This is a genomic window from Comamonas sp. SCN 65-56 (assembly GCF_001724135.1).
GTDB lineage: Bacteria > Pseudomonadota > Gammaproteobacteria > Burkholderiales > Burkholderiaceae_C > Comamonas_C.
Map to the genome: position 1 here is coordinate 1 of NZ_MEDS01000011.1, position 113,054 is coordinate 113,054.

Annotated in this window: 101 protein-coding genes, 1 tRNA gene and 1 riboswitch (1 of these 103 running past the window's edge); of the genes, 44 read left to right on the forward strand and 58 right to left on the reverse strand. The window is 64.9% G+C overall.

What is annotated here, in order from left to right:
* The coding region (locus ABS45_RS07625; protein WP_291554670.1) for a hypothetical protein at positions 1-305 on the forward strand (305 nt) is incomplete at its 5' end.
* Positions 306-679: 374 nt separating this feature from the next.
* A complete protein-coding gene (gene aroC / locus ABS45_RS07630; protein WP_291554672.1) occupies positions 680-1,780 on the forward strand; it encodes a chorismate synthase in 1,101 nt (366 codons plus the stop codon).
* Positions 1,781-1,958: 178 nt separating this feature from the next.
* On the opposite strand, the gene nrdR is transcribed toward aroC, so the two are convergent.
* The 3 genes from nrdR to ABS45_RS07645 form a co-directional block, all read right to left on the reverse strand.
* Positions 1,959-2,408, reverse strand: coding sequence for a transcriptional regulator NrdR (gene nrdR, locus ABS45_RS07635; protein ID WP_291554674.1), 450 nt, complete (start codon positions 2,406-2,408; stop codon positions 1,959-1,961).
* A 24-nt stretch (positions 2,409-2,432) separates the two neighbouring features.
* Entirely contained in the window at positions 2,433-3,677 is a 1,245-nt protein-coding gene (glyA, locus tag ABS45_RS07640; RefSeq protein WP_291554676.1) for a serine hydroxymethyltransferase, read from the reverse strand.
* A gap of 33 nt (positions 3,678-3,710) precedes the next feature.
* Positions 3,711-3,845: riboswitch (ZMP/ZTP riboswitch) on the reverse strand.
* Positions 3,846-3,880: 35 nt separating this feature from the next.
* Positions 3,881-4,708: a lytic transglycosylase domain-containing protein gene (locus tag ABS45_RS07645; RefSeq protein ID WP_291554678.1), complete on the reverse strand. Its 828-nt coding sequence runs from the start codon at positions 4,706-4,708 to the stop codon at positions 3,881-3,883.
* 706 nt (positions 4,709-5,414) lie between these two features.
* On the opposite strand from ABS45_RS07645, the gene ABS45_RS07650 reads away from it, so the two are divergent.
* Both ABS45_RS07650 and ABS45_RS07655 read left to right on the forward strand, forming a co-directional pair.
* Positions 5,415-9,095 (forward strand): DUF748 domain-containing protein, encoded by a 3,681-nt coding sequence (locus ABS45_RS07650; protein WP_291554680.1) that lies wholly within the window; start codon positions 5,415-5,417, stop codon positions 9,093-9,095.
* 117 nt (positions 9,096-9,212) lie between these two features.
* Complete coding sequence (locus ABS45_RS07655; protein WP_291554682.1) at positions 9,213-11,852, forward strand: DUF349 domain-containing protein; 2,640 nt, start codon at positions 9,213-9,215, stop codon at positions 11,850-11,852.
* 106 nt (positions 11,853-11,958) lie between these two features.
* On the opposite strand, the gene ABS45_RS07660 is transcribed toward ABS45_RS07655, so the two are convergent.
* Positions 11,959-12,046: transfer RNA gene (locus tag ABS45_RS07660), tRNA-OTHER, on the reverse strand.
* 41 nt (positions 12,047-12,087) lie between these two features.
* On the opposite strand from ABS45_RS07660, the gene cysM reads away from it, so the two are divergent.
* The 4 genes from cysM (at position 12,088) to ABS45_RS07680 (ending at position 14,406) form a co-directional block, all read left to right on the forward strand.
* A complete protein-coding gene (gene cysM / locus ABS45_RS07665; RefSeq protein WP_291554684.1) occupies positions 12,088-12,993 on the forward strand; it encodes a cysteine synthase CysM in 906 nt (301 codons plus the stop codon).
* A 3-nt stretch (positions 12,994-12,996) separates the two neighbouring features.
* Entirely contained in the window at positions 12,997-13,572 is a 576-nt protein-coding gene (locus tag ABS45_RS07670; RefSeq protein WP_291554686.1) for an NUDIX domain-containing protein, read from the forward strand.
* Positions 13,569-13,796: a sulfurtransferase TusA family protein gene (locus ABS45_RS07675; RefSeq protein ID WP_291554688.1), complete on the forward strand. Its 228-nt coding sequence runs from the start codon at positions 13,569-13,571 to the stop codon at positions 13,794-13,796. Before ABS45_RS07670 ends, ABS45_RS07675 begins: the two co-directional genes overlap by 4 nt.
* A 211-nt stretch (positions 13,797-14,007) precedes the next feature.
* Complete coding sequence (locus tag ABS45_RS07680; RefSeq protein ID WP_291554690.1) at positions 14,008-14,406, forward strand: hypothetical protein; 399 nt, start codon at positions 14,008-14,010, stop codon at positions 14,404-14,406.
* Here ABS45_RS07680 and ABS45_RS07685 read toward each other — a convergent pair.
* On the reverse strand, positions 14,325-14,720 hold the full coding sequence (locus ABS45_RS07685; RefSeq protein WP_291554691.1) for a hypothetical protein: 396 nt from the start codon (positions 14,718-14,720) through the stop codon (positions 14,325-14,327). The two genes, ABS45_RS07680 and ABS45_RS07685, sit on opposite strands and share 82 nt — an antisense overlap.
* Positions 14,721-14,970: 250 nt before the next feature.
* On the opposite strand from ABS45_RS07685, the gene ABS45_RS07690 reads away from it, so the two are divergent.
* Positions 14,971-15,222, forward strand: coding sequence for a hypothetical protein (locus ABS45_RS07690; RefSeq protein WP_291554693.1), 252 nt, complete (start codon positions 14,971-14,973; stop codon positions 15,220-15,222).
* Here the strand turns inward: ABS45_RS07690 and ABS45_RS07695 are convergent, their stop codons facing one another.
* From ABS45_RS07695 to ABS45_RS07735, 9 genes are all read right to left on the reverse strand, one after another.
* The gene (locus tag ABS45_RS07695; protein WP_291554695.1) at positions 15,223-16,365 is read right to left on the reverse strand and encodes a zonular occludens toxin domain-containing protein; all 1,143 of its coding nucleotides are present in this window, start codon (positions 16,363-16,365) and stop codon (positions 15,223-15,225) included. It lies immediately after the preceding gene.
* The gene (locus ABS45_RS07700; RefSeq protein ID WP_291554696.1) at positions 16,362-16,661 is read right to left on the reverse strand and encodes a DUF2523 domain-containing protein; all 300 of its coding nucleotides are present in this window, start codon (positions 16,659-16,661) and stop codon (positions 16,362-16,364) included. The genes ABS45_RS07695 and ABS45_RS07700 overlap by 4 nt, the downstream gene beginning before the upstream one ends.
* A gap of 1 nt (position 16,662) precedes the next feature.
* Entirely contained in the window at positions 16,663-18,147 is a 1,485-nt protein-coding gene (locus ABS45_RS07705; protein ID WP_291554698.1) for a virulence factor TspB C-terminal domain-related protein, read from the reverse strand.
* A gap of 238 nt (positions 18,148-18,385) precedes the next feature.
* Complete coding sequence (locus ABS45_RS07710; RefSeq protein WP_291554700.1) at positions 18,386-18,604, reverse strand: major capsid protein; 219 nt, start codon at positions 18,602-18,604, stop codon at positions 18,386-18,388.
* Complete coding sequence (locus tag ABS45_RS07715) at positions 18,601-18,810, reverse strand: hypothetical protein (RefSeq protein WP_291554702.1); 210 nt, start codon at positions 18,808-18,810, stop codon at positions 18,601-18,603. The genes ABS45_RS07710 and ABS45_RS07715 overlap by 4 nt, the downstream gene beginning before the upstream one ends.
* A gap of 218 nt (positions 18,811-19,028) precedes the next feature.
* Positions 19,029-19,343, reverse strand: a complete 315-nt coding sequence (locus ABS45_RS07720; RefSeq protein WP_291554703.1) for a hypothetical protein — start codon at positions 19,341-19,343, stop codon at positions 19,029-19,031.
* 10 nt (positions 19,344-19,353) lie between these two features.
* Positions 19,354-19,548, reverse strand: a complete 195-nt coding sequence (locus ABS45_RS07725; RefSeq protein WP_291554705.1) for a hypothetical protein — start codon at positions 19,546-19,548, stop codon at positions 19,354-19,356.
* A complete protein-coding gene (locus tag ABS45_RS07730; protein ID WP_291554707.1) occupies positions 19,548-19,862 on the reverse strand; it encodes a hypothetical protein in 315 nt (104 codons plus the stop codon). The genes ABS45_RS07725 and ABS45_RS07730 overlap by 1 nt, the downstream gene beginning before the upstream one ends.
* Before the next feature lie 24 nt (positions 19,863-19,886).
* Positions 19,887-21,149, reverse strand: coding sequence for a replication initiation factor domain-containing protein (locus tag ABS45_RS07735; protein ID WP_291554709.1), 1,263 nt, complete (start codon positions 21,147-21,149; stop codon positions 19,887-19,889).
* 641 nt (positions 21,150-21,790) lie between these two features.
* Here ABS45_RS07735 and ABS45_RS07740 point away from each other — a divergent pair.
* The 3 genes from ABS45_RS07740 to ABS45_RS07750 are packed head-to-tail and all read left to right on the forward strand — an operon-like array spanning position 21,791 to position 24,623.
* Positions 21,791-22,066, forward strand: a complete 276-nt coding sequence (locus ABS45_RS07740) for a hypothetical protein (protein WP_291554711.1) — start codon at positions 21,791-21,793, stop codon at positions 22,064-22,066.
* A gap of 55 nt (positions 22,067-22,121) precedes the next feature.
* Positions 22,122-22,946, forward strand: a complete 825-nt coding sequence (locus ABS45_RS07745) for an HDOD domain-containing protein (RefSeq protein ID WP_291554829.1) — start codon at positions 22,122-22,124, stop codon at positions 22,944-22,946.
* Positions 22,947-22,967: 21 nt separating this feature from the next.
* Positions 22,968-24,623, forward strand: a complete 1,656-nt coding sequence (locus ABS45_RS07750) for an FAD-dependent protein (protein ID WP_291554713.1) — start codon at positions 22,968-22,970, stop codon at positions 24,621-24,623.
* Positions 24,624-24,695: 72 nt separating this feature from the next.
* Here the strand turns inward: ABS45_RS07750 and lpdA are convergent, their stop codons facing one another.
* From lpdA to aceE, 3 genes are read right to left on the reverse strand one after another with little or no spacing between them, the layout of a single operon-like run.
* Positions 24,696-26,519, reverse strand: a complete 1,824-nt coding sequence (lpdA, locus tag ABS45_RS07755) for a dihydrolipoyl dehydrogenase (RefSeq protein WP_291554715.1) — start codon at positions 26,517-26,519, stop codon at positions 24,696-24,698.
* Positions 26,520-26,532: 13 nt separating this feature from the next.
* Positions 26,533-28,206 carry a dihydrolipoyllysine-residue acetyltransferase gene (aceF, locus tag ABS45_RS07760; RefSeq protein WP_291554716.1) on the reverse strand — a complete coding sequence of 558 codons (1,674 nt, stop codon included), beginning with the start codon at positions 28,204-28,206 and terminating at the stop codon, positions 26,533-26,535.
* Between the two features lie 15 nt (positions 28,207-28,221).
* A complete protein-coding gene (gene aceE / locus ABS45_RS07765; protein ID WP_291554718.1) occupies positions 28,222-30,921 on the reverse strand; it encodes a pyruvate dehydrogenase (acetyl-transferring), homodimeric type in 2,700 nt (899 codons plus the stop codon).
* Between the two features lie 161 nt (positions 30,922-31,082).
* Here aceE and ABS45_RS07770 point away from each other — a divergent pair, with 161 nt between their 5' ends.
* The 5 genes from ABS45_RS07770 (at position 31,083) to ABS45_RS07790 (ending at position 37,979) form a co-directional block, all read left to right on the forward strand.
* Positions 31,083-33,605 carry a PAS domain S-box protein gene (locus ABS45_RS07770; protein ID WP_291554720.1) on the forward strand — a complete coding sequence of 841 codons (2,523 nt, stop codon included), beginning with the start codon at positions 31,083-31,085 and terminating at the stop codon, positions 33,603-33,605.
* Between the two features lie 12 nt (positions 33,606-33,617).
* Complete coding sequence (locus tag ABS45_RS07775) at positions 33,618-34,247, forward strand: response regulator transcription factor (protein ID WP_029695803.1); 630 nt, start codon at positions 33,618-33,620, stop codon at positions 34,245-34,247.
* A gap of 57 nt (positions 34,248-34,304) precedes the next feature.
* Positions 34,305-35,153 carry a bifunctional methylenetetrahydrofolate dehydrogenase/methenyltetrahydrofolate cyclohydrolase gene (locus ABS45_RS07780; RefSeq protein WP_291554723.1) on the forward strand — a complete coding sequence of 283 codons (849 nt, stop codon included), beginning with the start codon at positions 34,305-34,307 and terminating at the stop codon, positions 35,151-35,153.
* Between the two features lie 32 nt (positions 35,154-35,185).
* Positions 35,186-37,219 carry a M3 family metallopeptidase gene (locus ABS45_RS07785; RefSeq protein ID WP_291554725.1) on the forward strand — a complete coding sequence of 678 codons (2,034 nt, stop codon included), beginning with the start codon at positions 35,186-35,188 and terminating at the stop codon, positions 37,217-37,219.
* 109 nt (positions 37,220-37,328) lie between these two features.
* A complete protein-coding gene (locus ABS45_RS07790) occupies positions 37,329-37,979 on the forward strand; it encodes a glutaredoxin family protein (protein ID WP_291554727.1) in 651 nt (216 codons plus the stop codon).
* 34 nt (positions 37,980-38,013) lie between these two features.
* On the opposite strand, the gene rpiA is transcribed toward ABS45_RS07790, so the two are convergent.
* Positions 38,014-38,709 (reverse strand): ribose-5-phosphate isomerase RpiA, encoded by a 696-nt coding sequence (gene rpiA / locus ABS45_RS07795; protein WP_291554728.1) that lies wholly within the window; start codon positions 38,707-38,709, stop codon positions 38,014-38,016.
* Between the two features lie 34 nt (positions 38,710-38,743).
* On the opposite strand from rpiA, the gene ABS45_RS07800 reads away from it, so the two are divergent.
* Both ABS45_RS07800 and ABS45_RS07805 read left to right on the forward strand, forming a co-directional pair.
* Positions 38,744-39,784: a quinone-dependent dihydroorotate dehydrogenase gene (locus tag ABS45_RS07800; protein ID WP_291554730.1), complete on the forward strand. Its 1,041-nt coding sequence runs from the start codon at positions 38,744-38,746 to the stop codon at positions 39,782-39,784.
* Between the two features lie 38 nt (positions 39,785-39,822).
* Positions 39,823-42,672 (forward strand): EAL domain-containing protein, encoded by a 2,850-nt coding sequence (locus ABS45_RS07805; RefSeq protein WP_291554731.1) that lies wholly within the window; start codon positions 39,823-39,825, stop codon positions 42,670-42,672.
* 30 nt (positions 42,673-42,702) lie between these two features.
* Here the strand turns inward: ABS45_RS07805 and ABS45_RS07810 are convergent, their stop codons facing one another.
* The 6 genes from ABS45_RS07810 to ABS45_RS07835 all read right to left on the reverse strand — a co-directional run bounded on the left by ABS45_RS07810 (position 42,703) and on the right by ABS45_RS07835 (position 52,161).
* Entirely contained in the window at positions 42,703-44,052 is a 1,350-nt protein-coding gene (locus tag ABS45_RS07810) for an MFS transporter (protein WP_291554733.1), read from the reverse strand.
* A 21-nt stretch (positions 44,053-44,073) separates the two neighbouring features.
* Positions 44,074-46,356, reverse strand: coding sequence for an arylsulfatase (locus tag ABS45_RS07815; protein WP_291554734.1), 2,283 nt, complete (start codon positions 46,354-46,356; stop codon positions 44,074-44,076).
* Positions 46,357-46,547: 191 nt separating this feature from the next.
* Complete coding sequence (locus tag ABS45_RS07820) at positions 46,548-48,170, reverse strand: GMC family oxidoreductase N-terminal domain-containing protein (protein ID WP_291554736.1); 1,623 nt, start codon at positions 48,168-48,170, stop codon at positions 46,548-46,550.
* Between the two features lie 8 nt (positions 48,171-48,178).
* Positions 48,179-50,092 (reverse strand): alkyl sulfatase dimerization domain-containing protein, encoded by a 1,914-nt coding sequence (locus ABS45_RS07825; protein WP_291554738.1) that lies wholly within the window; start codon positions 50,090-50,092, stop codon positions 48,179-48,181.
* Positions 50,089-50,778, reverse strand: a complete 690-nt coding sequence (locus ABS45_RS07830; RefSeq protein WP_291554740.1) for a TetR/AcrR family transcriptional regulator — start codon at positions 50,776-50,778, stop codon at positions 50,089-50,091. The genes ABS45_RS07825 and ABS45_RS07830 overlap by 4 nt, the downstream gene beginning before the upstream one ends.
* A 138-nt stretch (positions 50,779-50,916) precedes the next feature.
* Positions 50,917-52,161 (reverse strand): YihY family inner membrane protein, encoded by a 1,245-nt coding sequence (locus ABS45_RS07835; RefSeq protein WP_291554741.1) that lies wholly within the window; start codon positions 52,159-52,161, stop codon positions 50,917-50,919.
* A 30-nt stretch (positions 52,162-52,191) separates the two neighbouring features.
* On the opposite strand from ABS45_RS07835, the gene ABS45_RS07840 reads away from it, so the two are divergent.
* From ABS45_RS07840 to hmgA, 5 genes are all read left to right on the forward strand, one after another.
* Positions 52,192-52,602, forward strand: a complete 411-nt coding sequence (locus tag ABS45_RS07840; protein ID WP_291554742.1) for a DUF2069 domain-containing protein — start codon at positions 52,192-52,194, stop codon at positions 52,600-52,602.
* Positions 52,583-54,007 (forward strand): FAD-binding oxidoreductase, encoded by a 1,425-nt coding sequence (locus ABS45_RS07845; RefSeq protein ID WP_291554744.1) that lies wholly within the window; start codon positions 52,583-52,585, stop codon positions 54,005-54,007. The genes ABS45_RS07840 and ABS45_RS07845 overlap by 20 nt, the downstream gene beginning before the upstream one ends.
* Positions 54,008-54,043: 36 nt before the next feature.
* Positions 54,044-54,889, forward strand: coding sequence for a thymidylate synthase (locus ABS45_RS07850; protein ID WP_291554745.1), 846 nt, complete (start codon positions 54,044-54,046; stop codon positions 54,887-54,889).
* 9 nt (positions 54,890-54,898) lie between these two features.
* Positions 54,899-55,399, forward strand: a complete 501-nt coding sequence (locus tag ABS45_RS07855) for an N-acetyltransferase (RefSeq protein ID WP_291554747.1) — start codon at positions 54,899-54,901, stop codon at positions 55,397-55,399.
* Between the two features lie 108 nt (positions 55,400-55,507).
* Positions 55,508-56,797: a homogentisate 1,2-dioxygenase gene (gene hmgA / locus ABS45_RS07860; protein ID WP_291554748.1), complete on the forward strand. Its 1,290-nt coding sequence runs from the start codon at positions 55,508-55,510 to the stop codon at positions 56,795-56,797.
* A gap of 40 nt (positions 56,798-56,837) precedes the next feature.
* On the opposite strand, the gene selD is transcribed toward hmgA, so the two are convergent.
* The gene (gene selD / locus ABS45_RS07865; protein WP_291554750.1) at positions 56,838-57,908 is read right to left on the reverse strand and encodes a selenide, water dikinase SelD; all 1,071 of its coding nucleotides are present in this window, start codon (positions 57,906-57,908) and stop codon (positions 56,838-56,840) included.
* 45 nt (positions 57,909-57,953) lie between these two features.
* Positions 57,954-58,934, reverse strand: coding sequence for a selenoneine biosynthesis selenosugar synthase SenB (senB, locus tag ABS45_RS07870; RefSeq protein WP_291554751.1), 981 nt, complete (start codon positions 58,932-58,934; stop codon positions 57,954-57,956).
* A 36-nt stretch (positions 58,935-58,970) separates the two neighbouring features.
* Between senB and gloA the strand changes: the two genes are divergently transcribed.
* Genes gloA through ABS45_RS07885 form a run of 3 tightly spaced genes read left to right on the forward strand, consistent with a single transcriptional unit; the run spans position 58,971 to position 60,850 of the window.
* On the forward strand, positions 58,971-59,360 hold the full coding sequence (gene gloA, locus ABS45_RS07875; protein ID WP_291554752.1) for a lactoylglutathione lyase: 390 nt from the start codon (positions 58,971-58,973) through the stop codon (positions 59,358-59,360).
* 12 nt (positions 59,361-59,372) lie between these two features.
* Complete coding sequence (gene aat, locus ABS45_RS07880; protein WP_291554754.1) at positions 59,373-60,125, forward strand: leucyl/phenylalanyl-tRNA--protein transferase; 753 nt, start codon at positions 59,373-59,375, stop codon at positions 60,123-60,125.
* Complete coding sequence (locus ABS45_RS07885; protein ID WP_291554756.1) at positions 60,122-60,850, forward strand: arginyltransferase; 729 nt, start codon at positions 60,122-60,124, stop codon at positions 60,848-60,850. Before aat ends, ABS45_RS07885 begins: the two co-directional genes overlap by 4 nt.
* Before the next feature lie 82 nt (positions 60,851-60,932).
* Here the strand turns inward: ABS45_RS07885 and ABS45_RS07890 are convergent, their stop codons facing one another.
* The gene (locus ABS45_RS07890; protein ID WP_291554831.1) at positions 60,933-61,850 is read right to left on the reverse strand and encodes an aspartyl/asparaginyl beta-hydroxylase domain-containing protein; all 918 of its coding nucleotides are present in this window, start codon (positions 61,848-61,850) and stop codon (positions 60,933-60,935) included.
* A 144-nt stretch (positions 61,851-61,994) separates the two neighbouring features.
* On the reverse strand, positions 61,995-62,696 hold the full coding sequence (locus tag ABS45_RS07895) for a pirin family protein (RefSeq protein WP_291554758.1): 702 nt from the start codon (positions 62,694-62,696) through the stop codon (positions 61,995-61,997).
* A gap of 112 nt (positions 62,697-62,808) precedes the next feature.
* Here ABS45_RS07895 and ABS45_RS07900 point away from each other — a divergent pair, with 112 nt between their 5' ends.
* From ABS45_RS07900 to ABS45_RS07930, 7 genes are all read left to right on the forward strand, one after another.
* Complete coding sequence (locus tag ABS45_RS07900; protein ID WP_291554759.1) at positions 62,809-63,747, forward strand: LysR substrate-binding domain-containing protein; 939 nt, start codon at positions 62,809-62,811, stop codon at positions 63,745-63,747.
* 48 nt (positions 63,748-63,795) lie between these two features.
* Entirely contained in the window at positions 63,796-64,842 is a 1,047-nt protein-coding gene (locus tag ABS45_RS07905; protein WP_291554761.1) for an FAD-dependent oxidoreductase, read from the forward strand.
* Entirely contained in the window at positions 64,839-65,789 is a 951-nt protein-coding gene (gene gluQRS / locus ABS45_RS07910; protein ID WP_291554762.1) for a tRNA glutamyl-Q(34) synthetase GluQRS, read from the forward strand. Before ABS45_RS07905 ends, gluQRS begins: the two co-directional genes overlap by 4 nt.
* On the forward strand, positions 65,759-66,520 hold the full coding sequence (gene trmB / locus ABS45_RS07915) for a tRNA (guanosine(46)-N7)-methyltransferase TrmB (RefSeq protein ID WP_291554764.1): 762 nt from the start codon (positions 65,759-65,761) through the stop codon (positions 66,518-66,520). Before gluQRS ends, trmB begins: the two co-directional genes overlap by 31 nt.
* A 141-nt stretch (positions 66,521-66,661) precedes the next feature.
* Positions 66,662-68,407 (forward strand): PAS domain-containing protein, encoded by a 1,746-nt coding sequence (locus ABS45_RS07920; RefSeq protein WP_291554765.1) that lies wholly within the window; start codon positions 66,662-66,664, stop codon positions 68,405-68,407.
* Positions 68,383-69,531 (forward strand): bifunctional diguanylate cyclase/phosphodiesterase, encoded by a 1,149-nt coding sequence (locus ABS45_RS07925; protein ID WP_291554832.1) that lies wholly within the window; start codon positions 68,383-68,385, stop codon positions 69,529-69,531. The genes ABS45_RS07920 and ABS45_RS07925 overlap by 25 nt, the downstream gene beginning before the upstream one ends.
* 11 nt (positions 69,532-69,542) lie before the next feature.
* Positions 69,543-69,899 (forward strand): metalloregulator ArsR/SmtB family transcription factor, encoded by a 357-nt coding sequence (locus ABS45_RS07930; protein WP_291554766.1) that lies wholly within the window; start codon positions 69,543-69,545, stop codon positions 69,897-69,899.
* Positions 69,900-69,999: 100 nt separating this feature from the next.
* Here the strand turns inward: ABS45_RS07930 and ABS45_RS07935 are convergent, their stop codons facing one another.
* From ABS45_RS07935 to rlmB, 4 genes are all read right to left on the reverse strand, one after another.
* Positions 70,000-70,911, reverse strand: coding sequence for a M48 family metalloprotease (locus tag ABS45_RS07935; protein WP_291554768.1), 912 nt, complete (start codon positions 70,909-70,911; stop codon positions 70,000-70,002).
* On the reverse strand, positions 70,908-71,426 hold the full coding sequence (locus ABS45_RS07940) for an SH3 domain-containing protein (protein WP_291554769.1): 519 nt from the start codon (positions 71,424-71,426) through the stop codon (positions 70,908-70,910). Before ABS45_RS07940 ends, ABS45_RS07935 begins: the two co-directional genes overlap by 4 nt.
* Positions 71,423-73,345, reverse strand: a complete 1,923-nt coding sequence (locus tag ABS45_RS07945) for an adenylate/guanylate cyclase domain-containing protein (RefSeq protein WP_291554770.1) — start codon at positions 73,343-73,345, stop codon at positions 71,423-71,425. Before ABS45_RS07945 ends, ABS45_RS07940 begins: the two co-directional genes overlap by 4 nt.
* Before the next feature lie 114 nt (positions 73,346-73,459).
* Positions 73,460-74,194: a 23S rRNA (guanosine(2251)-2'-O)-methyltransferase RlmB gene (gene rlmB / locus ABS45_RS07950; RefSeq protein ID WP_291554773.1), complete on the reverse strand. Its 735-nt coding sequence runs from the start codon at positions 74,192-74,194 to the stop codon at positions 73,460-73,462.
* A 229-nt stretch (positions 74,195-74,423) separates the two neighbouring features.
* Here rlmB and ABS45_RS07955 point away from each other — a divergent pair, with 229 nt between their 5' ends.
* Entirely contained in the window at positions 74,424-75,845 is a 1,422-nt protein-coding gene (locus ABS45_RS07955; protein WP_291554775.1) for a phospholipase D-like domain-containing protein, read from the forward strand.
* Here the strand turns inward: ABS45_RS07955 and ABS45_RS07960 are convergent.
* On the reverse strand, positions 75,836-76,540 hold the full coding sequence (locus tag ABS45_RS07960) for an ABC transporter ATP-binding protein (protein WP_291554776.1): 705 nt from the start codon (positions 76,538-76,540) through the stop codon (positions 75,836-75,838). The genes ABS45_RS07955 and ABS45_RS07960 overlap by 10 nt on opposite strands.
* A 76-nt stretch (positions 76,541-76,616) precedes the next feature.
* Between ABS45_RS07960 and ABS45_RS07965 the strand changes: the two genes are divergently transcribed.
* The gene (locus ABS45_RS07965) at positions 76,617-77,195 is read left to right on the forward strand and encodes an arylesterase (RefSeq protein WP_291554833.1); all 579 of its coding nucleotides are present in this window, start codon (positions 76,617-76,619) and stop codon (positions 77,193-77,195) included.
* Positions 77,196-77,347: 152 nt separating this feature from the next.
* On the opposite strand, the gene ABS45_RS07970 is transcribed toward ABS45_RS07965, so the two are convergent.
* Entirely contained in the window at positions 77,348-78,571 is a 1,224-nt protein-coding gene (locus ABS45_RS07970; protein ID WP_291554778.1) for a PLP-dependent transferase, read from the reverse strand.
* Positions 78,572-78,602: 31 nt separating this feature from the next.
* Between ABS45_RS07970 and ABS45_RS07975 the strand changes: the two genes are divergently transcribed.
* The 3 genes from ABS45_RS07975 (at position 78,603) to ABS45_RS07985 (ending at position 81,984) form a co-directional block, all read left to right on the forward strand.
* The gene (locus ABS45_RS07975; protein ID WP_291554780.1) at positions 78,603-80,282 is read left to right on the forward strand and encodes a SulP family inorganic anion transporter; all 1,680 of its coding nucleotides are present in this window, start codon (positions 78,603-78,605) and stop codon (positions 80,280-80,282) included.
* 93 nt (positions 80,283-80,375) lie between these two features.
* Entirely contained in the window at positions 80,376-81,122 is a 747-nt protein-coding gene (locus ABS45_RS07980) for a GGDEF domain-containing protein (protein WP_291554782.1), read from the forward strand.
* Positions 81,123-81,132: 10 nt separating this feature from the next.
* Positions 81,133-81,984 (forward strand): MinD/ParA family protein, encoded by an 852-nt coding sequence (locus ABS45_RS07985; RefSeq protein ID WP_291554835.1) that lies wholly within the window; start codon positions 81,133-81,135, stop codon positions 81,982-81,984.
* 18 nt (positions 81,985-82,002) lie between these two features.
* Here the strand turns inward: ABS45_RS07985 and ABS45_RS07990 are convergent, their stop codons facing one another.
* From ABS45_RS07990 to ABS45_RS08005, 4 genes are all read right to left on the reverse strand, one after another.
* A complete protein-coding gene (locus tag ABS45_RS07990; RefSeq protein WP_291554784.1) occupies positions 82,003-82,920 on the reverse strand; it encodes an adenylate/guanylate cyclase domain-containing protein in 918 nt (305 codons plus the stop codon).
* A 103-nt stretch (positions 82,921-83,023) separates the two neighbouring features.
* Positions 83,024-83,986 (reverse strand): LD-carboxypeptidase, encoded by a 963-nt coding sequence (locus ABS45_RS07995; RefSeq protein ID WP_291554785.1) that lies wholly within the window; start codon positions 83,984-83,986, stop codon positions 83,024-83,026.
* Positions 83,987-83,991: 5 nt separating this feature from the next.
* Positions 83,992-85,140 carry a tRNA adenosine(34) deaminase TadA gene (tadA, locus tag ABS45_RS08000; RefSeq protein WP_291554786.1) on the reverse strand — a complete coding sequence of 383 codons (1,149 nt, stop codon included), beginning with the start codon at positions 85,138-85,140 and terminating at the stop codon, positions 83,992-83,994.
* A gap of 61 nt (positions 85,141-85,201) precedes the next feature.
* Complete coding sequence (locus tag ABS45_RS08005) at positions 85,202-85,441, reverse strand: hypothetical protein (protein WP_291554788.1); 240 nt, start codon at positions 85,439-85,441, stop codon at positions 85,202-85,204.
* Positions 85,442-85,581: 140 nt separating this feature from the next.
* On the opposite strand from ABS45_RS08005, the gene ABS45_RS08010 reads away from it, so the two are divergent.
* Positions 85,582-86,862, forward strand: coding sequence for an O-acetylhomoserine aminocarboxypropyltransferase/cysteine synthase family protein (locus ABS45_RS08010; protein ID WP_291554790.1), 1,281 nt, complete (start codon positions 85,582-85,584; stop codon positions 86,860-86,862).
* A gap of 64 nt (positions 86,863-86,926) precedes the next feature.
* Here the strand turns inward: ABS45_RS08010 and ABS45_RS08015 are convergent, their stop codons facing one another.
* The 5 genes from ABS45_RS08015 to guaB form a co-directional block, all read right to left on the reverse strand.
* On the reverse strand, positions 86,927-88,210 hold the full coding sequence (locus ABS45_RS08015) for a TRAP transporter large permease subunit (protein WP_291554791.1): 1,284 nt from the start codon (positions 88,208-88,210) through the stop codon (positions 86,927-86,929).
* Positions 88,207-88,911, reverse strand: a complete 705-nt coding sequence (locus tag ABS45_RS08020) for a TRAP transporter small permease (protein WP_291554793.1) — start codon at positions 88,909-88,911, stop codon at positions 88,207-88,209. The genes ABS45_RS08015 and ABS45_RS08020 overlap by 4 nt, the downstream gene beginning before the upstream one ends.
* A gap of 81 nt (positions 88,912-88,992) precedes the next feature.
* Positions 88,993-90,024, reverse strand: coding sequence for a TRAP transporter substrate-binding protein (locus tag ABS45_RS08025; protein WP_291554795.1), 1,032 nt, complete (start codon positions 90,022-90,024; stop codon positions 88,993-88,995).
* Positions 90,025-90,271: 247 nt separating this feature from the next.
* Entirely contained in the window at positions 90,272-91,888 is a 1,617-nt protein-coding gene (guaA, locus tag ABS45_RS08030) for a glutamine-hydrolyzing GMP synthase (RefSeq protein ID WP_291554796.1), read from the reverse strand.
* 75 nt (positions 91,889-91,963) lie between these two features.
* Entirely contained in the window at positions 91,964-93,439 is a 1,476-nt protein-coding gene (guaB, locus tag ABS45_RS08035) for an IMP dehydrogenase (protein ID WP_291554797.1), read from the reverse strand.
* Positions 93,440-93,591: 152 nt separating this feature from the next.
* On the opposite strand from guaB, the gene ABS45_RS08040 reads away from it, so the two are divergent.
* From ABS45_RS08040 to ABS45_RS08050, 3 genes are all read left to right on the forward strand, one after another.
* Positions 93,592-94,398 (forward strand): ABC transporter substrate-binding protein, encoded by an 807-nt coding sequence (locus ABS45_RS08040; RefSeq protein WP_291554798.1) that lies wholly within the window; start codon positions 93,592-93,594, stop codon positions 94,396-94,398.
* A gap of 54 nt (positions 94,399-94,452) precedes the next feature.
* On the forward strand, positions 94,453-97,209 hold the full coding sequence (locus tag ABS45_RS08045) for a PAS domain S-box protein (protein WP_291554800.1): 2,757 nt from the start codon (positions 94,453-94,455) through the stop codon (positions 97,207-97,209).
* Positions 97,210-97,426: 217 nt separating this feature from the next.
* Positions 97,427-97,960: a DUF4124 domain-containing protein gene (locus tag ABS45_RS08050; protein WP_291554802.1), complete on the forward strand. Its 534-nt coding sequence runs from the start codon at positions 97,427-97,429 to the stop codon at positions 97,958-97,960.
* Positions 97,961-97,969: 9 nt separating this feature from the next.
* Here the strand turns inward: ABS45_RS08050 and ABS45_RS08055 are convergent, their stop codons facing one another.
* Together ABS45_RS08055 and ABS45_RS08060 are read right to left on the reverse strand one after the other, a co-directional pair.
* Positions 97,970-98,281 carry an RnfH family protein gene (locus tag ABS45_RS08055; RefSeq protein ID WP_291554803.1) on the reverse strand — a complete coding sequence of 104 codons (312 nt, stop codon included), beginning with the start codon at positions 98,279-98,281 and terminating at the stop codon, positions 97,970-97,972.
* Positions 98,274-98,714 (reverse strand): type II toxin-antitoxin system RatA family toxin, encoded by a 441-nt coding sequence (locus ABS45_RS08060; protein ID WP_291554805.1) that lies wholly within the window; start codon positions 98,712-98,714, stop codon positions 98,274-98,276. Before ABS45_RS08060 ends, ABS45_RS08055 begins: the two co-directional genes overlap by 8 nt.
* An 83-nt stretch (positions 98,715-98,797) precedes the next feature.
* Here ABS45_RS08060 and smpB point away from each other — a divergent pair, with 83 nt between their 5' ends.
* Complete coding sequence (smpB, locus tag ABS45_RS08065) at positions 98,798-99,271, forward strand: SsrA-binding protein SmpB (RefSeq protein WP_291554836.1); 474 nt, start codon at positions 98,798-98,800, stop codon at positions 99,269-99,271.
* A gap of 9 nt (positions 99,272-99,280) precedes the next feature.
* On the opposite strand, the gene ABS45_RS08070 is transcribed toward smpB, so the two are convergent.
* The 13 genes from ABS45_RS08070 to rnr all read right to left on the reverse strand — a co-directional run.
* Entirely contained in the window at positions 99,281-99,835 is a 555-nt protein-coding gene (locus ABS45_RS08070) for a redoxin domain-containing protein (RefSeq protein ID WP_291554807.1), read from the reverse strand.
* Positions 99,836-99,892: 57 nt separating this feature from the next.
* Positions 99,893-100,978, reverse strand: coding sequence for an enoyl-CoA hydratase/isomerase family protein (locus ABS45_RS08075; RefSeq protein WP_291554809.1), 1,086 nt, complete (start codon positions 100,976-100,978; stop codon positions 99,893-99,895).
* A gap of 32 nt (positions 100,979-101,010) precedes the next feature.
* Complete coding sequence (gene typA / locus ABS45_RS08080; protein WP_291554811.1) at positions 101,011-102,846, reverse strand: translational GTPase TypA; 1,836 nt, start codon at positions 102,844-102,846, stop codon at positions 101,011-101,013.
* Positions 102,843-103,814, reverse strand: coding sequence for a tRNA pseudouridine(55) synthase TruB (gene truB / locus ABS45_RS08085; RefSeq protein WP_291554837.1), 972 nt, complete (start codon positions 103,812-103,814; stop codon positions 102,843-102,845). The genes typA and truB overlap by 4 nt, the downstream gene beginning before the upstream one ends.
* Positions 103,814-104,185 carry a 30S ribosome-binding factor RbfA gene (gene rbfA / locus ABS45_RS08090; RefSeq protein ID WP_291554812.1) on the reverse strand — a complete coding sequence of 124 codons (372 nt, stop codon included), beginning with the start codon at positions 104,183-104,185 and terminating at the stop codon, positions 103,814-103,816. Before rbfA ends, truB begins: the two co-directional genes overlap by 1 nt.
* A gap of 85 nt (positions 104,186-104,270) precedes the next feature.
* The gene (gene infB, locus ABS45_RS08095) at positions 104,271-107,078 is read right to left on the reverse strand and encodes a translation initiation factor IF-2 (protein WP_291554814.1); all 2,808 of its coding nucleotides are present in this window, start codon (positions 107,076-107,078) and stop codon (positions 104,271-104,273) included.
* 23 nt (positions 107,079-107,101) lie between these two features.
* The gene (gene nusA / locus ABS45_RS08100; RefSeq protein ID WP_291554816.1) at positions 107,102-108,589 is read right to left on the reverse strand and encodes a transcription termination factor NusA; all 1,488 of its coding nucleotides are present in this window, start codon (positions 108,587-108,589) and stop codon (positions 107,102-107,104) included.
* A 71-nt stretch (positions 108,590-108,660) separates the two neighbouring features.
* The gene (gene rimP / locus ABS45_RS08105; RefSeq protein ID WP_291554817.1) at positions 108,661-109,230 is read right to left on the reverse strand and encodes a ribosome maturation factor RimP; all 570 of its coding nucleotides are present in this window, start codon (positions 109,228-109,230) and stop codon (positions 108,661-108,663) included.
* 166 nt (positions 109,231-109,396) lie between these two features.
* Positions 109,397-109,720: a thioredoxin family protein gene (locus tag ABS45_RS08110; protein ID WP_291554819.1), complete on the reverse strand. Its 324-nt coding sequence runs from the start codon at positions 109,718-109,720 to the stop codon at positions 109,397-109,399.
* Between the two features lie 43 nt (positions 109,721-109,763).
* A complete protein-coding gene (locus ABS45_RS08115) occupies positions 109,764-111,053 on the reverse strand; it encodes a cytochrome c (RefSeq protein WP_291554820.1) in 1,290 nt (429 codons plus the stop codon).
* Entirely contained in the window at positions 111,050-111,694 is a 645-nt protein-coding gene (locus ABS45_RS08120) for a c-type cytochrome (RefSeq protein ID WP_291554838.1), read from the reverse strand. Before ABS45_RS08120 ends, ABS45_RS08115 begins: the two co-directional genes overlap by 4 nt.
* Before the next feature lie 88 nt (positions 111,695-111,782).
* Positions 111,783-112,538: an SDR family oxidoreductase gene (locus tag ABS45_RS08125; RefSeq protein WP_291554821.1), complete on the reverse strand. Its 756-nt coding sequence runs from the start codon at positions 112,536-112,538 to the stop codon at positions 111,783-111,785.
* Positions 112,535-113,054: the 3' portion of a ribonuclease R gene (gene rnr, locus ABS45_RS08130; protein ID WP_291554822.1), read on the reverse strand. Its footprint extends 1,733 nt past the window's final position; only the last 520 of its 2,253 coding nucleotides appear in the window; its start codon lies beyond the right edge, outside the window — the gene reads right to left on this strand; it ends in the stop codon at positions 112,535-112,537. The genes ABS45_RS08125 and rnr overlap by 4 nt, the downstream gene beginning before the upstream one ends.

The window sequence follows — 113,054 nt, forward strand, 5'->3', positions numbered from 1 at the left end:
CATCCGCACTGCGCGTTCGCGCACCTCTGCGGAAAACTTCGTTGCATTGTTCATGGCTCAATCCTTTCAAAGATTTGAGCCTCCTCGGAAACCGGGGCGATTCACGGTTGGAAATCCGTGTGCAGGGTCACGGTCAACGTTACATGCTCAGTGCAGAGGTTGCTACACTAGTGCCGCTAGCGCAGTTTTCTGTTCCAATTCTGTTCCAGTTCCGCCGTTTGGAAGACGGTAGAAATCAATGGAAATGGGTGAAAAACGACGCTTTCACTAGGAACAACCATCGCGAGGTGTGGCTCCTGGAGTGATAGGTTATGGTTCGGGACGTAGAGGCCGGAGGTTCGAATCCTCTCACCCCGACCAAAATTCAAGAGTCAAATCAAGCGTTTAGCTGGTTTGGCTCTTTTTCTTTGTGCATTCATTTGGCGCTGCTCGCCGCTTTGCCGCTCTTGATGGCCACGTACGCCCAGCGCGTGGGACGGTCTATGGCCACGAACAGATACCAGGAAGACCAAACGTTTGTGACGCGCCATGAACCAAAGCGCAATGTCGAATTTTCATAAAAACGAGCCTCTTGCACTTGCCACGAAAGCGTCAGTCACTATGCTTTTTGATATTGATTGCCGCACCATGCCAAAATCGGCGGCACGCGCCCTTGCATTCTTGATACCGGACGATTTTCATGAGCGGCTCCACCCTCGGCACCCTGTTTTGCGTCACCAATTTCGGCGAATCCCACGGCCCGGCGATCGGCTGCGTGATCGACGGCTGCCCGCCCGGCATGGCTTTAACTGAGGCTGATATCCAGCACGACCTGGACCGCCGCCGCCCCGGCACCAGCCGCTTCGTCACGCAGAGGAACGAACCCGACGCGGTGGAAATCCTCTCGGGCGTGTTCGAGGGACGCACCACCGGCACGCCGATCGCGCTGCTGATTCGCAACCAGGATCAGCGCAGCAAGGACTACGGCGAAATCGCGCGCCAGTTCCGCCCTGGCCACGCGGACTACGCCTACTGGCACAAATACGGCCTGCGCGATCCGCGCGGGGGCGGGCGCTCGTCAGCGCGCCTCACGGCCCCGACTGTGGCGGCCGGCGCAGTGGCCAAGAAGTGGCTCAAGGAAAAATACGGCACGCAGCTTCGCGCCTGCATGACGCAGCTCGGTAAATTACCCATAGTGTTCGAGAGCTGGGAACATGTGCAGCACAACCCCTTCTTCGCGCCGGTGGCCGACGTGCAGCGTTTCGAGGACTACATGGACCAGCTTCGCAAGACACACGACTCCTGCGGCGCGCGCATCCGTGTGCAGGCCAGCGGTGTGCCGGTGGGCCTGGGCGAGCCGCTCTACGACAAGCTCGACGCCGACATCGCCAAGGTGATGATGGGCCTGAACGCGGTCAAGGGCGTGGAGATAGGCGCGGGGTTCGCCAGCGTTGCGCAACGCGGCAGCACGCATGGCGATGCGCTCAGCCCCCAGGGTTTTGCCAGCAACCATGCGGGCGGAGTGCTGGGCGGCATCAGCAGCGGGCAGGACATCGAGGTGAGCATTGCCATCAAACCTACGAGCTCCATCCTTACGCCGCGCCCGTCGATCGATATTGACGGCCAGCCGGTGGAGGTGGTGACCAAGGGTCGGCACGACCCCTGCGTCGGCATCCGCGCCGCGCCGATCGCCGAGGCGCTGCTAGCGCTGGTGCTGATGGATCACGCGCTCAGGCAGCGCGCGCAGTGTGGCGACGTGCGCCAGCTGCCGGGGTCGATTCCTGCGTCGTTTTCTGCCTGAGAGAGGTAATGCCTCGTGCGTGCCTGGGGCGGCGTGGCCGGTGTTGTGCGCTGCCAGCCCCCACCCCGGCCCCCAGAGGGGGAGGGGGGAGCTATCCAGCGCGATTCAAAAATCGGGGAAAACTCGGCTTTAGCGCCCTGTGGACGGGCGCGATAAGCTATGATTTAAAGAGCGCGCGCTACAGTCCGACCTTGTCCACCAGCGCCTTGAACTCGTCGATGTGCTTAAAGCTGCGATAGACGCTCGCGTAGCGCACGTAGGCCACCTTGTCGAGCTGTTGCAGCTCGTGCATCACCATCTCGCCGATGCGGTTGGAGAGCACTTCACGCTGGCCAAGCTGCAGAAGGCGCTCTTCAATGCGTGCGATCGCCGCGTCCACCTGCTCGGTGCTGACCGGGCGTTTGCGCAGCGCGATGTGAAACGAGCCTTCGAGCTTCTCGCGTTTGTACTCCACGCGCCGACCATCCTTTTTGGCAATGGCCGGAAAGTTCACCTCCGGGCGCTCATAGGTCGTAAAGCGCTTGTCGCACGCGAGGCACCGGCGCCGCCTGCGCACGAATTCGCCGCCCTCGGATTCGCGGGTCTCGACGACCTGCGTCTCCGTATGGCTGCAAAACGGGCATTTCATGGGGTGCCCCGCGTGGCGCAGGCCTCAGCGATAGACCGGAAAGCGACTGGTGAGCGCATTCACCTTGGCGCGCACCGCGGCGATGTTGGCCTCGTCTTGCGGCTTGTCGAGGACGTCGGCCATCAGATTGGCCGTCAGGCGCGTTTCCTCTTCCTTGAAGCCGCGCGTCGTGATCGCCGGCGTGCCCACGCGCACGCCGCTGGTGACGAAGGGCTTTTCCGGGTCGTTCGGAATCGCGTTCTTGTTGATCGTGATGTGCGCCAGCCCCAGCGCCGCCTCGGCCGCCTTACCGGTGATGCCCTTGGCGCGCAGATCGACCAGCATTACATGGCTTTCGGTGCGCCCGCTCACGATGCGCAGGCCGCGCTCGGTCAGTGTTTGGGCAAACACCTGGGCGTTCTTTGCCACCTGCTTGCCGTAGGCCTTGAATTCAGGCGTGAGCGCTTCCTTGAAGGCCACCGCCTTTGCGGCGATCACGTGTTCCAGCGGCCCGCCTTGCAGGCCGGGGAAGATCGCGCTGTTGATGGCCTTCTCGTGCTCGGCCTTCATCAGCACGAAGCCGCCCCGCGGGCCGCGCAGGCTCTTGTGCGTGGTCGAGGTCACCACGTCGGCAAACGGCACCGGGTTGGGGTATTCGCCCGCGACGACGAGGCCGGCATAGTGCGCGATGTCAACCCAGAAAATCGCGCCCACTTCCTTGGCCACGCGCGCCATGCGCTCGAAATCGATGCGCAGCGCATAGGCCGAGGCACCCCCGATGATGATGCGCGGCTTGTGTTCGCGCGCCTTGGCTTCGAAGGCGTCGTAGTCGATCTCTTCCTTCGCGTTCAGGCCGTAGGAGACGACGTTGAACCACTTGCCGGACAGGTTCAGTGCCATGCCGTGGGTCAGGTGCCCGCCTTCGGCCAGGCTCATGCCCAGCAGCGTGTCGCCGGGCTTGGCAAACGCCATCAGCACTGCCTGATTGGCCTGTGAGCCGGAATTGGCCTGCACGTTGGCCGCCTCGGCGCCAAAGAGTTCCTTCACGCGGTCGATCGCCAGCTGCTCGATCACGTCCACGTTCTCGCAGCCGCCGTAATAGCGCTTGCCGGGATAGCCCTCGGCATATTTGTTGGTGAGCTGCGAGCCCTGCGCAGCCATCACGGCGGGCGAGGCGTAGTTCTCGCTGGCGATCAGCTCGATGTGCTCTTCCTGGCGGCGGTTTTCCGCCTGAATCGCGGCCCACACTTGCGGGTCGGTCTGTTCTACGAGGATGTTGCGTTGGTACATGGCAGGTTTTGCGGTTTCCTTCCCTTGGCGTGCAAGGGCTGCCCAGGCGAACGACGGATCGCGACGGAGCAGGTTCCGGCGCGGCACGCTTCCCCGTGGTGGCTCTCCACGTTGGTTGCCATGCCGATTGCGGCAGTGCAGAACCTATCGCCAGTTGCGTACCGTGCGAGTGTATCGCGCGGCTGCGCAAGCGCATGGACGCATCAGAAGTTGCCCAGCAAGGCCACTTTCTGGTCTTGTTGCGGCGCTCCCGTCTGCACCTTTGCCGGGGCCTTGGGCACGGGTTGCGCCTTGGCGGTTACCAGCTTGGCCTTGGTCGAAGCATTGGCCACGTCGCGCAGGCGCTGGTGCTCGGCCAGCACCTTGACGGCATAGCCGGAATCGTCGGGCAGGTTGGCGGCACCGACATAATAACGCAGGCCGCCTTCTATCGAGCCCGCGCGCGCTATGCATTCCTGCAGCACCTTGACGCCCACGCGCAGATTGGCCACCGGGTCAAAGGCGGCAAAGCGCCCGCCGAAGTCTTCGTACTTGTCGGTGTGCACGCGCGTCATCACCTGCATCAGGCCCTGGGCGCCGACGTTGCTCTGCGCAAACGGGTTGAAGCTCGATTCCACCGCCATCACGGCCAGGATCAATGTCGGATCCAGCTTGGTGCGGGCGCCGATCGCGTAGGCTTCACTCACCAGCACCGCCAGCGGCTCGGGCGCCACGCTGTATTTCTTGCTCAGCCAATAGGTGACGGCTTCCTGCTCGCGTGGCAGCGCCTTGGGATTGCTGGCAGTGGCGCGCTCGCTGGCGAAGGGTTCGGCAACAAAGCCATCGATCGCCACCTGGCGCTCCTGCAGCCAGCCCATCAGTTGCTCGGCGCCGGTCTGGCGCAGGTCCGGGCGCAGAACCAGCGTTAGCGCGGCAACGGTGACGGCGAGCCCCACCAGGGCCAGTCCACTATGGGTCAGCTCAAAAAAGCCGGCGGTGATGTCGCCGGCGAAAGTGCGCAAGCCGGCGAATGCGCGGGTGCCTGCCTTCATGGGAATCCTTTCGTTCTCTACCCCAGCCTGCCTTGCGTCCGAATCGTCGACAGTGCGATGGGTCTGGCCGGATGCATGATCCGGGTGATGCTGCGTTCGTGCGTTCTACGGGGCTGGTGCTTTCGGTGGCACCTTGTTCATAGCCCTGAACTATCAATAAGTAAGGGTTTCTACCAATTTATTGAAAACGGGCGGATTCTATGGAAGGTTGAAATACCAAGTCAATGATATAAAACCAATTTGTTAGACATAAATATATTAAACAACTGACTGCGTATCGATTGCGAGAGCAGATTGCGGCGAGCAGGCGCAGGCGATGGACCATGTTCGGTGGCAATTGAAAAATTGTGTGTGGATTGTTGCTGCCTGGTACAACGGCGGTGCGCAGAGCAGGCAAAACTGGTATGGTTGTGTCGCCTGCTTGGTGCAGGCATTGCCGCAAGGGTGCAGGCTCGTGAAGACGGGTGTTCCAACGCCCTGAAACCATGGAAATCTGCTTCTTTGAGGCCCTGATGGAGGCAATCCTTTGTCTCCGGCGCGGCGGACAGCAATCTCCACCGTGCTCAAGATGGTTTTGGCCATGCGCCTGCCATCAGACCCGGCGCCCGGGGTACCCCCGGCCGCCGGGTCTTCTGTTTCTGGCGTTCGGTCATCGTGCGCGCCGCCGTGCAAAATTCGGCGTGTCACGGGTTTTCATGAGGATGCAATGCGTTCAACGGGTTGGGTAGCCACGCACAAGGTGGCAGTCAAGCGCCTTGCGTGGGCGGCGGCAGTGATGCTGGTGCTCTATCTGCTGGCATGGCTGGCGCTGCCGCAGCTGGTGCGCTCGCAATTGCAAAAACAGGGGTCGCAGGCGCTCGGGCGCCAGGTCAGCGTGACCAGCGTTCAGTTCAACCCCTTGACCCTGGAGCTGACCATCCAAGGCTTGGCGGTGGCCGATGCCGCCGGCCAGTCGCCGCAGTTGCAGGTGCAACGCATCTACGCCAATGCCGCGGCGCAGTCGCTGTGGCGCCTGGCGCCGGTGATCGACGATCTCCAGGTGGATGCCCCTGTAGTGCGCCTTGCACGCACGGGCCCGGAGACGTTTGATTTCGACGACATCCTGCAGCGCCTGGGCGAACAGAAATCCGCGCCGTCGGATGAACCGGCCCGGTTTGCGCTCTACAACGTGCGGCTGCAAGACGGAGCGATAGATTTTGAGGATCGCGCCGTCGGTGGGCAGCACAAGCTGCAACACCTGACTCTGAGCCTTCCTTTTCTGAGCAATCTGCCGGCGGATCGGCAGATCAAGGTCTCTCCCCAGCTGGCGTTCGAGTTGGATGGCAGTGCCTTCGATTCCTCGGCCCAGGCAACGCCGTTTGCAGAATCCCGTGCCACGCAGGCGCGTCTGCAGATCAAGGACTTTGACTTGGTGCCGCTGGCAGCCTATGTGCCTGCCTCGCTGGGGCTGCGGCTGCAGTCCGCGCTCTTCAGTGCCGACCTGCACCTCGATTTTTCCGAGCAGGGCGCAACGCCCACGATGACGCTTGGCGGACAGTTGCAGCTGGACAAGCTCGCGCTGGCCGACAGCGCCGACCAGCCGCTGCTGTCGCTGGATGGCCTGACCATTTCCGTGGCGGATGCACGCCTGTTGCAACGCGAGCTGCATGTGGCAGCCGTGGAGCTGCGCCAACCCGTGCTCCATCTGCGCCGCGATGCCGCCGGTGCGATGGTGCTGCCAGGAGCCGGGCAGCCCGGCGATGCCAAGGCGGCGCCAGCAGCCAGTGTTGCACCCCCGTGGGCCATCAGCGTGCAAAAGGTAGTGCTCAGCGATGGCGCCGTGCATTGGCAGGACGAAAGCTTGCCGGGCGCAGCCAAGGCAGCGCGCTGGCAGGCCGGTGACTGGCATGCCGAGACCACCGATATCGCTTGGCCACTCACGCAGCCGCTGCATTTCAAGACCTCGTTTGACCTGAGCGAGGCGGCTGCCAAGGGGAAAGCCGCGCGTTTTCAGGCCGAAGGCGAAACCACCGAGAGCAGCACCAAGGTGGCGCTGTCCATGAACGACCTGTCTCTGGGGCTGGCCGCCCCGTACCTGGAGCAGACCTTTGCGCCGGCGCTGGCCGGCACCGTGCAGGGCCAGGCTACATTGGTACGTGACGGCGATGCTTTGGCGCTCAAGGTGCAGCAACTGGCCATCGATGGCCTCACCCTGTCCTGCGTGCAGCGCAAGGATTGCCCCACTCTGCGCGCGGCCGGCATGCGGACTGCCCCGGCGCAAGCTCAGCTCAGCGTGAAAGCCCTGGAGGTGCGCGACGCCGATGTGGATCTGCACAAGCACACCGCCTCCCTGCGCCAGGTGCTGCTGCAGCAACCCCTGGCCCTGGCTGAGCGGGACAAGGCCGGCAGCTGGCTGTTCGAGCAGTGGCTGAAACCCTCCGCCTCTGGCGCTGGCGAGCCTGCGGGCGCTTCGGCTCCATGGAGCGTGGCGTTGGGCGAATTGCAGCTCAAGGACGGGGCCGTGGCCTTGCGCGATGCCGCGGCGCGCAGCCCGGTGGCGCTCGACGCCACGGCGCTGGATGTGGCTGTGCGTGATCTCGCCTGGAAGGACAGCCGCCTGCCGGCCTTTGGCCTGCGCGTTCAGTCCCGCGTGGGAGTCGGAAAGGCCGACCCGGGCTCACTCACCTGGGATGGCTCGGTGGCGCTCTCGCCAGCCTTGCAGGTCAAGGGTGCGGTGCGCACGCTCAATCTTCCGCTGCAGGTGGTACAGGCCTATCTGCCGCAGGAGCTCAATGTCGATGTGCTGCGCGCCGACGGCAGCTTCAGTGGCAACCTCCATCTGCACGAGCAAAAGACAGGGCTGGCGGTGCAACTGCAGGGTGACGCCGGCTTGAGTGAGGTGCAGGTGCGACTCAAGCAGGAGGCAGTTGCGCAGGCCGATCCCGGTGGCGCTGCTTCCCAAGGAGGCACCGACCTCTTGCGCTGGAAGGCGTTGGCATTGCGGGGGCTGGCGTTGGCGATCGAACCCGGTCAGCCGCTGGCGCTGGACGTGCGCGAAACGGCGCTCACGGATTTCTTTGCGCGCGTCATCGTGCGGGAAAACGGGCGTATCAACCTGCAGGACATCGGTGTGGTGCAGCAGGCAGCGGGCAGCGAGGAAGTGAGGCCGTCCGCGCCCGAAGATGCCGGTCCGGGCCCCAAGATCCGCTTCGGGCCGGTGGCGCTGACCAATGGCACCGTGGATTTCACCGACCATTTCATCAAGCCGAACTATTCAGCCAACCTGACCGAGCTTGCCGGCAGCCTGAGCGCATTTTCGTCGGACGAGGTCGCACCAGGCGCCAGCCCGCAGATGGCGCAGCTCGAGCTCAAGGGCAGGGCACAAGGCACGGCCACGCTCGACATCACCGGGGAGCTCAATCCGCTTGCCAAACCTCTGGCGCTGGATATCCAGGGGCACATGCGCGATCTGGAACTGCCGCCGCTCTCGCCCTACAGCGTGAAATACGCGGGGCACGGCATAGAGCGCGGCAAACTCAGCGTGGACGTGGCCTACAAGGTGCTGCCGGATGGCCAGCTGACCGCGAGCAACAAGCTGGTGCTCAAGCAGCTGGCGTTTGGCGATGAAGTCAAGGGTGCGCCCGCCAGTTTGCCGGTGCGCCTGGCGGTGGCGCTGCTGGCCGATCGCAATGGTGTCATCGATGTGGATTTGCCGATCAGCGGCTCGCTCAACGACCCGGATTTCAGCCTCGGCCCCGTCATCCTCAAGGTCATAGGCAATCTCATCATGAAGGCGATCACCGCGCCGTTTTCGCTGCTGGCCAGCGCCTTCGGTGGTGGCGACGAGCAGGGCGCGGTTACCTTCGCCGCCGGCAGCAGCCAGTTGACCGCGCACAGCCGCGAGCAGCTGGACAAGATCGCTCAGGCGCTGGCAGATCGCCCGGCGCTCAAGGCCACTGTCGTCGGCTGGGCCTTGCCGCAGCAAGAGGAAGAGGGCTGGAAACAGCAGCAACTCCAAGTCATGCTGCTGGCGGAAAAGCGCCGCGAAGCCGTGCAGGAGGGCAAGGATGCTGCCGCGATCGCACAGGTGTCTGCCGAGGAGTACCCGGCGCTGCTCAAGCGCGTCTACCAGCGCGCCGACAACATCAAGAAGCCGCGCAACCTGGTCGGCATGGCCAAGGACCTGCCCGAGGCCGAGATGGAAAAACTGCTGCTGGGCAGCATTGAGCTGCCTGACAACGCCATGCAGGCGCTGGCGCTGGCGCGCAGCGTGGCGGTGCGCGACTACCTCGCAGCGCACAAAGTGCCTGCCGATCGCCTGTTCATCGGTGCCAGCAAGCTGGAGCCTGCGGGCGAGAAAACCGCGCCCTCCACACCCCAGGCGCAATTGCAGCTGTCTGCCAGTTGACCTGCTTGCGAAAGCCGAAGCAAATCAAGCCACAATAGCCCCTTGCCCGTCCGTGCCCGCATGCGCGGCGGGTTGAAGTGGCGCGTACGCCATTGGATTTCTCCTGTTCCCAATCCCATGTTCCCTTTTTCATCCCCGAGTCCCGCCCCTGAACCCGCCGCTGCAGCACCAGCCGCCGATCAGGCGCCCACGCCGCACCCCCTGGATGCCCTCACCGGCGGGGCCTTTTCGGCGGAGACTTCCGGCGAACGCGCCGCCCGCATCCGCGACTGGCTCGCCAGCAACCCCGGCACCGAGCAGCTGCAGGAGGTGTTCAAGAAGCTCAGCACCAAGGACAAGGGCGCCGCGCGTGCGATCCGCGAGCGCCTGGAAGAACTGCGCCGCGCCAGCGCCCAGGAAGCGAGCGCGGCCGACTGGGCAGCCAAGGCCGAGGCCTTGCTGGCTTCTGCACGCCTGAACATCGCCGATGCACTGGCCTGGCAGCGCGACGCCGCCAAGGCCGGGGCGCCCCTGTCGCGCGAGCCGCTGGCGCAACTCAAGACCCGGCTGGCCGACCAGGTCAAGCTCATCGAAGACCTGCAGCACCGCGTGCAGGTGCAGCGCGAAGCCGCGGTGCTGATGGCGCAGCGCATCGAGGTGCTGTCCACCAAACCCTGGCGTGAAGCCCAGGCCGTGCGCGAGCAGCTCGCCGCGGATGTGGCGCACTGGACGAGTCAGGCCGGGCAGATCGTGCAGGACGCGGTGTGGCCCAGCGTGGATCTGCGCTTTCCCCCGCAGCTGGAGCTGGCGCAGACGCAGCTCCTGGCGGTCTGGGATGCATTCCAGGCGGCGCTGGTGCAAGCCGCTGCCGCCAGCGAGGATGCCCAGGCGCCGCTGCCACCCGTGCCCGTTTGGGCCGATGAGTTACGCGTGGCCCGCGGTGAAGCCAGCGTGCCCGCCGCCGTAGCGGCCAAGCCACCCGTCGATCCCGAACGTGTAGCCAAGGCGGTGCAAGCCGTGGGCAATGCGCTGACGCGACTGGAGCACGAAACCACCGAAGGCCACGGCAAGGCGAGTGTGGGCGCCGCCACGGCGCTGCGCGCAACGTGGAAAGACCATGGCCGCTTTGTCGATGCGGCGCTGGAGGGCAGGGTGCATGCGGCACTCGCCGCCGCGGGCGAGCTGCAGGGCTGGCAGCGCTGGAGCGCCGACCAGATACGCGAAGACCTGCTGACCAAGGCGCAGGGCTTGCTCAACCGCCCCGAGGGTCAGTCGCTGGGCGGGCGCAAGATGCAAGAGCTGCTGCGCCAGTTGCGCGAGCAGTGGAAGCAGGCGGACCAAGGCGCGATGGCCAACCATGCGCTGTGGAAGAAGTTTGACGATGCCTGCAACGCAGCGCACAAGGTGGTCGAGGCCTGGCTCGAAAAGTCCAAGGCCGAGGCGCAGGAGCACAAGGCGCAGCGCCTGACGCTGATCGAGGAAGTCAAGGCGTGGACGCAGGCACAAGCCGCTTCGCAGAACTGGAAAACGCAGATTCGCAGCCTGCACGAGTTCAGCGAGCGCTGGCGCATGGCCGGGCACATTGGCGAAAAGATGTTTGCCGAGCTGCAGCCGCTGTGGCGCCAGGCCATGGATGCCGCCAGCGCGCCTTTGGCGGCGGCGCAAAAAGACAACCTCGATGCCCGCAAGAACCTAGTGGATGAAGCGATTGCGCTGGGGGCTGCGCCTGAATTGCGCGTCGATGCCGTCAAGGCATTGCAGCAGCGCTGGCAGGTGCTGGCGCAAGCCGTTCCGCTGGAACGTCGGCTGGAGCAAAAGCTGTGGGATGCGTTTCGCAAACCCATCGACGACGCATTCCAGCGCAAGAGTGCACAGCGCGAGCAGATGGCCGCATCGCTGAACGCGCACGATCGCACCGTGCTGGAGGCCTCCAAGGCCCTGGAAGCGGCCAACGCGACAGGGGACGCTAGCGCGATTCAGGCCGCCATGCAGGCACTGCAGGCAGCCTTGCGTGCAGAGGCACCGCCGCAGGCGCCAGTTCAAGATAAAAACCAGGCTAAAGCGCTTGATGGTACTGCGCAAGGAGCTACAAAAACAGAAGTCAATGAGACGTCCGGCGAAAGTGCTGCCGTGCCAACAGACGCACCGGCACCAGCGCCTGCCGCTCGGCGCGTGGTGGCGGTACGCGGCGACGACCGCCCCGGGGCTGCCAAATCCGCCGCAGCGCCGGCGCGACCCATGCACCGCAAGGACCAGCGCCCAATGCGCCCTGGCGCTGCGGATCGTTTCGGTGACCGCCCCGAGCGGGCCGAACGTGGACCGCGCCTGGGTGATGCTGCGTTTCGCGCGCAGCGCGACGCGCTGGAGCAGGCGCAGGGCGCGTTGCGCAAGCTCGCAGCCCAGGCCCACGGCGAGGCTCTGGCGCAGCTGATGGAGGCCTGGAAGAAACGCGATGCCGCCTTGGTGCCCGCTGCGCGCGAGCTCAGTCGCGCGGTCAACCCGGCAGCCCATGCCGCCTGGGTCAAAGCCGTGTCTGGCACGGCTCAGGCACCTGCCGGCGATGCATTGCTGCGGCTGGAAATTGCGGCCGACGTGCCGACGCCTGCCGAGCACCACGATGCCCGACGTGCGTTGCAGCTGCAGATGCTCACGCGGCGCAACGACCCGTCGCCACAGGAGACCTGGACGCAGGATGCGTGCCGCGTTCTCGCCGCCGCGGCCGATCCAGGCAGCGAGCGCCGCCTGCAAGGCGCACTCAAGATTCTGTTGCGCAAGTAAGCGCAGCAAAAGCAAAGGCCGCTACGCAAATGCGTAGCGGCCTTTGGTTCTTTTCACCGTCAGGCTGGTCAATGCGCCCACGCGATTGAAACGTCAGCTACCAACGTGGTGCCCGGGGCCGGACTCGAACCGGCACGCCTCGCGGCGGGGGATTTTGAGGAGTCCCCTGCGTCTACCAATTTCACCACCCGGGCTGGTATCTCGGAAAACGCGGAATTATGGCACAGTAGGGGCCATGAAAACGTATCCATCGATTGAAAGCACGATAGGAAATACCCCCTTGGTAGCGTTGCAGCGCCTGGGCGCTGCCGGGCACGCCGAGCGGCAAACCGTGGTCCTTGCCAAGCTGGAAGGCAACAACCCGGCCGGCTCCGTCAAGGACAGGGCGGCCTTGGCCATGATTCAGGGCGCCGAGCAGCGCGGTGAAATCCAACCAGGCGACGCACTGATTGAAGCCACTTCCGGCAATACCGGTATCGCCCTCGCGATGGTTGCGGCGGTCAAGGGTTATCGCATGGTGCTGGTCATGCCTGAAGATCTGTCCGTTGAGCGTGCCCAGACCATGAAAGCCTACGGCGCCGAACTGGTGCTCACGCCCAAGAGCGGTGGCATGGAGTACGCCCGCGACCTCGCGCTGCAGATGGCGGCACAAGGCAAGGGCAGGGTGTTGGACCAATTCGCGAACGAGGACAACCCGCGCGCGCATTTCACGACCACGGGCCCTGAAATCTGGGAACAGACCGGCGGTCGCATCACCCATTTCGTCAGCGCGATGGGGACTACGGGCACGATCACGGGCGTGGCGTGCTACCTGCGCAAGAAAAATCCCAAAGTACGCATCATCGGCGCCCAGCCAACCGAAGGCTCGCGCATCCCGGGCATTCGCAAATGGCCCGAAGCCTATCTGCCCAAGATCTACCAGCCGGAGCTGGTCGACGAGCTGGTCTCTGTCTCGCAGGGCGATGCAGAAGACATGGCACGCCGACTCGCGGCCGAAGAGGGCATTTTCGGCGGGATTTCATCGGCCGGAGCCTGCTGGGCAGCGCAACAGATCGCACAGCGCGAGCACAACGCAACCATCGTGTTCGTCGTCTGCGATCGCGGCGACCGCTATCTCTCCACCGGGGTTTTTCCCGCCTGAACGATGCTGCAGCACTACGAAATGCGGTTTTGTCCTCACTGCGCATCCGAGCTTTTGCCTATCGCACAAATGGAAGATGGCGGAGAGAAGGTGCGTTTGCGCTGTGCCGCCTGCGGCTGGACGCACTGGAACAACCCGGTTCCCGTGCTTGCAGCCATCGTCGAGATGGACGGCAAGGTGCTGCTCGCCCGCAACGCTGCGTGGCCGCCCAAGATGTTTGCTCTCATCACGGGCTTCATGGAAGCTGGCGAAAGCCCTCAGGAAGGTGTCGCTCGCGAGGTGAAGGAGGAAACCGATCTGGACGCCCATGCGATCACGCTGGTGGGAGCCTACGAGTTTCTGCGCATGAACCAGGTGATCATTGCCTACCACGTAAAGGCGACTGGCACGGTGCAGTTGTCGCCGGAACTGCTGGATTACCGGTGGATGGAGCTCAAGGATCTCAAGTGCTGGCCGGCAGGCACAGGCTATGCGCTGGCAGATTGGCTGCGCACGCGTGGTCACGAACCCGTATTCTTTACACCTGAAGAGAACGCCGAACGCCGGCGCGGACTGGATCAACCCAAGGAGGGAACATGAATATCGACAACGAACTGGATGCGCGCGGACTCAACTGCCCGCTGCCTATCCTCAAGGCCAAGAAGGTGCTGACCAAGATGCTCAGCGGCCAACTTCTCAAGGTCATTGCGACCGACCCCGGTTCGACGCGTGACTTCCAGGCGTTCGCCAAGCAAACCGGCAACGAATTGGTCGAGCAGCAAACCCAAGGCGATGAATTCATCCACATCTTGCGACGACGCTGATGCCCGAAGCGCTGACAAGGCGATATGGTTTAAATTGATACAATGTATATTATGTTTAATTGCCACCCGAGCTAGAGCCAGCAACGGAAGGAAGAAACGGCACAGACAGCTTAGGGACATTCCCCGATTGACAAGGCACGTCCTTTGTGCATTGTAAAAAATTGGAGGGAAAATGTTCCGAACACCGCGCAATCTTCCATCGCTGGCGGACATGCTGGACGACATCAAGACGGATCGGCGGACGATCGCAAAGCACCTGGGCATCACTTCGCGGACGCTCGCCAGGTACGAAGAGAAGCAGCACGCACCGCGCCCGATCATGCTTGCGCTTTTCTGGGAAACGCAATGGGGACGCGAAACAGCCGACGCGGAAGCACAGACATGGAGCCAGATCAACGCGCTACGCGCCGAGCTGGCAGACGAAGAGAACGCGATTTTGAGAACTCAGCTTCTCAGCGCTGAAAGGCTGATACCGACGAACGCGCCGTTTTTCCTGCTTGGAAAACGCCCCGAAAAATCACGCGCGGTTCAACGGTCCACGTATTCGGCTTCAAAGCGTTTCCGGGCAGCCGCGTACGCGTTCGCACACGCCACGGTTGCATCACGTTGACAGTCTGGCGACGGCGTGAAGTAGCGCATCCAAGCCTGCTCCTTGCGTTGTTTGCGCTCGCGCTCAGCTTGCAACGCCGCCGCTTGCGCGTCGCTTCGCTGCTGCGCCTGCTGCGCAGCACGCTCGCGAGCTTGAGCCGCCCTTCGGTCCGCGTCGCGCGCCTCAGATAGCACCTGCTGCGCAGCGCGCTCAATGCGCCACTGCATCACGGCCTCATAGGTGTAGACGGCAGCAAGGCCACCGATGTAGACGCCAAGCGCTACCCCGAAAACGAGGACGAAAAAAGAGCCCTCTTCCTCTTTGCGCTGAAACATAGCCCCTCCTTTTGCGAGAGTCTATCCGCGCCTGTTGCACACGGCGGGGTTCGCGTACCGCACCGCGTCCAAATCGTCAAGGGCAAGGGCTTCGCCGACGTACTCACCCGTTCGGCCTTCACTTCGTTTCGGTCCGCTGCGGCTTCCGTGCGTCCCCTTGACTATTTTTCCCCGGTGCTGTGCATCGCTCCTTGCGGAGAAGGCCCCACCGCGACCGCGGCGAGTCCTTCCCCTACAGGAGAAAAGCGCGATGATCGCCAGCAACTACCGCAAGCACGCAGATGCCCTCATCAGGCAAATGGAACTCGACTTGTCGGGTATCGTGACAGAGCGCGTAGAGCAGCGCGCGGCAGCATGGGCTTGGCTGATGCACAACGGCACGCCGCAGCCGCTGGAAAAGCCCGCCGTGCCTCAATGGTTCAAGGCTATCAAGGCTGCTGCGCGACGACTGGCGAAGGCCATCAAAGACGCGTGCATGTTCCTTGCAGAGCGTGTTCAGTAATCACCTGCGCGAATGCGCGTTTCGCAGAGGCACCGAATCCCACCACGTTTTGACTTGTTCCGGTTGTGTCGCCGGTGCTGGCAGAGGCACGACAACGGGCGGTTGCTGCAGTTGCGCGACTTCGCGCCCCGGTTCACGCTCGCGCGCCGTGCGAAATGCGGACGGTTCGGAGCGTTGTTCCTGCTGCTGCCAGTCAATGAAAAAGCCCTTGTCGACTATCTGCAGGCAGACCGCGCCGGAGACCTGCAGCAATGTCGCCTGCTGGCTATAGCACTTGCAGGTCTTGCCCATCTTGATGCACGCCGCCGGATATGGCGCAACCGCCGGTTTTGTCACTTCGTCATAGGCTGGCGCCGTATGAGGGAAATCAGGCAAGCGAGGTTTGCGAAGCTCCAAGTAATCGTTCAATGACAGCTTGACCACATCCGCCCGCGCATCGGTGCTGATCGGTCCAGCTTTTGCGACCACTTCTGTCGCCGCCTCAGGTGCATGCTTCGTCACATTGGATTTGACGCTTACCACTGCGCCCCAAATGAGCGCAGGGACTACCACGGCAGAAGCCAGCACAAACCAGAAAGCACGCGGAATCTTTTTCTTGCCAGTGTGAATGCTGGCAGACCTGTACCACTTAAAAACGTCCTTGGGGAATGGACGCATGGACACCTCACCGCGCGCACCTGCCCCGGGTTCTTCGCACCTGAGATCAGGCGCACCGAACTTGATCACACTCACAACGTCAGCGCCGAATGTGCGTTTCAGGTGGCGATGCCAGCTTGGTTTGTCGATCAAGCGCCGTATGAAAACGTCCAGAAGCGACGGATGCGGACAGATCATCCAGAAGTCAAAGCCACGTTTGCGGCGAAACTGCGCAACAGCATTCACGTAGTCGGGGACTTCTGCGCCAGATCGCCGGAGCGGGAATTCGTTCTGGCATTCGTCCATGATGCAGATGGACCCATCGGGCAAATCTTGCCAGAGCTTAGGATCGAATGGTTTCCAACCGAAATCTTGCGCGGTTTCCTCGTTCAACTCGAAACCGTGGTAGTAGACCGGACGGTTTTCTTTTAGCTGCTGCTCGCGAACATCTTTGAGCGTCAGGAGTGTTTTACCTGCGCCATTAGCGCCCGTTGTCAGGTAGATCATTTAAGCACCCACCGCTTGAATGTATCGCCGCTGATGCCGTTAATCAGCATCCGTGCCGATATTGCACTGGTGACAATGCTAATGCAAACTCCAACTTTCATATACGCGATCAAACTAAACATTTCAGCAGGCAGACCAGAAAACGCCGTAATGGCCTGCGCTGTCATCCAGTCAAGCGACGTTGATAAACCCGTAAAGGTCACCACAGAAATACCAAGAGCAATAAGCACCCGCCCAACGAGGGTACCAACAAGGGATATGAGAGCGCCGCCGATTGCAGCAATGAATACAGGCATATCAACCCCTCATAACGATGCGGACCGCGAGAAGCAGGGACACCGCGACCAAAATATTGCCGAGCATTTCAAGGTACGGGCACAGGACAGAGAAAGGCAGGGTAATAGATTGGCCCATCACTGAAACCGTTTTGTCGCCTACGCAAGCGCCGCCGCCGAGTGCATCGGTTTGATTGATATTCGGTGTCAGGTCCACTGTCGAATTTCCCGGAAGGGCTTCGGTTTGTGATCCTTCTTTGCCTTTTTCAGCCTCATACAGTTTGGATTCCAAGGTTTCATCAACGAACAATGCGCAGTTCCTGCGGTGCTGTTCACGAGCAATAGCGCATTGAACTGCATCACCCTCACATTGGAAGCCACCCATGCAGGTCCCCATAAACGAGGAATTAGGACCCTCCCCGCCTTCACCATCGCCCCCGCCACCATCACCACCGCCACCGCCGCCGCCCGGAGTCGGCACGATTGGTATGCAGGCTGAATCCACCTTCACATAGCCCTTGCCGCACTTGCCATCTTCATCCGGTTCTTTTGGCCTTGTCTCGTAACACATGCCGCCACGTTCTACAAAGCCTTCAGCGCAACCTTCTGGCGGCTTTTCCTCCCCTTCTGGTTTCTGCTCGTCGGAAATGCCGCTTGACGATCCTTTTCCGTCGCCCTCGTTCGCGGAACCGCCGAGGTTCCCCGTATCTTCGTTGCCGCCACGACCGCCCGCAGGTTCATCAGGTCTGGGAGTCGGCGGATTACCACCGCCACCGCCACCCGTGCCGCCATCACCGTCGCCGCTACCGCCGCCACCCCCACCGCTGCCACCGTTGCCGTCATCGCCGCCGCCGCCGTCACCTTCACCGCCACCACCGCCGCCAGGTCCATTGCCCGGACCATCGCCAGGTCCTGAACCGCCAGTGCATTCAGCGCCTGTTTCGCGCGCTATTCCGTAATTTGCAATGATTGTTTCGCCATCTTTTTCATAAGTAATATCAAACGACGCATTGATGACGATTTGACAACCGCCCTCACAAGTGTAAAAGCTAGTTGAATCCCCGATCCAGCGTTCACCGTGTTCCCTACCCGCTTTGCACTTATCGGTTTTCTTGCAAACGCCATTCACGCGTGTTTGTCCGAATGGGCAAGGTGGTTCTTTCACACAGAAGCCGCCTACCCTTATTTCATCCGGTTGGCAATTGTCAGGGACACAGGCGCCGCCCTCTTCATGCTGACCGGATGGACACGGGTTGATTTTGTGGCATAGGCCATCTTCCCCGCGTTCTTCGTTTGCTTCGCACTTTGGAACGCATTGTCCGCCGACAATTTCATGAGTTGACGGACACCCATCGCACGAATTCCCCGCTTGGTTTGCCAACGTACCATTAGGGCAGAAATACCCTTGCCACAATGGATAAAACGCTTCCGGAACCGGATGCTCAGTTTCAATAAACCAGCCTAAAAATCTACCGTTAGCCGCTTGATTCGGTACGACGTTAGCCATGCAGTAATCGTAATCAACTGATGCCGACCGATGAAACCACCCGCATCCATCCATCGCTGGTGCAGCAGCGTGCGACCAAGGCGCGAGGAGCAATAAAGCGAACGCGACAATCAATCGCTGAAAATAAGCCACACGGCCCCCAAAACTGCAATGAGCAGAAATATCCCCATGTCGGTCCTTTTGCCTTTACAAAGCACTCAGCGCGAGCGCTTAGAAAAGGCCCCGAAGGGCCAGACGATCAGGAGAGCGCTTGCCGCACCCAACGGAACGCCTTGATCGCCACGTACAGCAGAAGCACCGCAGCGCCAATCAGACCGACAGGAGTAGCCTGAGAGGCAATATCGGTCACGACATCACTGACGTCGATTGCAGCCGCATGGCTGGCTTGCGCAGCGAAAACGCCGCCAGTAACCACCAGAGCCGAACCGAGGTTCTTTGCTTTTTGAACGATGTTCATGAGTTTTCCTTTTCCCGGTTTTCATCAATGGAAAGCGCTCGAATCAGGACCCGGAAACCGAACCCGACCGCCCACACCAGCAGCACCGCGCCGCCGATACTTGCCGCCGCTTCTGTATCCAGATTCAGGACCGGAAGCGCGAATTCATGAATGACGGTAACCGTACAGGCACCAGCACATTCAATAATCTGTTGCGGATCAGCCATTGCAGCCGATCCCATCGACTACGCGATGCAATTCATTGAGGTCGACGACGACCGCCCGATAAAACGGTTCGCAATGATCCTCAATCAGTTGCGCGCACGTTTCCAGATCATCAACCGGGCAAGCCTCAGACAGAAGCAATACCCAGCAGGGTTGCCCATCTTCAAAGCTGGGAGTGAGGAAACTGCCCGTAGTTGATGACTGTATTACGAACGCCACATTAACCCCTTACATGCTTTTCCCAATGCTCTATCGCCTGCATGGACTCCCATTCCTGCCGCGTCATTGGAGTTCCGTCGCCAAAATCGCCATATTGCCACTCTTGCGTTGCATCCGCATCATCATTGCGAACCGCGTTATCTTCACTCCATTCGCGCAACTCTTTTTCAGCAACGGTTTCCGCTTTAAGATTAGAACCAGCATCCAAAGGCCACCGATTAGAAATATCACGATTAGAAAAATTAACCCCGACACCTGATGATCCGACATGGTTAACAAACCACCATCTGCGCTGCAAATCAGAAACGAATGACATTTAATTCACCTCAATATTCTGCCTTGAATGAAACATGAAGCCGAGCGTTAACCACGCCAAAGTCAGAAGGTAATTCAACTTCGATTTGAAAATGATAAGAGTCGCAAAGAATCCCCCTCCGAAAATCAGTAAGCGGTTCAAGCATGACTGACAACTGAGAAATCAACATCGCAGAAAAATCAAATTCTTCGCCAAGCGTAAACATCACGCCGCCTTTTTCGGCTGTTCAAGCGGGCGAATGTCGAGAAGGACCATCTTGGTTCCATCTTGTGCAGCCGCCGCCATTTCGAACGTCGCAACGGCTTTGATGGGCAGAGATGCGCCCAGGTGCGCCCACTTTTCAAACTCACTCGCATTCTGGATTTTGAAAGGACGAGTCGCACGACCGATGGAGCGACCTGCACTGTTTTCCGAGAGGTCGACTTCACAATGGAAGGTCGTGCTAGAGAAATCGCGCCCGTCAATTGAGCCCTTCGACTCTTTGACGCCGTGGACGATGACTTCAGACTTGAATTGCATTTACTTTCCTTTTTCGGTCGTGATTTAGGCTGATGCGAAAGCGGGACCAGCGCTTGCGGCCTTCTTTGTGCGATGGAATGCCAAGCTGTAAGCGCTTCCGACTTCATCGCGGGTAAATCGACGCAGGCGACCGGGCAAGCCCTGCCCTATCACGAGGTCAAGAAAGGTGTTTTCTTTCAGGTAGCGGAACGCGAGCGCGAGGGATGGCGCTGCAACGTTACGAATCCAGCGCAGATTGCGCGTTACTTCTGCTTCTACGGTTTGTTCCGCGAGCTTTCGCTCGCAGGGAACAGGTTCAGGCGTTGCCGTGAATTCCGCTTCACGAAGCATTGCCGCATGCCAGTCGCTGGCACCGGCGAAGAAATCGGCAGGACGCCGGAGCATGTCCGCACTCAGGACCCGGAGCTTGTTGCCGTATCGCAGTTCAATGCGAACCCAGCCGGTAGCATCTTTTTCGCCGAAAAGCTGATGGCCCTTTTCGTAGACATTTGTTTGCTTTCCGGCTTGTTTGGAGCCGATATAGAAGCTTCGGCTATGGCCCGCGCACCAGTCGCCAACCATGTTGCACTTGGGACGCTTGACGCCCACGTCACACAGCCCGGTTTCATAGTCGGACTTCACCCGGAGCATGCCGCCGGACAGACCATCGAAGAAGTCAAGCGCCAGGTCACAGCGCGTTATGTTTCCTTCGACGCCCTCTATCACGAAGGCGAGCGCACCACGCCAGCCGGGTTGCGCGAAGGTGCACGCAGAACCGTAAAGGTTGACGTGCAGGGTTTTGGATTGCGCCTGCTGGCGCGGACTTTCGCCACTGGCGAGGAAACCGACCCAACCGCATTCTTCGCCCGCTCGTTCAATGCTCAGGCGATGACGGTAGAAGTCATGACCCTTGCGGATTTCAGGGTTGACCGTGAAGCCTTCACCGAGGCAGTTTGCAACCGCTTGCGCAAGCTGATGGGCTTGAACCGCTGGCGCATAGTCGGAGTCAGGAAACTGATACAGATTGCGAAGGAAGCGCGCATAGGCTCGCTGTTCCAAGGTTCCGTTTTCCCGCTCAAATTGCGCAAGCGGTTCACCGCCGTTTTCAGTACCGACCGGGTTTAGAAGCGCAGGATCAGGAGCCGGAGCATTTCGCAGCAGGCAGGTGAAGCGCAGCCAATCGACATGCACCGCTACCTTGGTTTCAGTACGCTCAGCAATCAGCCGCGCCTTGACTTGGTTCCCATCAAGAACGAGGGAACATGTTCCGGCATGCCGGTTCAGGACTGAACTAGCCGGGCGAGTCATTTAATTGTTCTCCCCGTGATTACCATCGGGGACGGCCAGAGAGCACGCCGCCGCCCGCGCGTCGGCGGCGCTCCGCTTGCCGCCATCCGCGCAGGCTGCAGCGCGCGCAGAAAGTACCGAAACGAGGTTTTGTCGTGCGAGGAAATCGGCAATGGATAGCCAAGCCTGGCGATTGCCTTCGGCACCGGGCTCTATCACTTCGTGACCAAGCCTCTTCGCTTCGCTTCGGTCTTGACCCATTCGGGTAACGATCCCTATCGCGGTGGTCATTGGAAGGCCCCGCCCAAGAGGTTGCGACGAGTCACGGCAACGAGAGTTCTGCGCCACGGCAGGCCCGCGAGCTTGGCATCAAGGGACAGCCAGACACCGCACGGGCTTTTGAAAAATCCCGCAAGAGGTCCGCGAAGGTTGCGCCCCTGCTGCTGAGCGAGCAGAGCCGACAAGCGCGCCGCTTCGTCTCGCGACGATGAGGCAGCAGGGACGCAAACGAGGGAAGGCGAAAGAGAGTGCATGTCGGCTCCTTGGTTGGAGCGGATCATGCGTTCTAAATTCAAGAACTAGTTCTAAACCATAGAACAGTTGCGGGTTATAGAACGTTCAACTAGCATTTACGTACCGAAAACGCAACAGAAAGGCACCAAATGAAAGCCGCAGAATGGATCGACCGCGTGAAAAAATCGCTCGGAATCGAGAGCGACTATGCAGCCGCGAAAGCACTAGGAATCTCGCGCAACGCAATCAGCACCTATCGCGCAAAAGGTTCAACACTGGACGAAGCCGCTAGCTTATCTGTAGCTTCTGCACTTGGAATAGCGCCCGCTGGCGTCATACTTGACCAGATCGCCGAGCGCGTGAAGGCGCCCGAGGTACGCACTACCCTGCTGGCCGAAGCGCGCCGGCTTTGTATATTATGTTAAATAAATGATGGGTAGCCTGAAACACCACCGGATTGCCTCCTGACACCGACACGTGATGGACCTCGTTGACGTACTAGCCACCGACAGCACACTGCCCAGCCTGCCGCGCGTGCTTGCGCTGCTGACGACGGAGCTGGCGCAACCAGAACCCAATTTGCGGCGTGTCAACCGCTGGTTCTGCGGCGATCCGGTGCTGGCGGCACGCTTGCTGCAAGAAGCGAATGCGCAATCGCATCCGCTTTCCGGCAAGGTGGGAAGCATCGCGGAAGCCATGGTCCTGCTGGATACGGCGCAGCTGCGGCTGTTTGCATCGCAAGCGTTTCTGGGTACCACCTCAGGCTCCGTGCCGGGTGTGAACCTCCAGCACTTCTGGCGCTACAGCGTCAACACGGCCCGGATCATGCGGTCGTTGGCGGGCGTTGTCGGGCGCAATCAGGCGCTGGCCTACGCTGCGGGTTTGCTCCACGGCTTGGGCGAACTGGTCCTGCATTTGCGCGATCCTCTGGGCTGCCAGTCGGTCACAACGGTTGCCGGGCCGCTGGATCTTCGCCGCACCAAGGCCGAGCGGCGCATCTGGGGCTACGACTATGCGGCGGTCAGCGCTGCGATGGCACGCCAATGGCGCTTTCCGGCGGAGCTCGTCGATACCCTGGGCGGCCACAGCGCCCCGTTTGACGGCGAGACCTACGAACCACTGGCAGCAGTGCTTCATCTGGCGTCGTGGCGTGCGCGGGCGCGCGAGGCCGGGTTGGGCCAGCGCGAACTGGCCGCCACCTTTCCGGGAGAAGTGGGCGTGGTGCTGGAGATGGATATCGATACGGTGCTGCAGCAAGACCCCATTGACTGGAAGGCACAGCCCAATGCAGGCGAATTCGTCTGATGGCCTTGCGAGGGCCGTGTGATGCGCCTGCGCCTGTCTGAACTGAAACTGCCGCTGAACCATGCGGATGGCGACCTGCTGCAGCTCGCTGCCCGGGTGCTTGGCGTTGCGCCTGAAGCCGTGGCGCACCTGGATGTTTTCAAGCGCAGCTTCGACGCGCGCAAGTCCGAGCTCATGGTGGTGACCATCGCCGATGTGCAGCTGCGCGACCCGGTCCTGGCCGCCGAACTGCTGCGGCGCCATGCGGCCAATCCGCATCTTCAGGCCGCGCCCGACATGCGCTACCAGATGCCGGTGCACGCGGGAGCCGCCGCGCCCCGCCCTGTAGTCATTGGATTTGGTCCTTGCGGGATTTTTGCCGCCCTCTTGCTGGCGCAGATGGGGTTCAAGCCGCTGGTGCTGGAACGCGGCAAGGCGGTGCGCGAGCGCACGCAGGACACTTGGGGTTTGTGGCGCAGAAAGCAGCTGAATCCGGAATCCAATGTGCAATTCGGCGAAGGTGGCGCCGGCACCTTCAGCGACGGCAAGCTCTACAGCCAGATCAAGGACCCGCGCTTTCTCGGCCGCAAGGTGATGCAGGAACTGGTCAATGCCGGTGCACCGCCGGATATCCTGCAGATCGCGCATCCGCATATCGGCACCTTCAAGCTCGTCAAGGTTGTCGAGGCCATTCGCGCGCAGATCATTGCGCTGGGTGGCGAGATCCGCTTTGAACAGAAGGTGACCGACGTTCTGCTCGAGGATGGCCATTTGCGCGGACTCATGGTGCTCGATCAACGCAGTGGCGATTCCCATGAGCTGCGCGCCGATCACGCGATTTTTGCGTTGGGACATAGCGCACGCGACAGCTTCGAGATGCTGCAGGCGCGCGGTGTCCAGCTGGAGGCCAAGCCGTTTTCCATCGGCTTTCGCATCGAGCATCCACAGAGCGTGATCGACCGTGCGCGCTGGGGCCGGCATGCCGGCCATCCGCTGCTGGGCGCTGCGGACTACCGGCTGGTACACCATGTCACCGGCGCAGGCGCTAGCGGCCGCGCGGTGTACAGCTTCTGCATGTGCCCAGGTGGAACAGTGGTCGCCGCCACCAGTGAGCCGGGGCGCGTCGCCACCAATGGCATGAGCCAGTATTCGCGCAACGAACGCAACGCCAACGCAGCCATCGTCGTCGGCATCACGCCGGACGATTTTCCCGCGTCCATGGGCGAGCGCCCTCACCCGCTGGCGGGCATCGCGTTGCAACGCGAGCTGGAATCGCGCGCCTTTGTGCTGGGCGGTGGCGATTACTGCGCTCCGGCGCAGCTGGTGGGTGATTTCATTGCGGGGCGCGCCTCCACAGCGCTGGGCAGCGTGCAGCCGTCCTACCAGCCCGGGGTCACACCCTGCGATCTCAGCCCCGCCCTGCCCGACTACGCCATCGCTGCGCTGCGCGAGGCGCTGCCAGCCTTCGGCCGCAAGATCAAGGGCTTTGATATGCACGATGCGGTACTGACGGGCGTGGAAACGCGCACCTCGTCACCGCTGCGCATTCCGCGTGGCGAGGACTTTCAAAGCGTGAATGTGCGCGGCCTGTATCCCGCAGGCGAAGGTGCAGGCTATGCCGGTGGAATACTGTCCGCCGGCGTGGATGGCATCAAGGTGGCGGAAGCCTTGGCACGCAGCCTGGTGCACGCGGCGTAGGTCGCGCCAGAGCAATCGCCCATTGCGGCACAGCGCCCGACCGGTGGCAGGCCGAGCCCTGTGCCACAACCGCTATCGTTTCTGCGGCGGCACGTCGGTGCAGCTGCCATGCGCCACCTCGGCCGCCATGCCTATGCTCTCGCCCAGTGTGGGGTGCGGATGGATGGTCTTGCCGATGTCCACCGTGTCTGCGCCCATTTCGATGGCCAGGGCAATCTCGCCGATCATGTCGCCGGCGTGCGTGCCGACGATGCCGCCGCCCAGGATCTTGCCGTGGCCGTGGGCCTCGGGCGAATCGTCGAACAGCAGCTTGGTGAATCCCTCGTCGCGACCGTTGGCAATGGCGCGGCCCGATGCCGCCCAGGGGAACAGGCCCTTCTTCACCTTGATGCCCTGCGCCTTGGCCTGGTCCTCGGTCAGGCCGACCCAGGCGACCTCGGGGTCGGTGTAGGCCACGCTGGGGATGACGCGGGCGTTGAAGGCAGCTGCCGCCAGCTCCTTGTTGCCCTGCAGTTCGCCGGCGATGACCTCGGCCGCCACATGGGCCTCGTGCACCGCCTTGTGCGCCAGCATGGGCTGGCCGACGATGTCGCCGATGGCAAAGATATGCGGCACGTTGGTGCGCATCTGAATGTCCACGTCGATGAAGCCGCGATCCGTCACCGCCACCCCCGCCTTGTCGGCGGCGATCGTCTTCCCGTTGGGCGAGCGCCCCACCGCCTGCAGCACCAGGTCGTAGGTCTGCGGCTCGGGCACCGTGACGCCGTCCTTGGCAGGAGCGAACGTGACCTTGATGCCTTCCGGCGTGGCCTCGGCCGCCACGGTCTTGGTGTTGACCATGATGTTGTCGAAGCGCGGCGCGTTCATCTTCTGCCAGACCTTGACCAGATCACGGTCGGCGCCCTGCATCAGGCCGTCCATCATCTCGACCACGTCCAGGCGCGCGCCCAGCGTGGAATACACCGTGCCCATCTCCAGGCCGATGATGCCGCCGCCCAGGATCAGCATGCGTTTTGGCACGCCAGCGAGCGCCAGCGCGCCGGTGCTGTCCACCACGCGCGGGTCGTTGGGCATGAAGGGCAGACGCACGGCCTGGCTGCCGGCGGCGATGATGGCGTTCTTGAACTGCACGACCTTCTTGGCGCCGGTCTTGTCCTGGCCGCTGCCTGTCGTTTCCTCCACCTCCAGGTGGTGGCTGCCGAGGAAATGCCCATAGCCGCGCACGATCGTGACCTTGCGCATCTTGGCCATCTGACCCAGGCCGCCGGTGAGCTTGGAGATCACCTTTTCCTTGTGGCCGCGCAGGGTATCGACGTTGACGCTGGGCGCGCCAAAGTCTATGCCCGCAGCCTTCAGGTGGCTGACCTCATCCATCACCGCCGCCACATGCAGCAGCGCCTTGGACGGGATGCAACCCACGTTCAGACACACGCCGCCGAGCGTCGCATAGCGCTCAATCAGCACCACCCTGAGCCCGAGATCGGCCGCGCGAAACGCCGCCGAATAGCCGCCCGGGCCACCACCCAGCACCGCCACGTCGCATTCCAGGTCGGCGCTGCCGGCAAAGCTGCCTGCTATCGGTGCAGGAGCTGCTGGCGATTGACTGGTGGGCGCTGGAGCCGGTTTTTGCTCTGATGCTGGAGCCGTTACGGGAGCCTCTGCCGACTCCAGCGTCAGCAGCACGCTGCCTTCGCTGAGCTTGTCTCCGAGCTGGACTTTGAGCTCCTTGACCACGCCCGCGGCGGACGAGGGAATCTCCATCGACGCTTTGTCGCTCTCCACCGTCACCAGGCTTTGCTCGACGCGGATGGTGTCACCCACCGCGACCAGCACCTCGATGACCGCCACATCCTTGAAGTCGCCGATGTCCGGGACCTTGATGTCCATCACTGCCATGTCCGGGCTCCTTTCACAGCAGGATGCGGCGGTAGTCCGCCAGCACCTGGCCCAGATAGGCGTTGAAGCGTGAGGCCGCCGCGCCGTCGATCACGCGGTGGTCGTAGGACAGCGACAGTGGCAGCGTCAGGCGCGGCACAAAGGCCTTGCCGTCCCACACCGGCTTCATCTGGCTCTTGGACAGGCCCAGGATGGCCACCTCGGGCGCGTTGATAATGGGCGTGAAGTGCGTGCCGCCGATGCCGCCGAGCGACGAGATGGATATGCAGCCTCCCTGCATGTCGGCCACGCCCAGCTTGCCGTCGCGCGCCTTCTTGGCCAGTTCCGACATTTCCTGGCTGATCTGCAAGATACCCTTCTGGTCCGCATTCTTGAGCACCGGCACCACCAGGCCATTGGGCGTATCGGCGGCAAAACCGATGTGGTAGTACTGCTTGTAGACCAGGTTGTCGCCATCCAGGCTGGTGTTGAACTCGGGGAATTTCTTGAGCGCCGCGACCACCGCCTTGATGACGAAGGCGAGCATGGTGACCTTGACATCGCTCTTGGCCTTGGCGCTTTCCTGGTTGGTCTGCACGCGGAAGGCTTCGAGTTCGGTGATGTCGGCCTCGTCGTTGTTTGTGACGTGCGGAATCATCACCCAGTTGCGCGCCAGGTTGGCTCCGCTGATCTTCTTGATGCGCGACAGCGGCTTGGCCTCGATCGCGCCGAACTTGGCGAAGTCCACCTTGGGCCAGGGCAGCAGATCCAAGCCCACGCCGGAGCCGCCGGCCGGTGCGCGCGCAGCCTGTGCCTGGGTCTGCACGCTGCCCGCCATCACGGAGCGGGTGAAGGACTGGACATCCTCCGGCGTGATGCGCCCCTTGGGGCCAGTGCCTTTGACTTCCGCCAGCGGCACGCCGAACTCGCGCGCGAGCTTGCGCACCGAGGGGCTGGCATGCGGCAGCCCGAGCAGCGAACCACCGGGCTGGTGCGCCGGTGCACTGGCAGCCGGGGGCGGTGATACCAGCGGTGCCGCTGCAGCAACTGCCACCACGGGCGCAGGCACTGCCGGGGCAGCGGCGGCGGGTGCAGGCGTCGCCGCGGGTGCAACGGCGCCTTCGAGCACCACCACCAGATCGCCCGTATTGATCGTGTCGCCGAGCTTGACCTTGAGCTCCCTGACCACGCCGGAGGCGTTGCAGGGGATCTCCATCGACGCCTTGTCGGATTCCACCGTCAACAGTGATTGCTCGGCCTTGACCGTGTCCCCCACGGCCACCAGTAGCTCGATCACGGCCACATCCTTGAAATCGCCGATATCGGGCACGCGCACTTCGATGCGGCCGGTGGCGCCTGACGCGGGTGCTGCAGCAGGCGCCGCGTTCGCCTGTACAGGTGCAGATGCTACGCTTGCAGTAGCTAATTGCGCTTGACTGACGGGCGCTGGAGACCGATTGGATGCTGAATCCGCAGTCTCGACGATCAGCACCACCGAACCCTCGCTGATCTTGTCGCCGAGCTTGACCTTGAGCTCCTTGACGATGCCGGCTTCGGTCGATGGAATTTCCATCGACGCCTTGTCGGACTCGACGGTGATCAGGCTCTGTTCGGCCTGGATGGTGTCGCCGGGCTGCACCAGCAGCTCGATCACGCCGACTTCTGAAAAATCGCCGATATCGGGGACTTTGACTTCCTTGAGTGCCATGGCAAGGTCCCTCCTTCAGGCGTGCAGCGGGTTGATCTTTTCGGTCTTGATCGCGTACTTGCGGATCGCCTCCGAAACCTTGCCGCGGTCGATCGCCCCCTCGTCCGCCAGCGCGCTCAGCGCGGCCAGCACGATGTAGTGGCGGTCGATCTCGAAGTGCTCGCGCAGGCGGAAGCGGAAATCGCTGCGGCCAAAGCCGTCGGTGCCCAGCACCGTGAAACTGCGGCCCTTGGGCAGGTGCGGGCGGATTTGCTCCGGATAGGCCCGAACCCAGTCGGTGGACGCAATCACCGGCCCCGCATGCGCCGCCAGCTGCTGCGCGACAAAAGGCACGCGCGGCGCCTCGCCCGGATGCAGCAGGTTCCAGCGTTCGGCATCGACGCCATCGCGGCCCAGCTCGGTAAAGCTCGGGCAGCTCCAGACATCGGCTTGCACGCCCCAATCGGCGGCGAGCAGCTTCTGCGCTTCCAGCGACTCGCGCAAGATGGTGCCACTGCCCATGAGCTGCACGCGCTTGGCGCCTTCGGCGCCCGGCTGGCACAAATACATGCCCTTGATGATCTGTTCTTCCGTGCCGGGCCTGAGGCCGGGCATGGCGTAGTTCTCGTTGTGGATGGTGAGGTAGTAGTACACATCCTCCTGACGCTCGATCATGCGCTTCATGCCCTCATGCATGATGACGCCGACTTCGTGTGCGAACGACGGGTCGTAGCTGATGCACGAGGGAATCGTCGCCGCGTATATCTGGCTCTGGCCGTCGCCGTGCTGCAGGCCCTCGCCATTGAGCGTGGTGCGCCCGGCGGTGCCGCCGAGCAGAAAGCCGCGCGCATGCAAATCGCCCGCCGCCCAGGCCAGATCGCCGAAGCGCTGAAAACCGAACATCGAGTAGTAGACATAGAACGGCAGCATGATGCGGTTGCTGGTGCTGTAACTGGTGGCCGCGGCAATCCAGCTGGACATGCCGCCCAGCTCGTTGATGCCCTCTTGCAGCACCTGGCCGTCCTTGGCTTCCTTGTAGTAGGCGACCTCGCCCTTGTCCACCGGCGTGTACAGCTGGCCTTGCGGGTTGTAGATGCCGATCTGGCGGAACATCCCTTCCATGCCGAAGGTGCGCGCCTCATCGACGACGATGGGCACCACGCGCGGGCCCAGCGCCTTGTCGCGCAGCAGCTGCACCACCACGCGCACAAAGGCCTGCGTGGTGCTGATCTCGCGCCCTTCGGCCGTCGGGTCGAGCACCGCCTTGAAGGCGTCGAGCGCCGGCACGGTGAAGCTCTCATCGGATTTTTCGCGTCGATGCGGCAGATAGCCGCCGAGGTCCTTGCGCCGGGCGTGCAGGTACTGCATGGCGGGCGTGTCGTCCGCCGGCTTGTAGAACGGCAGCTTTTCCAGCTCGCTGTCGGGCACCGGAATGTTGAAACGATCGCGGAACGCCCGTACTGCGTCGTCCGAGAGTTTCTTGATCTGGTGCGCCGGGTTCTTGGCCTGGCCCGCCGCGCCCATGCCGTAGCCCTTGATGGTGCGCACCAGGATCAGCGTGGGCTGGCCCGCGGTCTTGGAGGCGGCAGCGAAGGCCGCATGCACCTTCTGCGCATCGTGGCCGCCGTGGCGCAGCGCCCAGAGATCGTCGTCGCTCAGGTGCTCGACCATCTTCAGCAAGCGCGGATCGCGGCCGAAGAAGTGTTCGCGGATGTAGGCGCCGTCCTGCGCGCGGAAGGTCTGATAGTCGCCATCCAGCGTATCCATCATCACCTTCTTGAGCGCGCCATCCTTGTCGCGCGCCAGCAGCGGATCCCAGTTGCTGCCCCACAGGCATTTGATGACGTTCCAGCCCGCGCCGCGGAACTGCCCTTCCAGCTCCTGGACGATCTTGCCGTTGCCGCGCACCGGGCCATCCAGGCGCTGCAGATTGCAGTTGATGACGAAGATCAGGTTGTCGAGATTTTCACGTGATGCCAGGCGGATCGCGCCAGTGCTCTCAGGTTCGTCCATCTCGCCGTCGCCCAGGAACACCCAGACCTTGCGGTTCTCGGTATTGGCGATGCCGCGCGCATGCAGGTATTTGAGAAAGCGTGCCTGGTAGATCGCCATCAGCGGCCCCAGGCCCATGGAGACCGTGGGGAACTGCCAGAAATCGGGCATCAGCCACGGGTGCGGATAGCTGGAGAGCCCCTTCTTGTAGCCCACCTCCTGGCGAAAATGCAGCAGCTGGTCTTCCGTCAAGCGGCCTTCCAGAAACGCGCGGGCGTAGATGCCGGGCGAGCTGTGGCCCTGAAAATACACGCAATCACCACCGCGCTCGGCGCTTTCGGCGTGCCAGAAGTGGTTGAAGCCGGCTTCGAACATGTGCGCCACCGAGGCGTAGGAGGCGATATGCCCGCCCAGGTCGCCGCCGTCGTCGGGGTGCAGGCGATTGGCGCGCACCACCATGATCATGGAATTCCAGCGCATGTAGGCGCGCAGGCGACCTTCGATCTCCAGGTTGCCGGGGCTGCGGATTTCTTCCTCGGGCTCAATGGTGTTGACGTAGCCCGTGGTGGCGGAGAACGGCATGTCGATGGAATGCTCACGCGCGTGCTCCAGCAGCTGTTCCAGCAGGTAATGCGCCCGCTCCGGGCCTTCCTTGTCAATCACCGCGGAAAGCGCCTCCATCCACTCGCGCGTTTCTTGTTGATCGGAATCGGCCGCCGCCCGGCCAGGGGTCGAGTCACTCATCTTGGGTCTCCTTAATGCTGCGTGGTGATCAGGGTATCGCCGCGAGTGTCGCACAATTTCGAAAAATTTCAAATAGCGTTTATTATTTCCATAATGTGATATTTTCAAGAAAACCACGACGCTTTTATCGGGTGTGCAGCATCCACCGATAAACTTCCCTCATGGTTTCCCCTAGCTTGCGCGCCTCAGTTGCGCCGCAGACTGTGCAGCGCTCCCCATCGCGGTGGCGCCGTTGGTGGCGCGGGCTGGCGCCACATCGCCAGGACCGGTTTGCCGCACTGGCGCCGCTGGTTGCCGTATTCCTGTTTTTTCTGGCGATCGTCGCCTCCTTCTGGTATCTGCATTCCGAGGAAATGGAGCGCGAGCGCGATGCCCTGCGACGCGATACCGAGTACGCCCAGCAGCGGCTGCGGCTGCGGCTCACCGAGCGCCAGGAACAGGTGCTGCGCATTGCCCGCGAGCTCTCCACCCGCAGCATGGGCGACGCCGATTTCGCGGCGCAGGCCGACCTTCTGATCGCGCAATACCCGGAGGTGCAGGCACTGACGTGGATAGACGCCGCCGGGCGCATCCGCATGAGCCAGGCCGCGCCCAATCTCGCCAGCAACCAGCTGCGGCTGGCCGGTGAGGTGCTGCACTTTGGTTCAACGGCCAACAGCTTTCGCGAAATGCAGCGTCTGGAGCAGCCCACCTATCTGCCGATCCAGACGGCCGGCAACGACAACCCGCCACTGCTGGCGCTGATGGTGCCGCTCACCACCCAGGGGCGATTCAGCGGCGCGCTGCTGGCCGAATATTCCTTTGACAGCCTGCTGCGCTATGGCACGCCGACGGAAGTGCTGGCGCGCTATGCCGTGACCCTGCTCACCAGGGACCATCAGTTGCTCGCCGGTACGCCCCTGGTGCAGCGCAGCCGCACTCTGCTGCCGTGGAGCGAGGCGCCCAACGATGACCAAGCGGTGCTGGAGCTGCCCGGTCAATCGCTGCTGCTGCGCGCACAGGCCTACAGAACGTCGCTGGGCGTGGTCGGCAGCAGCCTGTTCTGGCTCGTCGGCATGCTCAGCGTGATGACGGCCTGGCTGCTGCTCGGTACCTGGCGGCACACGCGCCGGCGCCTGCAGACCCAGGAAGCGCTGATTGCCGAGACCAACTTCCGCCGCGCGATGGAAAACTCCATCCTGACCGGCATGCGCGCGCTCGATCTGCACGGCCGGATCACCTACGTGAACGCGGCGTTCTGCCAGATGACGGGCTGGACCGCCGAAGAGCTGGTCGGGCAGACACCGCCCTACAGCTACTGGCCGGAGGCCGAGCGCAACGCGCAGCAGAGCAAGCTCAACGAAGAGCTTTCGGGCGAAGCAGCGCCCGGCGGCTTTCAGGTGCGGGTGCAGCGCAAGAGCGGCACCATCTTTGACGCGCGCCTGTATGTCTCCGCGCTGATCGACGGGCATGGGCGGCACACCGGCTGGATGACCTCGATGACCGACATCACCGAGCCCAACCGCGTGCGCGAGCAGCTGGTCGCATCGCACGAGCGCTTCACCATCGTGATGGAATCGCTGGACGCCTCGGTGTCCGTCGCGCCGCTGGGCAGCAAGGAGCTGTTGTTTGCCAACCGCCTGTACCGCCAGTGGTTTGGCTCGCAGACCGATGGCCACCTGCAGCTGGTGATGCAGGCCGGCGTGGTGCACGCGCCCGAGGAGGACGACGAGGACGGCCTGATGGGTCTGCCCAGCCACGCCATGACCTCGGTACAGTCCGACAACGTCGAGATCTACCAGACCGACCTGGGCAAATGGCTGGAGGTGCGTTCGCGCTACCTGCACTGGGTCGACGGGCGCCTGGCGCAGATGGTGATTGCCACCGACATCACCGCCCGCCGGCGGGCGCAGGAGATCGCCGCGCACCAGGCCGAGCGCACGCAATCGGTGAGCCGCCTGATCACCATGGGCGAGATGGCGTCGAGCGTGGCGCACGAGCTCAACCAGCCGCTCACGGCCATCAGCAACTATTGCAGCGGCATGATCTCGCGCCTGGAGAGCCGGCAGATCAGCGAGGAGGCGCTGCTGGGCGCGCTGGAGAAAACCGCCCACCAGGCGCAGCGCGCCGGCCAGATCATTCAGCGCATCCGCGCCTTCGTGAAGAAGAGCGCACCCAATCGCCAGCTGGCCCAGGTGCCGGACATGGTTGCCGAGGCGATCGAACTCGCCACCATAGAGCTGCGCCGCCACAACGTGCGCCTGACGCACTATGTGGCAGCGCGCCTGCCGCCGGTGATGGCAGATCGCATCCTGATCGAGCAGGTGTTGATCAACCTCATGAAGAACGGCGCCGAAGCGATTGCCCATGCCAATCGCCCCACCGGCCGGCGCAGCGTGGAGCTGCGCGTGGTGCCGCGCCAGGTGGAGGATGCGGATGTGATCCAGTTCAGCGTCGAAGATACCGGGCCCGGCCTGCCCGTCGACGTGCTGGAACACCTCTTCGAGGCCTTCTACTCGACCAAGAGCGAAGGCATGGGCATGGGCCTGAATTTGTGCCGCAGCATCGTCGAATCGCACCAGGGCAGACTGCAGGCGCAGAACCTCTACAATGGAAAAGAGATCACGGGGTGCTTGTTCACTTTCTGGCTGCCGCTTGCCAGCATTGAAGGTGCTACTACCGAAATCGAAGCATCAACCACCTGAAAAGGGAATTGCATGAACCTGATGTCGCCGAAAAAGGGCACCGTGTATGTTGTCGATGACGACGAAGCCGTGCGCGATTCGCTCCAATGGCTGCTGGAGGGAAAAGGCTATCGCGTGCGCTGTTTCGACTCCGCCGAAGCCTTTCTGACGCGCTACGACCCGCGCGAGGTGGCCTGCCTGATCATCGATGTGCGCATGTCCGGCATGACCGGGCTGGAGTTGCAGGACCGGCTGCTCGAACGCAAATCCCCGCTGCCCATCGTCTTCATCACCGGCCACGGCGACGTGCCGATGGCGGTGGACACCATGAAAAAAGGTGCGCTCGATTTCATCCAGAAGCCGTTCAACGAGAAAGAGCTGCTGGAACTGGTCGAACGCATGCTGGCCCGCGCGCGCGACACCTTCGCCGACCACGAGATCGCCGCCAGCCATGAAGCGCTGATGTCCAAGCTCACCGGGCGCGAATCGCAGGTGCTCGAGCGCATCGTCGCCGGGCGCCTGAACAAGCAGATCGCCGACGACCTCGGCATCAGCATCAAGACGGTGGAGGCGCACCGCGCCAACATCATGGAAAAGCTGGGCGCCAACACCGTCGCCGACCTGCTCAAGATCGCGCTCGGCAACAGCGCCGCCAAACCCTGATTTTTTCATAGCTGAAAGCGCACGCACAGCCTGCGCAAAAGCCACTTTTTCTTCAAAATGACGGCCCATACCATCGATGGCAACGCCTTGGCGCGCCAGATCCGAGATCAAGTCAGCCACCGCACGGCGGCGCTCAAGGCGCGCGGCATCGCGCCGCAGCTGAACATCATCCTCGTGGGCGAAGACCCGGCCAGCCAGGTGTATACGCGCCACAAGGTCAACGACAGCACCGAAACCGGCCTGGGCGCCACGCTGGAGCGCTACCCCGCCGACCTGCCCGAAGCGCAGCTGCTGGCGCGCATCGAAGCGCTCAACCAGGACCCCGCCGTCCACGGCATCCTGGTGCAACTGCCACTGCCTGCGCACCTGGACACGCACAAGGTCATTGCGGCGATCTCCCCGGCCAAGGATGTCGATGGCTTTCATGTCGCCAGCGCCGGCGCGCTCATGACCGGGCTGCCGGGCTTCTGGCCCTGCACCCCGCATGGCTGCATGAAGATGCTCGAATCCATAGGCTATGAGCTCAGGGGCAAGCACGCCGTCGTCATTGGCCGCAGCAACATCGTCGGCAAGCCGATGGCGCTGATGCTGCTGCAAAAGGACGCCACGGTCACCATCTGCCATTCGCGCACACAGGGCCTCAAGGCGCTCACGCTGCAGGCGGATGTCATCGTCGCCGCCGTGGGCAAGCGCAACGTGCTCACCGCGGACATGGTCAAACCCGGTGCGGTCGTCATCGATGTCGGCATGAACCGCAACGATGCGGGCAAGCTCTGCGGCGATGTCGACTACGAGGGGGTGCGTGAGGTGGCCGGCTGGATCACCCCGGTTCCCGGCGGCGTCGGCCCGATGACGCGCGCCATGCTGCTGGTCAACACCATAGAGGCGGCCGAGCGCAGCGCTTGAACTTTGGCGCCGCGCCGCCATTCTGAGAATCCATGAACAATCCCCTGCTCGACTTCTCCGGCGCCATCGCCTTTGACCGCATCACACCGGCGCATGTCGCCCCTGCCGTCGACGAATTGCTGCAGCGCTGCGAGACGGCGCTGGCGCAGGTGACGGTAGACGAATTTCCCGCCGAGTGGAATACCATGGCTGGCACGCTGGACGTGGCCACCGAACAACTGGGGCGTGCCTTCAGCGCCGTCAGCCACCTGAGCAGCGTGATGGACACGCCCGAGCTGCGCGCCGCCTACAACGCCGCGCTACCCCTGGTGACGGCGTTCTGGACCAAGCTCGGCGCCGATGAGCGGCTTTATGCCAAGTACAAGGCGATTGACCCGCAAATCCTGAATGGCGAACAGCGCCAGGCGCTGTCCAACGCCCTGCGCGGCTTTCGCCTCTCGGGCGCCGAGCTGCAGGGCGCCGATCGCGAGCGTTTTGCCGCCGTGCAGGAGCGCCTGGCCCAGCTGCAGCAAAAGTTCAGCGAAAACGTCCTCGACGCCACCGACGCGTTCAGCTACTTGGCCACCACCGCAGAGCTGGCCGGCGTGCCTGACGACGTTCTGCAGGCCACCCGGGCAGCGGCGCAGGCCGAAGGCAAGGAGGGTCACAAGCTCACGCTGCACATGCCCTGCTACCTGCCGGTGATGCAGTTTGCGCATGAACGCAGCCTGCGTGAACGGCTCTACCACGCCTACGTCACGCGCGCCTCCGATCAGGCCGCGGGCGAGGCACGGCAGTTCGACAACAGCCAGGTGATGCAGGAAATCCTGGCGCTGCGCCAGGAAGAGGCGGCCTTGCTGGGCTATGCCAATTTCGGCGAAGTGTCGGTCGTGCCCAAGATGGCCGAATCTCCGGCGCAGGTGCTGCACTTCCTGCGCGATCTGGCGCAACGCGCGCGGCCATTTGCCGAGCGCGATCTGGCCGATCTGCGCCGCTTTGCCAGCGAGCAACTGCAGCTGACCGAGCCGCAATCCTGGGATTGGCCTTACATCACCGAGCACCTCAAGGAGGCGAGCTACGCCTTCAACGAGCAGGAGGTCAAGCAGTACTTCCCGGCGCCCAAGGTGCTCGCCGGCCTGTTCAAGATCGTCGAGACCCTGTTCGAGGTGCAGATCAGGCGCGACGAAGCCCCGGTCTGGCACCCCGCCGTGGAGTTCTACCGCATAGAGCGGGCGGGCCAGCTCGTGGGTCAGTTCTATCTCGACAAGCCGGCGCGCACCGGTAAACGCGGTGGCGCCTGGATGGACGACGCGCGCAGCCGCTGGTTGCGCCCCGATACCGGTAAGTTGCAGACCCCCGTCGCCTACCTCGTCTGCAACTTCGCCGAGGGCGTCAACGGCAAGCCGCCACTGCTCACGCACGACGACGTGACGACGCTGTTCCATGAATTCGGCCACGGCTTGCAGCACATGCTCACCCAGGTCAACGAGCACGATGTCTCCGGCATCAGCGGCGTGGAATGGGACGCGGTGGAGCTGCCGAGCCAGTTCATGGAGAACTTCTGCTGGGAATGGGAAGTGCTCAGGCACATGACGGCGCATGTGGATACGGGCGCGCCGCTGCCGCGCGCTTTGTTTGACAAGATGCTGGCTGCCAAGAATTTCCAGGCCGGCCTGCAAACCCTGCGCCAGATCGAGTTTTCGCTGTTTGACATGCTGCTGCACACCCGCCAGGCCGGCGCCACCGACATCCTGGCGCTGGCGGATGAAGTGCGTGGCGAAGTTGCCTTGCTCAAGCCGCCGGCCTTCAACCGCTTTGCGCACAGCTTCAGTCACATCTTCAGCGGTGGCTATGCCGCCGGCTACTACAGCTACAAATGGGCCGAGGTGCTGTCGGCCGACGCCTATGCGGCGTTTGAAGAAACGCGTGGCAGCGATGGCGGACCCAGCCTGGAGACCGGGCGCCGCTACCGCCAGGCCATCCTCGAATCCGGCGGCAGCCGCCCGGCGATGGCATCGTTCAAGGCCTTTCGCGGACGTGAGCCGCAACTCGATGCGCTGCTGCGCCACCAGGGCATGGCGCAATGAAATCGCGCGCGATCGCTTGCATCCTGGGTGATTTGCGTCAAAATCAATTGGAGCGCGCTGTCGGCATACGCCATCAGCTATCGAATTGAAAGACACTTGGAGATCTGCCATGCGCCAACGCACTCCGCTTCTTGCAATGGCCTGCGCATCAGTGCTGCTGTTGGCGGCCGGCGTACAGGCGCAATCGGTCTACCGCATCGTCGGGCCCGATGGCAGGGTTTCGTTCACCGATCGCCCGCCCGAGAACGTCCCCAAGGGCGCGCGGGTGGAAGGTGGCCCGCCCGGGGCCGGTGCCGCAGCCAACAGCGCTGCCCTGCCCTACCGTTTGCGCCAGCCGGCCACGCGCTTTCCGGTGGTGCTCTATACCGGCGCCGATTGCCCGCCCTGCGTGAATGGGCGCAACCTGCTGGTCAATCGCGGTATTCCGTTCACCGAGCACACCATCACCAGCAACGAAGACATAGCTGCGCTCAAGAGCATCGCCGGCGACACCGGCCTGCCGCTGCTGACCGTGGGCGCCCAGCGGCTCAAGGGTTTTTCCGATACCGAGTGGAGCCAGTACCTGGACGCCGCGGGTTACCCCAAGACCTCCGAGCTGCCACCCGGCTACCAGCGCCCTGCCGCCACCGCCTTGGCGCCTCACAGCACCAGCGTGACGCCCAGCAACATCGTACCCAGGCCCGAGCTGGCGCGCCCGGCGCCGCCGCCCCCGCCCCCGGGAACGCGCACGCCATCCAACCCGGCCGGAATCGTTTTTTGAGGCACCGCCGAACAAGGTCCGCGCTGCCTTCACATCACGCGGCAAAGTCCAGGGTCTGAACCCCGGTCTCGGTGGCGAGCAGGCAGACGTCGGCCTTTTGCTGCGCAAACACGCCGACGGTCACCACGCCGGGCCACTGGTTCACCTGCATCTCGAACCCCGGCGGATCGGCAATGGCGAGCCCGCGCACGTCCAGAATATGCTGGCCGTTGTCGGTCACCAGCGGCACACCGTCCTTGAGCCGCACCGCCGCCGTGCCACCGAGCGCGGCAAAGCGCCGCACCAACTGCGCAGCCGCCATCGGAATCACCTCCACCGGCAGGGGAAAACGGCCGAGCGTGTCGACACGCTTGCTCTCATCGGCAATGCAGACAAAGCGCCGGGCCAGCGCGGCGACGATTTTTTCGCGTGTCAGCGCTGCACCGCCGCCTTTGATCATGCAACCCCGGCCATCGATTTCGTCCGCTCCATCGACGTAGACGCTGATGCTCTCGACCTCGTTGGCGTCCAGCACCGGGATGCCCAGGGCTTGAAGGCGCTGGGTGCTGGCCTCGGAGCTCGATACCGCGGCCGGAATCTGCCCTTTGATGCCGGCCAGCGCGGCGATGAACTGGTTCACGGTCGAGCCCGTGCCCACGCCCAGAATCTCGCCAGCAACAACGTAGCGCAGGGCCGCCTGGCCCACGAGTGTCTTGAGTTGGTCTTGTGTCAGTGCGCTGGTCATGGTCATGGCGGAAAATCGGGCAATTTCCCGGATTATCTTCATGCCGCTGCCCTACTCGCTTGCTCGCCCCCTGCTGTTTCGCATGGATGCCGAGGCCGCGCATGAGCTGACGCTCAAACTGCTGACCCATACCGCGGGCACGCCACTGGCGCGCACCTGGTCCTGCCCGACGGTGAGCGACCCGGTCACGCTGGCAGGTCTGCGCTTTCCGAATCGTGTCGGTCTGGCCGCAGGCCTGGACAAGAACGCCCACTGCATCGACGCCTTCGCCGCCATGGGCTTCGGCTTTGTCGAGGTGGGCACCGTCACCCCCAAGCCGCAGCCCGGCAACGCCAAGCCGCGCATGTTCCGGCTGCCACAGGCGCAGGCGCTGATCAACCGCATGGGTTTCAACAACGACGGGCTGGATGCCTTTCTTGCCAATGTCCAGCGCTCGCGCGTGCGCGCCCAAGGCGGGGGGATGCTGCTGGGCCTGAACATCGGCAAGAACGCCGCCACGCCCATCGAGAACGCCGCGAGCGACTACCTGACATGCCTGGCCGGCGTCTACCCGCATGCGGATTACGTCACGGTCAACATCAGCTCGCCCAACACCAGGAACCTGCGCAGTCTGCAAAGCGATGCAGCGCTGGATGCCTTGCTTGCGGCCCTTGCCAATCGCCGCGATGAGCTGGCCCGCGAGCATGGCCGGCGCACGCCGATTTTTCTCAAGATCGCTCCCGATCTGCAGCCCAGGGAAGTGGCGGCCATCGCCCAGGCCCTGCAGCGCCACGGCATGGACGGCGTGATCGCCACCAACACCACCATCAGCCGCAATGGCGTGCAGGGTCAGGCGCATGCTCAGGAAGCCGGTGGGCTCAGCGGCGCGCCGCTCAGACAAGCCTCCAACTCCATCATCCATCAGCTGCGTGCGCTGCTCGGCCCGGGCTTTCCCATCATCGGGGTCGGCGGTATCCTGTGCGCCCGGGATGCCGTGGAAAAAATCAAGGCGGGGGCGGATGTGGTGCAGATCTACACCGGGCTGATCTACCGCGGACCTTCACTGGTGCTGCAGGTGGCACGCGCACTGCGCCGCGCCTGATCGCTGGCGGCTCACCAACGATTGCTGCTTGCCGCCGCATGATGAAACCGCCCATTGCCACCGCGATTTCAAGCCATCGCTCGCTGCAGGTGCTGCTGGCACTGCTGGCGCTGCAAGTCGTGCTGCTGCTCGCCCCGGTGCCGCCGCAGCTGCAAAACCTTGTCAACTACCTGCCGCTGCATACGGCGCTCGAAACACTGGCCATCGCCGTCGCCGGCATGATCTTCGCCACCATCTGGAGCGTGCGCCGCGAGCAGCTGCGCCCCGGCATGATGATGCTGGGCTGCACCTTTCTCGGTTCGGCGCTGCTGGATTTTTCGCACATGCTTTCGTATCCGGGCATGGCGGACTACGTCACCCCCAGCTCGGTGGAGAAAGCCATTCTTTTCTGGCTGGCCGCCCGCTTTCTGGACGCCGCGAGCCTGCTGGCCTTTGCCGCCCTGTCGCTGCGACCGAGCGTCAAACCTCAACGGCCACTGGCCGTGCTGACGGCCACGCTGGTGCTGGTGGTGCTGGTGCATGGCGCCGTTCTGAAAGAGGTCTCCTGGCTGCCCAGGACCTTCATCGCTGGAGAAGGCCTGACCACCTTCAAGGTCACCGCTGAATATGTGGTGATCGCCCTGTTTGCGCTGGCCGCACTGCTCTTGGCACTGCGCATGCGCGATGGCAGCATGGCCAATGCGGACCTGTTCCTTGCCGCCGCCTGCACGGCAGCGATGAGCGAATTCTTTCTCACCCGCTACGCCAGCGCGACCGACATCTACAACCTGGCCGGTCATGTGTACAAGGTGCTGGCCTGCATCTTTCTCTACCGCGCCGCGTTTTCCGACACTGTGCGCCAGCCCTATGCGTTGCTGCGCGCCACCACCGCGCAACAACAGGCCTTGCTCACGGCGCTGCCAGACCTGCTGTTCGTCGTTGACGGCGAAGGGCGCTACCTCGACATCCACGAAGGAAGCGGGGGTGGCATGCTGACGGCCGCCGGCAACCTGCGGGACAAGACCGTGCGCGACGTCATGCCGGCCAGAGAAGCCGATACGGTTCTGGCGGCGATTGCCGAGGCCAGTATGCACGGCTTGTCGCGCGGCGCCATCATCCGGCTCAGCCCCACGCCGCAAACCCCGCTGGCATTCGAGCTGTCCGTGGCGCGCGCTGCCGCCGATGACCGGGGCACGACGCGGTTCGTGGTCATCTCGCGCGACGTGACCGAACGCGAAAAGAATGCCGAAGCCCTGCGCCTGTTCTCGCTGGCCGTCGCGCAGAGTCCGAACACCATCATCGCGACCGATCTGCAGGGACGCATCGTCTACGTCAACCAGGCCTTCGTGCGCGGCACCGGTTACAGCGCTGAAGAAGCCGTGGGCCGCAACCCCCGCATGCTGCAGTCCGGCAAGACGCCGGCCGCCACCTACCAGGCGATGTGGACGCAGCTTGCGCAGGGCAATGCCTGGCAGGGTGAGCTGCTCAATCGCACCAAGGCCGGCGTGGAGACGGTAGAAGCCGTGGTCATCTACCCGCTGCGCGACGCGAGTGGGGCCACCACCCACTACCTCTCGCACCAGACCGATGTCACCAGCGAGCGGCGCGCGGCCCAGCGCATCGAGCAGTTGGTGAACTACGACCAGCTGACCGGTCTGCCCAACCGCCGCATGCTCAAGGCGCTTTTCACCCGGCTTTGCAGCAATTCCGAGCCCTTTGCACTGCTTTGGCTGGACCTGGACCATTTCAGGGACATCAACGATTCGCTAGGCCACGGCGTGGGCGATCTGCTGCTGAACCTGGTGGCCCAGCGGCTGCGCAACAGCCTTGCGCAGCAGGATGTGCTTTCCCGCCATTCCGGGGACGAATTCGCTCTGCTGATACCCCAGGCACAAGCCGAGGAGGCCAGGACCTGCGCCCAGCGCATGCTGGAAGCCATCGATCAGCCGATGCAGCTCGCCGAACACACGCTGTCCTGCACCGCTTCGGCAGGGATCGCGCTGTATCCGCAGGACGCAACGGATTTCGACACCTTGCTCAAGTGCGCCGAGATGGCTGCCTACGAAGCCAAGAGCCAGGGTCGCAACGGCTGGCAATGCTTCAGCGCCGATCTGCAACAGCGCAGTGCCCGCGCGCTGGCACTCAGCAACGCGCTCAAGACGGTGCTGGCCAACGATGAGCTGCATCTGGTCTATCAACCGCAGATGGATATGCACAGCGGAGCGATCATCGGCGCCGAAGCCCTGCTGCGCTGGACCCATCCGCGCTGGGGACAGGTATCGCCGGCCGAGTTCATTCCGATTGCAGAGTCCAACGGCGCGATCGTCGCCATCGGCGCATGGGTCTTGCGCACGGCGCTGGCGCAGGTGCGCAAATGGCTGGAAGCGGGCCTGCAGCCGCTGGTGATCGCGGTCAATCTCTCGGCGGTGCAATTTGGCCAGGCCAATCTGCCGCGGCTGGTGCGCCGCACGCTCGAAGACACCGGCGTGCCGGCAAAGTACCTGGCACTGGAGCTGACGGAAGCCACCGCGCTCAAAGCCCCCCAGGTCGCCGTCCAGCACATGCGCGATCTGCGGGAATTGGGGGTGCAGCTGGCCATCGACGACTTCGGCACCGGGTATTCCTCGCTGAGTTATCTCAAGCGCTTCAAGATTCACAAGCTCAAGATCGACCAATCTTTCGTGCGCGACATCCACAGCGATGCGGACGACCAGGCCATCGTCGTGGCCATCATCCAGCTGGCGCGGGGCCTGGGCGTGGACGCCATCGCCGAAGGGGTGGAGACTGCCGAACAGGCCCGCTTCCTGCTGCAGCACGGCTGCCGTGAGATTCAGGGCTACCACCTGAGCCGGCCGCTGGCGGCGCCTGAATTCGAGGAATTCGTGCGTATGCATGCCGCCACCGCTTGAGGCCGGGCGAAAGCCGGCGCTGTCGCTCGCTCATTGCTTCAGGTCGGCCCTCGCCTGCCGGTAGGCCCCCATGCTGGTGGCAAACGCCAGCAGCGCAACCCCGCAGGCCAGCGGGATGACGATGGCGATCGCCGTGCCCAGGCCCGCGTTCTTGCCGGCGATCGACTCGCCCAGCAACGCGATGCTGGGGGGCGCCAAACCCAGGCCGATCAGGTTGAGCAGCGCGGTATAGACCGCCACCACGCGCCCCAGCACCGCACCATGCGCGATCTCCTGCAGCGCACCCGGCGCCACGCCCCAGATCAGGCTGATGCAGAGAGTCAGCACCGCAGCCGCTGCATACGTGAGCCAGGCGCTGCCAGACAGGCCCATGACGATCGCCGGGACGATGGTGAGCGCCGCCGCGGTAGCACCGACGATGAGCTTGCCGGCGCGCTGCCCGGCCTTCTCCATGCGGTCGGCCACCATGCCGCCGATGATCGCGCCCAGCGGGCCCAGCAGCAGCGCCATCAGCCCCAGGCGCGCGCCCACCTGCAGCGCACTCCAGTGGTGCTCGCGCATGAACAGCGTGGGCAACCACGAGGTAGCGCCATACGAGGCAAAGCCGAGCGCGGTAAAGCCGATGAAGTGCGCGCCAAATGCCCGCGGGTGCTGGCGGAAGGTCTCGAAAAAGCCCACGCTCTGCTGCGCCGCCTGCGCCATCGTGCGGCCGTGCAGATACAGGCGTGGCGGCTCGCGCACGAACAGCGCCGCCAGGAACAGCGGCAGGCCCAGCAGGCCGGCGGCCACCAGCACCACCTGCCAGGGGTGCAGCGCGCCCAGCAGCGGCAGCACGGTGACCTGGCCATGCAGCCGCTCCAGCAGCAGGCCGCCGCCAATCAGCGCCACCGCCGAGCCGATGAAGATGCCGGAGGCGAAAAACCCCATCGCGCGGCCGCGCTTTTCGGGCGGGAAGTAGTCGGCGATCAAGGAGGTGGCGCTGGGCAGGATGGCCGCCTCGCCTGCGCCCACGCCCACGCGTGCGCCGAAGAAACTCATGAAGCTGCGTGACAGCCCGGCGAGCACGGTCATCAGGCTCCAGACAGCGACGCCGCCGAGCACGATGTTGCGCCGGTTGTAGCGGTCCACCAGCCAGGCGATGGGAAAGCCGAAGATCGAATAGAAGATGGCAAATGCGGTGCCGCGCAGCAGCCCCATCTGCAGGTCGGACAGGCCCAGGTCGTGCTCGATGGGGACGACCAGCAGCGACACCACGTTGCGATCGACGAATGCCAGCATGTAGCCCAGAAACAGGACCAGCAGGGCATAGCGCGCCTGGCGCCGGGGTGGGAACTGCGCGCCGGCGGCGAGCGGTGGCTGGGCGGGGTTCAAAAAGGCCATGGTCACGCTCCTGAAAGGGAATTACTGACGCGCCATTTCGGCCTGGCCAATGCCATCGCCATGCAGCGGCTGTTGTGGTGCCAGATCCACCGTCACGCAGATCAGGCGGCCGGTGAACGCAAACGGCGCCGCGTAGTGCGAAACCGGACTGCCCCGGTCGCGCGCTATGTCCAGGCCGGACCACGAAATCAAGGTGGCAAAGCCGAGCGGGCACGCGCCTTCGGCCACCTCGTCGCCATCGATCCACAGGCTGGCGCTGCGGCTGGCAGGGACTGCAACGCGACCGTGGCCGGGGATGGGCGGCGTGAGCACCAGCGGCCCGAGCTGCATGCGAAAGCCCAGGCGCCGACGGCCAGGCAGCACAGGGCGCGCCGAGCGCAGCAGCTGGTGCACGCCGCCGATGTTCATGTCGTGCACCAGATGGCCGTCCTGCAGGTACAGGCTGTAGCCGCTGGTGGCGTCGCCGTGGGCGATGAGTACGCCTTCGGCACCGGATTGCGGGATCACCACCTGGGCCTCGATCTGGTAGCTGCGCGAGCGCAGGTCGGGCGCGACATCGCTGGGTAGATGGCCCATGCCGTGGTGAAAGACGAAGCGCGTGCGCGCGCCCTGGGCACGCTGGGCGTTCTCGGCAAAGCGCGCACCGAAGCGGTCGTCCAGCGGCAGCACCTGGTGCGCCTCGGCCTCGCGCCACCACAGCGCCTTGAGCCGAGCCAGGCGCTCGGGTTCGGCTGTGGCAAGGTCGTGGTTCTCGGCAAAGTCTTCGTCGAGGTGGTACAGCTCCCAGCGGTCGGCATCGAACGGCGTGCCGGGCGCGTGCCAGGCGACGGCCTTCCAGCCGGCCTGCCACAGGCCGCGGTGGCCGAACATCTCAAAGAGTTGCGCACCCTGGCGGCTGCGCGGCGCGGGATCAGAAAGCGTCGCGCGCAGGCTCTCGCCGGTGACGGGTTGCTGCGGGACGCCGTGGATGGCTGCGGGTGGCGTGACGCCGCAAACGTCGAGCAGTGTGGGCAGCAGGTCGCGCGCATGCCAGAAGCCATGGCGCAGCTCGCCGCGCGCGGCGATGCCCCGGGGCCAGGCCAGCACCAACGGGTCGCGGATGCCGCCGCCGTGGGTGTTCTGCTTGTAGCGCTTGAGCGGGGTGTTGGACGCCATGGCCCAGCCCTGCGGGAAGTTGGCGTGCGTGCCGGGGCCGCCGATGTCGTCGATGCGCGCGAGCTTTTCGGCCATCTCCTCGCGGCGCAGGTTGTACGGGCCCATGGCGTTGACGAAGCCGGCCACGCCCCCTTCCTGGCTGGCGCCGTTGTCCGACAGCACCAGCACCAGCGTGTCGTCGGCCATGCCGCTGGTTTCCAGAAACTGCATCAGCCGCGCGAGCTGCTCGTCGGCGTGCGTCAGCATGCCGGCGTAGGCGCTTTGCAGCCGGGTGAAGACGCGCTGTTCATCCGCGCCCAGGCTGTCCCAGGCGGGTACGCCGTCGTTGCGCGGCGGCAGCGCGGTATCGGGCGGAACCAGACCCAGCGCCTTTTGCCGCGCCAGACGCTGTTCGCGCTCCACGTCCCAGCCGTGGGCGAACTGCGCGTCGTAGCCGCGGATAAGGTCGTGGGGCGCCTGGTGCGGCGCGTGGCAAGCGCCCAGTGCCAGCCACAGCAGCCAGGGCGCATCGGGCGCGTCGGCCTGGTGCTCGGCCAGCATGCGTATCGATTGATCGACCAGGTCGCTCGTCAGGTGGTAGCCGCTCTCGTAGGTATCGGGCGGATCGACGTGGGTGTTGTCGCGCACCAGCTCCGGCGCGTACTGGTCGGTCTCGGCGTCGAGAAAGCCGTAGAAGCGGTCGAACCCGCGCCCCAGCGGCCAGCCGTCGAATGGCCCGGCCGGGCCGCTTTGCGTGAGCGGCGTGACGTGCCACTTGCCCACCATGTAGTTGCGCCAGCCGTGCGGGCGCAGCATCTCGGCGAGCGTGCCTGCGTCCGGGCTGATCTTGCCTCGGTAGCCGGGAAAGCCGCTGTCGAAGTTGGCCAGGCATCCGACGCCGACCGCGTGGTGGTTGCGCCCGGTGAGCAGCGCGGCGCGCGTGGTCGAGCACATGGCAGTGGTGTGAAAGCCGCTGTAGCGCAGGCCGCGCGCGGCGGTCTGGTCGATGGTCGGCGTGCGGATGCTGGAGCCGTAGCAGCCGAAGTCGGAAAAGCCCACGTCGTCGAACAGCACCAGCAGGATGTTGGGCGCACCCGCCGGGCGCTTGGGTGCAGCGGGCCAGTGGGGCGTGGATTCGGGAACGGTCTTGCCGATGCGCGGGTCAGTCATGAGGTGTCTCCTTGCCTGTTTTGGTAGCTGCTCACGCTTGTCTGGCAAGCGCTAGAGCCTGATTTGGCTTGTATTTTCATCCCCCCTCTGGGGGAGGGCCGGGGTGGGGGCCAGTAGCGTCTTGTGGCTTCGATTCCCGTGTCCATGGCCGACCGGCCCCCTTCCCCGCCTTCCCCCAGAGGGGGAAGGAGTCAAGCGGGGGCATCGCAGCGCCTCAGGATCAGGTCGGCCGCGCGCTCGGCGATCATGATGGTCGGCGCGTTGGTGTTGCCGCCGATCAGGCCGGGCATGACGCTCGCATCCACCACGCGCAGGCCGTCGACCCCGCGCACGCGCAGCTCGGGGTCGACGACCGAGTCGGCATCGGCGCCCATGCGGCAGGTGCCGACCGGGTGGTAGATGGTGTCCACATGCTGGCGCAGAAAGGCCTCGATGGCCGCATCGCCGCCCTGCCAGTCGGGCTCGGGCATCAGTGGCACCTGTGCGTACAGGCCCAGCGCCTTGGTGCGAAACAGCTCGGCGGTGGCGCGTGTCGCGCGCACCAGCGCCGCCATGTCGTCCGGATGTGTGAGAAAGGCCGGGTCGATCAGCGGAGTGGCCAGCGGGTCGCTGCTGGCCAGCCGGACGCTGCCGCGCGACTGCGGGCGCAGGATGCAGGTGTGCAGGCTGAAGCCATGCCCCAGGTGGCGCTTTCTGCCGTGGCTGTCGACGATGCCCATGACGAAGTGCCACTGCGCATCGGGTCGATCCAGATCGGGCCGGGTGCGAAAGAACCCGCCGCTTTCGGCGTAGTTGGTCGAGAGCATGCCGGACTGGTCGCGCTTGTACTGGCCCCAGGCCTGCCAGAGCGTGCGCAGTCCGGCCAGGCTCAGGCCGAACAGCCGGGTGTCGTCGATGCGCCGCGTGAGGATGGAATCCGGATGGTCCTGCAGGTTGGCACCCACCTGCGCACGGTCGGCGATGCAGGCAATACCCAGGCGCTGCAGCTCGGCGCCCGGGCCTATGCCCGAGAGCTGCAGCAGCTGCGGGCTGCCGAACGCGCCCGCACTCACTATGACTTCGGCGCGCGCCGTGAGCTGGCGCTTGTGGCCGTTGGCGATGATCTCCACTCCGGTTGCGCGCCGCCCGTCCCACGCGATCTGCGTGGCATGGGCATCCGCCATCAGCGTGAGGTTGGCGCGGCTGCGCACCGGATCGAGGTAGGCACGCGCCGCGTCGCAGCGCACGCCGTGCTCCTGCGTGACGTGGTACAGGCCGACGCCCTCTTGCGTCTCGCCATTGAAGTCGCCGTTGCGCGCATGGCCGCATTCGGCAGCGGCGTCCAGCACCAGCCGGTTGAAATCGCTGGGCGAGCGCAGTGCGCTGACCTTGAGCGGCCCGTCAAAGCCATGCAGGCGTGCATCCAGCTCGGGCACCAGGCAGCCCTCGGCGCGCCGGAAGTAGGGCAAGACCTCGTCCCAGCCCCAGCCGCTGCAGCCGGCCTGTGCCCAGCCGTCGTAGTCGCTGGCGTGGCCACGGATGTAGCACATGGCGTTGATCGCCGAGCTGCCGCCCATCACCTTGCCGCGCGGCTGGTAGCCGCGGCGGCCGTTCAGCGCGGCTTGCGGCACGGTGTCGAACGCCCAGTTCAGCCGGTGCATGGGCACGGTGCCTATCAGCCCTGCCGGAATGCTGACCCAGCGCCCGCCGCTGGCCGGGCCGGCCTCGACCAGCGCCACGCGAACGCCGGGGTCGGCGCTCAGGCGGTGGGCCAGCACGCAGCCGGCCGAGCCGCCGCCGACGATGATGTAGTCAAAAACAAGTGCGTCGTCCATGGCAGTCCTCATTGCGCCACGCTGGCGGCATCGACGACCGGGAAGGCGCCGTCAAAACGATCCAGCAGACCGAAAAACTGCGCCAGCAGCCCCGAATTCCCCGACAGCTTCATGCGTCCGCTGGCCAGCGCCGCAGGCACCTTCAATTGCTGCTGCAGCAGTGCATCGAGCGTGGCGCGGTCGGTGCGCACGCCGGCATCAGCCTTGGGGGCCTGGAGCACACGAATGCTGCTGAGCGCGTTGTTGGAGAGCGCGGACAGCCAGTGCTCGTCGCTGTCGCTGAAATGCCAGGCCATGGTGAAAGCCATCTTCGCTGCGCGCGGCGCCACGATACGTACCGCGAGCAGGTCAAACAGCAGATCGTTGGACAGCGCCGAAAGCATCCCCGCGCCCGCACCCGCCTGGGGCTGCGGCGGCCCGGCGCGGTATTCGTGCGCGCCCAGCAGGTAGGCGTTGCGCCAGGTGGCCGATTCGGCCTGAAAGCCTAGCTGCTCCAGTGCCGCCGCCGCCAGGCCGCGCGCAGCCTGGTTGGCCGGCTCGGCGTAGACCAGATGCGCCATCACCTCGGCCACCCAGCGGAACTCGCCCCGTGCGTAGTCCTCATGCGCGCGCGCCAGCAGCGCGTCGGCGCCACCCATGTAGGCGACGTACTTGCGCGCCGCATCGACGGGCGGCAGCCGGTTCAGGCTGGCCGGGTGCGCGTCGTACCAGCTCAGGTAATGCTGGTAAATCGCCTTCACGTTGTGCGAGACGCTACCGTAGTAGCCGCGCGCATGCCAGCGGCCCGCCAGACCCGGCGGCAGCTGCAAGCGTTCAGCAATCTCCGCGGCCTTGAGGCCGTGGTTCATCAGCCGCACGGTCTGGTCGTGCAGGTAGCGGTACAGGTCGCGCTGCTCGGCCAGCAGGCGCAGGGCGCGCTCATTGCCCCAGGTGGGCCAGTGGTGCTGGCCCAGAATCACCTGCGTCGCCGCGGCCCAGTGATGCAGCGCCTCGTTGAGGTACTTGGACCAAGCGAGCGCATCGCGCACCTTGGCGCCGCGCAGCGGACACAGGTTGTGCAGCGTGTGCGTGGCGTTCTCGGCCAGATTGAGCGCCCCTTCCGAGGGGATGAAGAGGTGCATCTCGGCCGGCGCCTCGGTCTCGGGCGCGAGCTGGAATTGCATCTCCAGCCCGTCAATCACCAGCGTTTCCATGGGTTGCGTGATCTCGCGCGTCGGCGCAATCAGACCCGGGCGGCCACGCGGCAGGTTCTTGCCCAGACCGCTGTCCACCTGCGCAGCGGGGCCGATGGGCAATGTGTTGCCGAACTGGAACTGCGCGCGCCGCGCCATCGCCACGCCGGCGAGCACGTTCTCGGACACGGCGGAATGCATGAAGCCCGCCGGGGCAATGATTTGCACCTGCCCGGCGTCGACCTCGGCCTGGTTGGTGAGACCGGTGACGCCGCCGAAGTGGTCCACATGGCTGTGGCTGTAGATCACCGCCAGCAAGGCGCGGTTGCCGCGGTGTGCCCGGTACAGCGCCAGCGCCGCGGCCGCCGTCTCGGGCACCATCAGGGCGTCGAAGGCCACCACGCCGCTGTCGGTCTCGATGAAGGTGATGTTGGCGATATCGAAACCGCGCACCTGGTAGATGCGCTGGCTTACCTGAAACAGGCCGTGGATCTGGTTGAGCCGCGCCTGGCGCCAGAGTGCGGGATGCACGGTGTCTGGCGCCTGCTGCTGCGCCAGAAAGCCGTAGGCCGCCAGGTTCCAGACGCTGGCACCATCGGGGCGTGCAACGGCCGCATCGGGCAGCGTCGCGATGAAACCGCGCCGTGCGTCCTCGAAATCCTCGCCATCTTCAGCCGGCCCGGTGCTGGCGACGAGGCGCTGGAAATCCACGGTGCCGGCGTGCGCGCAGCCTGGTGTCAGGGTGTTCATGCCTTCCTCCTCATCGATGATGTCGCTTGCTGCTGCACGCCGAGATAGCGCGCCAGCACGGCGGTGAGGTGCACCTGCAAGGCCGGGTCCTGCAGATACAGCGGGCCGGGGTTGGTCAGCACCGCGTTGATGAGCACGCCTTGCAGGATCTGGAAGGCGAACAGCAGTTGCTCGCGCGCTTCATCCCCTTGCCAGTGCGGCCAGCGGGCCATGGCGTGCAGAAATTGCGCCCGACTGTTCTCGCGAAAGCGCAGCAGGGGCGATTGCAGCGCCTCTTCGGCGCTCTTGCGCCGCAGCTCGATGATGGCGGTGGCATACAGGCCGCGGTGGCGCGTGAAGGACTGCAGCCCCAGCGCTACCCAGCGGTGGAGAAACTCATGCTCGGTCTCCAGCGCGCGTTCGGGGGCGGCAAAGAAAGCGCTGCTTGCCTCCTGCATGGCCTGCGTCACCAGGTCCACCAGCACCTCGAAGTAGGCCGCCTTGGTGTGAAAGCGCGTGTAGAAGGTGCCGATGGAGCATCCGATCTCGGCGGCGATGTCGGCCACCTTGACATCGTCCCAGTGGCGCGTGGATGTCAGATGCAAACCGGCGCGTATCAGCGCATCCTGGCGCTGGCGCCCTCGTTGCTGGCGCGGCGCATGGATACGCTCGGGTGGGGGAAGGGTTTTGCTGACAGGCATAAACATGAACATCAATTCATGTTTTAGCGTATTCACCTCTGACTGCTTTGCCTATCGGGGTTTATCCCAAGGGGTGAAAAAATCAAAAATCATAGCTTTCAGCGCCCGCTGGAAAAGCGATGCAGGCCAATTTTGCTCTGCAAATCAGTGCACCCGCACCAGCACGTCCGCCAGCTTGAGTACCTCCAGGCCCGTATTGCCCCAGAACCGCTCCAGCTCGGGCGAGCGCTGAAGCAGCAGGCGCTCGACCAGCGGCTGCATCGCCGTGTTGGATGGATCGGCCAGCAGCACATGGCGCGCATCGGTCAGGTCGCGCGCGCCCGCGGCCACCTCGTTGAGCTGCGCCACCCAATCGAGCTCCAGCAGCGCCTGCAGCGGCGCGGCGATCTGCGGCTGGCCCACATGCAGCACGTGCGCGAGCTGCGCGGCCGTGAGCCCCTTGTGCGCCCGAGCGCTGGCCGCGTGCAGTTGCTGCAGGATCTGCACCGCCAGCGCGAACGGCGCAGGAGGCGCCGCCTCGGCATGCGCCAGCGCATCGCGCAGCCGCGGCAGATAAGCGGCGATCACTGCCCCCAGCAGCACGATGAGCCAGGCCACATACACCCAGAGCAGCAGAATCGGCAGCGTGGCGAAGGCGCCGTAGATCACCGAATACGTCGGTACCGAGGCCAGATACATCGCCAGCCCCTTTTTGGCCACTGCCACGCCCAGAGCGACAAACGCACCGCCTGCCAGCGCATGACGCCAGCGCACCGGCGTGTTGGGCACGTAGTGGTAGAGCGCCGACATGCCACCCGCCATCAGCAGCAATTCGATCGAGGAAAACAGCGCGCGCACGCCACCGGGCAGCGTGCCCTTGAGGCTGTGCGATGCGGCCGACGCCACCGAGCTCGTCAGCACCAGGCCGCCGGCGAGCACCAGCGGCCCCAGCGTGATCGCGGCCCAGTAGATCAGCACGCGCTGGCCCAGCGGGCGCAGGCGCGGCACGCGCCAGATGGTGTTGAGCGTGCGATCGATGGTGAGAATCAAGGCCAGCGCGGTGACGATCAAAAAACTGAAACCCACCGCCCCGAGACGGCTCGCCTTGGCGGCGAACTGCGTCAGGTAGTTCATCACCGGGCGCGAAATGTTCTCGGGGAACAGGCTTTGCGTCAGCCAGTGCTGCAGCACTTCCTGCATCTCGCCGAAGATCGGGAAGGCGGAAAAAATCGCCAGTGCCACGGTGACAAAGGGCACCAGCGCCAGCAGCGTGGTGAAGGTGAGGCTCGCCGCCGTCTGCCCCAGGCGGTCTTCACGGTAGCGTTCGGCCAGCAGGCGTGCGACGCCGAGCCAGGGGAAATTCACAAGCCGGCGCAAGGCGCGCTTGAAGGTGGCGGGGTGGATGCGCATCACCCCGTATGATCCCAGATTCCGCCCACCATGCCGATTGCCCCGCCCTCTTCCCTGCCACTGCCGCCGCTCGTGGCCTTCAGTCAGCGCCTGGCCGTGGCCAGCCTGCTGGCGCTGGTGCTGCTGTGTCTGGCGTGGGAGCTGTGGCTGGCGCCGCTGCGCCCCGGCGGCTCCTGGATTGCGCTCAAGGCGCTGCCGCTGGCCCTGCCACTGGCCGGCCTGCTCAAGCGCCGCATGTACACCTATCGCTGGGTCAGTCTGCTGGTCTGGCTGTATTTCACCGAAGGCGTGGTGCGCGCCTGGAGCGACCCGGCGCCCAGCCGCTGGCTCGCGCTCCTTGAAGTCGCGCTGTGCCTGATACTTTTTGCCGCCTGCGTCCTGCACATTCGTCTGCGCCAGCGCTCGGCGGCCGCTGCTCCCCATGACCACGCCCCTGCTTGAACAACTGCGCGCCGCCGTCGGCACCGATAACGTCCTCACCGATGGCGACCTCAGCGCCTGGGAGCGCGACTGGCGCGGCCGCCGCCAGGGCAAGGCGCTCGCTGTGGTGCGCCCGGCCAGCACCGAACAGGTGGCGGCCGTCGTGCGCGCCTGCGCCGCGAGCGGCACGGCCATCGTCCCGCAGGGCGGCAACACCGGCCTCTCGGTGGGTGCAACGCCGGATGATTCCGGCACGCAGATCGTGCTCGCCCTTGCCCGCATGAACCGCATTCGGGCGATCGACCGCGACAACCTCACCGTGACGGTGGAGGCCGGCTGCATCCTGCAAAGCTTGCAAGAGTTTGCGGACAAGGAAGGGCTGCTGTTTCCTCTCTCTCTCGCCGCCGAGGGCTCATGCACGATAGGCGGCAACCTCGGCACCAACGCCGGCGGCACGCAGGTGGTGCGCTACGGCAACACGCGCGAGCTGTGCCTGGGGCTGGAAGTCGTCACGCCGCAGGGCGAGGTCTGGGAGGGCCTGAGCGGTCTGCGCAAGGACAACACCGGCTACGACCTGCGCCACCTCTTCATCGGCAGCGAAGGCACGCTCGGCATCATCACCGCCGCGACGATGAAGCTCTTTCCCAAGCCGGTCGCTGATCTGACGGCCTGGGCGGCGGTGCCCTCCATGGCCGCCGCCGTGCGCCTGCTGGGCCTGGCGCACCAGCACCTGGGCGCGGGGCTCACAGGCTTTGAAGTCATGGGGCAATTCGCGCTCTCGCTCGTGGTCAAACACATGCCGCAGTTGCGCGTGCCGTTTGCCGGCATGGTGGATGCGCCCTACTGCGTGCTGCTGGAAAACGCCGACAGCGAAAGCGAGCAGCACGCGCGGGCTCGCTTCGAACATCTGCTGGAGCAGGCGCTGGAAGACGGCTGCGTGCTCGACGCCGTGGTGGCCGAGAGCCTGGCGCAGGCGCACGAGCTCTGGCACGTGCGCGAGAGCATCCCGCTGGCGCAAGCCGAAGAAGGCCTCAACATCAAGCACGACATCTCTATTGCCGCCTCGCGCATCCCTGCCTTCGTCGAGCACACCGATGCGCTCTTGCAGCGCGAAATCCCCGGCGTGCGGCTGGTGAACTTCGGGCACTTGGGCGACGGCAACCTGCACTACAACGTGCAGGCCCCCGAGGGGGGCGATGGCAAGGCGTTCTTGCGCGATCAGGAAGCCAAGGTCAACCGGCTGGTCTATGACGCGGTGGCGCAGTTTGGCGGCTCATTCTCGGCCGAGCATGGTGTGGGCCAGCTCAAGGTGCATGAGCTGCAGCAGTACGAGCCGCCGGTGGCGCTCGCGATGATGCGGGCAATCAAGCAGGCGCTCGATCCGCAGGACATCATGAATCCGGGTTGCGTTCTCTCGAAAGAATAGCTGCTCGCGCTTGAAAGGTAAGCGCTGGAGGCCTTTTTGACCAATACTTCACCCCACCCCATCCGCTCGCAATATGAAGACCTGATGCGCCACGTGGCCGAGCACGGCGTGGCCAAGGGTGACCGCACCGGCACCGGCACCAAAAGCGTCTTCGGCCACCAGATGCGCTTTGACCTTGCCGAGGGCTTTCCGCTGGTGACGACCAAAAAGGTGCACCTCAGATCCATCATCTACGAACTGTTGTGGTTTCTGCGTGGTGACGGCAACGCGCGCTGGCTGCAGGAGCGCGGCGTGACGATCTGGGACGAATGGGCTGACCCTGCCACGGGCGACCTCGGCCCGGTCTATGGCGTGCAATGGCGCTCATGGCCAACGCCGGATGGTGGGCACATCGACCAGATCGCGCAGGTGGTTCAAACGCTCAAGACCAACCCGGATAGCCGCCGCATCATCGTCTCCAGCTGGAACGTGGCGGAACTGTCGAAGATGGCGCTGATGCCCTGCCACGCGCTGTTTCAGTTCTACGTGGCGCCATCGCAGGTGGCCGGTGAGCCGGGCAAGCTCTCCTGCCAGCTCTACCAGAGGAGCGCCGATATCTTCCTCGGCGTGCCGTTCAACATCGCCAGCTACGCGCTGCTCACCCACATGCTCGCGCAGCAGTGCGATTTGCAGGTGGGCGACTTCATCTGGACCGGCGGCGACTGCCACCTCTACAGCAACCATTTCGAGCAGGTACGCACGCAGCTGGCGCGCGAGCCCTACCCCTACCCCACACTGCATATCAAACGCCGCCCGGCGTCGATCTTCGATTACGAATTCGATGATTTCGAGATCACCGGCTACCAGCATCACCCTGCCCTCAAGGCGCCGGTGGCGGTATAGGCGCGCGCCATGCGCATCCGTGCGGAAACCCCAGCCGACGCCGCCGCAATCGAAGCACTCACGATCGCGGCATTTGCCCAGTCCTCGCACAGCAGCCACACCGAGCAGTTCATCGTGCGCGCACTGCGTGCTGCGGAGGCACTCACACTCTCGCTGGTGGCCGAAGAAGACGGCTCGCTCGTTGGCCATGTCGCGCTTTCGCCGGTCAGCATCAGCGATGGCAGCCAGGGTTGGCATGGGCTGGGGCCGATCTCGGTGCTGCCGCAGTGGCAGCGGCGCGGCATTGGTACTCGGCTGATGCATGAGGCATTGACCCAACTGCGGGCATCGGGTGCGGCCGGTTGCGTGCTGCTGGGCGAACCGGGCTTCTACACGCGCTTTGGCTTTGCGCGCCATGCCGCGCTGGTGCTGCCCGACGTGCCCCCTGCGTACTTCATGGCGCTCGCCTTTGGCAGTGCTTGCGCATCCGGCAGCGTGCGCTATCACCCGGCCTTCGAGGCCACGGCCTGACACCCTGGCACTCCCACGCACCTGGATGCTTCGCGGCAGCAGAACCCACGTCGACACGGCGTTTCGTTTCCGGCTACGCTTGCGGGCATACCGTCTCAGGAGATCACCATGAGTGAACTGCAATACATGCCCGGTTTCGGCAACGAATTTTCGACCGAGGCACTGCCTGGCGCACTGCCGGCGCGCGGCAACTCGCCGCAGAAGGCGCCTTACGGCCTCTACGCCGAACAACTCTCTGGCACCGCCTTCACCGCGCCGCGCCATGCCAACCGGCGCTCTTGGCTGTACCGCATCCGCCCCGCCGCGGTGCAGGAGCCCTATGAACTCAGTGATATTGCACCGCGCTGGCTCAGCCATTTCGACGAAGTGCCGACGCCGCCCAACCCGCTGCGCTGGGATCCGCTGCCGCTGCCAGGGCCCAGCGCTGAAGTAGATTTCATTGACGGCATGACCACCATGGGCGGCAATGCCGGCTGCGCGGTGCACATCTATGCAGCTAACCAGTCCATGACCACACGCTACTTTCACAATGCCGATGGCGAGCTGCTCATCGTGCCGCAGCAGGGGCGGTTGCACATCGCCACCGAATTCGGCGTGATCGACATAGCGCCGCAGGAAATCGCCGTGATCCCGCGCGGCGTGCGCTTTCGCGTCGAGCTGCCCGACGGCAGCGCGCGCGGCTACGTGTGCGAGAACTATGGCGCGCACCTGCGCCTGCCCGATCTGGGCGTGATCGGCTCCAACGGCCTGGCGCATCCACGCGACTTCCTCACGCCGGTGGCGGCCTACGAAGACAAGGAAGGCCACTTCGAGATGGTGGCCAAGTTCCAGGGCCGCCTGTGGCGGGCGCCGATCGGCCATTCGCCACTCGATGTCGTGGCCTGGCATGGCAGCGGCGCGCCCTACAAGTACGACCTGCGCAAATTCAACGCGGTGGGCTCCATCACCTGGGACCACCCCGATCCATCGATCTTCCTGGTACTGCATGCCCCCAGCAGCACACCGGGCGTGGATACGCTGGATTTCGTCGCCTTTGCGCCGCGCGTGCTGGCGATGCAGGACACCTTTCGCCCGCCCTGGTTTCACCGCAACATCGCGGGCGAATTCATGGGCCTGGTGCACGGCGCCTACGACGCCAAGGCCGAAGGCTTCCTGCCCGGTGGCGCGTCGTTGCACAACACCATGATCGGGCATGGCCCCGACGCCGGCACTTTCGAGAAGGCGAGCGTGCACGACACCAGCCAGCCCGACTACATCAAAGACACCATGGCCATCATGTTCGAAACCCCGGTGATCATCCAGACCACGCGCTTCGCGCTCGAATCACCACAGCGCCAGCGCAACTACCACCAGTGCTGGATGGGGATTCAGAAGCACTTTGATCCTGCCAAGCGCTGAGACCAGAAGTCAGCGCCCAGCTGTTCTGAGCCAATCGTGGTCAGCCCGCCACGATGGCCAGGCCGGGCGCCACACCAGCCTGCATCCGGCCAATCACTGCCGCATACTCAAAACCTTGCGTGCGAAACAGCGCCAGCACCGCTTCTACGCTGCCCGCATCGCAGCTCACGAGCAAACCGCCCGAGGTCTGCGGATCGCAGACCAGATCGCGCGCCACGGCGGGCAGGCCGGGGGCCAACGTGACTTCAGCGCCATAGGCGGCCCAGTTGCGCCCCGAGGCACCGGTCACCAGCCCCTGGGCTGCCATGCGCACAACCTCGGGCAGCAGCGGCAGCTTGCCATAGTCGATGACTGCCTGCAGCCCGCTGGCGCGGGCCAGTTCCAGCGCATGGCCGGCAAGGCCGAAGCCGGTCACGTCCGTGAGCGCATGCACGCCCGCCATCTCCGCCAACGCCACGCCCGGGGTGTTGAGCTGGGTGGTGGTGGCGATGAGCTCCGCATAGCCTTCGCTATCCAGTGCGTCCTTCTTCAGCGCGGCGGAAAGCACGCCTACGCCAAGCCGCTTGCCGAGGATGAGCGCATCGCCCGCCTTGGCGCCCGCATTGCGCTTGACCTTGTCCGGATGCACCAGGCCCATCACGACCAGGCCGTAGATCGGCTCGACCGAATCGATGGTGTGGCCGCCCGCAATCGGAATGCCGGCCTGCTGACACACGGCTTGTCCGCCCGCAACGATGCGGCCAATGGTCTGCAGCGGCAGCTTGTTTACCGGCATGGCCAGCAGCGCCAGCGCCATGATGGGCCTGCCACCCATGGCGTAGACGTCGCTGATCGCGTTGGCGGCGGCGATGCGGCCAAAGTCGAACGGGTCGTCGACGATGGGCATGAAAAAATCGGTGGTGGCGATGAGCGCCTGCTCGTCGTTCAAACGGTAAACGGCGGCATCGTCCGCGGTTTCATGGCCCACGAGCAGCTCGGGCGGAATGATGCCCGCGGCGCTGGCCTGCAATATCTCCTGCAGTACGCCGGGCGCAATCTTGCAGCCGCAGCCGCCGCCGTGGGAGAGGCTGGTGAGGCGAATCGTTTCCGTGGGAACCAGGGGCTGGGACATTGCGCAAGAAAAGTAGGGTTGAAGAGGCTGTCATTGTCGCGGCAGCTACGAAATGCTGCTGGTGAGCAGGTCGCGCCCCAGCGCCCGCACGGCCGCTTGCTCCACCGCGGGTGCAAAGCGCGGTTCGCGCAGCGCGCATTGCGCGGCCAAGGTCCGCGCAAACGCCGGCTCGGCGGCAAAGCGCTGCATCAGCCTGGCCAAGGCCTGTGCGTCGCCCGGCGGGAAGTAGCCCTCGTAGGCGCTTCCGAGCAGGCCGACATTGCCGTCGATGCGGCTGGCCAGCACCGGCACCAGGGAGCGAATCGCCTCGATCACCACATGCGCCCCGCCCTCCATGCGGCTCATGTGCACCAAAGCTCTGGCGCGTGCCATCCAGCGGCGGGCAGTGTGATGCGGCACAGCGCCGAGCCAGTGATAGTGGGGCAGTTCGCGCTGTGCGATTTCCGCGGCCCGCTGCCAATGCGGCTGCAAAGCGGCGCCGACATGCAGCACCCGCGGTGGCAGACCATTGGCCAAGGTTTCAGGCAACAGTCTGGCGGCATCCATCAGGACTTGAGGGTCTTTTTCGTCGCGCAAGTGGCCGACTGCCACAAAATCAAAATGCCGCCGCGCCTGGTCCTGGCGCACCAGGCGCCGGGCTGACGGCTCGATCACGCGCACATGGGCGGCAAGTGGTGGCAGGCTCTGCAGCGCTTTCGCCTGCAACACCACCAGATGGCTGGCCCGTCGCAGTGCTTGCAGTGCGCCGGCTTCACGCGGCAGATCGCGGTACAGATCGGTGCCGGTGAGCACGATGGCCAGCGGACGGCCCGGATGCGCAGCGTGAAAGCGCTCGATGCTTGGCGCCGAACGCCAGGCGTGCAGCGCGATCAGCGCAGCCGCAGGATCGCCGCTCCAGGCGGTGGTGATGCGTACCTGGGCCATAGGCGCAAGCCAGTGCGCCCAGAGTCCGGCGGTATGGGCATTGCCGTTATCGCTGCCTGGCAGCGACGGCGTGACGATTTCAATGCAAGGCAAGGGGCGCACGCCGGCGATTCTGTCAGGCCTGCCATAATCCAGCGCATGCGAATTCTTCACACCATGCTGCGCGTCGGCAACCTGCAACGCGCCATCGATTTCTACACCCAGGTGCTGGGCATGCAGCTGCTGCGCACCAGCGAAAACCCAGAATACAAGTACTCGCTGGCCTTCCTCGGCTTTGACGGCGGCAACCCCGGCCAGGCCGAGATCGAACTCACCTACAACTGGGGCGTGGAAAGCTACGACATGGGCAGCGCCTACGGCCACATCGCGATCGGCGTGCCCGATGCCTACGCCGCCTGCGCAAAAATCAAGGCTGCCGGGGGCAACGTCACACGCGAGGCAGGGCCAGTCAAGGGCGGCAGCACCGTGATCGCCTTTGTCACCGACCCGGATGGCTACAAGATCGAGCTGATCCAAAGAACGACATGACTGCCTGCCGCCATGACCGGCGCCCTGCCTTGGCTTGATCCTGGCGATCCGTTTCCCCAGCCCGGCGAGAGCTGGGACGCCGCCAGCCCCATGCCCGGGTTGCTGGCCGCCGGCGGGCGCCTGGATGTGCCGCATCTGGTGGCGGCCTATTCGCAGGGCATCTTTCCCTGGTTCAGCGAGGGGCAGCCTATCCTGTGGTGGTGCACCGCGCCGCGCATGGTGCTGCCGGTGACGGAGTTTCGCCTGCATCACTCGCTGCGCAAGACGCTGCAGCGCTTTCGCGCCGCGCCGGGCCGCGAAGTGCGCGTGGACAGCGATTTCTCCGCGGTCATCCATGCCTGCGCCAGCACGCCACGCGCCGGGCAATCCGGCACCTGGATCGTGCCGCAGATGGTGCGGGCGTATGAGCAACTGCATGCCGCCGGCTTTGCCCACAGCGTGGAAACCTGGGTTAATGGTCAGCTCGTCGGCGGTCTGTACTGCGTGGCGCTGGGGCGTGCGGTGTATGGCGAATCCATGTTCGCGCATACCACCGATGCCTCCAAGATCGCCTTGGCAGCTCTGGTGGCACTGTGTCGCAGCCAGGGCGTAGCGCTCATCGACTGCCAGCAGAACACCGGCCACCTGGCGTCGCTGGGTGCGCGCGAGATCGAGCGCGAGGACTTTCTGGCGCACATTGCAATGGCACAGACACTGCCAGCGCTGGATTGGCGTTTTGCACCACAATGCTGGGACCAGCTTTTGCTTCGTGACGATGCGGCATGACCCAGCTCAATGACCTGCCTCTGCAGGCGCTGCAGTTCTACACCACGGCGCCCTACGCCTGCAGCTATCTGCCCGGGCACCTCGCCCGCTCGGAGGTGGCCACGCCCAGCCATCTGATCCACAGCGGCGTGTATTCCGAACTGGTGGCACAGGGCTTTCGCCGCAGTGGCATGTTCACCTACCGCCCGCACTGCGAAGGCTGCAATGCCTGCACACCGATCCGCGTGCTGGCGCAGGAGTTCAAGCCGGACCGCAGCCAGCGCCGCGCCTTGAAGCGCCACGCCAGCCTGCAGGTGCGCACCTTGCGCCTGTGCTACATGCCCGAGCATTACCAGCTCTACCTGCGCTACCAGAACACGCGCCATGCGGGTGGCGGCATGGACCACGACAGCATCGACCAGTACACCCAGTTTCTGCTGCAAAGTCGCGTCAATTCGCGCCTGGTGGAATTCCGCGAACCGGATACGGGCGTGCTCAAGATGGTTTCGGTGCTGGACATCCTGGACAACGGCCTGTCGGCGGTCTACACCTTCTACGAACCCGATGAAGGCGCAAGCTACGGCACCTACAACATCCTGTGGCAAATCGAGCAGGCCAAGGCCATCGGCGTGCCTTACGTGTACCTGGGCTACTGGATTGCCGCCAGCCCCAAGATGAACTACAAGACCCACTTCAGGCCGTATGAGCTGCGACTGCAGGGGAAGTGGCAGCGCTTCGACGACTGAAGCAGCATCCAAAGTGCCTCTGGCGCATGCCAGTAGTGCGTAGCGAGCTATACAAACGATTGCAATTTTTCAGGCTGCCGCCTCAGCGTGCGGGCACCAGCCACCAGACAAAGAGCGCCAGCGCCGCCAGCATCAAGCCGTACTTCACCGCGTAGTAGGCCGAGCGATTCCACTGCTTGAAGCGGCGCCGGTATTGCCCGGCGTAGAAGGAAATCTTGAACAGCCGGCTGATGAGCCCGCGCGGATCGCCTTCCTCGTTGGGCGAGCTGGCCGCGGCAAGCACGTGGCGGGCGATCCAGCGGTTGACGGCTTGCGCGAAGCGGTTGGTCATGGGCCGTTCGATGTCGCACAGCAGCACGATGCGCTGGCCGTCCGTGTCGTTCCAGGCCCAATGCATGAAGGTCTCGTCAAAAATCACGCCCTGGCCTTCGCGCCAGCTGTAGGGCTGGCCATCGACATTGATGAAGCAGCGGTCGTCGTTGGGCGCCTGCAGCGTCAGGTGGTAGCGCAGCGAACCGGCATACGGATCGCGGTGCAGGCCCAGCTTGGCGCCCGGTGGCAGTTGCGTGAACATGGCCGCCTTCATGCTGGGAATGGCGCGTACCAGCGCCGTGGTGCGCGGGCAGAACTCCAGCGCCGAGGGGTGTGGCTTGCCATACCAGGTGAGATAAAAGCGCGTCCAGCCGGTCTTGAAGAACGAGTTGAAGCCGGCATCGTCATTGGCGATGGGTGCGCGGATGCGCATCTGGCGCGCCAGGTCCAGCGCCTCTGCGCGGATCTCTTCCCAGTGCTTTTCCAGTTCCACCAGCTCCGGAAACGTCGCCACCGGAAGGTAGGGCGTGCGCGGCACGCGGGAAAACGCCAGCATGAAGACGTTGAACGGTGCGGTAAAGGTGGAGTGGTCGAACAACTGGCGCAGCGGCTTGTGCCGCACCCTGCCGCGCAGGTGCATGTACAGCCCCGAGAGCAGAAAGGTGAGGACGACGGCGAGTGCAAGGATTTTTGCCATGAGGGTCACGAGCGCCTCGAAGCAGCCGAGGGCGGCCGCCAGAGCGATGGATGCAAACCCTGATTTTCGCCCAAGGCGAATAGCCGCGGGCGCGCTGGCCATGCAGCACGAACTGTACGGCCAGCCATTTCGAGGTCAGGCAACCAGGTCAAACACCAGCACCTCGGCTTCCTTGCCCTGCGCCAGGGCGATTTCCGACTCACCTTCCAACAGCGCCGCGTCGCCACCGGTCAGCTCGGTGCCATTCACCGCAAGCTGCCCGCGCACCAGGTGCACATAGGCCTTGCGCTGGGGGTCGATCGCGAGCGTGGCCGATTCCGCGCCGTCGAACAGCCCGGCATACAGCCGTGCATCGGCGTGGATGCCCACATCCCCGCCCTGCCCCATGGGCGCCGCCACCAGACGCAGCTTCCCGCGCTTGGCATCTGCAGGCACCGTGGTCTGCTCATAGCTCGGCGCAATGCCCTGCACATTGGGTTCTATCCAGATCTGCAGGAAATGCGTCTGCTGGCCTTGCGCGTGGTTGAACTCGCTGTGCATCACGCCACTGCCGGCGCTCATGCGCTGCACGTCACCGGGCGGGATGCCCTTGACATTGCCCATGCTGTCTTTGTGCGCCAGATTGCCCGAGAGCACATAGCTGATGATTTCCATGTCGCGGTGGCCATGCGTGCCAAAACCGCTGCCGGGGGCAATGCGGTCTTCGTTGATCACGCGCAGATTGCCCCAGCCCATGTAGCGCGGATCGTGGTAGCCCGCGAACGAAAAGCTGTGAAACGATTTGAGCCAGCCGTGGTCGGCATAGCCGCGGTCCCGGGATTTGCGAAGCGTGAGCATGGCGTTCTCCTGTGAGTGATGGATGCCTCCAATGTAGGGCTGGCAGTAGGGTTTGCCGAGTCGTGCATTTTGATGACATCATTCAAACGTTTTGAACTCAAAAGCCAAACCAATGCAAAACGCAGGAGACATGCTCACACCCGACAACCTGCGCCTGCTGCAAGCCATCGCCACCCACGGCAGCTTCGCGGCGGCCGCGCGCGCGCTGGCGCTGGTGCCCAGCGCCTTGACGTATCGCGTGCGCCAGATCGAGCAGCAGCTGGATGTGCTGCTGTTTGACCGCAGCCGCCGCCAGGCCGTCGCCACCGAAGCCGGACGCGAGTTGCTCGCCGAAGGCGAACGCCTGCTGGCGGAGATGGACGCCGTCGCCCAGCGCGTGCAGCGCGTGGCCACCGGCTGGGAGCCACGGTTCACGCTCTCGGTCGATGGCGTCGTCGCGCGCACCACGATGCTGGAGCTGATCGAGGCCTTCTACGCCATCGGCTGCCCCACGCGCCTGCGCTGGCGCGAAGGTACGCTGACCGGCACGCTGGAACAGCTGACGCGCGGGCAGGCCGACCTGGCCATTGGCGTCGCGGTGGAAGCGCCGCCGCTGGCCAATCTGCGCACTGCCCCCTTGGGTGATCTGCGCTTTGTGTTTGCGGTGGCACCACACCATCCGCTGGCAACGGCCGATGAGCCCATAGCGGACGCAGAGCTGATGCGCCACCGCATGGTTGCGGTGGCCGATTCCGCGCTCGGGCATGGCGTCACGCTCGGCCTGCTGCCCGGGCAGGAAGTGCTGACGGTGCAAAGCCTTGCCACCAAGCTGCGTGCGCAGTTGCGCGGCCTGGGTGCGGGCTATCTGCCTCAGCCCATGGCGCAGCCCTATATCGATGCGGGGCAACTGGTGGTGCGTGAAGTCAGCCGCGTGGCGCGCACCACGCGGCTTTCCTACGCCTGGTGCGACTTCGGCAAGCGCTCGCGCGGGCGGGCGCTGCAGTGGTGGCTGGATCATTTGCACAGCCCGATCACCCGCCGCGCGTTGCTGCAGGGGCACCATCTTGCGTAGGGAACAAGGCGTGTAGAGTGCAGGCACTGTCCCACCTGAAAGCCCGCCATGCCCGCACAACCCTCCGCCAAGCGCCCTCGAACCCCACGGCACTACGCCATCATCGGCGCCGGCATGGCAGGCGTCGCCTGCGCACGCACGCTGCAGCAGGCCGGGCACCGCGTCACGCTGCTGGAGCAGGCCGATGCTCCCGGTGGCCGCACACGCGCCGTGCAGAGCGCCTGCGGCAGCCACGATGCCGGCGCGCAGTATTTCACCGTGCGCGATGCGCGTTTTGCCCAGGCGCTGGCAACCACGCCCGGTCTGTGCCGTCCCTGGAGCGTGAGCACGGTGCGCGTGCTGGACGGGGCCGGGCGAGTGGTCAGCGCCGCGCCGCCGCCCGGTGAGCCGCACTGGGTGGCCGAACCGGCAATGGACGCATTGGTGGCACGCTGGGCCACCGCGCTCACCGGGCTGCGCACCTACTTCGGCGTCAGCCGCCTCTCCAGGAGCCGCGGCCAATGGCAAGTGCATGCGCCCGATGGCGACATCGCCGGCTTTGATGCCGTGCTGCTGGCGCTGCCCGTGCCCCAGGCCCAGGCTCTGCTGCAAGCGTCGGGCATCCAGACCGCCTGGTCTGGCGCGCTGGCGCAGGTGCGCATGGCCCCTTGCTGGACGCTGATGCTGGGCTTCGCCCAGGCCGTGCGCCCGGGCCTGACCACGCTGGGGCCGCAGTGGAACGCGGCGCGCAGCACGCACCACCGCATCGCCTGGCTGGCGCGCGAATCGTCCAAGCCCGGGCGCGCGCAGATCGAGCGCTGGACGGTGCAGGCCAGCCCCGAATGGTCGGCGGAACACCAAAACGACAGCCCGCAGCGTGTGCAGGACAAGCTCACCCGCGCGTTTGCCGAGATCACCGGCATCCGCGCCACACCCAGCGACGCCCAGGTGCTGTTGTGGCCGCATGCGCAAACGCAAACCCCACTGGGACAGCCCTTCGTCTGGGATGCCGCCGAGGGCCTGGGCGCCTGCGGCGACTGGTGCCTGGGCCATCGGCTGGAAGACGCCTTCGTCTCGGGGCTGGAACTGGCACTCGCGCTCTGTTCAAACCCTTGACCCGCTACGTCGGTCGTTTCGCCCCATCGCCTACCGGACCGCTGCATGCGGGCTCGCTCGTGGCCGCGCTGGCGAGCTGGCTGGATGCGCGCTCCTGCGGCGGTCAATGGCTGCTGCGCATCGAAGATGTCGATACCCCGCGCTGCAGCGCCGCTGCCGCGCACATCATCCTCGCCCAGCTCTGCGCCTGCGGCCTGGCCTGGGACGGGGAGGTGCTGTGGCAATCCACGCGCAGCCCGCGCTACCAGCAGGCGCTGGCAGCGCTGCAGCAGCGCCAGCTGGCCTACCCCTGCGGCTGCACGCGGCGCGACATCGACGCCGCGCTGGCAGCGCAAGGCCGGCAGCACGAACGCCATGGCGAGCGCCCCTACCCCGGCACCTGCCGCGAAGGCCTGAACGGCAAGCCCGCCCGCGCCTGGCGTTTCAATACTCAGAAATTCATGAAAAATTGGCCTTCAGCGCATATGCAGAAAGCGCGATCAGCTACGTTTTTGATAGATAAGAAGCAAGTGCACTGGCAGGATCGGCGCCTGGGCGAACAACAGCAGGATGTGGCGCACGAAGTCGGCGACTTCATCCTGCACCGCGCCGACGGCCTGTGGGCCTACCAGCTGGCGGTGGTCGTGGACGACGGCGATCAAGGCGTGACGGACGTGGTGCGCGGCGAAGACCTGGCCGACAACACGCCGCGCCAGATGCTGCTGCAGGCGGCATGGGGCCTGCCCGCGCCGCGCTACCTGCACCTGCCGCTGGTGCGTGCGGCCGACGGCGAGAAGCTCTCCAAGCAACAGGGTGCACCGGCCATCGACAGCTCACGCCCGCTGCAGGCGCTGGCGCACGCAGCCGCCGCCCTTGGCCTGCCCGCTGCGCCCAAGGCGAGTAGCGTGGCGGATGCGCTGGCGTTCTGGGTCGCCGCATGGCCGCGCTTTTACAATCGCGCGCCGTGACTGACAGCCCCCCGCTCCTCCCCCCTTCGGATGAAGCGCCGCCCCAGCGACGCATCCGCAGCTTTGTGCTGCGCGCCGGTCGCACCACGGCCGGACAGGAAAAAGCACTCTCCGAGCTGGGCCCTCGCTTTTTGCTGCCCTATGCGCAGGCGCCACTGGATGCCGCCGAGGCGTTTGGCCGGCAGGCGCCACTCATCCTGGAGATCGGTTTTGGCATGGGCGAAGCCACGGCGCATATCGCCCAGCTGCGGCCGGACGACAACTTTCTCTGCTGCGAGGTGCATGAGCCCGGCGTCGGTGCGCTGCTCAGGCGCATGGGCGAGCAGGGCATTGCCAACATCCGCATCCTGCGCCACGACGCGGTGGAAGTGCTCACGCACATGCTCGCGCCGGATCAGCTCGATGGCGTGCACATTTTTTTTCCCGATCCGTGGCACAAAAAACGCCACCACAAGCGCCGCCTGATCCAGCCGCCCTTGGTGGCCCTGCTGGCCAGCCGCATCAAGCCCGGCGGCTATCTGCATTGCGCCACCGACTGGCAGCCCTATGCCGAGCAGATGCTGCACGTCCTCTCTGGCGAGCCGCAGCTGGCCAACACGTCGCAGGACTGGGCCGAGCGCCCGGCCTACCGGCCCCTGACCAAGTTTGAAAACCGCGGCCTGCGCCTTGGGCATGGGGTCTGGGATCTCGTGTTCCGGCGCGGGACCTACGGCAATTGTCAAATTTTGTGACAACACCACAGTTGTCGTATTTGGTGGATCCATAGATGCGCAAGCGCTGAATTGTTGCTAGGATGACTCGCAGAAAGACGCTGCGGGACGAAAACGACGGGTCGATTCCGGTGCCGCGGCCGTTGCCATCGGTTTTACAGGATGTCACACACTGCGCGCACGAAAACGCAATGGAGCATTTGCCTGGGCGCGCTGCTCTTGTGGGCCGCGTTTGCCTGGATCCCCGGCCTCGCCGATCCCCTTCCCTCTGACGCGCGCCGGCTGGAGGCGCACCTGGCGCTTGAGCTCTGCTCCATCCTCTTGTGCGCGATGACCGTGGCGATCGTCTGGTACGACCGCAATCCCGCAGCGCGGGGACGCGACAACTGGCTGATCTTCGGCCTCACGCTGGTGGCGCTGCTGGACTTGCTGCATGCGCTTGATTACCACAGCCTGCTTGGGCCCGCGGGCAGCCTGGCCAGCGCGGAGTCCGTCTGGTACCGGCAGCTGGCGCGCGTGGCGGAGGTTCTGGTGCTGTTCGCCTTCGGGCTGAAGCTGCGCGGCTCGGGGCAAAAACGCTATTGGCTTGCCGCTGCCGCGGCCATCGCCCTGGCCATTGGCAACATCGGCTCCACGCACCCGGTCTGGTTGATCCAATGGCTGCGCAACGACGCCGCCCCGACTTCCCCCGGCATGCTGATGCAATACCTGCTGGTGCTGCTGGACGCCGCATGCGCCGCGCTGCTGTACTACCGCTGGCGGCGCGATGGCGGCTCGCACTGGCTGCAACTGGCCAGCATGGCTTTCGTCCTCGGTGTTTCCAACATGGCCTACATCGGGCACATGGGTCGACTCGATGGTGTCGGCGTGGCCGTTCACCTGATCAAGATTGCGGCCTACTTTCTGGCCTTCAGGCTGACCTTGTTCATCGTCGTGCAGCGTCGGCAAAGAATTCTTGAAGTCTCCCAGCGCACCATTGATCAGCAAAAGCGCAAGCTGGCGGCGCTCTTGAACGACATACCGCTGGAGCTGGTGCAGCTCGATGCCAACCTCAACGTGCGCTATGCCAATCCGCGCCATACCCGGCGCATCGGCGCCGCGCTCGAATCGCTGCAGGACACGCCATGGCTGGACCAATGGCCACAGGCGCAGCGCCAGAGCCTGGAGCGCGATTTGCGCGCGGCGCTGCAGGCCAAAACCACCGAGCTGGATGTCCAGCTCGATGCAGAAGGGGCACCGGCCCAGCATTTTCACCTGGTCGCCTCGCCCCAGTTGGGCAGCGCCTCCGACGAAGGCCTGGTGGTGATGATCACCGACACCACTGTGCAGGAATCCGCGCGCATGCTGGTGGAAGCCTCGCTCAAGGAAGTCTCCGAGCTGCGCGCCGCGCTGGATGCGCATGCCATCGTCGCCGCCACCGACGCCCGCGGCGTGATCATCAAGGTCAACGACAAGTTCTGCCAGATCTCCAAGTACGAACGCAGCGAGCTGCTGGGCAGGACGCACCGGGTGATCAATTCCGGCCTGCATCCCAAGGGTTTTTTCGCGGCGATGTGGAAGGTGATCTCTTCCGGCGAAATCTGGAACGGAGAAATCTGCAACCGCGCCAAGGATGGCTCGCTCTATTGGGTGCAGACCACCATCGTGCCATTCATCGGCGATGAAGGCATTCCGGTGCAGTACATCTCGATCCGCGCCGACATCACCCAGCGCAAGGAGGCCGAGGAAGCGGCGCAGCAGATGGCGCTGTACGACGCGCTCACCAGCCTGCCCAACCGGCGGCTGCTGTACGAGCACATCCAGACGGCGATGGGAAAGAGCGCGGACTGGACAATTTCAAGGAAATCAACGACACGCTGGGGCACGACCAGGGCGATGAGCTGCTGCGCCAGGTCGCGCGGCGCCTGAACCACAGCGTACGGCCCGGCGACACCGTGGCGCGCCTGGGCGGCGACGAATTCGTCGTGCTCGTCAACGAGCTCAGCGCCACCCTGGTCGGTGCGATGCAAGAGACGCAAACCATTGCCGAGAAGGTCCGCGAGGCGCTGGAGCAGGTCTATGAATTCGGCGGGCACACGGTGCATACCTCGTCCAGCATTGGCGTGTCGCTGTTTCAAGGCAAGGCGACAGCGCAGGAGGAAATCCTCAAGCGCGCCGACATGGCGCTCTACCGCGCCAAGGCCCGCGGGCGCAACCAGGTCAGCATGTTTGACCCGAGCATGCAGGCGGAGGTGGAGACCCATGCCAGCCTGATGGCCGACCTGCGCCTGGCGCTGCCGCGTGAGGAGTTGCGCCTGTACTACCAGGTGGTGGTGGACAGTGATCTGCGGCCGCTGGGCTATGAGGCACTGCTGCGCTGGCAGCACCCGGAGCGCGGCATGGTGCCACCGCTGGATTTCATCGCCAGGGCGGAAGACTCGGGGCTCATCATCCCCATAGGTACCTGGGCGCTGCAGACGGCGTGCCATCAGCTCGCCCAATGGGCCCAGTCGCCCGAGACGGCGCATCTGACCGTCGCCGTCAACATCAGCGCGCGGCAGTTCCGCGACCCGGAGTTCGTCGCCACCGTACAGCGTACCCTGGCTGCCAGCGGAGCTGATCCGCACCGGCTGCGCCTGGAGCTGACGGAAAGCATGTTCCACAGCGACGTGGAGCAAACCATAGAGAAGATGAACCTGCTGCGCGCGCTGGGCACCGGCTTCTCGCTGGATGATTTCGGCACCGGCTATTCGTCGCTCAGCTACCTCAAGCGCATGCCGCTGGATGTGCTCAAGATCGACAAATCCTTCATCAACGACATCCTGACGGACCAGGACGACGCCGCCATTGCCCAAACCATCCTGGCGCTGGCCGAAACCCTGGAGCTGCAGGTGGTGGCCGAAGGCATCGAGGAGCCGGAGCAGTTCGAATGGCTGCGGCTGCGCGAGTGCCATGCCTACCAGGGTTATCTTTTCAGCAAGCCCCAACCGATCGAAGCCATCGCCGCAGCACCGCATCGGCTGCAGGATACGGCTGGCGCCGCTGGTTTATAGTGGGAGCCGCCATGCCCAAGCCCGAGCCAGCGGACACAGTCGATAACGAACCCTTGGTGTTTCAACCGAGCGACGCGGTATTCGCACGGGCGGCGGAGATCTTCCGGCTGATGTCCACGCCCATACGCATACGCATCATCAATACGCTGTGCCATGGCGAGAAGAATGTCTCGGAAATTCTGGACAGCGTCGTCACCACACAACCGAACCTGAGCCAGCACCTGAATCTGCTCTATCAGGCGCGCGTGCTGGACAAGGAACGCCGCGGCAACCAGATTTTCTACCGCATAGCCAACCGCGACGTGGTGGCGCTGTGCCGCACCCTGTGCAGCCAGGTCGCGGCCGATCAGGCACTTGCTGCCGAGTAGCAAGGCGCCGGCATCGGCAGCTATGCGCCGTCAGCAGCCCTGTGCGGTGGTGGCGATGAACTCCGCAATGATGGAGATGACCGCAGGACCCAAGGCTGGCTCAACGCAGCACCCGCCGCATGGCCAGGTAGCGCTGCTCGTTGCTGGCGCCTGCAATGCCAGAAAACTTGCCGTTCATCAGAGGCTCGAGCCTGGCGATGCGCTCCTGCGCCGGCGGGTGCGTAGCCAGCAGCAGCTGGTAGTTGGCATCCTGCGCCGAGCCACCGGCCACCACGCGCAGCGATTGCATCAGCCCCGCTGGCGCATAGCCGGCACGCGCGGCCCACAGCATGCCGTAGCGGTCGGCGTCGTACTCGTCGGACTGGTCCAGACCCTTGGCGTAGATGTTGCGCACCATATTAATCATGGCGCCACTGAGCTGGCTGTTGCCGCTGCGTGCCTCGACGATGCCGCCGGCGATCTGCGCGAAGCCGCCCTTCTTGACGGCCGACAGATAGTGGCCATGCAGCACATGCGTGATTTCATGGCCCAGCACCCCGGCGAGTTCGGCCTCGGAGTTGAGCGCAAGCAACAGGCCCTTGGTGACAAACACATAGCCGCCCGGCGTGGCATAGGCGTTGACGGCGTCGGAATCGATGACGCCAAAGCGCCAGTCGTAGGACGCCGGCTTGCCCTGCCCGTCCTTGCGCGGATCGGTCTGTCCGGCAACCCACAAGCCAACGCGGTTGACGTAGCGCTGCAGCTCGTCGTTGCGCAGCAGCGGGCGCGCGCCCAGAAGCACCGAGGCAAAGCCCGAGCCCAGCTCGCGCTCTTCCTGCGGGCTGTAGTCCTTGAAGGCGGCAGAAGCGCCTTGTACGACGTTTTGCACGCCGCTCACCACACCGCCACCCGACGAGCCGCCGCCCAAGCTGCCGAGCGCACCGCTCAGTCCGGAGGGCATGGTTTCGCAGCCGGCCAGCAGCGCGGCGCAGGCTCCGAGCGCCAGCCAGCGCTTGAACGCAACGCGCTTCATTGCCCACCTCCGTCGTAATCGGTGATCTTCACCGCGCTGAGCTTGCCGCCGCGGGCAAACTGCTGGGCATCGCCGGCCTTGACGACGTAGCGCTCCAGCTGCTGTACCTCTTGCGGCGCAGGCTGGGCATTGGCCAACTGCTCCTGCGTCAGGCCGCGGGTACCGGTGGTTGCCGTTGGCGCAGAGCTGGAGCCGGTGAACAGGCCGGCGAGTGCGTTGCCCCCGCCGGTCGCGGGCGCCGGTCTGGCGGCGCTCATCGATTTCACGTGCGACATCCGCACCCAACCCTGGTGCTGACCGGACTGCACCTTGAGCCAGCCGCCCTGCGTCTGCACCGCCTGCAACGGAGCGCCGATGGGCAGCTGCTGCACCACCATGGAGTTGAGCGAGGGCGTGGCACGCAACTGCGTGGCCGTCGTCACCTCGTGCGTTTGTGCGCCCGCCAACGCAGACCACGCCAGCGCTGCCAGCAGCGCCAGCCAGCGCCAGCCGTTTTTCAATGGCATCCGGTTCATGACTCACCTCCTTCGCTTGCGGGCTGTCTGCCCGTCCCTGTGCGGCGCATTGTAGGCAGCGGCTCGTACAAACGCACCTGCTGATCGCGCCCCTTGACGGTGAAGGCGCCGTGATCGACAAAGCCGAAAGCGTCGCCGCACAGCGCGCGGGTGGATTCGGACACCAGGATGCGCGCAATGCCCTTGGTGCAGCCTTCGATGCGGCTGCCCAGGTTCACCGTATCGCCGATGGCGGTGTAATCGAGCCGCTGCGAGGTACCGAGAAAGCCGATCACGGCCGGGCCGCTGTGGATGCCGATGCCGATCTCGAACACCGTGCCCGGCAGCTCACGCGCGACCTCGGCGGCAAAGCGCTCGAGCGCCTCGGACATGCCGAGCGCCGCGCGCACCGCCCGTTCGGCGTGGTCGGTCTGCGCCACCGGCGCGCCCCAGAAGGCCATGATGGCATCGCCGATGAACTTGTCCAGCGTGCCGCCGTGCTGAAAAATCACCTGCACCTGCATCTCGAAATAGCGGTTGAGCAGCGCGACGATTTCCTCCGGCTGGCGGTGCTCGGAGAGGCTGGTAAAGCCGCGGATGTCGGAAAACAGCACTGTCACCTCGCGGCTGGCGGAGACCTCGGCCTGCGCCACCTGCTGCGTCTCCGACAGGCGGTTCACGATGCGCGGATCGACAAAGCGCGAGAACATCGCCTGCACATGGTGGCGCTGGGCCATCTCCAGGCGCGAAGACAGCAGGCCGAAGGCCAGCAAGGCCAGCACCCCCATCGCCAGCGACGAGACCGGCATCCAGTAGAGGTTGACACGCAGCAGCAGCACCGACATGCCCAGCGTCAGCAGCGCTACCGTGGCCAGGATGCTGGCCGGCCAGACCGGCGAAGCACGCGACGCAAAGCCGATCCCCATGGCCGCGATCAGCACCAGCGCCAGCGCGGGGTTGACCCAGTCCGGTACTTCTCGCAGCCAGTCGTCCGATTGCAGATTGGCCAGCGCCGTTGCCAGCACGAAGGGGCCCGGCGTGGTGGCGTTCACCGGCGTGGGCACGAAATCCAGCAGCCCGCTGGCGGTAGCGCCGATGACGATGATCTTGCCCGCCGGGTCAAACGGCAGCGCAGCGCCTTCAGTCTGCGTTGCCAGATACACCTTGGCATACGGTATGCGCGTGAACGGCTTGCCATACCAGTGCAGCCGAAAGCGCGGCGTCTGCGGCTCGGGCAAATGCAGCAGTTCGGCAACGCGGCCGATGATGTGCGGCAGCCACCAGCCCTGGGTTTCGCGCCCCAGTTCGGTACTGCGGCCGATACCGTCGGCATCCTTGATGAAGTTGATGTAGCCGGTGCGCCAGAGCTCGGGTGGCAACGCAATCGGCGCATCGATGCCGTAGCGCGCCTGCGGGTCGGCCTGCGGCCCGGCGCGCAGGCCCATCGCCTTGGGTGCCAGTGCCAGCGGTGCCTGCTGCGCCGAATCTTCCATCAGGATCATGGGCACGAAGATGCGCTCATCGTGCATGGCCTGCGCCAGCGCGGTATCGTTCTCCGGGTGCAGCCGGTCCTGCGGAGACAAAATGATGTCCAGCACGATGGCGCGCGGCTGGTGCGCTGTCAGCGCCGTCAGCAGCTCGGCATGGATGGCGCGTGGCCAGGACCAGGTGCCTGCGATCTCCAGCATCTGCGGATCGACCAGCGAAGGCTGATCGATATCCACCACCACCACGTCCTGCGGTGGCGTGCGCCGCGCGGCATCCAGGCGCAGCAGGGCATCGCCCACGCGGTTGTCCAGCGCATCGAGCGCGTGCCAGTGCATCAAGTCGGCCAGCGTCAACAGCGCCAGCAGCGCCCCGAGCAAGGCATACAAGGTGCGTCTGCCGAAGCGCTCGCGCAGCCGTGCAAGCCACAGGGTTGATCGCGCAGGTTCAGCCACGAAGCGCAGTATCTCGGGCGCATGCCGTGGCGTCAATATCTGGGCCAGAAACTATTGATGTTGTAGCTGTCAGCGCTTGCCAGCATTGCGCCAATGCCCAATTTGACTCAAGTTTCAACCACGCTGGCGCAGCGCTTCATACAGGCACACGCCGCTGGCAACCGAGACGTTCAGGCTCTCCACTGCACCGCGCATCGGGATGGAGACCAGCGCATCGCAGCGCTTGCGCGTGAGCTGGCGCATGCCGCTGCCTTCGGCGCCCAGCACCAGCGCCACGGGGCCGCGCAGGTCGGCCTGGTACAGCGTTTGCGGTGCATCGTCGCTGGTACCAACGACTCGAATGTCGCGCTCCTTGAGCTCATCGAGTTGGCGCGCCAGGTTGGTGACCATGAAGTATGGCACGGTCTCGGCCGCGCCGCTGGCCACCTTGGCGACGGTGGCGTTGATGCCGGCTGCATGATCCTTGGGCGCGATGATGGCGTGCGCGCCGGCGCCATCGGCCACGCGCAGGCAGGCGCCGAGGTTGTGCGGATCGGTCACGCCGTCGAGCACCAGCAGCAGCGGCGGCACGCTCAGGCCGTCGAGCAGATCGTCGATCGAATGGCCACGCGCCAGCTCCTGCACGCGCGCCGCCACACCTTGGTGGCCATGGGTGCCGGCCAGACGCGCGATGCGCAGGCCATCGGCTTCCACCAGGCGTACGCCCGCCTCTTTTGCGCGCTCGACGAACTGGCGCATGCGCGCGTCGCGCCGCGAGGGGTCATGCAGGACTTCGACCACGCTCGCGGGCGCGGTCTTCAGGCGCACGCTCACCGCGTGAAAGCCAAAAAGCACTTTGAGATCAGCCATGGCCGGGATTATCGGCGCGCGGGCACACCGCTCTCGGGCATCATCGGCGCATCCACCGAGAGCTTCAGAGGAAACCACCCATGCCTGCCTTGCACGCCAAAACACCGCCACTCTTCGTTGCAAATACTCGCCATAGCCCGAGCTATGACTGCGTTTTGCGCCTCGATTGGCAGCGTTTTGGTGCGCCTTTCGGGCGCGGGCGATTTCCTCCCAAGCTCTGACCACGCCGATGCTCGCCCTGCCCCACATCTCGCCCCTGGAACATGGCGCCTTCGTCGCCGTGGGCCTGCTGACCTACGTCGTCATCACGCGCATACGCCAGCAACGGCGCCCGCCCTACGCCGCGATGTCCTGGGTGCTCGGGATCGCGGCCTTCCCCTATCTGGGCCTGCCGCTGTTTCTGATCTTCGGCACGCGCAAGCTCATCCGCCCTGAAACTCGCAGCCAGCCCGTGCCCGCCGGGTCCTGGAGCCACGCGGCCGCGCCCTGGGCCACGCGCCTGCTGGCCGCCGTCGGCGTGGCGGGCGCGCGCCCGCAAGCCTCGGTGCGCTTTGCCGCCGATGGCCCCGAGGCCCTGGCGCAATTGCGCGAGGTGATTGCCGCCAGCCGCCACACGCTCGATATCTGCACCTACGTGCTGGGCGACGATGCCACGGGCGCCGCCGTGGCCGCCGCTCTCGCCGAACGCGCGCGCGCCGGCGTGCACGTGCGCCTGCTGGTGGACAGCATCGGCAGCCTCAAGAGCGCGCACCGGCACGACGCGATGCTCAAGGCCATGGGCGTGCGCACGCGCCTGTTCGTTCCCGCGCTCGGCCTGCCCGGGCGCGGGCGCACCAATTTGCGCAACCACCGCAAGGTGGTGATCGCCGACGGCGCGCTGCTGTGGGCGGGCGGGCGCAACATCGCCGACGAATACTTCATCGGCAAGGTGGGTGCTCCAGCGTGGATCGACTTGAGCTTCATCGCCCAAGGGCCGCTGGCGGCGCAGGCGCAGGCGCTGTTTGACAGCGACTGGCGCATCGCCCGTGGCGCCCGGCGCGCCCCGCGCCTGGGCTACGCCGAACGCTACGCGCGGCGCGAAGCCGCCTCGGGCGTGGCCCTGCCCGCAGGCCAGGCGCACTTGGCGCAATGGGTGCCCAGCGGGCCGGATTTCCACGAGGACATCCTGCACGCGCTGCTGGTCTCCAGCGCCTTCCACGCCGAGCACCGCCTGCTGCTGGCCACGCCCTACTTCGTGCCCGACGAGGGCCTGCTCGAAGCGCTGGTGCTGGCGGCCAAGCGGGGCCTGGCGATCACGCTGGTGCTGCCGCGCCGCTCCAACCACCGGCTGGCGGACTGGGCACGCGGGCGGGCGGCGCGCACGCTGGTGCAGGCGGGCGTTCACGTCTGCCTGCTGCCATCGATGATCCACGCCAAGGCGGTGGTGGTGGACGACGTGCTCGCGCTGTGCGGCTCAGCCAACCTGGACAGCCGCAGCCTGTTCATCAACTACGAGGCGATGGCGGCCTTCCACGACCGCGAAGATATCGAATGGCTGGCGCGCTGGATCGAGCAGACCGCCGCCACGGGCACGCGCGCGAGCGCCCGCGCGCCAAGCTGGCCGCGCGACATCGCCGAAGGCATCGTCGCGACCATCGGCTTTCAGCTCTGATCGATGGCGGCGATGGCTCCCGCCTCCAGCGTGATGCGCTGCTGGCAGCGCGCCGCAATGCCGCGGTCGTGCGTGACCAGCACCAACGTCGTGCCCTGTTCCTGATTGAGCTGCAGCATGAGCCGCATGACGCTTTCCCCCGTCGCGAAATCCAGGCTTCCGGTGGGCTCGTCGGCCAGCAGCAAGGCTGGCTGCACCACGAACGCACGCGCCAGTGCTACGCGCTGCTGCTCGCCGCCGGAAAGTACCCGCGGATAGGCCCTCGCTCGCTGCGCCAGGCCCACGCGCGCCAGCATTTCCGTGGCGCGCGGCCGTGCATCACTCTGGCCTGCAAGCTCCAGCGGCAGCATGACGTTTTCCAGCGCGCTCAAGTGGCCCAGCAGCTGAAAGCTCTGGAACACGAAACCGATTTTTTGCGCGCGCAGCGCTGCGCGGCTATCCTCGTCGAGGGCAAACACATCCTGCCCATCGAGTAGCACGGTGCCGCTGCTGGGCGTATCCAGGCCCGCCATGATGGACAGCAGCGTGCTCTTGCCCGAGCCCGATGCGCCGACGATGGCAACCGTCTGGCCGCGGTGCAAGGAGAAGCTGACATCCCGCAAAATGTCAAACTGCCCGGTGGCATCAAGAACCGTCTTGCGCAGGTGGCGTACCGATAGCAGAGGCGAAGCAGGTGAAAGTTCGGAATCAGGCATGAACGATGGTGAAGAAAACTGGCGCGGTGCAAACCGGCGTGACTTTATCCTGCTGGCGCTGGCGGGCTGCGCGGCCATGCCGCTTTCGGCAGCGCCGGCGCCGGTGATCCTGGTACTGGGTGACTCCATGAGCGCCGAATACGGCCTGGCACGCGGCAGCGGCTGGGTTGCCTTGCTGCAGCAGCGGCTGGCGGATCGGAAGATGGCGGCGACGGTGATCAATGCCAGCGTGAGCGGCGACACCACGGCCGGCGGACGCTCGCGCCTGCAGGTGCTGCTGCACAAGCACCAGCCCACCTTGGTGGTCATCGAGCTGGGCGGCAACGATGCGCTGCGCGGCCTGCCGCTGCAAAGCACCCAGGAGAACCTCGCGCAAATGGTGCAGCAGGCGCAGGCGGCGCGCGCCAGGGTGCTGCTGGTGGGCATGCAGGTGCCGCCCAACTACGGCACCGACTACGCGCGTCGCTTTGCCGCCCTGTTTGAAACTACTGCCAAGACGCACAAGACAGCGCTGGTGCCATTTTTGCTCGCGGGCGTTGCCGATGGCCCGGAGCCGCTGCAACTGTTTCAGGCTGATCGCATTCACCCCAATGCGCGGGCGCAACCCCTCATGATGGAAAACGTCTGGAAGGCATTGGCACCCATGCTGCGCTGATCATGTGCTCGCCTTCGCTCCCTCCCCCTCTGGGAGAGGGCGGGGGTGGGGGCCAGCGGGGCATCAAGCCACTTGCCGTCGCGACGCCAGCGCTCGCAGCCCCCATCCCAACCTTCCCCCAAAGGGGGAAGGAGCCCGGAGCCAGCCATCCGTCAGCCAAAAACGCTCTTCATCGCCTGCGCCAGATCGGCGCGCAAGTCATTGACTTCTTCCAGCCCGATCGCGAAGCGCACTACCGTGCCACTGGCCAGGTGCGGCGTGGCGCGGCTGCGCATGGCCGAGAGCTGGTAGGGCATCACCAGGCTGAGCGGCCCACCCCAGCTGTAGCCCAGGCGAAAGAGCGTGAGCGCATCGCAGAAGGCATCGACCTGCGCGCTGCTGTAGCGCGCATCCACCACCACGCTGAACAGGCCCGCGGCCTGTCCTTCCCCCTGGCGGCAGCACAGGGCCTGCCAGTGTGCATAGCCGGGCGCACCGGCCAGCGCCGGATGCAGCACCTGCGCTACCGCCGCCTGCCCCCGCAGCCATTGCGCCAATTCACGCGCTGCCAGATCCTGCGCGCGGTAGCGCAGCGCCATGCTGGGCAGCGCGCGCAGCACAACCTCCAGATCGTTGGCGCCCACGCCCAAACCCAGGTGCATGTGCGCCGCCTGAATGCGCCGGTGCAGCGCCGCGTCGCGCGTGGTGATGGCGCCCATCAACACGTCGCCACCGCCGCTGGGGTACTTGGTGAGCGCGTGCACGGAAACATCCACACCCAGGCTGGCATCACCCAGCAGGTCAAACGGCGCAAACGCCAGGCCTGCGCCCCAGGTGTTGTCCAGTGCCATCGTGACGCCGCGCTCGCGGCACAGACGCGCCTGGGCAATGAGGTCGGGGAATTCCATGGTGACCGAGCCCGGCGCCTCCAGCCACACCAGGCGCGTGGCCGAGGTGATCTTGCCGGCCAGGTCCTGCACATCCATAGCGTCGTACACGGCATGGCGCACGCCATAGCGTGCCAGCAGCTCCAGCGTGAGTGCCATGTTCGGTCCATAGACGTTGTCGGGCAGCAGCACCTCATCGCCCTGCGAGAGCAAGGCCAGCGAGGTGGTGCTGAGGGCCGCCAGACCGCTGGGCGCCAGCAGGCAGTGGCTGCCGCCTTCCAGCGTGGCGATGCGCTCCTCCAGCAGATAGCTCGTCGGCGTGCCGTGCAGTCCGTAGGTATAGCCGCTCTTGTCCTGCCAGCGGCGCTTGCGCATGGCGGCAACGTCGGGAAACAGCACGGTGGACGCCTTGTGCACCGGCGGCTGGATGCCCTCGAAAGCGGCTGGCGGTGCGTAGGCGTGGTGAATCAGGGTGGTGGCGATGTGCTGCGGGTCTGGCTTCTGTGTCATCCCCGCATGGTAGCGCTGCGACAATTCATCGATGATCGTACCCTTGAACCTCGCGCGCTGGTTTCCCTTTCTGGCTTGGCCACGCCCCAACCGGGAACTGCTGCGCGGCGAATTCTGGGCTGGCATGACGGTTGGTCTGATGCTGGTGCCCCAGGGCGTAGCCTATGCCCAGCTCGCCGGCATGCCCCTGATCACAGGCATGTATGCCTCGTTCATTCCGATGCTGGTCGCCGTACTCTGGGGCTCTTCGGTACGTCTGGGCGTGGGGCCGACGGCACTGACCAGCCTGCTCACCGGTGCTTCGCTCATCGGTCTGGCCCAACCCGGCAGCGCGCATTGGGTGGCGCTGGTGGTGTGGATCGCGATTCTCTCCGGCCTGCTGCAGGCCACGCTGGGCGTGGTGCGCTTTGGCTGGCTGCTGAGCCTGGTGACATCGCCGGTGTTGAACGGCTTCACCCAGGCGGCGGCGCTGCTCATCCTGACATCGCAGCTGCCCTCGCTGCTCGGACTCACGACGGGCTGGCGCGCATTTCTGCAGCAGCCCTCCTGGCAGTCGCTGGAATGGCGCGCGGCCGCCTTCGGCCTGGCGAGCATCGCGCTGCTGTGGACGATGCAGCGCTGGCGGCGCAGCTTTCCGGCGGCCATCGTGGTGATTGCGCTCACCGCCACCGCCAGCTGGGCGCTGGGCTTTGCGGCGCACGGCGGCGCAGTCATAGGCGCGCTGCCGCAGGGCCTGCCCAGTTTGTTCCTGCCCGGCTGGCTCGACTGGAGCGATTTCAGCGCGCTCATCATGCCGGTGATGGTGATCACGCTGGTGAGCTTTCTGGAAACCGCTTCCAGCGCCAAGGTGGACCACGGCCAGGGCGGCACGCAGTGGAACGAAAACCAGGACTTGATTGCCCATGGTCTGGCCAAGGTTAGCTCGGGCCTGTGCGGCGCATTCCCCACCAGCGCCTCTTTTTCGCGTTCGGCGCTCAATCTGTATGCCGGTGCGCAGACCGGCTGGGCCACGCTGTTTGCGTTTGCCCTGGTTCTCGCCGCCCTGCTGTGGCTGGTGCCGCTGCTCTTCCACGTGCCGCAATCGGTGCTGGCGGCGGTGGTCATCGTCGCCATCAAGGGCTTGATCAAGCCCATGAGCATGCTGCGGCTGTGGCGCCTGTCGCGCGTGGAAACCGTCACCGGCTTGCTGACGTTTGCCATCACGCTGCTGAGCGCGCCGCGCATGTACTGGGGCGTGCTGATCGGCTTGCTGGTGAACCTGAGCCACTTCCTCTTTCAGCGTCTGCACCCGCGGATCATTGAGGTCGGCCTGCATCCCGACGGCACGCTGCGCGACCGCGTGCTCTGGAATCTGTCGGCGCTGCCGGCGCAGGTGCTGGCGCTGCGCATGGATGCGGCACTGGATTTCGCCTCCGCCACCGCACTGGAAAAACGCGTGGCCGACGAGTTCGCCAACCGCCCGCAGCTGCGCCACCTGTGCCTGTTCGCCCAGCCCATCAACCGCATTGACGTCACCGGCGTCGAGGCCTTCGTGCGCCTGCTGCTGCTCATGCAAAGCCGCGGTGGCATGCTGCATGTGAGTGGCCTGAAGCTGCCGGTGCAGCAGACCCTGGAAGTGGCCGGCGCATTGAAGCCCAACAGCCATCTGTCGCTCTACCGCACCGATGCGCAAGCGGTCGCCGCCGTGCAGAAACTTTACGCCACCGGATGATTCACAGATGGCAGCGCCGGGTCCTGCTGCCGGGGCGCTGTTACACTTGCCCAACCCGCTTCAGCTGTCACTTTTCAGGACTTGCGCAACCCCATGGATCTCGGCGATCTGCGTCTAGGCACTGCCCACGCCCTGGTATCCGAGTCCTTTGGCGAGCGACTGCCAGCGCCTGAGGCCCAGCCCGCGGCGTACCTGCAGGCGCTGATCGACGGGCTGTGCGAGCTTTCCCTAAAGGATCCGCTGACCGGCCTGCACAACCGCCGCTACCTCAATGCGGTACTCGAAAGTGAAATCGACCGCGTCGCACGCACCGGCGAGGCGGCGCTGCTGCTCATCATTGATATCGACCATTTCAAGAACGTGAACGACACCCATGGTCACCCCGTCGGCGACCTGGTGCTGCAGGCGGTGGCGCACACGATTCGTGCGTGCATGCGGCCAATGGACACCGTGGCGCGCTACGGTGGAGAAGAATTTGCCGTGATCCTGCCCGCCTGCCAGTTCGGTTTCGGCAAGCGCGTGGCCGAACGCGTGCGCAAGGCCATCAAGGCCACCCAGGTGATCGTTTCACCGGCAGTGACACTGAACGTTACAGCCAGCATCGGCGGCGCCTACACCATCGAGTGGATACGCAGTACCACCGCACTGTGGACCGATCGCGCTGACGCCCAGCTTTACAAGGCCAAACAGAGCGGGCGCAACCACGCCTGCATCGAGGAGCCGCCGGACAGCACCGTGACCGCTGACGAAAAAAACATGCTTTTGGCCCCGCTATACAAAACATCGGGCTGGGACGATCTATCGTCCAATGAGACTTTGAACCATGGCAGCGCCCACTGAATCCCCCACCATGCCCGACGCGCAGCCAGTCGCACCCCTTCCCACCGCCTCCAGCTCCGAGCAGAACAGCGGTCCGATCCAGAGCGCCGGTGCGCGTATCGTTGCCGTGACCAGCGGCAAGGGCGGCGTTGGCAAAACCTTTGTTTCCGCCAATCTGGCGGCGGCCCTCGCGCGCCGCGGCCACCGCGTACTGGTGCTGGATGCCGACCTCGGCCTGGCCAATCTGGACGTAGTGCTCAATCTCTACCCCAAGCTCACGCTGCACGACGTGATCACCGGCAAGGCGCAGCTCGAAGACGTGGTGGTGCCCACGCCCGGCGGCTTTTCGGTCGTGCTCGCCGGCTCTGGCATGGTGGAATATTCCCGCCTCACCCCCGAGGTGCGCAATGAGTTGCTGCGCGTGATCGAGCAGCTCACGCCGCACTACGACGTAATGCTGCTCGACACCGGCGCCGGCATCTCCGACGTGGTGCTGTTTTCCGTTTCGCTGGCCTCCGAGGTGCTGGTGGTGGCGACGCCCGAGCCCACCTCACTGACCGATGCCTACGCCGCCATCAAGGTGCTGGCCGCGCAGCAGAATCGCCAGCACGTGCGTCTCGTGGTGAATCAGACGGCGCGGCCGGGCGATGGGCGGGCCATCACCAGCCAGCTGCAGCAGGTGCTCAATCGCTTTGTCGCCACCGGCTCGGGGCAGCCACTGCGCCTGATCCACATGGGCGACATCCCGGCCGACGTCAGCGTGCGCGATGCGGTGATGCGGCGTCAGCTTCTGGTGCAGCACATGCCGGGCAGCCCGGCGGCGCTGGCGGTGTCCCAGCTCGCCGGCAAATTCGAAAGCACGCTGCTGCCACCCGCCAGCTGAACGCCAGCGGGCGCCTTGCTACGGCTGCGGCGTCGGTCCGCCGGAAATCGAAAAGCGCAACAGCGGCGCAGAATCGTCGGCAAACGGCACGCTGAGCGCGAGCTCGCCGACGCCGTGCAGCAAACAGCTTTCGCGGCGCAGTTGCACCGGCGCAGCGCCATCGGCAAACCGCACCCAGGTGCCGAAGCTGCTCAAGTCCGTCAGAACGGCGCTGCCCTGGCGCCAATCCACGCGCGCATGCGTGCGCGAGACGCGCTGGTCGTCAACGCGCACATGACAATCGGCGCCGCGGCCGATATACACCGTGCCCGCAGCCGAAGTGAACCACTGCCGCGTGCCGTGCCAATCAAACTCAAGTCGGCCATTGCCGCCGGCGCCCGACAGCAGTGCACCCAATTCGCTGGGCAAGCCACCCTGCACCGTCAGGTTGTCCTGGCCCTCTTCTTCGCGCCATTCGATCTGGTAGGTGACGACGGCTTCCGAGCGGCCGCGCACCTCCATGTGGCCCAGACGGTTTGCTCCGCTGCGCTGGCGCCCGCTGAGCTCCTGCACCGTGGCCTCGGTGGCGAGAATTTCGTCCGGCCCGGCGCGCTCGCACAAACGTGCGGCGATATTGACCGCGTCGCCGTAGCAATCGCCCTCCACTTCAACGATCTCACCCGTGCATAGGCCGACGCGCACCGCCAGGCGCTGCGATTCGGGCAGTGCGCGGGTTGCCTGGTATTGCTCGCGCATGAGCTGCACGACGGAACCAGCTGCATCGGCACCGTTGGTGAAAATGCCAAACACGCCGTCACCCAGCTTCTTGACCACGCGTCCACCGCCGTGCTTGATCGCCAGGCCCATTTGCCGCGTGAGTGTGGTGACCGCGCGCGTCGCCTCGGCGTTGCCCAACTCGTCAAACAGCGCCGTGCTGCCCGCGATGTCCGCGAACACCACGGTCTTGAAGGGGCTGGCTGCGTTGGGCAGAGGAAATCCTCAGAGTTGAATGCTGTGCATTATGTTACGAATGCGCTTGCAAAAGAATCCGAAAAAGTTGTCAATGAATGTGCCCCCAGAGCATGAGTGCATCGCGCCCTTCGACCGCCAGCGCCACCTTCGCCCCTACCGGCAATACAACTTTGGTCGGCACATGGCCAAACGGCAGGCCGGTCAGCACAGGCACGCGCGTGTGCTGGCGCAGCCATGCCACCAAAGTGGCCAGCGTGAAGCCCTTGTCATGGGGCGTGCGGCGATAGTCGGTAAACTGTCCGAGCAGGATGGCTTTCTGTCGCGCCAGCACGCCCGCGTACAGCAACTGGGTCAGCATGCGCTCGATGCGGTAGGGGTGCTCTCCGACATCCTCCAGAAACAGCACGCCGCCCTGGATGGGCGGCAGCCACGGCGTGCCGACCAGCGCGCACAGCACAGCCAGATTGCCACCCCACAGCTGCGCGCCCTGCAGTCCCCTGCCTGCCAGCACGTCTTCGCTGTCCCTGGGCAGGCGCCAGCCCGTGCCCTCGCCTTCGCCGCTGAACAAGTCCTGCAGGCAGGCCAGCATGATCTCGTCCGGCTCATCTGCAGTGCCCAGATCGGCGCACAGCAGCGGCCCGGCCCAGCTGCCGGCTCCGGTGCGCGCCAGCAAGGCCATCTGCAGCGCGGTGAAATCGCTCATGCCGACAAAGCGCGTGCCTCGCTCTATCGCCTTGGCCAGCTGCTTGTAGCGTATCTCGGGCAGCAAGCGCGTGAGGCCATAGCCGCCGCGGGTCATCATGGCGACGTCGGCGCCACTGGCCGCGGCGCGGTGGATGGCGGCAAGCCGGGTCGCATCATCGCCGGCAAAACGGGTGTGGCTTGCCAGCGCATCCGGGTCCAGCTCGACCTCGTGGCCGAGCTGCTGCAGACGCTTGACGGCGCGGCGCAGCGCCGCCTTGTCGCGCACCGCGCCGGAAGGCGAATAGACGTAAATATGCTGCGCGCCCGCATGGTGGCTGCAGTGATCGTGGTGCTGGGTCGAAGACAAGGGGTTCAGGCCGGGCTGCGCGGCACGGCTCCATCAAAATGGGGGACAGACGCAAAGTATTCCACAGCACAGCGCGCCACGTTCTCGGCCGAGGCGGCATCGACGATGGCCGCATCAAACCAGGGCAGGCCGTCGGGCGCTTGCCGTGCCCCCCGCGACCAGCGCCCCAAGGCCCTGGGGCCCGCACGGTGGCCTTCGTCCGGGTAAGGGGCGCTGGCCACATCGGCGGGCAAGGCCGGCAACTGCAGCAGCGCCACGCCCGCGCAGTGGGGCGTCAGCCGCTGCGGCCACTCCCCAGCGCCAGCGCCATCTGCCAGCGCCAGCACGATGGTGTCCAGGCCCTTGCGCACCAGCAATTCCCTGAGAACCCGAGCATGCCAGTCGGCGCTGTGCAGCGCTTCCCTTTTCGGTTTGTCACTGAACCCAAAGCCGATCAAATCGGGCACGATCACGCGCTGGCCCAAAGCGGCCAGAGCCTGCGCAAAACCCTGCCATTGCCAGCTCCAGCCCTCGAAGCCATGCAGCAGCAGCCAGGCCCTGCCCCCGGTGCTCGGCCCCATCTCCAGGTAATGCAGGCGCAGGCCCTGCAAGGCCGGCAAATCGCCTACCCAATGCGACAGCGGGCTGGCGAACGCGGCCATGCGTGCTTCGGGCGTTCGCAGCGCGTCGTCACGCAGTGGCTGCGCGCTGCTGCGCTGCACCAGGCGCCGCTGGCCGAAAAAATCCTGCAGCACTGCCGCACATTCGCCCGCAAGCACGCCGCCTTCGACTGCCGTCTGGTGGTTGAGCCTTGGTTCAGCAAACGCGTTGGCAACCGAGCCCGCAGCGCCCGTCTTGGGGTCCGGTGCGCCAAACACCACGCGCGCCAGGCGCGCATGCAGCATTGCGCCGGCGCACATCAGGCAGGGTTCGAGCGTGACATAGAGCGTGCAGCCATCGAGCCGGTAGTTGCCCAGCTGCTGCGCCGCCGCGCGCAGGGCGGAGATCTCGGCGTGCGCCGTCGGATCGTGCAGCTGCCTGGGCGCATTGCGCCCGGTGGCGATCAGCACACCATCGCGCACGACCGCAGCGCCGACGGGCACCTCGCCCGCCCCCTGCGCCTCACGCGCGACATCCAGCGCCACGCGCATCCAGCGCTCATCCTCCGAATTCATGGGGTGCAAACACCATAAGTCATAGCAACTACCGCAGTACAGAAGCGCGCTGCGGATGGATTCATTGGGCGTCTTCCGGCATGGGACGGGGCTGCTGCATCAGCGACTCCATCTGCTGCTTGACCTGTTGCTGTACCTGCCGACTTTGCTCCCGGACGTTGGCTGCCTTGCCGGAATCGGGCGCCACCGGTTGCGCCACCGGCGGCAACGCGACGGATGGTGCAGACAACTGCTTTTTGACCAGAACGACCACGATGGCCAGCGCCACCAGCAAGCCCACCAAGCTGAATCCAAAGCGCATGGCCCACTCCTGTGCAAATCGGCGCACATGGTAGTGCAGCGTGCCCGCCCAGCCATATGCACATAAGCATTGGTTCTTTCCGGATTCAGGCAACACCACGCACAATAGCCGCTTTTTCCCCACCGTACGAAGGCAAGTACATGCATCTCGACACTTTGGCCATTCACGCCGGCTACACCCCTGACCCAACCACCAAATCCGCGGCGGTGCCTATCTACCAGACCACCTCCTACGTCTTCGACAGCGCGCAGCACGGCGCCGACCTGTTCGACCTGAAGGTGCCGGGCAACATCTACACGCGCATCATGAACCCGACCACCGACGTGCTCGAGCAGCGCCTGGCGGCGCTGGAGGGCGGCGTGGGCGCGCTGGCTTTTGCCTCGGGCATGTCGGCGATCACCGCGGCGATCCAGACCATCGCCGAGGCGGGCGACAACATCGTCAGCTCCAGCACGCTGTACGGCGGCACCTACAACCTGTTCGCCCACACCTTCCCGCAGCAGGGCCTGACGGTGCGCTTCGCCGATCCGCGCGATCCCGCCAGCTTTGCCAAGCTGATCGACGAGCGCACCAAGGCGATTTTCTGCGAATCCATCGGCAACCCGCTGGGCAACGTGACCGACATCAAGGCGCTGGCCGAGGTCGCACACGCACATGGCGTGCCGCTGATCGTCGACAACACCGTGCCCAGCCCCTACCTGCTGCGCCCGATCGAACACGGCGCGGACATCGTCGTGCATGCGCTCACCAAATACCTGAACGGCCACGGCAACAGCATCGGCGGCGCGATCGTTGACAGCGGCAAATTTCCCTGGGCCGAGCACAAGGCACGTTTCAAGCGCCTGAACGAGCCCGACGTGAGCTACCACGGCGTGGTCTACACCGAGGCGCTGGGCGCTGCCGCCTACATCGGCCGCGCGCGCGTAGTGCCGCTGCGCAACACCGGCGCGGCGCTGGCGCCGCACAGCGCCTTCCTGATCCTGCAGGGCATAGAGACGCTGGGCCTGCGCATGGAGCGCACCTGCGAGAACGCGCAAACCATCGCCGAGACGCTAGAAAAGCACCCCAAGGTGGAGTGGGTGCGTTACGCCGGTCTGCCGGGCCATCCTGACCATGCGATTGCGAAGCGCCTGCTGGGCGGCAAGGCCTCGGGCATCGTCTCGTTCAACCTAAAGGCCAGCGGCGATCCGCGTGCCGCAGGCGCTCGCTTCCTCGATGCGCTGAAATTGTTCTACCGCCTGGTCAACATCGGCGACACGCGGTCTCTGGCCACGCACCCGGCCAGCACCACGCACCGCCAACTCAACCCCGAGGAACTGGCCAGCGCCGGGGTCACCGAAGGCATGATTCGCCTGTCGATCGGCATCGAGCACATCAGCGATCTGCTGGCCGATCTGAATCAGGCGCTCGAAGCCGTCTGAAATTTCAAGCAAAAATGGCTGCCAGCGCTTTCCCATCAAGCGCTGGCAGCTCTTTTTTTGATATTTACATCATGCCCAGGGCACGCGGCAGCCACAGCGACATCGTGGGCCAGTAGGTGACGGCAATCAGGAAGCCCAGCATCGCCAGCAGCCAGGGCCAGACGGCCACCGTCAGTTCGGTGATGCCCATCTTGGTGATGCCCGAGGCCACGTACAGGTTCAGCCCGACCGGCGGGTGGCACATGCCAACCTCCATGTTCACGACCATCAGAATGCCCAGGTGGATCGGGTCGATACCGAGCTTCATCGCGATCGGGAACAGGATGGGCGCGAAGATCAGCATGATCGACGACGGCTCCATGAAGTTGCCCGCCAAGAGCAGGATGACGTTCACCGCCAGCAGGAAGGTGATGGTGCCCAGGCCGTGGCCGAGCATCCAGTCGGCCATCGCCTGCGGGATGTTCTCGTTGGTCATGATGAAGCTGAACAGCACCGCGTTGGTGATGATGTACAGCAGCATCGCGCTCATGTTGGCCGAATTCAGCAGCACCTTGGGCACGTCCTTCAGGCCCATGTCCTTGTAGATGAACACCGCGACGAAGAAGGCGTAGACCGCGCTCATCGCCGCCGCCTCGGTCGGCGTGAAGATGCCGGCGTAGATGCCGCCCATCACGACGATGATCAAGAACAAGCCCCAGGCGGACTTGCGAAATGCCATCCAGCGCTCGCCCCAGCTCGCCTTGGGCAGGCGCGGGTAATTGTTCTTGCGCGCGCGCCACCAGGTGACGAGACCGAGCACGATGGCCAGCACGATGCCCGGCACGACCCCGGCCATGAACAGCGCGCCGACCGAGGTGTTGGTCGCCACCGCGTACATCACCATCACGATCGATGGCGGAATCAGGATGCCCAAAGCGCCCGAGGTAGTGATGACGCCGGCGCCAAAGCGCTTGGGGAAACCCGCCTTGATCATGGCCGGCAGCAGAATGGAGCCGATCGCGACCACGGTGGCCGGACTGGAACCCGAGACGGCCGCAAACAAGGCACACGCCATCACCCCGCCCAGGCCCAGGCCGCCATACCAGTGGCCAACCATCGCGGTGGCGAAGTTGATCATGCGCCGCGCGACGCCGCCGTGCGTCAGGAAGTTGCCAGCCAGAATGAAGAACGGGATCGCCATGATCTCGAACTTCTCGATGCCGGTGAAGAGCTTGAGCGCCACGGATTCCAGCGGCACGTCGGTGAAGCCGAACAAAAAGGTGAGCACCGTCAGGCCGAGCGAGATCGACACCGGCATGCCGGTGAGCATCAGCGCGGCGAGGATCAGGAAGATGATGAGGGCGTTCATTTTTTCTCTCCCGCGCCATCGTTCTTGCGTTCATCGGGGTGCAGGTTGTCGCGCAGGCCGTAGGGGTCAAGCTCGCCGACTTCCTTGAACGGCGCAGCCACCTGGGGCTCTTCGTCGTCGTCCAGGCCATCGACATGGCCGTGATCATGGTGCGGCAGCTCGCCGGTGCGGATGAAGCCCACCATCACCTGCAAAAAACGAAAGCACATCAGCCCGCTGCCAAACGGAATCGCGCAGTAGACGATCCAGGTCGGCCACTCCAGATCAGGCGTGGTCGGGCCTTCGATCAGATCGGAGACATTCAGCCCCAGCGCATGAAAGACGGCATAGTGCGCGCCGTTGTCCCAGACGAAGGTCGCGCCCATCCAGGCGACGATGCCGGTGAACAGCGCACCCGCGGCCATGCCGAAGATGATGAATTTGCCGCGCAACGCCGGGCCCATGCGGTTGATGACCACATCCACGCCCACGTGGATGCCGGTGCGCACGCCGTAGGCCGCGCCGAACTTGGCCATCCAGACGAACATGATGATGGTCAGCTCCTGCGCCCAGGTCAGGTTGATGGACAGCAGCCAGTCCTGCACGCCGGGGATGGCGTAACCCGCCGCGTAGCGGTGCAACACCGCAACGAAGACGATGAGCGTGGCCGCGCCCATCAGGAAGGCGATCAGCCATTCCTCCAGGTGATCCAGAATTTTCATGGCATGCATTCCAAAAAGAGCGCCGGGCAGTCCCCCGCCCGACGCCCAACGCTCAACTCTGAACGCTCGACCTGATACGGATCAGAGCTTGGCCGGATCGAAGCCAGTGGCCTTGTAGACCTCCTGGATGGTCTCCTTGCCGATGCGACTCGCCATCTTCTCGTGCACCGTGACCAAGGCCTTCTTGAGCGCCTTGCGCTCTTCCGCCGTCGGCGCGTAGATCTCGGTCTTGCCGCTCTTCTTGACCTCTTCCAGCGCACGGTCGTTCTCATCCTGCGCGATCAGGTTGGCGTAGGCCGTCGCCTGGTGCATCGCGTCTTCGAGCTGGCCGCGCACGTCGGCGGGCAGGCCATCCCAGAACTTCTTGTTGACGATCACCGCATAGCCCAGGTAGCCGTGGTTGGTCAGGCTCAGATGCTTTTGCACCTCATGCATCTTCTGCGTGTAGAAGTTGGACGGCGGGTTCTCGGTTGCGTCCACCACGCCAGTCTGCAGCGCCTGGTAGGTCTCGCCAAAGGCGATCACCTGCGGAATGCCGCCGAGCGCACGAATTTCCTCCTCGATCACCTTGGACGACTGGATGCGGTACTTCAGGCCCTTGTAGTCGGTGACCGCATGCAGCGGCCGGTTGGCCGAGAACACCTTGAAGCCGTTGTCCCAGTACGCCAGGCCCTTGACGCCGCGCGGCTCCAGCTTCTTGAACAGCTTGGCACCGACCGGGCCGGTGGTGATCTTGTGCAGCTCGTCGCGGTTGTCGAAGATGTAGGGCAGGTCGAAAACCTCGAATTCCTTGGCCCCCAGCGGCCCGAACTTGGCCAGCGACGGTGCCAGCATCTGCACCGAGCCGATTTGCAGCGCCTCCATCTCCTCCTTGTCCTTGTACAGCGAGCTGTTAGCGTAGACCTCGACCTTGACCTTGCCCTTGGTCAGCTCATCGGCCTTCTTGGCGAAGAACTCGCTCGCCTTGCCCTTGGGCGTGTCGTGCGCGACGACGTGGCTGAACTTGATCACGATCGGCGACTGGGCCCGTGCAACGAGCGGCGCCCCCGTCAGACCTGCCAGAGACAACGCCGCCAGGACCGGACGACGGCCCACCTTGATGGATTCACGCATGCAAGCACTCCTGTAGTAGCAAAAAACGGCGTGGTCACAAGCTCCGACCCCACCGCGCAGAGGCCCGATTCTGTGGCATGGAACGCACCGCGCTACCCGGAGAAACCCTGTTCGGGCAGGATTTCTTGACATGCCTCAGCCAGCGTGCCGCAAATCGGCGACCCAAACGCCGATCGCCAGACAACTTGTCAGGCCCGCAGGCTCGATGCCCAAAAGGTTGACCAATCTCACGACGCCATGCGTGGGATCATTCCCACTCAATCGTAGCCGGCGGCTTGCTGCTGACGTCATAGGTCACCCGATTGATGCCGCGCACCTCGTTGATGACGCGGCTGCTCACCTTCTTGAGCAGGCTATAGGGCAGCTCGGCCCAGTCGGCGGTCATGAAGTCGGAAGTCTGCACGGCGCGCAGCGCGACCACGTAGTCGTAGGTGCGCCCGTCCCCCATCACGCCCACGCTTTTCACCGGCAGGAAGACGGTGAAGGCCTGGCTGGTCAGGTCGTACCAGCTCTTGCCGGTTTGCTCGTCGATGCAGGCACGCAGCTCGTCGATGAAGATGGCGTCGGCGCGGCGCAGCAGTTCGGCGTATTCGGGTTTGACCTCGCCCAGGATGCGCACGCCCAGACCCGGGCCGGGGAAGGGATGGCGATACACCATCTCGGGCGGCAGGCCGAGCGCGATGCCCAGCTCGCGCACCTCGTCCTTGAACAGGTCGCGCAGGGGTTCCAGCAGTTCCAGACCCAATTGTTCAGGCAAGCCGCCGACGTTGTGGTGGCTCTTGATCGTGACCGCCTTCTTGGCGTTCTTGCTGGCACCTGATTCGATCACGTCGGGATAGATCGTGCCTTGGGCGAGGAAGGCGATTTCGGCGCCGCCCGTGCTCTTCAGTTTTTCGGCCTCGGCCTTGAAGACGTCGACGAACAGGCGGCCTATGGTCTTGCGCTTTTGCTCGGGTTCGTGGATGCCCGCCAGCTCGCGCATGAAGAGCGGCCCGGCATCCACGCGCACCACCTTCGCGTGCAGCTTGCCCGCGAACATCGCCATCACCATGTCGCCTTCATGAAGGCGCAGCAGGCCGTGATCGACAAAGACGCAGGTAAGCTGATCACCAATCGCACGGTGGATCAGCGCGGCGGCGACGCTGGAATCGACGCCGCCCGAAAGACCGAGCAGCACATGTCGGTTGCCGACCTGCGCGCGGATGCGCGCGACCGCATCGGCCACGTGGTCGTGCATGACCCAATCGGCGCGCGCGCCGCAGATGCCGAGCACGAAGCGCTCAAGCAGCGCCCGGCCCTGCGCGGTGTGCGTGACCTCGGGGTGAAACTGCACGGCGTAGAAATGCCGCGCCTCGTCGGCCATGCCGGCGATGGGGCAGGACGGCGTGCTCGCCATCAGCTTGAAGCCGGGCGGCAGCGCTGTGACCTTGTCGCCGTGGCTCATCCAGACTTTCAGCATGCCGTGGCCTTCAGGCGTGGTGAAGTCGGCGATGTCCTTGAGCAAGGCGGTGTGGCCGCGCGCGCGCACCTCGGCGTAGCCGAATTCACGCTGGTGGCCACCCTCCACTGTACCGCCCAATTGCTGCGCCATGGTTTGCATGCCGTAGCAGATGCCCAGCACCGGCACGCCAAGCTCGAACACCGCTTGCGGCGCGCGGTCGGTGCTGTCCTCGTAGGCACTGGCGTGACTACCCGAGAGGATGATGCCCTTGAGCCGGCCACTGCCGGCCTGCTCGCACAGCCAGACGTCGCTCACGTCGCAGGGATGCACCTCGCAATAGACATGGGTTTCGCGCACGCGGCGGGCGATGAGTTGCGTGACCTGGGAGCCGAAGTCAAGAATCAGGATCTGGTCGTGGGCCATGGCATTTGAAAGAAAAAAGGCCGACAGCGCTTGCCAGGCAAGCGCAACCAGCTACTAATTTTGAAAATGAGGCGGTCAATCGCCGTGGTAGTTCGGCGCTTCCTTGACGATCTGCACGTCGTGCACGTGTGATTCGCGAATGCCGGCAGCGGTGATCTCGACGAACTCGGCCTTCTCGTTCATCTCGGCAATGCTGGCGCAGCCGCAATAGCCCATCGAGGCGCGCACGCCGCCCGTCATCTGGTAGACGATGGAGACCATCGAGCCCTTGTAGGGCACACGGCCTTCGATGCCCTCGGGAACGAGCTTGTCGGCGTTGGGGTTGCCGCTGCTGCTCTCTTGAAAGTAGCGGTCGGCGCTGCCCTGCTGCATCGCGCCGATGCTGCCCATGCCGCGGTAGCTCTTGTAGGAGCGGCCCTGGAACAGGATGACTTCGCCCGGCGCCTCTTCGGTGCCGGCGAACACGCCGCCCATCATGACCGAGCTGGCGCCTGCGGCCAGCGCTTTGGCGATGTCGCCCGAAAAGCGGATGCCGCCGTCGGCAATGAGCGGCACGCCCGTGCCCTTGAGCGCGGTAGCGACGTTGTCGATCGCCATGATCTGCGGCACGCCCACGCCCGCGACGATGCGCGTGGTGCAGATCGAGCCCGGGCCGATGCCGACCTTGACCGCATCCGCGCCTGCTTCCACCAGCGCGATCGCGGCGCTGCCCGTGGCGATGTTGCCGCCGATCACCTGCACCTGCGGGTAATTTTTCTTGACCCAGCGCACGCGGTCGATCACACCCTTGCTGTGGCCGTGCGCGGTATCGACCACGATGGCATCCACGCCGGCCTTGGCCAGCAGCTCGACGCGCTCCTCGGTGCCCGCGCCCACGCCGACGGCGGCGGCCACACGCAGGCTGCCCGCGCCGTCGCGCGCGGCGTTGGGGAAGGTGGTCTGCTTGTGGATGTCCTTGACGGTGATCAGGCCGCGCAATTCGAAGGCGTCGTTGACCACCAGCAGGCGCTCGAGCTTGTGTTTGTTGAGCAAGGCCTTGGCCTCGCCCGGGCTGGTGTGATCCTGGTCCTTGACGGTGATCAGGCGCTCGCGCGGCGTCATGATCTCGCGCACCTTGACGTCGTAACGGGTTTCAAAGCGCACGTCGCGGCTGGTGACGATGCCCACCACCTTGCCGCCATCGCACACCGGAAAGCCGGAAATGCCGAGTTCTTCGGACAGTTGCAGCACCTGCAATACCGTGTGCTCGGGGGTGATAACGACAGGGTCGTGCACCACGCCCGATTCGTGGCGCTTGACCTTGGCCACTTCCGCCGCCTGCTGCTCGGGCGTCATGTTCTTGTGCACGACGCCGATGCCGCCCTCCTGCGCGATGGCGATCGCCAGGCGCGCCTCGGTCACGGTGTCCATCGCGGCGGACACGAGCGGGATATTGAGGGAAATGCCGCGCGTGAAGCGCGTGGCGAGAGAGGCGTCCTTGGGCAGGACCTGGGAATACGCCGGCACCAGCAACACGTCGTCGAAGGTGAGCGCTTTTCCAAGAAGGCGCATGGGAAAGCTCCAAAAAACGGATTGTACTAGTCGCGCCACAAGGGAAACAGGCTTGTCAAGCGCCGGGCCCTTCGTATGATGCAGGCAGATCGGCCTCCCACGCTGCCGGGCACACGGGCGCGCCTACCCCACACCGACGGGAACCCCCGACCATGAAGATTCGCACCTGGTTGCCTGCATTCGGGTTGATCCTGGCCACGCTGAGTGCCAACAGCGCCGCCGAGGGCCAGGCGCACGATCACCTGGCGCAAATCCGCGCCAGCGGTCAGGTACGGGTCTGCATCTGGCCCGATTACTACGGCATCTCGCTGCGTGACCCGCGCACCCGGCAGCTCTCGGGCATCGATATTGACCTGGCGCATGCGCTGGCCGACGACCTTGGCGCCCAAGTGCAGTTTGTCGACAGCTCGTTCGTCCGCCTGGTGCCGGATCTGCTGGAAGACCGTTGCGATATCGCCATGTTTGCCATCGGCATCACGCCCGAGCGCCAGAAGGTGCTGCGCTTCACCGCCCCCTATCTGGCGAGCGACGTGATGGCCATCACCACGCGCAGCAATCGCAAGATCCGCACCTGGGCCGATATCGACCAGCCTGGCGTCGTGGTGGCGGTGGCCAAGGGCACGCTGCACGAGCCGGTGATGCGCGAGCGCCTCCAACATGCCCAGCTCATCACCCCCGCCACGCCGTTCGCGCGCGAGCAGGAGGTGCAATCGGGGCGCGCCGATGTCTTCATGACCGATTACCCCTATGCCCACCGGCTGCTCGCAACCACCGACTGGGCGCGCCTGGTGACGCCGCCGGGCAGCTACCACATCACCCCCTACGCCTGGGCCATCCGGCCCGGTGACGATGCCTGGCATGACTGGCTGCAGGCCTTTCTGCGCAGCATCAAGCGCGACGGCCGGCTGCTGGCCGCTGCCCAGAGGCACAAGCTCGAATCCATTCTGGTGCGCGACTGAAAGCCGGCCATGCCACCACCCCATCCCCCGCACATCCCAAGGATTGCCTGAGCCATGCCGACCCCAAGGCGCCTGGCGCGCAGCTCACTGATTCTTCTGATAGGCCTGCAGCTGCTGCTGACGCTGACGGTGGCCCTGGGCACGTGGGCGGGCAGCCAAACGCTGCGCCGCCTGACGCTGGAAAACACGCTGAACGATGCCTTGACCCAGGCACACAACCTGGAAGACAGCCTGTCGCAAAGCTTCCAGCTGCTGCACATGCACCTGCAAAGCCTGGCGATGGATCAACCCGGTCTGGCCGATCGCCTGGAACGCACGGAACTGCTGCGCCTGCAGCGGTCGGCGCTGACAGGCGAAACCACCGGCCCGGCCGATGCAGCGCAGCCCTTGCACACCGCGCTGCTGCAAATCCAGCAAAAGCTGCCGTGGGTGCGCTCACTCTCGATCCTGAATACCGACAACCGGGTTGTCATCAGTACCCGCGGCGCCAATCTCGGGCACGCACTCGCCCTGGAGCCCTTGCTGCCCCAGGTGCAGACGCAGACGCCTGGCGTTTTGCGCTTTGGCCACCCCTGGCGCGGGCGCGATTTTGCCGATGGCTCGCCCTGGCCCGACCAGCCCCTGCCCGCGCCCATCACCGACGCCGGCTTCATCCCCATCACCTTGGTGCTGCCCGAGGCGCCGCGTTTCACCCTGCTGGCAGCCGTCAGCAGTGATTTCTTCATCAACCGCATCCATGCAGCGCAAAAGCCCGGCCATCAGCACCACGACATCCATGCCGACGATGGCACCTTGCTGTTCTCGAGCAGCGAAACGGCGCAACCCGGCACCCGCCTGCCCGCGCAAGCTCTGGCGCAGATCCTCGAGCGCCAGGTCGGCACCGCCGAATGGCCCAGCGCCGATGGCAGCGACACCCTGTTGGCAGGCTTTCGCACATCGCGCAGCTATCCCTGGTTCGTCCAGGCACAGGCAGTGCGCAGCGAGGTACTCGCCCCCTGGCAGCGCCAGACACGCCAGACGGCGCTGGTCGCAGGCCTGTCGGTCGCGGCCTTGCTGCTGGTCACCGGCCTGATGACCCGGCGGGTGCAGCAAACGCTGGCCAAGGAAGAGCAGCACCTCAAAGACCAGCACCTGGCAGCCCAGGTCTTTGCCCACAGCAACGACCTGATCGCCATTACCGACCCCCAGGGCAACACCGTCTCGGTGAACCCGGCGTTCGAGAAGAGCACGGGGTTTTCAGCGCAGGAGGTGCGCGGGCGCAAGCCCGGCGAGTGGAGCCCGGAGCAGCCCTCGGCGCTGAACTTTCCGGCGGTGCTGGCGGCCATGGGCTCGGCCGACAGCTGGCAAGGCGAAATCACCGATCGGCGCAAGGACGGCAGCCCACTGCCCGGCTGGCTGTCCATCAATGCCATCCGTGATTCGCAGGGGCGGGTGGTGTATTACGCCAGCATCCTGCACGATCTGACGCGCATCCGCGCCGACGAAGCCGCGATCCGCAAGCTCTCGCAAGCGGTGGAGCAAAGCCCCGCCAGCATCATCATCACTTCCACGGTGCCGGCCATCGAATACGCCAACCCGCAATTCTTTCGCTCCACCGGTTACGGCCCCGAGGAGATCCTGGGCGCCAACCCGCGCATCCTGCAATCGGGCCGGACGCCCGCGGCTACCTATCGGGCGATGTGGGCAGCGCTGCTGTCCGGTCAGGTCTGGCAAGGTGAATTCATCAACCGGCGCAAGGATGGCAGCATCTACACCGAAGGCGTGACGATCGCACCGCTGACCGACGTGCAGGGCAGCACCACGCATTACCTGGGCATCAAACAGGACATCACGGCGCAAAAAGAAGCTGAAAAGGCCTTGCATCTGGCCGCCAGCGTGATTGCCCAGACCAACGAGGCCGTGATGGTCTGCGATGCCGAGCAGCGCATCATCGATGTCAACCCAGCCTTCACGCGCCTCACCGGCCATGCCCGCGAAACCGTGCTGGGGTCCAAGCCCAGCGTGTTGTCTGCCGGGCGCAGGAACCGTCAGCAATACGAGGAAATCTGGCAGGCCCTGAAGACTCGGGGACACTGGCAGGGCCAGCTCTGGAACCGCCGCGCCGACGGCAGCCTGTACGCCGTGGCCGCCACGCTCAACGCGATCCGCGATGCGGACGGACAGATCACGCACTACATCGACGTCTTCACCGACATCACCGACCGCAAGCAACAGCAGGAACACCTGGAAAGCCTCGCCCATTTCGATCCACTCACGCACCTGCCCAACCGCACGCTGCTGGGCGACCGGCTGACGCAGGCGCTCGCGCATGCGCAGCGCAAGCAGAACTGGCTGGCGGTGTGTTTCATCGATCTGGACGGTTTCAAGACCGTCAACGACACCCACGGCCACGAAGCGGGAGACGACTTGCTGACCATCGTCGCCCGGCGGCTGGTCGAAGGCATTCGTGCCGAAGACACCGCCGCCCGCCTGGGCGGTGACGAGTTCGTGGTGCTGCTCGGCGGCGTGACGCGTGAGGCCGAATGCGCGGAAACCGCCGCGCGGCTGCTGCAATCCGTGCGCCAGCCGATCACGGTGAACGGCCACCAGGTTCAGGTGGGCGCCAGCATGGGCATTGCCATTTATCCGCGCGATGGCAGCGACGCCGAAACCCTGCTGCGCCATGCCGACCAGGCCATGTACCAGGCCAAGCAGAGCGGCCGCAACCGCTGGGTGTTTTACGCGCAGGGCATGACGCAGCAACGTCCGCCCTCCTCAAAGCCCCCGGCGGCGCCGAACGCGGCTGATGCACGGCTTCAGGAACAGGGTTGAGCCCGCCGGGTCGCCCCATTCAGTGCAGTGTTCGACGCTATCTGCGACATAAAACCGCGTCTTTTCGGCCTGGGCGGCGTTGCAAATCCTCGCGATAGCTACGGCTATCGCTGCGGTTTGCGCCTTGCCCAGACCAAAAATCCATCGGTTTTATTTATCGCATCAAGCATCGAACACCGCACTAGCCGCCGCCATTCGGCGCCGCTACACTGCGCGCATGAAACCGCACAAGCTTCTTTCGCTGGCACTCGCCTGCTTCTGGGCGATGGGAGCCTTCGCGCAATACCAATGGGTGGACAAGGATGGCCGCAAGGTCTTCAGCGATCGCCCGCCGCCCCTGGAAGTGCCGCAGAAAAACATCCTGAAGGAACCTCGCCCCCTCCCGGCGGCGCGCACAGCACCCGCCGCAGCAGCACCAGGCGATGCGGCCGCCGATGCTGCTGGCACGACGCCGGCACAGGCCGCGCCGCCCGCCACGAGCGGCAAGGACAAGGCGCTGGAAGAACAGAAGGCCAAGGCCGAAGCGCAGGAAGCGGCCAAGAAAAAGGCCGAGGAAGCTGCCAAGGCGGCCCAAGCCGCCAAGGTTCGTGCCGACAACTGCGCCCGGGCGCGCCAAGCCGCTCAGGCGCTGCAGCCCGGGCGACTGGTGGGCACGACCAACGCCCAGGGCGAGCGCGGCTACATGGACGACACCACGCGGGCCGCCGAACTCAAGCGCGCCGAGCAAATCATCCAGTCGGACTGCAAATAGCGCCGGCACTCAGCGCGAGCGCCGGGCAAAGAGGCCGGTGGCGCGGGCGCCCTGGCGTGCAAAGCGCTCGCGCCTGGCCACCTTGGGATCGACCCGCAGGGGCCTGCACCACTCGACGCGATCGCCGCTGCACAGCAGCGCATCCAGGGCAACCGCCCTGCCCCAGATGCCGCAGGTGTACTGCGAGTCATCCCTGTCCAGGCCACAGGCCTTGAGCGCATCCGCCACGGTGCTCCCGATGGCGAGTTCCAACGCCCATTCACGAGTCTGGCGCGGGCCCGGCGATGCAACCACCACCACGGAAATCCGCTCATCAGCCATAGACTTTCTCTGCCCGCGCGACAAAGGCGTCGACCAGCGAAGCGGCGATCTTGTCGAACACCGGGCCCACCAGCGTGGCCAGCGCCGTGCTGCTGAAGCCGTAGCGCAGCTCAAGCTCCACCTTGCAGGCGCGCTGCGAGCCATCGCCGACCGGATGAAAATGCCAGTCGCCATCGAGTTGCGAAAACGGCCCTTCCACCAGCGTCATGGTGACGCGTCGGCCCGGTTCATGCAGATTGCGCGTGACAAACGATTTGCGCACGCCGGCCAGCGCAATGCCGACTTCCGCCGTCATGCCCTGGCCGTCCTGCTCGCGGATGAGCGCGTGGTCGCACCAAGGCAGAAATTGCGGGTAACTGGGCACATCCGTGACCAGCGCGAACATCTCTTGCGGGCTGTACCAGATCAGAACGGATTTGCGGACGGTCTTCATGCGCGGTTCATGCGGGTCGACAGCCTAAAATGGGCGTCCTCCCTGCTGCGTCGATTCTAGTGGCGCTGCCCATCTCTCCCCGCATGGCCAAGAAACCCGAATCCTCCCCACGCATTGCCGAGAACAAGAAGGCGGCGTTCAACTATTTCTTTGAAGAACGCCACGAGGCGGGCTTGGTGCTGCAAGGATGGGAAGTCAAGGCGCTGCGCGATGGCAAGGCGCAGCTGACCGAAGGCTACGTGGTCATCAAGAAGGGCGAGCTGTTTCTGATCGGCTGCCAGATCCAACCGCTCAAGACCGCCTCCACCCACGTGAACCCCGAGGCCGCGCGCATCAAGAAGCTGTTGATGCACAAGGACGAAATCCTGCGGCTGATAGGCAAGGTGGAGCAAAAAGGCTACACGCTGGTGCCACTCAGGCTTTACTGGAAAGACGGCCGCGCCAAATGCGAGATCGCGCTGGCCAAAGGCAAGGCCGAGCACGACAAGCGCTCCACCATCAAGGAGCGCGAAGGCAAGCGCGAGGTCGAGCGGGCGATGAAGAGCCGCCACCGCTGAGGCGGCGGCTCAACGCGCAGCCGGCGCCGCACAGCCCTGGTCGTCGCAGCCGTCCGCGGGCGGCGTGGCATCGGCGCCTGCAACAGCGCTCGGTGCCTCTTCGAGGAGTTGGCCGAGAAAAACCCCCAGTTGCAACTCATCCACATTGCCGAATTGATGGGCGCGCAAGCGGCCTGACTTGTCAAACAGCAGCAGGCTGGGCGTCCCCCGCAGCTCCCAGCGCTCCATGGTGCTGGGCAGCGTGCTGTCGGGCACGGGCGCATCCACGCCCACCGGAAAGCGGATCTTGTACTCGTAAAGAAAGGCTTGCAGCGCATGCGGCTGCATCGCATCGTGGTGCTCAAACACCGTGTGCAGCCCGACGACTGCCACCCCCTGCGCCCCGAGTGCCTGATGCACTTTTTTGGCCAGAGGCAGGCCATGCGACACACAGCCGGGGCAAAGCATCTGGAAAGCTTCCACCAGCACCACCTGCCCACGCAAATCCGCCAGGTGCGGCGGGTGGTCGGTATTGAACCAGCGGGACACCTCCCACTCGGGAAACACCGTGTCTGATGACTGCATGCCCACCCTCCTTGCGACGCCGCAGCGCAATGATAGGCGCAGCGGGGGTTGCGGCGATCAGGCCAGGCGGGCCAGCGGGTGCAGATCGGCAGGCCAGGGGCTGGCGAAGAAGGCCTCTACCAGCTCGGGCGTCACGTCCTCGATGCGGGGCGGATTCCAGCGCGGGGTCTTGTCCTTGTCGATCGCCAGCGCCCGTATGCCTTCGAGCATCTCGCTCTGGCCCGGGCGCAGGTGCAGGCAGTGGCGTACCAGGTCGCGCTCCATGCGCAAGTCCTGCGCGATCGTCATCGTGCGTGCGCGGCGGATCTGTTCCAGCACCACGTGCAGCATCAAGGGCGAGCGCTGGCGCAAGAGGGCTGCCGTGGCGCGCTCCCATTCGCCTTGCGCCGCTTCCAGCGCAGCGACGATGGTGGGCACGCTGGGCAAAGAAAAATAATGGTCAATTTGGGCTCTGGCACTTGCTGGACTTTCGTCGGCAGCTATGCCTTGAGAAGCAAGCCAGGCCTGCACCGCCGCGCCATCGGCGAAGCTTTGCGTGCCCAATCCATCCCACACGGCGGCCAGTTTGTCACTGGGCAGCAGCACATCCGCGAGTTTGAACGCCAGCGCATCCGCCGCCGCGATGGTCTCACCGGTCAGCGCCAGCCACTCGCCCGCATGACCCGGGCAGCGCGAAAGAAACCAGCCGCCGCCCACGTCGGGAAACAGGCCGATGCCGGTCTCGGGCATCGCCATCTTTGTGCGTTCGGTCACCACGCGCAGGCTCGCGCCCTGGCTGATGCCCATGCCACCGCCCATCACCACTCCGTCCATGAAGGCGATGTAGGGCTTCGCGAGATGGTGCGTGAGGTGGTTGAGGATGTATTCCTCGGTGAAGAAGTCCTCGACGCGCGGATCGCCTTGCGTCGCCGCCTGGTGCAGGAAGCGGATGTCGCCACCGGCGCAGAAGGCGCCGAACGGCCCCTCCTTGTTCGAGCCCCGAATCGCGATCGCCAGCACCTTCGGATCTTGATTCCAGGCCGTGAGCGTGGCGTGCAGCGTGCGCACCATGCCGAGCGAGAGCGCATTGAGCGCCTTCGAGCGGTTGAGCGTGATGCAGCCCACCTGGCCGCGAATCTCGGTGAGAACTTCCTGATCACTCATGCCGTCTCTCCCCTCTCCTGAATCGGGCTGAATCAATCCGCGCGGTCTTCGCGGCTGGCGCGCTTGCGCTCATGCTCGCTCAGGTGGCGTTTGCGCAGGCGGATGCTCTTGGGCGTGATTTCCACCAGCTCATCGTCCTCGATGAACTCGACGCCGTACTCCAGCGTCAGGTCGATCGGCGGCGTGACCTTGATCGCGTCTTCCTTGCCGCTGACGCGGAAGTTGGTCAGCTGCTTGGTGCGCGTGGCGTTGACGACGAGGTCGTTGTCGCGGCTGTGGATGCCGACGATCATGCCTTCGTAGACCGGATCGCCCGCCTTGACGAACATGCGCCCGCGGTCGTCGAGCTTGCCCAGCGCGTAGGTGAAGATTTCACCCGCATCCATGCTGATCAGCACGCCGTTCTTGCGCCCGCCGATCTCGCCCTTGTGCGGCTCGTAGCTGTCAAAGATATTGCTGATGAGACCCGTGCCGCGCGTCAGGTTCAAAAATTCATTGGTGAAGCCGATCAGGCCGCGCGCCGGGATGCGGTATTCCAGGCGCACGCGCCCGCGGCCATCGCTTTCCATGTTGACGAGCTCGCCCTTGCGTTCGCCCAGCGCCTGCATCACGCCGCCCTGGTGGTTTTCCTCGACGTCGGCGGTGACGAGCTCGATCGGCTCGCAACGCTCGCCGTTGATCTCCTTGAACACCACGCGCGGCTTGGACACCGCCAGCTCATAGCCCTCGCGGCGCATTTCTTCCAGCAGGATGGTCAGGTGCAATTCGCCGCGGCCCGAGACTTCAAAAATGCCGTCCTCGCTGGTTTCCTTCACGCGCAGCGCGACGTTGGAGCGCAGCTCCTTTTGCAGCCGGTCCCAAATCTGGCGGCTGGTGACGTACTTTCCCTCGCGCCCGGCGAGCGGGCTGGTGTTGACGCAGAAATTCATCGTCAGCGTCGGCTCGTCGATCTTGAGCATGGGCAGCGGCTGCGGGTTTTCCAGATCGGTGATGGTCTCGCCTATGCCCAGGTTTTCGATGCCGTTGATCAGCACGATCTCGTCCGGCCCGGCCTCGCTCACCTGTACGCGATCGAGCCCCTGGAACTGATGAATCTGGTTGATGCGCGCCTTGTATTTGGCACCGTCCGGGCCAGCCATTACCAGCACGTCCTGGCCTGCGCGCAGCGTGCCCTGGTTGATGCGGCCAACGCCGATGCGCCCGACGAAGGTGGAATAGTCCAGCGCCGAAACCTGCATTTGCACCGGCGCCGCCGGGTCACCCTCGACCGAAGGCACGTGCTTGAGGATGGTCTCGAACAAGGGCGCCATGTCCGGCCCCCATTGCTCGCCGGGATTGCCTTGCGTGAGCGAGCTCCAGCCATTGATGCCCGAGGCATAGACCACGGGGAAGTCGAGCTGCTCGTCGTTCGCCCCCAGCTTGTCGAACAGGTCAAACGCCGCGTTCACCACCCAGTCCGGGCGCGCGCCGGGCTTGTCCACCTTGTTGACGACGACGATGGGCTTGAGGCCGAGGGCCAGCGCCTTCTTGGTGACGAAGCGCGTCTGCGGCATCGGGCCTTCCTGCGCGTCGATGAGCAGCACCACACCATCGACCATCGAGAGCGCGCGCTCCACCTCGCCGCCGAAGTCGGCGTGCCCGGGCGTATCGAGGATGTTGATGTGCGTGCCCTTCCACGACACCGCGCAGTTCTTGGCCAGGATGGTGATGCCGCGCTCGCGCTCGATGGCGTTGTTGTCCATCACCGTATCCACGACTTTTTCGTGCGCGGCGAAGGTGCCGCTCTGGCGCAGGAGCTGGTCAACCATGGTGGTCTTGCCGTGGTCAACGTGGGCGATGATGGCGATGTTGCGGATTTGTTTGCTCATGATGGCAATGCTTCTTCTTGCAGGATTTGCTGGATTTCAAGGGGGCTGAGCAGCCGGTCGGGAATCAGTTCGCCCGCCGTGACGTGGCCGACGCCAAGCAAGGCGGGCGGCTCTTCGCCATAAACGGCGACGGCAGGCAGATCAGGCCAAGGCCCGCGGCGACGCAGGCCGGAGAGAAAGCGGCCGGCGTCTTCGGCTTCAAGTGTGATGCGTTCATGTCCGGCGAGCAGCGCATCGACGGGCAGCAAACGCTCCAGGCGCCCGGCCTCGGACAGGGCTTCGAGTTCGGGCAGCGTCACGCAATGCTCAAGGCCGATGCCGCCGGTTTCAACGCGGCGCAGCGCGATCAGGTGCGCACCGCAGCCAAGCCGCAGGCCGATGTCTTCGGCCAGCGTGCGGATGTAGGTGCCTTTGCTGCACAAAACTTCTATTTTGATAGCTGATTGCGCTTTACTGGCGGGCGCCAGAGCCACTTTCAGCTCAAATATTTCAATCTCGCGCGGTGCGCGCTCGACCTCGACACCCGCGCGCGCGTATTCGTACAGCGCCTTGCCGTCCTTCTTGAGCGCGCTGTGCATGGGCGGCACTTGCCGGATGCGCCCGGTGAATTCACGCGCCACGGCGGCGAGGCGCTCGGGCGCGAGCGCGGCCGGGTCCACCGGCGTGCACGTGAGGATGTCCCCCTCGGCGTCGCCCGTGCTCGTCGTCACGCCCAGGAGCGCCAGCGCCTCGTAGCGCTTGGGCGCATCAAGCTGCAAGGCGCTGAATTTGGTCGCCGCGCCAAAGCACAGCGGCAACACGCCAGTGGCCATGGGGTCGAGCGTGCCGGTATGTCCGGCCTTTTCAGCGCGCAGCAGCCACTTGGCCTTTTGCAGCGCCTGGTTGCTGGAAAGGCCCAGCGGTTTGTCCAGCAGCAGCACCCCATGCACCGGGCGCCGCTGCACCCGGGTACTGGGAGCCGCTGGCATCATGCGTCCTCGTCGTCTTTGGAGCGCGAGGCGACGGCGCGCGCGATCAGCGAGTTCATGTCGGCCGCGCGCTCGCTGGTGCGGTCGTAGATGAAATGCAGCGTCGGCACGGTGTGAATCTGCAAACGCTTGAACAGGCCGTTGCGCAGGAAACCGGCCGATTGGTTCAGCGCCTCTTGCGAGGCCTCGCCATCACCCACCAGGATGCTGAAGTAGACCTTGGCATGCGCGTAGTCGGGTGTGACCTCCACCGCCTGCACCGTGACCATGCCGACGCGCGGATCCTTCAGCCCGCGAATCAGCTCGGCCAGATCACGCTGGATCTGGTCGGCAATGCGCAAATCGCGATGAGGGCCGGAATGCTTTTTCATCTCTGGGGTTCAGCGTTCGGCGTTGAGCGTTGAGCGTGGCGCATCAAAACGCTCAACGCCAAACGCCCAACGCTCAACCTGCTTCTTACAGCGTGCGTGCCACTTCCTTGACTTCGAAGAATTCGAGTTCGTCGCCTTCCTTGATGTCGGTGTAGTTGCGCAGCTTGATGCCGCACTCGAAGCCTTCCTTGACTTCCTTCACGTCGTCTTTGAAGCGGCGCACGGCCTCGACCTCGCCGGTGTAGATGACCACGTTCTCGCGCAGCAGGCGGAACTTGCAGTTGCGCGTGACCTGGCCCGAGGTGATGTAGGAGCCGGCAATCGTGCCGATCTTGGTCGCAACGAACACCGTGCGGATCTCGGCAGTGCCCAGCTGCTCCTCGCGCTGCTCGGGTGCGAGCATGCCGGACATCGCCGCCTTCAGCTCATCGACCGCGTCGTAGATGATGTTGTAGTAGCGCAGATCGACGCCATTCATTTCGGCCGCCTTGCGCGCATTGGCATCGGCGCGTACGTTGAAGCCGATCACGATCGCCTTGGAGGCCACCGCCAGGTTCACGTCGCTTTCGCTGATGCCGCCCACACCGGCGTACACGAGCTGCACCTTGATCTCGTCGGTCGAGAGCTTGAGCAGCGATTGCGACAGCGCCTCCTGCGAGCCCTGCACATCGGCCTTGACGATGATGGGCAGGTGCTGCACGCCGCCCGCCTGCATGTCGGCGAAGACGTTCTCCAGCTTGGCCGCCTGTTGCTTGGCCAGCTTGGTGTTGCGGAACTTGCCCGCGCGATACGTCGCGATTTCGCGTGCACGGCGCTCGTCGCCCAGCACCATGAACTCGTCGCCCGCTTGCGGCACTTCCGAAAGGCCCTGGATTTCCACCGGGATCGATGGCCCGGCTTCCTTGCTCGCGCGGCCGGTCTCATCCACCATCGCGCGCACGCGGCCAAAGGTCTGGCCCGCGAGCACCACGTCGCCCACCTTGAGCGTGCCGGACTGCACCAGCACCGTGGCCACGGGGCCGCGGCCCTTGTCCAGTTGCGCCTCGATCACCAGGCCCTTGGCCATGGCATCGACGGGCGCCTTGAGCTCCAGCACCTCGGCCTGCAGCAAGACGTTTTCCAGCAAATCGTCGATGCCCATGCCGGTCTTGCTCGACACCGCGACAAAGGGGGCGTCGCCGCCGTATTCCTCGGGCACGACTTCCTGCGCAACCAGCTCCTGCTTGACGCGATCGGGGTTGGCCTCGGGCTTGTCGGCCTTGGTGATCGCGACGACGATAGGCACCTTGGCGGCGCGCGCGTGCTTGATCGCTTCCTTGGTCTGGGGCATCACGCCGTCGTCGGCCGCCACCACCAGGATGACGATGTCGGTCGCCTGCGCGCCACGGGCACGCATCGCGGTGAAGGCCTCGTGGCCCGGGGTGTCGAGGAAGGTGACGATGCCGCGCGGCGTCTTCACGTGATACGCCCCGATGTGCTGCGTGATGCCGCCTGCCTCGCCCGGTGCGACCTTGGCGCGACGGATGTAGTCCAGCAGCGAGGTCTTGCCGTGGTCGACGTGGCCCATGACGGTGACCACGGGCGCGCGTGGCAGCGATTCAGCTTCGTGGCTGGAAACTTCCTCGGCGGTGAAGGCCTCGGGATCATCGAGCGCCGCGACGATGGCGGTGTGGCCCATTTCCTCGACGATGATCATCGCGGTGTCCTGGTCCAGCGGCTGGTTGATGGTGACCATCTGACCCATCTTCATCAGCACCTTGATGACCTCGGACGCCTTCACGGCCATCTTGTGCGCCAGCTCGGCGACGGTGATGGTTTCGGGCACATGCACTTCGAGCGCGCGAAACTCCGCCGGCGCAGCCGACGAGGTGTGGCGCTCCTCGCGCCCGCCGCCCCGGCGCCCACCGCGCGCGCTGCCACCGGCGCGCCAGCGATTGGCACCCACGCCCCCGGACGAATCGCCGCGGGTTTTGAGCCCCTTCTTCTTGTCGCTATCGCCCGCCCAGCTCGAAGACAGCTTGGAAGACTTCACTTCCTTGCTGTTGGAAGGCGCGGCCGGCGCGGCCGTCTTGTGCAGGGTGCCTTTCTTGGCATCGCCCTTGGCGGCGTCCTTGTCCTTGGTGCCGCGCGCCTCTTCCGGCTTCTTGGCCACCAACACCTTCTTGGGTGCAGCCATCATGGCGCGGATGGCCTCGGCTTCCGCCATGGCCTTGCGGCGGCGTTCATCCTGGTCTTCGGCTCGATCGGCTTCTTCGGTGGCCTTGGCTTGCGCCTGCGCCTCGGCAGCCTTGCGCGCCTCTTCCTCGGCTGCCTGGCGTGCAGCCGCCTCTTCGGCAATCTCGCGCCTGGCTTCCTCGCTCAGTGCCGCTTCACGCGCCTTTTTTTCACGCTGTTCAGCCACGTAGGCTGCCGCGCGCTCTTCGGCTTCGCGTTCCTTGCGTTCACGCTCGGCTCGCGCAGACTCCAGCTCCGCTTCCTGGCGGCGCTTCAGTTCTTCCTGGCGCTGCGCTTCAGCCTCGCGACGTGCCTGCTCCTGGGCCTCGACGGCGGCCTGCGACTCCACGGGCTTCTCGGCAGGCGCATCGGGCGTGCCATCGCGCTTGACGAAGGTGCGCTTCTTGCGCACTTCCACCTGGATGGTGCGCGCCTTGCCAGTGGCATCCGATTGGCGAATCTCGCTCGTCGAACGCTTGACCAGCGTGATCTTGCGGCGCTCATCCACGGCCGTGCCATGGCTTGCCTGCAAGTGCGCCAGCAGCTGCTGCTTGTCCGCATCGCTCAGCGCATCGGCAGCCGATGTCTTGGCCACCCCGGCGGAGCGCAGCTGCGCCAGCAGGGTTTCAGGTGTCTTGTTGAGTTCGGCGGCGAACTCGGTGACGGTATTACTCGACATATGCAGTACGTTCCTCCCCGATCTCATTCATCGCCTGCGGCAAACCAGTGCTCGCGGGCTTTGAGGATCAAGGCCTTGGCTTCATCCTCGCTCTGGCCGGTGAGCTCCATCAGCTCATGCACCGCCAGATCGGCCAGGTCATCGCGGGTTGTGATGCCGCCCGCCGCCAGCTTGACGATCAGATCGGCATTCAGGCCGGGCAACTCGCGCAGGTCTTCATCGACCTTGCCCACCACCTGCTCGCGCACGATCTGCATCGTCAGCAAGGCGTCCTTGGCGCGGGTACGTAGTTCGTTGACGATCTCTTCGTCGAAACCCTCGATGTCCAGCATCTCCTGCAGCGGCACGTAAGCCACTTCCTCGAGGTTCTCGAAGCCTTCCTGAATCAGGATATCGGCGATGTCCTGGTCCACGTCGAGCTTTTCCATGAACAGCTGGCGTGCAACGCTGGTCTCGTCGGCTTCCTTCTGCGCCGATTCGGCCGCGTCCATGATGTTGATTTTCCAGCCTGTCAGATCGGATGCCAGACGCACGTTCTGCCCGCCGCGGCCGATGGCGATCGCCAGGTTTTCCTCGTCGACCACCACATCCATCGCATGCTTTTCTTCATCGACGACGATGGATTGCACATTGGCCGGCGCCAGCGCGCCGATGACGAACTGCGCCGGGTCTTCACTCCAGAGCACGATGTCCACGCGCTCGCCGGCCAGCTCGTTGGTGACGGCGTTCACGCGCGTGCCACGCACGCCGACGCAGGTGCCGATGGGGTCGACCCGCTTGTCGTGCGAGAGCACGGCGATCTTGGCGCGGCTGCCGGCATCGCGCGCGCAGCTCTTGATCTCGAGCAGCCCCTGTTCGATCTCTGGCACCTCACCCCGAAACAGCTCGATCATGAACTCGGGCGCCGAGCGCGACAGCAGGATGGGCGCGCCGCGCAGCGTCAGGTCAACTTCCATGATCATGGCGCGCACCCGGTCGCCGCTGCGCAGGTTTTCCTTGGGGATCATCTCGCTGCGACGCAGACGCCCTTCGACGCGCCCGCTCTCGACGATGATGTCGCCCTTGTCCATGCGCTTGACGGTGCCGGTGAAGATCTTCTCACCTCGGCTCATGAAGTCATTGAGCAGGGTTTCGCGCTCGGCGTCACGGATTTTCTGCAGGATCACCTGCTTGGCCGCCATCGCGCCAATGCGACCGATCGGCACGGATTCGACCGGCTCCTCGATGTACTCACCCACCTGAACGCCGGGCACGCGCTCCTGGGCATCCATCAGCATTTCCTCGGCATCGGGGTTCTGCAGACCCGCATCATCCGGCACCACCAGCCAACGGCGGAAGGTTTCGTGCTCGCCGGTCTCGGGGTCGATGGCCACGCGAATATCCACATCGCCCTGGTAGAGCTTCTTCGTGGCCTGGGCGAGTGCCGATTCCACAGCCCCCATCACCACATCGTGTTCCACGCTCTTCTCACGTGAAATCGCCTCGATGAGCATCAACAACTCGCGATTCATGCCTCGCACTCCTGTTTCCAAATGTCGGTAGGCAGCCTCTGCGGACGGCCGCCCTGTCGTGTTTCTGTCGCTCAGTCTTGCGGCGACGCCTTGGCGCCGCGCCCCTTGAAATTCACCACTGGCGCGAGCCTGGCTTCGCGCAGCTCATCCCACACAAAGCCCAGCACCTGAACGGGTGCGCTCTCGCGCTTCTTGCTGATGCGCTGCCCCGGTTTGGCAGCGGGCGCATCACTCCAGCTGATCTGCCAGTTGCCGGCATTGCCGCGTGCCAGCTGACCTCTGAATTTCTTGCGATTGACCGCCACCTGACCCTGAGCCGCAGCGCCCAATGGCGCCTTGAGCGTGACGTCGATGATCTCGCCAGCAAAGCGCTCAAGATCGGTTTCATGACGCAGGAGCCGGTCTATGCCGGGTGACGAGACTTCCAGGCGCTTGTAATCCACCCCTTCCACCTCCAGCGCAAACTGCAGCTGGCGTGTCACCACCTCGCAGTCGTCCACGGTGATGAAGCGCTGCGCCTGCTCGGGCTCCCAGTGCGTATCGATGGTGACGCGCAGCACGCCGCCCGCGGAGTGTTCTATCTCCACGAGTTCAAAACCCAAGCCTTCTACCGTCTGCTGGACGACCTGCTGCAATGCCACTGCTGTCTGCGCTCCTGGGGACGGCGCGCTGCGCCGCCCGGTCAAAAGTCAAACGACCAAAAAAAACGGGCGGTGAAAACCCGCCCGTTTTGGTCGTGAAGCTCGTATTGTAGTGAAAAAAACGTCCGTTTTCAATAGCTTCGATCGGCTGGAGGTCCGGCAGCACTCACCCGCGGCTCTGGATGACCGCCTTGAGCGCTGCCAGCGCCAGAGAATCGTCCAGCGCCACGCCATCGCCCGAGGTCAAACCCGCCAGCAGGCGCGCCAGCACCTGCGCGCGTGGCTGTACAGGCCCGAGGAAACGCACCTCGTCGGCGTCGCCGATCAGCAGGGTGGGGAATGTTTCTATTTCAAGCTCGCCCACCAGCGCTTCTTCATCTTCCACATCGACCCAGGCAAAGCGGATGTGCGGCCAATCGGTCGCAAGAGATTCGAATTCCGGGCGCAGGGCGCGGCAGACATTGCACCACTCGGCACACAGGCAGAGCATCCACCAAGATTTTTTATCGCTGTTCAGGGATGGCATACGGGGCTCACGAACCGGAGCGCTCACGCGCACGGTGAACACTGACGATATCGACGGGCGGCGCTCCATTGCCCCAGGCCTCGCGGATAAAGGACAGGACGTCCGCCACATCGTCGTCGGACAGACTCTGGCGAAATGGTGGCATGCCGTAGGGCTGGGGATTGCCCGCCGTCGCTGGAAGATAGCCGCCATGCAGCACGATCTGCACCAGATTCAAGGGTTCAGCCATGCGCACCGCGCGGTTGCCGGCCAGCGCCGGGAAGGCGCCCGGCTTGCCTTCGCCTTCGTCGCCGTGGCATTGGGCACACTGGTCGTGGTAGATCTCGTGGCCGCGCTCCAGTACTCCAGCGGGGGGCGGCTTGCCATGCGCCGCGGCCTCCTCCACCTGCGGCAACTGGCGCAACCAGGCCGCCATCGCACGCGCATCGTCCGCCGTCAGGTACTGAAGGCTGCTGAACACCACTTCGGCCATGGGCCCCGACACGCCGGCGGACGCCGAAACGCCGCGGGTCAGCAGTGCCGCGATGTCATCCACGGCCCATCGGGAAACACCCGCTTGTGCAGTCGACGTGAGTGAAGGCGCCCACCAGGCATTGCCCTCCACAAGCCCGCCGCCCAATGGGGCATCGCTGCGCAGCCCGCCCAGCGCGTTGCGCGGGGTATGACAGCTGGCGCAGTGGCCCAGGCCTTGCACCAGGTAGGCACCGCGCGTGAGCTCGGGGCTCGCCTGCTGCACCACCGCACAACGGCCCGGGCGGAAGTACAGCGCTCGCCAGACGGCAAGCGCCGCCTGCGTGCTGTAGGGAAAGCCCAGTTGATGGGCCGCAGCTTCCTGCCGCACCGGCGCGAGTGAGCGCAGATAGCTGAAGATGGCGTCCGCGTCCTCGCGCGTCACATGGGTGTATTCGGTATAGGGGAATGCCGGATACAGCAGCCGCCCATCACGCGAGCGACCGTTGTGCAGCGCGCGCCAGAACTCATCCGGCGTCCAGTGTCCCAGTCCGGTGGCGTCATCGGGGGTGAGATTGCTCGAATACACCGCACCAAACGGGGTCTGGATGGCACGCCCGCCAGCGTAGTCGGCGCCGCCCGGCTGGGTGTGGCACGACGCGCAGTCGCCGATGCGAGCCAGGTAGGCCCCGCGTGCGATCACTTCTGGCGACGCAGCAACCGGTCTGCCCGATCCCAAAGGGGCTTCGCCGATCCGGTTCAACGCCCACACCGCGTACACGGCGGCGACCACAAGCGCGGCCACGGCAAGGGCAAGGGCGGCCAGCCAGTCAATCCGCCGTTTCATCGTCGACCTCCACGCCCGTCTTCAGGCAACTGCGCCTGCAAGCTGCCGCAGCGTAGCGGCAATGCCTGCGGCGCATGGGCGGCCGCCTTGCCGTCGCCCGGCACGGCCTGCGCGGAGAGCCAGGCGGCGACCGCCTGCACATCGTCCAGCGACAGATGCCTGGCGACCTGCGCCATGCAATCGGGCGCCTGTGCATGGCGCTGGCCGGTTCGCCAGGCACCCAACTGGCTGCTGAGGTAGTCACGCGACAGACCCAGCAGACTGGGGATGAACGGCTCGGCGCCCGTCAGTTGCTGCCCGTGGCACTGCTGGCACGCCGGCACGTCACGCGTTGCATCGCCGTGGCGAACGAGTGCCTCCCCGCGCTCGAGCACGGTTTGCGGTGCTGTTGCAGGTGCAGGTGCGGCATAGGGCAGTTGCAGCTCGGAAAAATGACGGGCCATGGCGTACAGATATCCGTCCGTCAGGTGCGTGAGCAAATACGCCATCGGGAGATAACTGCGTCGCCCTTCACGGAAATTGCGCAACTGGTTGTAGAGATAGCCTGCAGGTTTGCCAGCGATGCGCGGGAAATAGCCATCGGGCGTGGCGCGCCCCTCGTCCCCATGGCATGCGGTGCACGGCAAAACCCGGTCTGTCATCGGATCGTGCGAAGTGCCCTGGGCCCAAACCGCACCCATGCAGCACAGGCACGCCAGCAGCGCGCTGCGAATGATGGAGCGCATGCCTCTAGCCCCGGCCCACAAACGGCATCTTGGTCGCCATGACGGTGTGAAACAGCACATTGGCCGACAGCGGCAAATTGGCCATGTACAGCACGGATTGCCCGACGATGTCCACATCCATCAGCGGCTCTTCGGCCACCGCGCCATGCGCCTGCATCACGCCCTGGGTGAGCCGATGCGCCAGCGGCGTATCGGCATTGCCGACGTCGATCTGGCCGACGGCAATATCGAAGTGGCGTCCATCCAGCGACGCTGCCTTGGTCATGCCCGAAACCGCGTGCTTGGTCGCCGTGTAGACAATGGAATTGGGGCGCGGTACGTGGGCCGAGATCGAACCGTTGTTGATGATGCGCCCGCCACGTGGCATTTGCGCCTTCATTACGCGAAAGGCGTTTTGAATGCAATAGAACATGCCGTTGAGATTGACATCCACCACCGCTTTCCACTGCTCGACCGACAGTTCATCCAGCGGGATGGCAGGCGCGCCATTGCCCGCGTTGTTGAAGAGCAGATCCACACGGCCAAAGCGTCCCACGGTGGAATCGAACAAATGGCGCACGGCTTCAGCGTCCGTCACGTCCGTGGGCATCACGAGGGCCTGACCGCTACCGGCCCACGTTCCCGCCACTTCCTGCAGCGGCTGCGCCCGCCTGCCGGCAAGCGCAACCGTCCAGCCGTCGCGCAGCAGGGCCAGCGCGGCTGCGCGGCCAATGCCTGAGCCAGCACCCGTCACAATGGCTATTCGTTGATTGATATTCATGAGCGCCTCTTTCGCGGAGCATCCCGGCCATGCGCTTCGCGCCCGGCCTTGCCCTTGTAAGTCATTTTCTTCGCTTTGGCACCCTTGCCGCTCGCCTCCCGCTCATCCCGGTCGCGGCTCACTCTGGAAGCCTTGCGCTGCGGTGCCTTGGGAGCGGCTGCCTTCTCAAGCGCCGTTGCACCTGGTTCCTGCACCAGGCGGAAGTCGATCTTGCGACCATCCAGATCCACGCGGCTGACTTGCACGCGCAGGCGCGTGCCTATGCCATAGCGCACGCCCGTGCGCTCGCCACGCAACTCCTGACGCACCTCATCAAAGCGGAAGTACTCGCCGCCGAGTTCGGTGATGTGCACCAGCCCTTCGACATAGAGTTCATCCAGGGTCACGAAGATGCCAAAGCTCGTGGCCGCGGTGACGACGCCAGCGTACTCTTCGCCCAGGTGCTCGCGCATGTACTGGCACTTGAGCCAGGCTTGCACGTCGCGGCTGGCCTCGTCCGCACGGCGCTCGTTGGCG

What these genes read in the sequence shown, in the direction of transcription:
- aroC (WP_291554672.1), top strand. Translation starts at nt 680, where the DNA reads ATGAGCGGCTCCACCCTCGGCACCCTGTTTTGCGTCACCAATTTCGGC.
- nrdR (WP_291554674.1), bottom strand. Translation starts at nt 2,408, where the DNA reads ATGAAATGCCCGTTTTGCAGCCATACGGAGACGCAGGTCGTCGAGACC.
- glyA (WP_291554676.1), bottom strand. Translation starts at nt 3,677, where the DNA reads ATGTACCAACGCAACATCCTCGTAGAACAGACCGACCCGCAAGTGTGG.
- ABS45_RS07645 (WP_291554678.1), bottom strand. Translation starts at nt 4,708, where the DNA reads ATGAAGGCAGGCACCCGCGCATTCGCCGGCTTGCGCACTTTCGCCGGC.
- ABS45_RS07650 (WP_291554680.1), top strand. Translation starts at nt 5,415, where the DNA reads ATGCGTTCAACGGGTTGGGTAGCCACGCACAAGGTGGCAGTCAAGCGC.
- ABS45_RS07655 (WP_291554682.1), top strand. Translation starts at nt 9,213, where the DNA reads ATGTTCCCTTTTTCATCCCCGAGTCCCGCCCCTGAACCCGCCGCTGCA.
- cysM (WP_291554684.1), top strand. Translation starts at nt 12,088, where the DNA reads ATGAAAACGTATCCATCGATTGAAAGCACGATAGGAAATACCCCCTTG.
- ABS45_RS07670 (WP_291554686.1), top strand. Translation starts at nt 12,997, where the DNA reads ATGCTGCAGCACTACGAAATGCGGTTTTGTCCTCACTGCGCATCCGAG.
- ABS45_RS07675 (WP_291554688.1), top strand. Translation starts at nt 13,569, where the DNA reads ATGAATATCGACAACGAACTGGATGCGCGCGGACTCAACTGCCCGCTG.
- ABS45_RS07680 (WP_291554690.1), top strand. Translation starts at nt 14,008, where the DNA reads ATGCTGGACGACATCAAGACGGATCGGCGGACGATCGCAAAGCACCTG.
- ABS45_RS07685 (WP_291554691.1), bottom strand. Translation starts at nt 14,720, where the DNA reads ATGTTTCAGCGCAAAGAGGAAGAGGGCTCTTTTTTCGTCCTCGTTTTC.
- ABS45_RS07690 (WP_291554693.1), top strand. Translation starts at nt 14,971, where the DNA reads ATGATCGCCAGCAACTACCGCAAGCACGCAGATGCCCTCATCAGGCAA.
- ABS45_RS07695 (WP_291554695.1), bottom strand. Translation starts at nt 16,365, where the DNA reads ATGATCTACCTGACAACGGGCGCTAATGGCGCAGGTAAAACACTCCTG.
- ABS45_RS07700 (WP_291554696.1), bottom strand. Translation starts at nt 16,661, where the DNA reads ATGCCTGTATTCATTGCTGCAATCGGCGGCGCTCTCATATCCCTTGTT.
- ABS45_RS07705 (WP_291554698.1), bottom strand. Translation starts at nt 18,147, where the DNA reads ATGGCTAACGTCGTACCGAATCAAGCGGCTAACGGTAGATTTTTAGGC.
- ABS45_RS07710 (WP_291554700.1), bottom strand. Translation starts at nt 18,604, where the DNA reads ATGAACATCGTTCAAAAAGCAAAGAACCTCGGTTCGGCTCTGGTGGTT.
- ABS45_RS07715 (WP_291554702.1), bottom strand. Translation starts at nt 18,810, where the DNA reads ATGGCTGATCCGCAACAGATTATTGAATGTGCTGGTGCCTGTACGGTT.
- ABS45_RS07720 (WP_291554703.1), bottom strand. Translation starts at nt 19,343, where the DNA reads ATGTCATTCGTTTCTGATTTGCAGCGCAGATGGTGGTTTGTTAACCAT.
- ABS45_RS07725 (WP_291554705.1), bottom strand. Translation starts at nt 19,548, where the DNA reads ATGTTTACGCTTGGCGAAGAATTTGATTTTTCTGCGATGTTGATTTCT.
- ABS45_RS07730 (WP_291554707.1), bottom strand. Translation starts at nt 19,862, where the DNA reads ATGCAATTCAAGTCTGAAGTCATCGTCCACGGCGTCAAAGAGTCGAAG.
- ABS45_RS07735 (WP_291554709.1), bottom strand. Translation starts at nt 21,149, where the DNA reads ATGACTCGCCCGGCTAGTTCAGTCCTGAACCGGCATGCCGGAACATGT.
- ABS45_RS07740 (WP_291554711.1), top strand. Translation starts at nt 21,791, where the DNA reads ATGAAAGCCGCAGAATGGATCGACCGCGTGAAAAAATCGCTCGGAATC.
- ABS45_RS07745 (WP_291554829.1), top strand. Translation starts at nt 22,122, where the DNA reads ATGGACCTCGTTGACGTACTAGCCACCGACAGCACACTGCCCAGCCTG.
- ABS45_RS07750 (WP_291554713.1), top strand. Translation starts at nt 22,968, where the DNA reads ATGCGCCTGCGCCTGTCTGAACTGAAACTGCCGCTGAACCATGCGGAT.
- lpdA (WP_291554715.1), bottom strand. Translation starts at nt 26,519, where the DNA reads ATGGCAGTGATGGACATCAAGGTCCCGGACATCGGCGACTTCAAGGAT.
- aceF (WP_291554716.1), bottom strand. Translation starts at nt 28,206, where the DNA reads ATGGCACTCAAGGAAGTCAAAGTCCCCGATATCGGCGATTTTTCAGAA.
- aceE (WP_291554718.1), bottom strand. Translation starts at nt 30,921, where the DNA reads ATGAGTGACTCGACCCCTGGCCGGGCGGCGGCCGATTCCGATCAACAA.
- ABS45_RS07770 (WP_291554720.1), top strand. Translation starts at nt 31,083, where the DNA reads ATGGTTTCCCCTAGCTTGCGCGCCTCAGTTGCGCCGCAGACTGTGCAG.
- ABS45_RS07775 (WP_029695803.1), top strand. Translation starts at nt 33,618, where the DNA reads ATGAACCTGATGTCGCCGAAAAAGGGCACCGTGTATGTTGTCGATGAC.
- ABS45_RS07780 (WP_291554723.1), top strand. Translation starts at nt 34,305, where the DNA reads ATGACGGCCCATACCATCGATGGCAACGCCTTGGCGCGCCAGATCCGA.
- ABS45_RS07785 (WP_291554725.1), top strand. Translation starts at nt 35,186, where the DNA reads ATGAACAATCCCCTGCTCGACTTCTCCGGCGCCATCGCCTTTGACCGC.
- ABS45_RS07790 (WP_291554727.1), top strand. Translation starts at nt 37,329, where the DNA reads ATGCGCCAACGCACTCCGCTTCTTGCAATGGCCTGCGCATCAGTGCTG.
- rpiA (WP_291554728.1), bottom strand. Translation starts at nt 38,709, where the DNA reads ATGACCATGACCAGCGCACTGACACAAGACCAACTCAAGACACTCGTG.
- ABS45_RS07800 (WP_291554730.1), top strand. Translation starts at nt 38,744, where the DNA reads ATGCCGCTGCCCTACTCGCTTGCTCGCCCCCTGCTGTTTCGCATGGAT.
- ABS45_RS07805 (WP_291554731.1), top strand. Translation starts at nt 39,823, where the DNA reads ATGATGAAACCGCCCATTGCCACCGCGATTTCAAGCCATCGCTCGCTG.
- ABS45_RS07810 (WP_291554733.1), bottom strand. Translation starts at nt 44,052, where the DNA reads ATGGCCTTTTTGAACCCCGCCCAGCCACCGCTCGCCGCCGGCGCGCAG.
- ABS45_RS07815 (WP_291554734.1), bottom strand. Translation starts at nt 46,356, where the DNA reads ATGACTGACCCGCGCATCGGCAAGACCGTTCCCGAATCCACGCCCCAC.
- ABS45_RS07820 (WP_291554736.1), bottom strand. Translation starts at nt 48,170, where the DNA reads ATGGACGACGCACTTGTTTTTGACTACATCATCGTCGGCGGCGGCTCG.
- ABS45_RS07825 (WP_291554738.1), bottom strand. Translation starts at nt 50,092, where the DNA reads ATGAACACCCTGACACCAGGCTGCGCGCACGCCGGCACCGTGGATTTC.
- ABS45_RS07830 (WP_291554740.1), bottom strand. Translation starts at nt 50,778, where the DNA reads ATGTTTATGCCTGTCAGCAAAACCCTTCCCCCACCCGAGCGTATCCAT.
- ABS45_RS07835 (WP_291554741.1), bottom strand. Translation starts at nt 52,161, where the DNA reads ATGCGCATCCACCCCGCCACCTTCAAGCGCGCCTTGCGCCGGCTTGTG.
- ABS45_RS07840 (WP_291554742.1), top strand. Translation starts at nt 52,192, where the DNA reads ATGCCGATTGCCCCGCCCTCTTCCCTGCCACTGCCGCCGCTCGTGGCC.
- ABS45_RS07845 (WP_291554744.1), top strand. Translation starts at nt 52,583, where the DNA reads ATGACCACGCCCCTGCTTGAACAACTGCGCGCCGCCGTCGGCACCGAT.
- ABS45_RS07855 (WP_291554747.1), top strand. Translation starts at nt 54,899, where the DNA reads ATGCGCATCCGTGCGGAAACCCCAGCCGACGCCGCCGCAATCGAAGCA.
- hmgA (WP_291554748.1), top strand. Translation starts at nt 55,508, where the DNA reads ATGAGTGAACTGCAATACATGCCCGGTTTCGGCAACGAATTTTCGACC.
- selD (WP_291554750.1), bottom strand. Translation starts at nt 57,908, where the DNA reads ATGTCCCAGCCCCTGGTTCCCACGGAAACGATTCGCCTCACCAGCCTC.
- gloA (WP_291554752.1), top strand. Translation starts at nt 58,971, where the DNA reads ATGCGAATTCTTCACACCATGCTGCGCGTCGGCAACCTGCAACGCGCC.
- aat (WP_291554754.1), top strand. Translation starts at nt 59,373, where the DNA reads ATGACCGGCGCCCTGCCTTGGCTTGATCCTGGCGATCCGTTTCCCCAG.
- ABS45_RS07885 (WP_291554756.1), top strand. Translation starts at nt 60,122, where the DNA reads ATGACCCAGCTCAATGACCTGCCTCTGCAGGCGCTGCAGTTCTACACC.
- ABS45_RS07895 (WP_291554758.1), bottom strand. Translation starts at nt 62,696, where the DNA reads ATGCTCACGCTTCGCAAATCCCGGGACCGCGGCTATGCCGACCACGGC.
- ABS45_RS07900 (WP_291554759.1), top strand. Translation starts at nt 62,809, where the DNA reads ATGCAAAACGCAGGAGACATGCTCACACCCGACAACCTGCGCCTGCTG.
- ABS45_RS07905 (WP_291554761.1), top strand. Translation starts at nt 63,796, where the DNA reads ATGCCCGCACAACCCTCCGCCAAGCGCCCTCGAACCCCACGGCACTAC.
- trmB (WP_291554764.1), top strand. Translation starts at nt 65,759, where the DNA reads ATGGCCGCGCTTTTACAATCGCGCGCCGTGACTGACAGCCCCCCGCTC.
- ABS45_RS07920 (WP_291554765.1), top strand. Translation starts at nt 66,662, where the DNA reads ATGTCACACACTGCGCGCACGAAAACGCAATGGAGCATTTGCCTGGGC.
- ABS45_RS07930 (WP_291554766.1), top strand. Translation starts at nt 69,543, where the DNA reads ATGCCCAAGCCCGAGCCAGCGGACACAGTCGATAACGAACCCTTGGTG.
- ABS45_RS07935 (WP_291554768.1), bottom strand. Translation starts at nt 70,911, where the DNA reads ATGAAGCGCGTTGCGTTCAAGCGCTGGCTGGCGCTCGGAGCCTGCGCC.
- ABS45_RS07940 (WP_291554769.1), bottom strand. Translation starts at nt 71,426, where the DNA reads ATGAACCGGATGCCATTGAAAAACGGCTGGCGCTGGCTGGCGCTGCTG.
- rlmB (WP_291554773.1), bottom strand. Translation starts at nt 74,194, where the DNA reads ATGGCTGATCTCAAAGTGCTTTTTGGCTTTCACGCGGTGAGCGTGCGC.
- ABS45_RS07955 (WP_291554775.1), top strand. Translation starts at nt 74,424, where the DNA reads ATGCTCGCCCTGCCCCACATCTCGCCCCTGGAACATGGCGCCTTCGTC.
- ABS45_RS07960 (WP_291554776.1), bottom strand. Translation starts at nt 76,540, where the DNA reads ATGCCTGATTCCGAACTTTCACCTGCTTCGCCTCTGCTATCGGTACGC.
- ABS45_RS07965 (WP_291554833.1), top strand. Translation starts at nt 76,617, where the DNA reads ATGCCGCTTTCGGCAGCGCCGGCGCCGGTGATCCTGGTACTGGGTGAC.
- ABS45_RS07970 (WP_291554778.1), bottom strand. Translation starts at nt 78,571, where the DNA reads ATGACACAGAAGCCAGACCCGCAGCACATCGCCACCACCCTGATTCAC.
- ABS45_RS07975 (WP_291554780.1), top strand. Translation starts at nt 78,603, where the DNA reads ATGATCGTACCCTTGAACCTCGCGCGCTGGTTTCCCTTTCTGGCTTGG.
- ABS45_RS07980 (WP_291554782.1), top strand. Translation starts at nt 80,376, where the DNA reads ATGGATCTCGGCGATCTGCGTCTAGGCACTGCCCACGCCCTGGTATCC.
- ABS45_RS07985 (WP_291554835.1), top strand. Translation starts at nt 81,133, where the DNA reads ATGCCCGACGCGCAGCCAGTCGCACCCCTTCCCACCGCCTCCAGCTCC.
- tadA (WP_291554786.1), bottom strand. Translation starts at nt 85,140, where the DNA reads ATGAATTCGGAGGATGAGCGCTGGATGCGCGTGGCGCTGGATGTCGCG.
- ABS45_RS08005 (WP_291554788.1), bottom strand. Translation starts at nt 85,441, where the DNA reads ATGCGCTTTGGATTCAGCTTGGTGGGCTTGCTGGTGGCGCTGGCCATC.
- ABS45_RS08010 (WP_291554790.1), top strand. Translation starts at nt 85,582, where the DNA reads ATGCATCTCGACACTTTGGCCATTCACGCCGGCTACACCCCTGACCCA.
- ABS45_RS08015 (WP_291554791.1), bottom strand. Translation starts at nt 88,210, where the DNA reads ATGAACGCCCTCATCATCTTCCTGATCCTCGCCGCGCTGATGCTCACC.
- ABS45_RS08020 (WP_291554793.1), bottom strand. Translation starts at nt 88,911, where the DNA reads ATGAAAATTCTGGATCACCTGGAGGAATGGCTGATCGCCTTCCTGATG.
- ABS45_RS08025 (WP_291554795.1), bottom strand. Translation starts at nt 90,024, where the DNA reads ATGCGTGAATCCATCAAGGTGGGCCGTCGTCCGGTCCTGGCGGCGTTG.
- guaA (WP_291554796.1), bottom strand. Translation starts at nt 91,888, where the DNA reads ATGGCCCACGACCAGATCCTGATTCTTGACTTCGGCTCCCAGGTCACG.
- guaB (WP_291554797.1), bottom strand. Translation starts at nt 93,439, where the DNA reads ATGCGCCTTCTTGGAAAAGCGCTCACCTTCGACGACGTGTTGCTGGTG.
- ABS45_RS08040 (WP_291554798.1), top strand. Translation starts at nt 93,592, where the DNA reads ATGAAGATTCGCACCTGGTTGCCTGCATTCGGGTTGATCCTGGCCACG.
- ABS45_RS08045 (WP_291554800.1), top strand. Translation starts at nt 94,453, where the DNA reads ATGCCGACCCCAAGGCGCCTGGCGCGCAGCTCACTGATTCTTCTGATA.
- ABS45_RS08050 (WP_291554802.1), top strand. Translation starts at nt 97,427, where the DNA reads ATGAAACCGCACAAGCTTCTTTCGCTGGCACTCGCCTGCTTCTGGGCG.
- ABS45_RS08055 (WP_291554803.1), bottom strand. Translation starts at nt 98,281, where the DNA reads ATGGCTGATGAGCGGATTTCCGTGGTGGTGGTTGCATCGCCGGGCCCG.
- ABS45_RS08060 (WP_291554805.1), bottom strand. Translation starts at nt 98,714, where the DNA reads ATGAAGACCGTCCGCAAATCCGTTCTGATCTGGTACAGCCCGCAAGAG.
- smpB (WP_291554836.1), top strand. Translation starts at nt 98,798, where the DNA reads ATGGCCAAGAAACCCGAATCCTCCCCACGCATTGCCGAGAACAAGAAG.
- ABS45_RS08070 (WP_291554807.1), bottom strand. Translation starts at nt 99,835, where the DNA reads ATGCAGTCATCAGACACGGTGTTTCCCGAGTGGGAGGTGTCCCGCTGG.
- ABS45_RS08075 (WP_291554809.1), bottom strand. Translation starts at nt 100,978, where the DNA reads ATGAGTGATCAGGAAGTTCTCACCGAGATTCGCGGCCAGGTGGGCTGC.
- typA (WP_291554811.1), bottom strand. Translation starts at nt 102,846, where the DNA reads ATGAGCAAACAAATCCGCAACATCGCCATCATCGCCCACGTTGACCAC.
- truB (WP_291554837.1), bottom strand. Translation starts at nt 103,814, where the DNA reads ATGCCAGCGGCTCCCAGTACCCGGGTGCAGCGGCGCCCGGTGCATGGG.
- rbfA (WP_291554812.1), bottom strand. Translation starts at nt 104,185, where the DNA reads ATGAAAAAGCATTCCGGCCCTCATCGCGATTTGCGCATTGCCGACCAG.
- infB (WP_291554814.1), bottom strand. Translation starts at nt 107,078, where the DNA reads ATGTCGAGTAATACCGTCACCGAGTTCGCCGCCGAACTCAACAAGACA.
- nusA (WP_291554816.1), bottom strand. Translation starts at nt 108,589, where the DNA reads ATGAATCGCGAGTTGTTGATGCTCATCGAGGCGATTTCACGTGAGAAG.
- ABS45_RS08110 (WP_291554819.1), bottom strand. Translation starts at nt 109,720, where the DNA reads ATGCTCTGCCTGTGTGCCGAGTGGTGCAATGTCTGCCGCGCCCTGCGC.
- ABS45_RS08115 (WP_291554820.1), bottom strand. Translation starts at nt 111,053, where the DNA reads ATGAAACGGCGGATTGACTGGCTGGCCGCCCTTGCCCTTGCCGTGGCC.
- ABS45_RS08120 (WP_291554838.1), bottom strand. Translation starts at nt 111,694, where the DNA reads ATGACAGACCGGGTTTTGCCGTGCACCGCATGCCATGGGGACGAGGGG.
- ABS45_RS08125 (WP_291554821.1), bottom strand. Translation starts at nt 112,538, where the DNA reads ATGAATATCAATCAACGAATAGCCATTGTGACGGGTGCTGGCTCAGGC.